The following is a 99194-nucleotide window of genomic DNA, read 5'->3' as shown; positions in this document are numbered from 1 at the left end:
TTTTGTCTTAATGCCCGAATTTAACAGTTCTACAATCATAACTTTAAATTCATTGTCATACTTTTTTACCATAAGTCAAATATAAAATTTATAACCTCGTAAAAATCGTCACATCAAATGTAGACACTCCACTTTCAATGCTATTATTGCCACTGGTAATTTGGATTTACTTGATAGAGATTTCGCGAAAAAAATACAAGAACAAAACTCATACCAGTTGACCATTCTGAAATTAGTTGATTTTAATTTAAAAATTGCTGCAGATGTTGGTAAGAATTATATCCAAAATTATCCTCTGAACAGTCCTTTTAATGCAATTAATGGAAAAATTATGGATTCTTTTTGGCAACAAACTAATGAAAACAAACTGAAAATAGATTTAAATGCTGTTCTAACTTCGAAAATATTTGCTCTTACCGTAGTTAATGAAGGAAGAACGATGTTGTTAGAAAAGACAAAAAAAATAATTTCGGAAATTGACCAAAAAATTGAAGATTAATTGAACATAAAGAACAACGAAAGCCGTATATAATTTATTGCTAGTTCTAGCCTACTTACGAAAATTCTCGTGGACTTTCTATCTGTGTTTTATTTACGAAATTTACTACTTAAACACGCAACTAGCCTTATACAAAAACATTGGCAACATTTGAACTCACTCAAATCAATAATATGTCTGAATATTTAGAAAAATATAATATTGAAACTGAATTTGAAATAAAGAAAGTTCGCGATATAATTAAGAAAATGTTTCGTGAATCAAATAGTTCTCTTAAAGGAAAATTTATTGGCTCAATGAATAATGACACTTTTTTTGGTTCCACAAATTATAATGTGAACATAACTGTAAAAGGAAAAGTTTTTAAAGAAAAAGAAAAGACATTTATAAGTATGACTATATCAGATACAAGTCCAAATTATTCAACTATTGAGAATACTTTTCTAATCATATTTTTAACTATCGTATTAATAATTATCGCATCTAATAAATCAACTGACTTTTTACATTATTTAGTACCAATAGTAATTTTCGGAATGACTTTTTTAGGACTGAAAATATTCAGAATTATTATCAAGTATTTTAAACCGAGTTTGAAAAATTCAGCGGAGTTAATTGCGAAAGAAATAAATGGAAAAATAAAAAACGTTGGCTAACACCTTGTAAAAAAAAATGCTAAATTAGTGCTTAACTAAAGGCAGTTGCATTTTTGCAAACTTCATTTCACAACAACGTTAGTTGCAATAAAAACTGAAAGAATGAAATTTAAGAGTTTATTATTTATTATTTTATTTTTAATCGTTCATGTAACCTTTAGTCAATCTGAAGTCAAAAAAGACTCCACTTCGAATTCAAAAATTGAAGAAAAAGAAAAAACTGAAAACCCTAAAGAATATATTAGGAAAGAAACTATTGGGGGAAAACTAGACTTCAGTAAATTGTATGTTGGTTATGGGGCGAAAAATGCTCAACATAAAGCCTATCTCTATTCGGTTGCAACTTGGACATATGCTGTAAAAAACTTAGGAATTAAAAGCAAAAAAGACATCATTAAGCTTTGGGAAGAAATATATAAACGAAAGATGAAAAAAGATGAAAAAAAAGCTATTGAATTAGGGCTTAAATCCGAGTAATACTGGTTGTTAACACCGTATGAAATTAATTTCTGCAAATGGCTTACTTACGAAAGTCTAAACGGACTTTCTTGTTCCGTAATTTATTTAGTAACTTCACTACTTAAAACACACAACTAAGGTTATACAAAAACCTTGCAATAATTAAATCGTATATTCAATTTATAATACCAATGATAAAAAATTATTTGAAAATTTTAGTGGTACTAACAGTACTCTTTAGCAGTTGTAAAAGTAACAAGGAATTCAACGAAAACACCGTAGAAGTAGATCAAACAACTATTGGAAATCACATTGAAAGGCTAGCATCAGATGAATTTCTAGGAAGAAAACCATTTACTGAAGGAGAAGTAAAAACCGTGAATTATTTAAAAAATGAGTTTGAGAAACTCGGACTTTTACCAGGAAATGGTGATCGTTTTTTTCAAGATGTTCCAATGGTAGAAATCACAGGAACTCCTTCTGAAAACATGACGATTAGCAGCAAAAATAAAAGTTTTAATTTAGCTTACTTAAAAGATTTTGTAGCCACCACAAATAAAACAGTCCCAAAAGTAAGTCTTGAAAACTCCGAACTTGTGTTTGCTGGTTATGGGATTGTTGCTCCCGAATATGGGTGGAATGATTATGAGGGCATCGACTGGAAAGGAAAAACAGCCGTTGTTTTAATCAATGACCCGGGCTTTAAATCTGCAGATTCAACATTGTTTAAAGGCAACGCAATGACTTATTATGGCCGTTGGACGTACAAATATGAAGAAGCAGCAAGACAAGGTGCAGCTGGAGTAATTATCATTCATGAAACAGAACCAGCTTCTTATGGCTGGAATGTGGTAGAATCTAGCTGGAGTGGTGCTAGATTGGTCATTGAAAGTGATGCACCTCTTTTAGCCGTAGAATCTTGGATAAGTAATGAAAGTGCCCAAAAAATATTTGAGCAATCAGCCATGAAAGCACAAGATTATAAAACGATTGCACACGATAAAGATTTTCAACCTATTCCTCTAAATTTAAGAGTTTCAGTTGGTATTGAGAATGAAATTAAAAAAGACGTTTCTAAAGATGTAGTGGCCATGATACCGGGTACCGATCAAAAGGATGAATTCATCATCTATTCTGCACATTGGGATCATTTAGGCGTAGGCAAACCCATAGAAGGTGATTCTATTTACAATGGAGCTGTAGATAATGCTACAGGAACAGCTGGTTTATTAGCGATAGCAGAAACGTTTAAGAAAAGTAAACCTACAAAGCGATCTATTGTATTTATCGCGTTAACTGGAGAAGAACAAGGCTTGTTAGGCTCTGCCTATTATGCTGCATACCCTATATTCGATCCAGAAAAAACGGTTGCCAATATAAATATGGATGCAATTTTTAGTCTAGGACAAATGAAAGATCTAACTATTACAGGTTATGGTCAGTCTGAAATGGATGAATATGCCAAAGTAGCAGCCGAAGAACAAAATAGATATATCATTCCAGATCCAGTGGCAGAAAAAGGCTATTTCTTCAGATCAGACCACTTTAATTTTGCTAAACTTGGAATCCCTGCTTTGTACGCTAGCGGTACTTATGAAGGATTTGATAATAGCATTGAAGAAATTAAAGCCTATAAAGATTATTATGAAAAATTTAAATACCATCAGGTAGCAGATAATTACGATGCTAAAACCTTTGAATTGAGTGGTATTAGACTAGACCTTCAGCTGTTTTTTAATGTAGGTTTGAAATTATCTAATGAAGATTATTTTCCAAAATGGTATGATAGCAGTGAGTTTAAAGCAGCTAGAAAATAAATTAAAACTAATGCCAGCAGTGTGTATAATTAATTGCTGCCTTTTAGCTTACTTACGAAAATCTAAAACAAACTTTCTGAGCTCTTGCTTTATTTACGAACTTCATTGCTTAAAGCATACAACTAATCTTATACAAAAACGCTTACACGAATATTTTATTAGTACTCATTTTTAATAAAAACAAAAAAAATCTCGCTTTCGCGAGATTTTTATATTTTTAAGAATTCTTTAAAAATTACTTTCTAATAATCCGAACATTCATCTCTTCCACTTTCTTATCTGATAAAATAGAAGGCGCATTAAATAATAGATCTTCAGAAGAACCCGTTTTAGGAAACGCCATGACTTCTCTAATAGATGCTTTCTTTTCTAAAATCATCATTAAACGATCTACTCCCCAAGCAATTCCCCCGTGCGGTGGCGCTCCGTATTGGAAAGCTTTATACATCGTTCCCACACTTTTCATCATTTCGTCTTTATTATACCCCATATTTTTATAGGTTGCTTCTAAAATCTCTGATTTGTGTGCACGAACAGAACCTCCACCAATCTCATAACCGTTTAAGATTAAATCGTATTGTTGGGCGATAATTGTTCCTATTTCCTCTCCTTCACCATTCATATGCTTGTCTAAATCGTAAATTGCTGGCATAGAAAAAGGGTTGTGTGTAAACGTCCATCTTCCTTCGTCTGTTTTTTCAAACATTGGAAAATCTACTACCCACGCTGGTCTTAATTCTTTCGGATTAATCAACTTAAAGATACGTCCCATTTCTTGACGAACAGCATCTAAAGCTTTATTTGCGGTAGCATAATCTGCTGCTGAGAAAAATACGATATCACCAACTTGAGCATCTGTTGCTTTTATAATATTTGCTGCAATTTCTTCTCCTAAAAACTTAATAATTGGCGATTGTAAATCGTTTTCATTTACAATAATATACGCCAAACCACCTAAACCATTTTGTTGTGCAATAGCTGTTAAATTTTCAATCTGACCTTTAGAAGCTCTTTTGTTTCCTTGTTCTTTCGCAGAAACCTTGATACATTTTACAATTCCGCCTTCATCAATTGGCTTGCTAAAAACCTGAAAAGTGGTATCTTTTACAATGCCCGTAATATCTTGCATTTGCAAACCGTAACGTAAATCTGGTCGATCACAACCATATTTATCCATCGCGTTTTTATAGGTAATCACTTCAAAAGGGTGTAAAATCCATTTTTTTCCATAGATTTTACGCACTACTTCATTAAACATTTTAGTGTTTAAATCGATGATTTGCTGCATACTTGCGTACGCCATTTCAATATCTAATTGTGTAAATTCTGGCTGTCTGTCTCCACGAGAGTCTTCGTCTCTAAAACAACGTGCTATTTGAAAATACTTTTCAAAACCACCCACCATTAACATTTGTTTAAATTGTTGTGGCGCTTGTGGTAATGTATAAAATAAACCAGATTGTTTTCTTGTAGGTACAATAAACTCTCTTGCTCCTTCGTCTGTTCCTGCAGTTAAAATTGGTGTTTCTATTTCTAAAAACTCTTCTTCATCTAAAATATCACGTAGTAATTTAATTACTTTGTGTCTGTTTACAATTGCGCTGCGAACCTCATCATTTCTATGGTCTAAAAATTTGTATTCGAAACGGACTTTCTCATTACTTTTTGCAGCTCTTTTAATTTCAAAAGGCAACGTTTTAGAAAGGTTTAGTATTTCTAATTCTGATGTTTCTAACTCTAACTTACCCGTTCTTAAACCTGCATTGTAATCATCTTCATTACGTTGAACAACAATACCAGTTACAGAAATTACAGATTCCGTTTTTAACTTGACCAATTCATCTAAATTAGGAAACGACTGGCTACTTAAACGGACTTGAAAAATTTGAGTACTAGAATCTCTTAAGTCGATAAACATTAATTCACCATGATCTCTAACACTAGAAACCCAACCAGATAAGGTTACTTTCTCGTTAATTGATGCTGCTGTTAATTGAGAAATTTTATGTGTTCTGTATTCTTCTTTTATGATGATTGGAACTTGCGCTAATTCTTCTTCTTGGTTATTGGTTTCTAGTTTTTTATTGCTAGTTTCCAATGTTTCATTTCCTGTTTCTTGTTTCTTGTCTCTTGTTTCTTTTCCAGAAAGTTGCTCTATAATCCCAGTACGAATTACTTTTCCTGAAGCTCCTTTACCAATTATTGCAATTACTTTACCAACAAGAATACCTGCTTTTCCTTGGTTTCCGTTTTTAATATCTGTTGCAATTACTTCATTTTCTAAAACTACTTTTGCGATTGCTGCAGTAATTTTATCTTCTGAAATGGTATTCTCATCAAAATACTTTTTATAATCGAAATTAGCATCTTTTAAGTAAGATGTGATTCCGTTTTGGACTAAAACAGACGTAATTTTATCCGCTTTAAACAAATGAAATATTTCAACTAAATCGTTAATTTGATGAATGTTTTCATAGGCATCTGCACCCATATTATTTACCAATGTTTTTGCAACAAAAGACGGATCTTGAATTGCATCATTCAGTGTCATAAATGTTTTAGAACGAATGGCATCCGCAGTAAAAAACTTGGCATCTTGTGGTAAAACACCCCCTTTTATCAACACCGTTTCTACTGCATAAGGCAATGCACTGGTATCTATTTTAATCCCTTCCACAACCTCTTTTATAGATACAAAAGGCAAATCTGGTTCAGAAATAAAGCGATAATCTGCTTCAAATTCCTTTTTTCGCATGGTTTTGGTTTGCTTTAAATCGGCATCCCATAAAACCGTTGTTTGGTCTGGTCTAAAATCTTTGTGCTCTATAAAGTAGTTTAATTGCTTTTCAATTTCCTCCTTTAAAGCTTCCACCATAAACTTAAAAGAATTTAAGTTTTTAATTTCTGTTCTTGGGTTTAAATCGGTTGTTCCTATTTTTCTTAAGGAAACTGAAACATCAGACTTAAACTCTCCTTTTTCTAAATTTGCTTCAGAAATACCTAAATTCTGAACAATTCTCTGAATATATTGTGCATACGTTGATGCATCTTCAATATTACGAATACAAGGGTCTGTTACAATTTCTATTAATGGAACCCCTGCTTTATTAAAATCTACCAAAGAAATTTTCTTCTCGTGCATTAATTTCGCAGCATCTTCTTCGATATGCGTTTGCGTTAAACTTACTGTAAATTCAGATCCGTCATTTCTATAACAAGAAACGTTACCATCTGGAATTACAGGATTGTGAAACTGTGTTATTTGTATATTCTTCGGATTGTCTGGGTATTCATAATGCTTACGATCCCAAGAAGTAACCTCGTTAGAAAAGGTAGAGTTTACTGCTTTCCCAAAATAAATAGCTTTTGTAATTGCTTCTTTATTTATAGCTGGTAAAACCCCCATTTGTCCTGTACAAACCGAACAAATATTTGTATTCGGAACTTCCGTTTCTTCATTAGGGCAAGAACAAAATAATTTGGATTTAGTATTTAAACGAACGTGCGTTTCTATACCGATAATCAATTCTAAATCGTGAGCTTTTAAAGCTTCATTTAAGTGCGCTTGTTCCATTATAAAATATCGTTTAAGAAGTTAGAAAACTGTAAAACTTCCGCATCTTTTTTCTTGCCTGCTGTAATTTGTAATCCTGTTGAAGTTCCTTTAGGAATGGTTAACGTAGGTAATGCTCCCAAACTAAAACCTACCGTATATGCATCTGACAAATACATTGCCAAAGGATCATTTAAACTCTCGCCAATTTTTGGTGGATTTGCAGGTGTTACTGGAGATAAAACTACATCTACAGTTTCAAAGTCTTCACTAAATCTTGCAGAAATTTGATTTCTTAAATTTTGTGCTTTTAAGTAAATTTCATCAGAAAAACCTTGTGATAATACTTGGTTTCCACCAACAATTCTTCTTTTGGTTTCTTCAGAAAACTTTTCTGATCGTGTAATAGCATACGTGTCTTTTAAATTCTTCCCTTCTACTCTATCACCGTAATTTGTACCGTCTAATCTCGATAAATTAGAAGCCGTTTCTGCCATTGCCAGCGTGTAGTACGTAGAAACCAATACATCCGCATTAAAGAAATCTAATGCTTTTACTTTAATTCCTTTGGCTTTTATTTTTTCTAAAGTTGATAAGAAATCGGCTTTAATTTCTTTGCTTATTGCGTCACTTTCAATAAAATTGGTATAATACCCAACCGTTTTTACTTTGGATGTATGTAGGTCTTCAGAAACTACCTCAGAAACATAACTAGTTTGATCTCTTACATCTTTTCCGCTCATCACATTTAAGACAATCCGAATGTCTTCAATAGATTTTGCAATGGGCCCAACACAATCTGTAGAAGATGCGTACGCCATTAAACCGTATCTAGAAATTCTACCATACGTTGGTTTAAATCCGTATACTTTATTGTAACCTGCGGGTTGGCGAATAGAACCTCCTGTGTCTCCACCAATTGAAAAAACAGTATAGTCTTTTGCAACGTTTACCGCAGAACCGCCACTAGAACCTCCACCAACTAATTCTGAATTTATAGCATTTTTTACGGCGCCGAAAATGGTGTTTTCAGAAGAAGAACCATGTCCGAAAGCATCACAATTTTCTTTTACTAAAGGAATAGCGCCTGCATCTAACAATTTCTGAATAGAAGTTGCCGTATACGCCGCTTTGTATTTTTTTAGCAAGTTAGAACTTGCAGTGGTATACGTTCCTTGTACCATGTACACATCTTTAATTCCGAAAGGAATTCCTTCTAACAAACCAATTTCTTCACCATTTTCTATTTTTGCATCTACTTTTTTAGCCAATGCCAAAGCAGTTTCGGCTAATAAAGAATTTACAGTATTGTGCGTATTTTGTTTTAATAGACCTAACTTTTCTTGCACCAAACTTGTGCAAGTAATTTCTTTAGACATCAATTGTTGATGTATCTTTTTTATCTGCGACTCCATATTAATCTTCTATCACTTTAGCAACCACTAAAAATCCGTTTTTTTCTCTTGGAAAGTTTTCTCTGATAATTTCTTTTTCTAAGGATGAACTTTCCACAATTACATCTTCTCTTAAATCATCTAAAGACACCACATTATTATGAACCGTATTTGTAGCATTATTATTCTGATTGGCATTTTTAATTACATCAAATAATTTATTCACCGATTCCGATGGTTTTGCTCCTTTAATACTAGACAAAATGTCTACTGTCATTATTTTACTCATGTCTTTAAATTTTAGTGAAACTCTATTTTGAAAATAGCGAAGCTATGAATTCAAAATTATTCGTTGAACTAATCCCGCTTTTTCAGCAGAATCTTTTGTTTTATATCCCGATACGCTATCTAGAAATAGTATAATTATTTCTTTCTTAAATACTTTGATGACGCTGCATCAAAACATTTACCTTTAATTCAAAAAAAGCCTTCCAAAAATTTGGAAGGCTTTATATATTTTTAAACAACAACCTTCCGTTCTAAAAATTAGAATTATTGAAATTACGATTGTTATTATTAATTGTCATGTTATTTTCTGTATGCACAAATATATATAGAAAAAATGGTTCAAAAACCTCTTTTTTATGATTTTATAGCACTGTTGAAGTATCTGTAAAATATTGATATTTAATTAGTGATATTGTAAAATAAGGCTAAAAAGCCATCAATAAATTTAAGATCGATCATCCTTAAAACTACAAAAACTATTTTTTTTATTAAATTACTGAAACAACAAGTTAAAACTAGCGGTATTTTAATGATATAAAAGAAATTCGAATATCTAAAATAAAACTTTTAAGCCATTTTTAAAATATCAAAGCCTAACCCCATATTAATGAACATTAAAATTCCATATAAAATCATTTTTAAGCGATTTAAGACACTTTTAAGAAATCAACAAATGTTGATAATTATAAGCTAAAACCACTAAAAAGCTTTTAAATAGCCTTTAAAAGTCGTAGATTTGAGTTTATTAAATTCGTTTTTAACAGACGAGTTTTATCAACCTAAAAACTAATAATTCACTTTTATAATGAGCGAAGAAAAAAAAACATATAGTTATGATGCTTCCAGTATTCAGGCATTGGAAGGAATGGAACATGTAAGAATGCGTCCATCAATGTATATTGGAGATGTTGGTACGCGTGGTTTACACCATTTGGTCTATGAAGTTGTAGACAACTCTATTGATGAAGCAATGGGTGGTTATTGTGATACCATTGATGTGACTATTAATGAAAACAACTCTGTTACAACAAAAGATAACGGACGTGGAATTCCTGTAGGAATCCACGAGAAAGAAGGCGTTTCTGCTTTACAAGTAGTAATGACAAAGATTGGCGCTGGTGGTAAATTCGACAAAGACTCTTATAAAGTTTCTGGTGGTTTACACGGCGTTGGAGTTTCTTGTGTAAATGCACTTTCAGAGCTTTTAACAGCAACCGTTCATAAAGAAGGAAAAGTTTGGCAACAAGAATATTCTGAAGGAAAAGCTTTATACCCTGTTAAAACAATAGGAGAAAGTGATTTTACAGGTACTATTGTTACTTTCTTACCAGACAAAACAATCTTTAAACAAACTACAGAATTCAATTACGATACCTTAGCAACGCGTATGCGTGAATTGTCTTTCTTAAATAAAGGAATTACAATTACTTTAACAGATAAACGCAACACTGATGACGAAGGGAATTTTATTTCTGAAGTTTTTCATAGTGATGAAGGTTTACCAGAATTTATAAAATATTTAGATTCTACGCGTGAGCAATTAACGTCGCAGGTAATTTCTATGGAAGGTGAAAAAAATGGAATTCCTGTTGAAGTTGCCATGGTGTACAATACTTCGTATGCAGAAAACTTACATTCGTATGTAAACAATATCAACACGCACGAAGGAGGAACCCATTTATCTGGTTTTAGAAGAGGTTTAACACATACCTTAAAAAAATATGCAGATGAATCTGGATTGCTAAAAAACGTAAAATTTGAAATTGCTGGTGATGATTTCCGTGAAGGATTAACAGCCATTATTTCTGTAAAAGTACAAGAACCACAATTTGAAGGGCAAACGAAAACCAAGTTAGGAAACAGAGAAGTTTCTGCTGCAGTATCGCAAGCAGTTTCAGAAATGTTAACAGACTATTTAGAAGAAAACCCTAACGATGCTAAAATAATTGTTCAAAAAGTAATTTTAGCAGCAACCGCAAGACACGCAGCACGTAAAGCCAGAGAAATGGTACAACGTAAAACGGTAATGTCTATTGGTGGTTTGCCTGGGAAATTATCTGATTGTTCAGAAACGGACCCTGCTCAATGTGAAATTTTCTTAGTTGAGGGAGATTCAGCAGGTGGAACAGCAAAGCAAGGTAGAGACCGTAACTTTCAAGCAATTCTTCCACTACGTGGTAAAATATTGAATGTTGAAAAAGCAATGCAACACAAAGTTTTTGAAAACGAAGAGATCAAAAACATGTTTACTGCCTTAGGTGTTTCTATCGGTACAGAAGAAGACCCAAGAGCCTTAAACTTATCTAAAGTAAGATACCATAAAGTAGTTATTATGTGTGATGCCGATGTAGATGGTTCGCATATTGCTACCTTAATATTAACGTTCTTTTTTAGATACATGAAAGAAATGGTAGAGCAAGGGTATATTTACATTGCAACACCACCTTTATATTTAGTAAAAAAAGGACAGAAAAGAGAATATGCTTGGGATGATGACCAACGTGATGTTATTGCAAAAAACATGGGAGGCTCTGTATCTATTCAACGTTATAAAGGTCTAGGAGAAATGAACGCAGAACAACTTTGGGACACTACAATGAACCCTGAGTTTAGAACGCTACGTAAAGTGGTAATTGATAGTCCTGCAGAAGCAGATAGAGTTTTCTCTATGCTAATGGGAGACGAAGTACCACCTCGTAGAGAGTTTATAGAAAAGAATGCGAAATATGCAAAAATTGATGTTTAGATCTTAAGCAATATCTAAACAAAAATAAAAAACCCCAACCATACGTTGGGGTTTTTTAATACCTAGAAGTAGGTGTTTTTCCTTATTATAGGTAAAAAACAAACTGCTTTAACTGCTATTTTAACATAATTTTATATATTCGCTATTATATCGTCCTAACTATTTATTAAACATCATTAATTAAACTTTAGTAAAATGAAAAAATCAATTATAATTTTTTTAGGCGTTTTAGCCTCAGCATTCAGTACAAATGCTCAAGATGGTTTTGAAGGATACCTATTGGCAGACGAAAATGATCGTGGAAAATTAATTAATGCTTATATTAATCCTGCCATGAAAGGTTTAATTTATGGTATGAATAACGGTTGGTATCACACTGCAAAAGTGCACAAACCTTTTGGTTTTGATATTTCAATTGGCTTAAATGCCTCTTTAGTGCCAGAAGAAGATGAAATGTTTACCTTATCTGGTTTAACTTCTATAAACACAGGTTCTATAACAGCTGCTACTGTTGCTGGCTCAGAAGACACCACACCACTTACAGCTGTAAATTTTACTGAAGGTGGCGTAAATTACATCACAACCTTCGATGCTCCCGGAGGAGTCAAAGAAAGTTTACCACTAAGCGCAGTTCCAGCACCAGCAGTTCAATTAAATGTTGGTTTACCTGCTAAATTTGAAGTAAGCTTAAGGTTCGTTCCTAAAGTTGGTTCTGATGATGTAAAAGGGGATTTATTCGGTATTGGATTAAAAAAAGAAATTACAGATTGGTTTGGTCCAATAGGAAAAACACCATTACACGTATCTTTGCTTGCAGCCTACACAACAATGAATGTTGATTATAACATTACAGACAATGGAAACGTAAATGTTACCGATGGTCTTGCGGAATTCAAATTAAACTCATATACTGTTCAAGCAATTGCTTCTTTAAACTTTCCTATCATCAATTTATATGGAGGTTTAGGTTACGGTTCTGGAAGCTCAACTCTTAAAATGTTAGGAAAGTATGAATTAAATTATGCTGGTCAAACAAGAGAGATAAACGACCCGATAAACTCAAAATTTGATGCTAGTGGATTTAGATCTACTATCGGAGCAAGACTAAGTTTAGGATTTTTTAAAATTTTTGGAAGTTATACTTTACAAGAATATAATACCGCAAATTTAGGCATCGCAATTAGTATTAGATAATACTATTTAAAATACAACAAAAAAAAGACATCTCGTTTAGATGTCTTTTTTTTGCTTTAAATTAACGAATACCTTGTCTAAAAATTCGTATTTTAGCGAAGAATATATTCAAAATAATTAAAAAATAAAAATATGAAAGTTACAATTGTTGGTGCAGGTGCAGTAGGTGCTAGTTGCGCAGAATACATTGCTATTAAAGATTTTGCTTCTGAAGTTGTTATTTTAGACATTAAAGAAGGTTTTGCAGAAGGAAAAGCAATGGACTTAATGCAAACGGCTTCCTTGAATGGTTTTGATACTAAAATTTCTGGAAGTACAAACGATTATTCTAAAACTGCAAATTCTGACATTTGTGTAATTACATCTGGTATTCCAAGAAAACCAGGAATGACTCGTGAAGAGTTAATTGGAATTAATGCTGGAATTGTAAAAATGGTCTCTGCTAGTTTAATCGAGCATTCTCCAAACACCATTATTATTGTGGTTTCTAACCCGATGGATACAATGACGTATTTAGTTCATAAAACGACAGGTATTCCAAAAAATAGAATTATTGGAATGGGTGGAGCTTTAGATTCTGCACGTTTTAAATATAGATTAGCAGAAGCTTTAGGTGCACCTATTTCTGATGTTGACGGAATGGTAATTGGTGGGCATTCAGATAAAGGAATGGTTCCTTTAACAAGATTAGCAACAAGAAACTCTATTCCTGTTTCAGAGTTTATTTCTGAAGAAAGATTAGCACAGGTAATGCAAGACACTAAAGTTGGTGGTGCAACCTTAACTGGCTTGTTAGGTACTTCTGCTTGGTATGCTCCTGGAGCTGCCGTTTCTGGTATGGTGCAAGCAATTGCATGTGATACTAAGAAAATATTCCCTTGTTCTACGTTATTAGAAGGTGAATATGGTTTAAATGATTTATGCATTGGAGTTCCTGTTGTTTTAGGTAAAAACGGAATTGAGAAAATTGTAGAAATTAATTTAAGCGATGCTGAAAAAGCACATTTAGTAGCTTCTGCTGAGGGTGTTACTAAAACAAATGGTTTGTTAGAATTATAAAAAAAAGTATCTCGTTTTAAATATTAGTACATCATAAAATCCAACTCTTTTGAGTTGGATTTTTTTTGTTAAACATTTTCAAACATACCGAAGCCATTCTAGGACTCAATACGTATTTTTGCCCCTTAATTGCTATAAATTGAAGAAACAAACACACACTTTTTTAAAAAACGTATTCGGTTATGAGACCTTTCGTCCGTTGCAAGAAGAAATCATCAACCGAACACTAGCCGGAAAAGATAGTTTTGTATTGATGCCAACTGGTGGTGGAAAATCGATGTGTTTCCAAATTCCTGCATTGGTTTTTGATGGAATTACACTTGTCGTTTCTCCGCTTATTTCATTAATGAAAGACCAAGTACAAGCCTTAAAATCAAACGGAATAAAAGCAGCTTTTTTTAACAGCTCTATTTCTCCACAAGAAGAAAACGAAGTAATTAATAGGGCTATTAATGGCGATTTACAATTATTGTATTTGTCTCCAGAAAAATTGATATCGGTTCGCAACACTTGGTTAAAAACACTAAATATAAAATTAGTTGCTATTGACGAAGCACATTGTGTAAGTATGTGGGGGCATGATTTTAGACCGGAATACACGCAGTTAAAAGTCTTTAGAAATTCGCTACCATTGGTACCTTTTATGGCATTAACTGCGACTGCAGACAAATCTGCTAGAAAAGATATTGAAGAACAATTAGGTTTAACAAACTCTAAACTATTTATCTCTTCTTTTGACCGAAAAAACTTAAGCATAGAAGTACGAGGACAAGTCCAAAAAAAGAAAAAGCTACAAGAAATTGTCTCTTTTATAAAACGAAGAAAAAACGAAAGTGGTATTATTTATTGCTTGAGTAGAAAAAACACAGAAGAAGTAGCCAGTTACCTTAAAGCAGACGGCCATTCTGTAGCTTTTTACCATGCTGGAATGAATCATGAAGAAAGAGAAAAAACACAAACTGATTTTATAAATGACGACACCAAAATAATTGTTGCCACCATTGCTTTCGGAATGGGGATTGACAAATCGAATGTTCGTTTTGTAATTCATTATAATTTACCAAAAAACCTTGAAGGCTATTACCAAGAAATAGGAAGAGCAGGAAGAGACGGATTGCCAGCAGAAACCATGTTGTACTACAATATGAGAGATTTTGTATTGTATAGCCAGTTTGCAGACAATGGCGCAAATACAGGGATGCAAAAGGAAAAATTAAATAGAATGCTTCAATTTGCAGAAGCCAAGTCATGTAGAAGAAAAATATTATTGTCTTATTTTGGAGAACACCTTACAGAGAACTGTGGCAATTGTGATGTTTGCGAAAATCCTCCTAAAGATTTTGAAGGTACTATTCTCACTCAAAAAGCACTTTCTGGTATTGTAAGAATGGGCGAAAAAGACGGAATAACAATGCTTATAAATGTATTAAGAGGAAGTAATAATGCAGACATTCATACAAAACAGTATTTCACTCTAAAAACATACGGAATAGGAAAAGATATTTCTTTTTTTGATTGGAGAGATTATGTAATTCAAATGGCAAACCAAGGATTGATCGAAATAATGTACAGCGAAAATTCTGCCTTAAAAATAACTCCAATTGGTTGGGAAGTTTTAAAAGGAGAAAAAACAATACGATTAACAACTCCCACGAGTTCAGACGATAAAAAGAAACAAGAAAAAACAGTAAAAACAACGATTGGAAGCGAGACAAATAACGATTTATTTACAGCGCTTAAAAAAATAAGATATACCATCTCGAAAGAAGAGAAGATGCCTGCTTACATCATTTTTAATGATAAAACATTAAAATTAATGGCAAGTGAACTTCCGGCAACGGAAAATGAGTTTTTAGCTATTTCGGGAGTTGGAATGAATAAAATGGAAAAATATGGCGAAGAATTTATGACTGTCATTCGCAAATTTAAAGGAGCAAATAAACCTAAAAAAAAAACTACAATACAAGAAACTTTTAACTTGTATAAAGACGGATTCAATCCGACAGAAATTGCCGAAAAAAGAAATTTATCAATTACCACTATTTTCTCACATTTATCTCAATTGTACTCGGAAGGAAAAGAAGTAACATTGGAAAAATATGTTACCAAAGAAGTTGTAGACAAAGTAAGAATTGCTTTTAATAAATTGGATCGAAAGGTAGAATTGAAACCAATTTACGAGAAACTAAACGAAGACGTTTCTTATGGAGAAATAAGACTGAGTATTACGCTTATTTTAAAAAATGAATAGCACTCCCTTCATAAGACTTTAAAAGGAAACCTCACGGATTGTAAAAATCTGTGAGGTTTCCTTTTAAGACAATCCACAAATAACACCATCATTATCAATGTTCATATTTTTGGATGTAGAAATTGATGGCAACCCAGGCATTCGCATCCTTTTTCCTAAATTTAGAATTATAAAATGAGCGCCAGCTGCTATTTTACAATTTTACCATCCCTTAAAGAAAATCTAATTTGTTCCCCAACGCTATTAAAACCACTTTTACAGCTACACTATGCCAATCTACATTCATTGCTAATATAATTGCTTAGGCGATGTAAATCTATAGTCCTTGTATTTACTGCCTGTAAAATATATTGATTTTCCTTATCGCCAATAGCATTGCTTCTTTTAGTAATTCTATACAGTAATGCCATTTTTTACGTTTAATCTTTGTATCTTTCTATATCCCTTTATATGCCTGGTTTTTACAAGCAACAACAAAATACTACATTAAATCTTAATTTATTCTACTTTATTTACAGATTTATTGTACAACTTTTAATAAATTATTGTACAATATTTACAAAAAACTTCAGTAACAAAGAGCCAAAACTTTAGTAACAAACTCCAAAAACATACTACCCAAATAACGCAGCACTACTTCGCTAATTTTTGAGGTTCAGTAAATTTTAAAAAAACTATCTGTGTTCCTGTAAAGGCGAGTACTGGTTAATTATTCAGTTCATAGTTTTAATCGTACAACAATGATTGCAATTAGCAATGCAAAACAAAATTTTGTGGGAACTTACCATAAAATCAAAAAGAAATACCAGTAATTATACTTAAATGAATTTGTTTACAAACTCAATTGAAAATCCTTTGGTGAAAAAATATTTGATAGGCTCATAATTGCCAATATTACTGGATGATGATCTTTTAAAGATATACAGAAAAATAATATCAATTATCTGATAAAACAGCAATAAGTTTGACTAAAGCCAATACAATGTTATCATTTTAATTGCCTGTGGATGCATCCACAGGCAATTAAAAAAGTTGGTGCATCAATTACCACAAGCTTCACTTCATCCTGTGTTTAATTAATAAGCAAAATTAAAGTTTTAGAAATCGTGCAAATACTACCTTTTAAGACAATCCAGAAATAACACCATTATTATCAATGCTCATCTTTTCGGATGCAGGAATTGGTGGCAACCCAGGCATTCGCATCATTTTTCCTAAAATAGGAATTACAAACTCTGCTCCTGCTGCTATTTCAATTTCACGAACCGTAATTGTAAAACCAGTAGGTCTTCCTATTAAATTCGCATCATCAGAAAAAGATTTTTGTGTTTTTGCCATACAAACAGCAAAATCATTGAATCCTAATTTATCTATTCTTCTAAGGTTTAATTCAGCCTTCGTATCATAAACAACCTTACCTGCTCCGTACATTTCTTTCGCAATAATTTCAATCTTCTCTTTAATAGGAGATTTCCAATTATACAAAGGTTTGTATTGTGTCGCTTTATTTTCAACAACATCCACAACAGCTTTTGCTAAATTTTTAGTTCCTTCACCTCCATTTGCCCAACCTTCAGACAAAACTGCTTTTACTCCTAAGTTGGCACAGGCATCAATTACAAACTGCACTTCTTCTTCAGAATCTGAAACAAAAGAGTTTATTGCAACCACCGGTTCTATGTTAAATTTTCTAATATTTTCTATATGCTTTTCAAGATTTTTGAATCCGTCTTTCACTTTTTCTAGATCTGCTGTATTATACTCTTCTGATTTGGCACCTCCATGATGACGTAAAGCTCTAATTGTAGCAACTAAAACCACACATTTAGGATTTAGATTTGCAAACTGAGATTTGATATTCAAAAACTTTTCAGCACCTAAATCTGCACCAAAACCAGCCTCGGTAACCACATAGTTAGATAATGACAATCCCATTTTTGTTGCAATAATCGTGTTGGTTCCTTGTGCAATGTTTGCAAACGGTCCGCCATGAATAATGGCAGGATTTTCTTCTAAGGTCTGCACTAAATTAGGTTTGATGGCATCTTTCAACAAAATAGCCATCGCATTTTCTGCTTTTAAATCTCTTGCAAAAATGGGGTTTCTATCAAAAGTGAAGCCAATAAAGATGTTTCCTAAACGTTCTTTTAGATTTTCTAAATTAGAAGCCATACAAAGTATCGCCATCACTTCTGAAGCTGGGGTAATATTAAAACCATCTTGTCTCGGCACACCGTTTGAAGTTCCACCCAAACCAATGGTAATGTCACGTAGAGATCTATCATTCATATCAATCACCCGTTTCCAAAGAATTGTTCTAGGATCGATGTTTAAGTTATTGGTTTTACTCTGAATATTATTATCAATTAAAGCAGACAGTAAATTATTTGCTTTTTCGACTGCGTTAAAATCACCCGTAAAATGTAAGTTAATGTCTTCCATGGGCACAACTTGCGAATATCCGCCACCAGCAGCACCCCCTTTCATTCCAAAAATAGGCCCTAAAGAAGGCTCTCTTAAAACCACCGTTGCTTGTTTTCCTATTTTATTTAAACCTTCTGTTAAACCAATAGAAACGGTAGTTTTCCCTTCACCTGCAGGTGTTGGAGTCAACGCAGTAACCAAAACTAAATTATTATTTTTTATTTTTTCATCATCAATTAAAGATAATGGTAATTTTGCCTTGTACTTACCGTACATTTCTAAATCGTCTTCTGCTATCTTTAATTTTTTAGCGATGTTTTTTATATGTTGCAATGTTTTTGCTTGTGCAATTGCAATATCAGTTTGATGTGCCATAACTACTATTTATGTTTTATTGTGTGTTGATTTGAAGAGCATAAATATAGTCAAAAATAAGAATTTTAAAACTCTTATACCCTTACTCTAAAAACTGCATTTTACAGCATTAAATAAGATTGTTTAATTAAGAAGTAAGAAGCAATCTTTTTTATATATTTGGCTCATGCAAGCAAAATGGTACATTAGTACTTTCTTTTTATTATTTATTTACTTTAGTGCATCCCAAGAGCTAGTTTCGATACCAAATCAAGAAATTATGCTAGAATTTGTTGACGCTAAAATCAACAAAAAAGAGATTAAAAGAACAGTTGCTACAGTAAAAGAAAAGCTCTTAAAATTTGGCGTTGCAAATATCATCATCAAAACAAACAAAAAAGGTACTTTAAAAATCTCTTATTACAGTGCTGTTGATATCGCTAATATTAAAGAAGTGCTTACAAAACAGCATAAATTAGTTTTAAATCAAAATTCTGAAGACAAAGAGAATGATAACGACTCTTCTAATTACAGTATTGACATCTATAAATTAACTGGTAGAACTGACAACTCTAATATACATGACCAATTTGTATTTGAAATAAAATATAATTCTGATAGATTTACAACTGTAAATTATTTAGCTCTTGCAAAAAACTTAGAGCAGCACAAAACAGATCAACTTTATAAAACTGCATATAAAGTTAACAAAAGCAATCCTTTTATAAAGAATAGAACTTCTTACAAAGAGCCAGAGGTTAGGGCTGGCCCCCAAAAGTACACGAGCTAAAAAATGTATGAATTTACATTTTTTGCAACCTCTTTAAATTTATGAGTATCATACTCATGATAACAAAAAACAATCACCAAAAATAATTGTCAGATTTTACGAGAAACAATATATTTGCTCGTTTTAAAAAAAAGAAAGTCGACATAAAATAACGAACATGCAAAACAAAGGACTGATTAAAGTATTTGCTATTCTTTTCGGAATAGTAAGTTTATATCAATTATCATTCACATTTTTAGCAAACAAAGTAGAAACGGATGCTAAAGAATATGCTGAATTAAAGGTAACTGATAATGATGCAAGAAAGAAAGCTGCTTCTGAAAAGAAATATTTAGACAGTGTTGCAAACAAAGACATTATAGACATAGGTATTGCACAATATACTTACAATGATGTGAGAGACAAAGAAATGAATCTTGGTCTTGATTTAAAAGGAGGTATCAACGCTATCTTACAAGTTTCTGTAAAAGAAGTTTTAAAGAATTTATCGAACGATTCTAAAAATGAAGCTTTTAATAAAGCTTTAGAAACTGCAGATGACAAGCAAAAAAGTAGTAATTCAAATTACTTAGACTTATTCTTCGAGGAGTTTGAAAAAATTGCTGGAGACACTAAATTAAGTGATCCTTCAATTTTTGGAACAAAAGCGTTAAGTGAGAAAATTTCTTTTAATGAAAATAATATTTCTGTTAGAGAAACACTACAAAAAGAAATTAATAGTTCTATTGGTACTGCTTTTGAAGTATTAAGAAGTAGAATTGATAAATTTGGAGTTGCTTCTCCAAACATTCAAAGAATTGGAAATTCTGGTAGAATTCAGATTGAATTACCAGGCGCTAAAGATATTGAACGTGTAACTTCATTAATTACTAGCAAAGCTGAATTACAGTTTTGGGAAGTCTATTCTAATGCAGAAGTTTTACAATATTTATCGGTAGCAAATTCTAAATCGATAGAATTGTTAAAAGATACTTCTGTAACAGAAAAAGTTAAAGACATTGTTAAAAAAGATGATATTGATGATTTATTAGGAGAATCTATTGATTCTACGCAAGTAAATCAAAAAATGCTTTTCTCTTACTTAAGTCCAATGCAAGCGCAATTAAGCTCTACCATTGGATATGCTAAAGTTTTAGACACAGCAACTGTAAATGATTTATTAAAAAGAAAAGAAATTAGAGATTTACTACCAAATGAATTGCGTTATGTAAAATTCTTATGGGATTACAAATCTTTTTCTACGCAACAACCAGGAGCTTCAAATAATAATTTTGAAGCAGATGAATTAGTTGCTTTATATGCAATAAAATCGAATAGAAATGATGTTGCCCCTTTAGAAGGCGATGTTATTTTAGATGCTTCTCAAGTTTTTAGTCAATTAAATAAACCAGAAGTTAGCATGACTATGAATAGTGGTGCTTCTAAAGCTTGGGCAAAACTAACAACAGATTTAGCAGCTCAAAAAAATAAATTTATTGCGGTAGTTTTAGACAACAACGTCTACACGGCACCAACAGTAAACAATGCAATTACAGGAGGTAGTACTTCTATTTCTGGTGGAAGCATGACCATTACTGAAGCAGAAGATATTGCAACGGTCTTAAAAGCAGGTAAATTACCAGCTGCTGCAAGAATTATTCAAGCAGAAGTTGTAGGGCCCTCTTTAGGACAAGAATCTATCGATGCTTCTATTAGTTCTTTTGGTTTAGCTATTTTATTAGTTTTACTATGGATGGTTTTATACTATGGAAAAGCGGGTTTATATGCAGATATTGCATTGGCAGTAAACATCTTGTTTATCTTCGGTATTTTAGCCTCTTTTAATGCTGTGTTAACATTACCTGGTATTGCCGGTATTATTTTAACCATTGGTATGTCTGTGGATGCAAACGTAATTATCTTCGAAAGAATTAAAGAAAGTTTATTTAAGAAGAAAGGTTTAAAACAATCTGTAGAAGAAGGATTCTCTGTAAAAGGTGCTTTATCTGCAATTATTGATGCAAACATTACCACGCTATTAACAGGTATTATTTTATATGTTTTTGGTACAGGACCAATTAAAGGTTTTGCATTAACATTAATGATTGGTATTGCAACTTCATTATTTACGGCTGTATTTATTACACGTTTGTTAATTGATGGAGCAATCAATAGAAATTCTAAGTTAACGTTTAATACTTCTGTTTCTAAAGGATGGTTTCAGAATATAAATGTAGAGTTCTTAAAGAAACGTAAATTTGCATATATTGTTTCTGGTGGTCTTATTATTGGTGGTCTTATTTCTATATTCTCAATCGGGTTAAAACAAGGTGTTGATTTTAAAGGAGGTCGTTCTTTTGTGGTTCGTTTCGATCAAGACATGAATTCTACAAAGGTTGCAGAAACTTTAAAAGATGCTTTTGGTTCTGCTCCTGAAGTAAAAACGTACGGAACACCAAACCAATTAAAAATAACAACCGCTTATAGAATTGAAGACGAAGGGCAAGAGGTAGATGAAGAAGTTCAGAATGCCTTATATACAAGCTTAAAACCTTATATTGGAAACACTACCTATGAAAACTTTAAACCTGGTTTTGAAAAAGAAGGTTCTGGTGTAATGAGTTATATTAAGGTAGAACCAACAATTGCAGATGATATTAAAACAGATGCTTTATATGCTGTTTTTGGATCTTTACTAATTGTTTTCTTATACATTTTATTGCGTTTTAGAAAAGTTTCTTTCTCTATTGGAGCTGTAATTGCAGTTTTCCATGATGTATTAATTGTATTGGCTGTATTCTCTATAACCTATAGTTTCATGCCTTTTGATATGGAAATTGGTCAATCTTTTATAGCCGCCATCTTAACGGTTGTAGGGTATTCTTTGAATGATACGGTGGTAATTTTCGATAGAATTAGAGAGTTTACAGGAACACACCCTAATTGGAAATATAGCCAAGTAGTAGACAAAGCTTTAAGCTCTACATTAGGTAGAACCATAAACACTTCTTTAACAACATTATTAGTAATGTTAGCCATCTTCTCTTTTGGAGGAGATTCTATTAAAGGATTTATGTTTGCGCTTATTGTAGGTGTAATTGTTGGTACCTATTCATCATTATTTGTAGCAACACCAATTATGTACGATACTTCTAAAAAAGAAGAAAAGAACGATTAATTCTAATTTAACATATTTAAAACCGTTTTCTTATGCTGAACTTGTTTTAGTAATTCATAAGAAAACGGTTTTTCCATTTCAATATTAGCAGTTATATTTGCACTCTTATGAGTATTATAAAACTTCAAGATTTATATTTTAAACCTTATATTAATAAGGATAAAATTTCGGCTATTGTAAAATATTTAGCAAAAAGTGTAAAAGCAGATTTACCTAAAGATGAAGTCCCTATTTTTGTTGGTATTTTAAATGGTTGCTTCTTATTTGCAGCAGACTTTATGAGAGCATTCGAAGGAGACTGTGAAATCTCTTTTGTTAAATTAGCTTCTTATGAAGGTACTTCTACAACAGACAATGTAAAGCACCTAGTAGGCCTTAATGAAGATTTAACGGGGAGAACGGTCATCATATTAGAAGACATTATAGATACCGGTACAACACTTCAGGAAATTTATAATATCTTTCGACACAAAAATGTTAAACAACTAAAAATAGCCACTTTATTTTTTAAACCAGAAGTTTTTAGAAAAGAATTACCAATAGATTACATCGGTCTAAGTATTGATGATAAATTTATTGTTGGTTACGGTTTAGATTATAATGGCTTAGGAAGAAATTATCCAGAAATATATCAACTATCAACAACACCAAAAATGAAAAACATCGTATTATTTGGCCCTCCAGGAGCCGGAAAAGGAACACAAGCAGAATTTTTAAAAAACATGTACAATCTATTACATATTTCTACTGGAGATGTCTTTCGTTTCAATATTAAAAATGAAACAAAATTAGGTTTGTTAGCTAAAAAATATATGGATGAAGGCGATTTAGTGCCAGATGAAGTTACCATAGAAATGCTAAAAGCAGAAGTAGAAAAAAATGCCGATGCAAATGGTTTTATTTTTGATGGTTTTCCTAGAACACAATCTCAAGCAGAAGCTTTAGATCTCTTTTTAGAAGAAAAAGGTGAACAAGTAAACGCCATGATTGCACTAGAAGTACCAGAAGATATTTTAGTAACTCGTTTATTAGAAAGAGGAAAAACAAGCGGTAGAACAGATGATACTGATGAAAGCAAAATCAGAAATCGTTTTAATGAATACCATACAAAAACAGCAATTTTAAAGGATTATTTTGAGGATCAAGATAAATACTACGGAATTAACGGTGTCGGTTCTGTTGAAGAAATTACACAACGCATTTCTAAAGTGTTTGATACCCTTTAAAATGTGTAACTTTGCAGTTGTTTAAATGTGTACTTTTTTTGAATACATATTACATCGAAAATTACACCATTTAACAATTACACCATTAAAAAGAAAACATGACTGAAGGAAATTTTGTCGATTATATAAAAGTATACGCAACTTCTGGTAAAGGAGGACAAGGTTCTGTGCATTTACACAGAGAAAAATACATAACCAAAGGTGGACCCGATGGTGGAGATGGTGGACGTGGAGGTCACATTATCTTACGTGGTGATAAAAATATGTGGACGTTGTTCCACTTAAAATTTAAACGTCACTTTAGAGCAGAAGGCGGTGGTGCTGGTAGTAAAAGTAGAAGTACTGGGCGCGATGCAGAAGATGTTTTTGTAGATGTGCCTTTGGGTACAATTATAAGAGATGCAGATACCGATGAAATTTTACATGAAATTACAGAACATGGTAAAGAAGTAATTTTATTACCTGGTGGAAAAGGCGGACTTGGAAACTGGAATTTTAAATCTTCTACAAATCAAACTCCTAGATATGCGCAACCAGGTATAGATGGTCTAGATGGTTGGTTTAGAATCGAACTAAAATTATTAGCAGATGTTGGTTTGGTTGGTTTTCCTAATGCCGGAAAATCTACTTTACTATCTGTTTTAACTTCGGCAAAACCAAAAATTGCAGATTATGCGTTTACAACCTTAAAACCAAACTTAGGAATTGTAGAACACAGAAATCAGCAAACTTTTGTTATTGCAGACATTCCAGGGATTATTGAAGGTGCTGCAGACGGCAAAGGATTAGGACATCGTTTTCTACGTCATATTGAACGTAATTCTACTTTATTGTTCTTAATTCCTGCAGATAGCGACGACATTAATAAAGAATATGCAATTCTACTGAATGAGTTGAAACAACACAATCCAGAATTATTAGACAAAGACCGTTTATTGGCAATTTCTAAAACAGACATGCTAGATGATGAGTTGCAAGCAGAAATTAAAGCAGACCTACCAGAAGGTGTGGAAGCTTTATTTATATCTTCTGTAGCAGAAACTGGTTTGCAAGAATTGAAAGATAAACTTTGGGAGATGCTTAATTAAGCAACCCTGTTGCAATTTATAGACACTCATACTTCTAAACTTTTTAGAAGCACATTATATGAAAGGTTGTGTTGTTCATTTCGAAATCTCGAAAGAACAGACAACCTTTATTTTTTGGTCTCTTGTTTCTTTCCGAAGAAATAAAAAACTACTCTTTTACTTGAATTAGAATTGGTAACCTATACTTTGTAGTTACGGGAATTCCTCTTTTAATCGCAGGATAAATATGCGGAATTCCTGCAACAGAAACCTTTAAAATACTGTCTAATTTTGGTAATTGTATTTTAATATTTTCTGATGCTTGTATTGCCTCTAAAATAATTTTTCCTTTAGAGGAAATTAATAAGTCTACATAAATAATTTCTGAAATAGCATCTTTAATCGTAAACTCATGTTTTTGTAGCTCCGCTCCTATTTTGCTATGAATTGTATTTCTAAAACAATTAGACTGCTCTTCTTTATTAATGAAAGAGTCGCAAATTTTGAAAGACGGTGACGTATCTACCGAAGAAAAATTAACAAACGTATCTAGCACTTGTTGATTTTTACTGTTTTTTGAAAATGAAAATTGATCACAAGATGTGATGCAGATAGTCATTATTAGAAAAGAAAAAACACGTAAAAACATACTTCTATTTAATGTGTGAAATTACTAAAATTTAATGAATTTTATATACTAACTTTTCCCCTCGCATAAAGTAATCTTTTTTTATGTCGGAAATTATTTTTAAGACACCATCGCTCATTACTTCCGTAAGGCAAATACATCTTTCTTTATATTAAAAAAGTCAATTGACACCTTCCGTTTTCGAACAAACTATCTATTGTTAAAAAAGCCGGAGTTTGCACCCCGACTTTTACAATTACAAATAATACTACAATTAAAATTCTCTTTTTCATTATACTAATTTTATTCAATAACTATTACAAGCGGAATGTTATAGCTCACAGCTATCTTTTTTCCTTCCTGTTTACCAGGCTTCATTTTAGGTAACGTATTCATTACTCTTATAATTTCTTCTTCTATTGTTTTATGTGGTCCTCTTGCTTGAATACCTACAACATCTCCATTTTCATTCACTTTAAAACCAACAAATACTCTTTTCTTACCAGCACTTAAGCCTAACTGATTTGGTAACGCAGTGTTAAAATCTCTTTTGAAATGCTTTAGAATCATTTTAGAGAAACAGTCTTTATCTCCAGAATCACAACCAGGAAATGTTGGTGCCTCTTCTATTGTAAGGAAGTTGACTGAACCATCAGAAGCTTTTCCTTTGTTCTTTTTCATTTTAGAAAAATCTGGAATGAAAGTCATAACTTTTCTTCCTTTTTTATATTTATAAACTTTATATTCATAGTTTATTTTGTCCCCATCTCCAAAAGAATTTTTAAGCGCTAAAAATTCATTTTTTTCTCCTTCGCTCAATTCGTTCTCACTAACTTCATCTTCTTTTGACAACGAATCATCTCCTAACCCTATATAAAAATCTAAATAAGTTTCTTTTTTACCAATAGTTGCTGTAATTTCTCCATTATTATTAAAGTACATAGTTTGCAATTCTTTTTTAGCTAGAGTTTCACCTGAACTATTCTCCGAACAAGAAGTGTAAAAAAGCATACTAATTAATACAGGAATCAATACCAAATACTTTAATTGATTCATTTTTTTTGATTGTTTTTTCTTCATCATAATAATTCTTTTTTTAATTAATGTTTGTTTGTAAAACTGGTTGATAAACGCAATATCTTCAACCTGAAAAAAGTTAGATAGCAATTGATTGATATAATTTTCTTTAGGTGCAGATTTTGTGGCTACTTCATCAGAAATGTATTCGTGTACTAAAGTGATTCTTTTCTGGTAGATAAAAATCATCGGATTAAACCACATCACAATTTTCAAAAATTCAAAGAACAATAAATCGAAAGAATGTTTTTGTTTGCTATGCACCAATTCATGTGCAATTACTTGTTCTTTTTGAGCATCAGGAATTTCGTCTCCTAAAAAAATATAGTTAAAAAATGAAAATGCTTTTGTTTGCTTCGGAATTAAAACCAATGTGTAACCATCTTTCTTTGTCCGTTTATAAGTCCTAATTAAATTGATAATCTGTAGCAGTTTTGCCAAGAATAACACACTAAAAACAAGAACTCCGAATCCAAATAAAACATCAATATAATTGATAGATTGATACCAAGAAGTTTCTTGTATTACTTTTTCTGGTGATAAAATAATTTCGGGTAAATAGACGATATATTCTTGCGGAATCGCTTTTTGAAATGTTGGTATTTTAATCAACGGTAATAAAAAAGACAAAACGGGTGTACTTAATAAATACCACCTGTTTTTAGTAAAGAAGGTTTCTTTGCTTAGAAAGAAATCATAAATTGCCAAGAACAATACCTGAAATAAGACAACTTGTAGTATATAATTTATCATAGGTTTTTTTTTGCTTTTTCAGAATGTCATTTCGAAATGAGCCTTTTTGGGCGATTGAGCAATCTCACTTGAGACAACTTTACTTTTAAAAATGAGATTTCCCCTCATTCTACACCAAAATAACAATAGAACTTTTCTATTTTAAAATTTTGTTTAGAAGTACAATTCTAACTGCAAACTGCAACTGAAAACCGTTTACTCCTTTTTTACAATAATTGAAACTGACTACTTGCCTATTCTTTTCTATTCACTTCCTTTAAAATAGACTCCAATTCTTTTACATCCATTTTATTTTCTTTTACAAAAAAGGAAACCATGCTTTTAAAAGAACCATCGAAATAACCATTCATTAATTTATGTAAACTTTGGTTGCTATACGTTTGTTTTTCTATGATTGGATAATATAAAAACCCTCTTCCTACTGGTTTATGGTCTACAAATTTTTTAGTTTCTAAAATTCTAATAATTGTAGAAACCGTATTATATGCTGGTTTTGGTGCTGGCAATTCTGCGATTACCTCTTTCACAGATGCTTCTTGCAAATTCCATAAGACTTGCATTATTTGCTCTTCTGCTTTTGTTAATTGTTTACTCATATCCTTAACTAATCTTTTAGTTCAACAATACAAATATAACTAATTATTTAGTTTGAACTAATTTTTTAGTTGTAAATTTACTGTAACAAAGGTTTTGTACTTTTGTTGTATTAAAGAATGAACTATAGTATTGCGAAGGACGAAACAATCTCAAACTTTAAAAAGAAGTATTTTATATTAAGTTCTCGATAACAAAAAAAACGATGGATATTTTCTTACTAATTATTGGCTTTCTTTTGGTACTTCTAGGAATTATAGGTTCTTTTCTACCAATTCTACCAGGTTGTTTAACGGGTTGGTTTGGCTTATTAGTTTTACATTTTACGACTGTAATTCCTATGAATTGGACTTTCTTAGGAATTACTTTAGCCATTGCACTCCTTATATCGCTGCTAGATTATATAATTCCTGCAATTGGTGCGAAACGTTTTGGCGGAAGTAAATATGGCGTTTATGGAACCACCATTGGTTTAATTGTAGGTTTGCTTACTCCTATTCCGTTTGGAATCTTAATTGGTGCTTTTTTAGGTGCATTTATTGGAGAATTAATATATGATACATCCGATAGAAAAAGAGCTATAAAAGCGTCATTTGGGTCTTTTATTGGTTTGTTAGCTTCTGCAACGATTGAGTTTGCTGTGGCTTTTGTATTTGTTATTTTATTTTTGAGGAAGTTTTGGGAATTTAAAAGTGAGTTTTTCTGATGCCTTAAAACACATAGAAAACATCTTTTATAATGTGTAATTGTGAGGAAAAATCTTGAAGCAATTTGTTTGTTATATTTCTATTTCATTGATAAAAAGAAACTAAAATTTAAAATAGGTCTTCACCGGTTTAGTATTTCTATGATTGAAACAATTACTTGGTCTTCTTTTACGTCTTTTAAGTACGCTCGTAAAAATGTTTAGCCCAGATTGAAGCATTTGTTTGAGCTCTTTTTTATGCTATTTCTGAATAAAAAAAGCGAGTGCGGAAAGCTGGAAGTAGCTTCAAAAAAAAATAAAGAGCAAAAAAAAAGCGTCCCATTTAAGGGAAGCTTTCCATTGGTTAACAAAACCACGACACTTTTTATAAAGTGCCAAACAACACAACTAAATGCTACTTCAACAAAAAGTAGCGGGCAAATATACAACGTTTTATGATATCTACAATAAAATATTCTTATTTTATCGAAATCTTCAATTGCCAAATTATTATAACGTTGTATCTTTGCAGTCTTTAAAAATTATCACTAATATATAAGAAATGCAATTATCAGAACAAGAAGTTGTACGTAGAGAAAAGCTAGCAAAGTTAAGAGATTTGGGGATCAACCCGTATCCTGCAGATTTATTTCCAGTAGATACTAACTCGAAAGAAATAAAAGAGCACTACGCAGAAAGTAAACAGGTGGTTATTGCAGGCCGTTTAATGGTTATAAATATTCAAGGAAAAGCTTCTTTTGCGCAGTTGCAAGATGGTGAAGGTAGAATTCAGCTTTATTTTAACAGAGATGAAATTTGTGCCGGAGAAGATAAAACTTTGTACAATGATGTCTTTAAAAAATTACTAGATTTAGGTGATTTTATAGGGGTTGAAGGTGAATTATTTACAACTAAAGTAGGTGAGAAAACCGTAAAAGTAAAATCTTTTAAAGTATTGAGTAAAGCGTTAAAACCTTTGCCAATGCCTAAAGTAAAAGATGGTGTTACTTTTGACGCTTTTACAGACCCAGAGATGCGTTACAGACAACGGTATGCAGATTTAGTGGTGAATCCGCACGTAAAAGAGGTGTTTATTAAGAGAACAAAATTGTTTAACGCCATGCGTTCTTTCTTTAATGACGCTGGTTATTTTGAAGTTGAAACGCCGGTTTTACAACCAATTCCTGGTGGTGCAGCAGCAAGACCTTTTATAACACATCACAATTCTTTAGACATTCCGTTGTACATGAGAATAGCGAATGAATTGTATCTTAAAAGATTAATTGTTGGTGGTTTTGATGGCGTGTATGAATTCTCGAAAAACTTTAGAAATGAAGGAATGGACAGAACGCATAATCCTGAATTTACTGCCATGGAAATCTATGTTTCGTACAAAGATTACAATTGGATGATGGATTTCTGTGAGCAACTTTTAGAGCATTGTGCAATTGCGGTAAACGGAACTTCTGAAGCTACTTTTGGTGAACACAAAATAGACTTTAAAGCGCCATACGCAAGAGTAACCATGGCAGATTCTATTAAACATTTTACTGGTTTTGACATTAATGGAAAAACAGAGGATCAAATTAGAGAAGCTGCAAAAGGCATGAATATTCCTGTCGATGAAACGATGGGGAAAGGAAAATTAATTGATGAAATTTTTGGTGAAAAATGTGAAGGAAACTACATTCAGCCAACTTTTATTACCGATTATCCGAAAGAAATGTCTCCACTTTGTAAAGAACACAGAGACAACCCAGAATTAACAGAGCGTTTTGAGTTAATGGTTTGTGGTAAAGAAATTGCAAATGCATATTCTGAATTAAACGACCCAATTGACCAACGTGAACGTTTTGAGCATCAATTAAAATTAGCACAAAAAGGAGATGATGAAGCGACTGAATTTATAGATGAAGATTTCTTAAGAGCTTTAGAATATGGTATGCCACCAACATCTGGTATGGGAATTGGAATGGACCGTTTAATTATGTTCTTAACCAACAATCAATCGATACAAGAAGTACTTTTCTTTCCTCAAATGAGACCAGAGAAAAAAGCACCTTCTATAGAATTAAACGATGAAGAAAAAACCGTTTTAGCAATTATTACGAAAGCTGAAAAAATCGATTTAAACGATTTAAAAATTCAATCTGGTTTGTCTAACAAGAAATGGGACAAAACCATTAAAGGTTTAACAAAGAAAGATGTTGCCAAAGTATCTAAAACCGATGAAGGTTTGTTTGTAGAGCTTTTATAAAATACAACGCCTGTCATTCCGAAATGAGCTTTTTTAAGCGATTGAGGAATCTCATAAAAATAAAGTTTAGATTCCTGCCTTCGCAGGAATGATAAAACAGTAAAAAAGGAATTACAACATGTAATTCCTTTTTTACTTTATAAGCTAATTTTCTGTAACAAAGCTAGAACCCTTAGAATATCTTCGGGAAGCTTTACAATAATCCAAGACCATTATCAACCTAAAAAAAAAGCTTTACAATACTCGTTGGTTTTATTGCGCTAGTTCGTTGCAAACTAAATTAGCCTGCAACGATACCTAAAAACGAAAAAACTACCTTTTACTTTTTGTCTGGGTAATTTTCTTTTTTACTATTCTTGCTTGATACATATATGTTCCATAAGGTTAGCCCTATATATAGCGAGAATATGATACCCCCTACTATAAAAAATCCTATACTCATTTGGTTCTTCTTTGTCTAATTGCTATTGCAAACAATAATATTGTACCTGGCCAATGTGCTGAGTATTGAGCTTCATCTGTCATGCCTAATAAGCCATATCCTACGGAGTATAATAAACAAAGGAATGCCAAAATAATTGGATACCACTTTAAAATAAAAATTTTCATCTTTTAATATATTAATTAGTCCCAACTAATATACTGAATATTCGCAGTGTTTTACGAAAAAGAAATGTAATTTTATTTCAAAATGCTATTTAAACTGAATCCATTTTATGCTAATCGTTCTTACCTTTTTTTTTATGCTTGTAAAAATGAGGGCGAGTTCATAAAAATTTTGAGGAAAATTCTTCTAAGATTAGTGCGAACAATAAATTGAGATGTACTTTTCTATAGAAATAACTTTCTAATTGCTTTTTTCCCATTGTTTTTTTTTGCTACGAAAAATTCTTTTAATTTTAAATGGATAATAAAATTTTGAATTGTTATTTTCCATTATTTCATAAAAGTATTTTTTTATAAGTTTGTTGCACAAATATTAAATTATTGATGGAAAACTATAAAAAAATAATTGAAGACATTTATTTAGATTTAAAAGATGTTGAAGATACAGGGAAAATAGCGGATTATATTCCTGAGTTGGCATTTGTAGCTCCTGATAATTTAGGGATAAACATTACAACCATCAATAAAGAAAGTTTTGGAGTGGGTGATTTTGAAAAGAAATTTTCCATACAAAGTATTGCTAAAATATTGTCATTAACCTTCGCTTACAAATTAGAAGGGGAACCGTTATGGAAAAGAGTTGACGTAGAGCCTTCTGGAAACCCTTTTAACTCACTTTTACAATTAGAAGCAGATTTAGGAAAACCTAGAAATCCGTTTATAAATTCTGGTGCACTTGTAGTTTGTGATGTTTTATTGAGTCATTTAGAAAATCCGAAAGAAGATTTTTTGAATTTTTGTAAAGAGATTTCTAACAATACCTCTTTAAGCTACAATGAGAAAGTTGCACAATCAGAAAAAAGTGTTGGTTTTAGAAATGTTGCTTTGTGTAATTTTATAAAATCTTTTGGAAACATTAAGAATAATGTTGATGATGTCTTAGATTTCTACTTTCATATCTGTTCCTTAGAAATGAACTGTAAAGAGCTTTCTCAAATCTTTTTATATTTAGCTGACGATTTTTATACAACTGTAAAAGGAAAAAGAATACTTACTATGAATGAAGCAAAAAGGATAAATGCAGTAATGCTTACTTGTGGTTTTTATGATGAATCTGGCGAGTTTGCTTTTCGTGTTGGTTTGCCAGGAAAAAGTGGTGTCGGTGGCGGTATTATTGCTATTCATCCAGATAAATTCTGTATGACAGTTTGGAGTCCGAAATTAAACGAAAAAGGAAATTCTTACAAAGGAATGTTGTTTTTAGAAAAGTTTACAACAAAAACTGCTTCTTCTATTTTTTAAGAATTTTATCAAAAAAAACATAACAAGTCCTAAAAATGATTTCATATTAGTATTAAAGTCACCCATTATTATGATCGATTTAGCTCACACCGAGAATCAAATTCAGAATGTAACCAATTTTAAAGACCTAATTTCTTCGCCATTTCATGGAGAAATAAATGCAATGCGCTGGGAGCGTAAATTAAGAGGTGATTTTTCTGAAATTGTTAAAAAGGGAACACAAAATGAAAATATAGCAGAACTTCACCCAGAAGAACTTCTTGAACTACAATTAAGTGAACAAGGGCAACTTGCTCGTAATCTTCTTTTAAATGACATGAAACTATTAAAAAAACATGGTGCATCCCCAACTCTTAATATCATAAAAAATTACGACAGAGATGATGCTTTCCCCTTTTTTCCTACCGATGTTTATTCTTTTCATGTAGACCGTTCTCCAATACCAACCGACACGTTTTTATGCACGTACATTGGCGAATCAAGTGAAATATTGCCAAATTCTCAAGCCATTCAAAAAATCCTTAATCCCGAAATACGAGCAGAACTTAAAAAATTATATGGAGAAGAAGAGGGGGAAGGTTTTGAAGAATTTTTGACAGAGTTTTTCTTTGATTTACATTATCAAGCTAAATTAAGTGCAAAACCAATTCAATTAGGAGTTGGTCATTTATGGAAGTTGGCAATCGATCATCCTAAAAGTAAAGTCTTACCTTGTTTGCATCGAGCACCAAAGGAAAAAACAGGACAAAGCAGGTTATTGTTAATCTGCTAAACACAACTTTAGTAAGTATAAAAGTACTTCAAAAAATATGTTTAAAATATAAAAGATGCACTAGAAAGTGCATCTTTTATATAAATTTTCTTTTTTATCGAAGACTTCTAAAGGTTACTTTAAAGTATTAGCCTTTAAACTTCATCCCTAAATGAACCACTTTTTTGGTTTCGTAAAAATCTTCTTCGAAATAATCTGTTAAATCATAAATGGTAGCAGACGTATATAATTTTAATTCTTCAGATAAATCACCACCTTTTAAATATAAAATTCCGTTTTTTAAATCGTGATTTTGTTTTTTAGCAATTCTACCTTTAGTCCACCCCACAAAAGTTTCCATTTGTGCCACGGCTCTACTTACAATAAAATCATACGTATCTTTCACTTCTTCTACTCTGCCATTGGTTGTTTTTACATTTTCTAAACCTAAACCTTCTACAACTTCATTGACAACTTTTATCTTTTTACCGATAGAATCTACCAAGTGAAACTGAGTTTCTGGAAATAAAATGGCCAACGGAATACCAGGAAAACCACCACCTGTACCAACATCTAACACTTTAGACCCTGGTTTAAACTGCACCACTTTTGCTATTCCTAAAGAATGTAAAACATGGCGTAGATATAATTCGTCTATATCTTTTCTTGAAACAACATTTATTTTCAAATTCCAATCTTGGTACAACTCTTGTAACTTGTTAAATTGTTGAACTTGTGTTTCTGATAAATCTTTAAAATATTTGTGAATGATATCCATCTAAGTAATGTTTGATTTGCAAAAATAGTTATAGTTTACAAACAATTCGTAACAAAAACTGACGTTTATCATAAAAAGCAAATTCAAAAAGATTATTTTTGCAACTCAATATTAAAATACTGAATGAAAACAATAAATTTCTCAAGAGTAGATAAGGCTAAATTCTTTCGAACTCTAAATAAAAGAGTAAATACTTATTTCAAAGAAAACGAGTTAAAAAGAACAGGAAACTGGAAATTGTATACCAAAGCAATTATTATGTTTTCTTTATTTCTAATTCCGTTTATATTAGTGCTAACCGTTTCTATGCCACAGTGGGCAATGGGTTTACTAATGATTTTAACAGGAATAGGAATGGCTGGTGTTGGTATGAATGTAATGCACGATGCTAATCATGAATCGTTTTCTAAAAGAAAATGGGTAAATAAGTTAATGGGAAGCAGTATTTATATTTTAGCTGGAAATGTGTATAACTGGAAGGTACAACACAATGTTTTACACCATACATTTACAAATATAAAAGACCATGATGAAGATATAGATGCCGGAAGAATTATTCGTTTTTCGCTACATTCTAAATGGTTGAAAATTCATAAACTTCAAAAATATTATTCTATCTTCTTATACGGTTTGTTAACAATTAACTGGGCTATTACTACAGATATTAAGCAAATGCACCGGTATTTAAAAAGAAAATTATCTTATGGTAAATTTCCAAATCCTACAACAGAATGGACAAAGTTGGTTGTTTCTAAAGTTGCCTATTATGCCCTTTGGATTGTCTTACCTTTATTAGTTTTAGATGTGGCATGGTGGAAAATAATTATCGGCTTTTTTGTAATGCACTATACAGCTGGTATGATTCTAAGTTTGGTTTTTCAATTGGCACATATCGTACCAAATACAGAAATGCCAATTCCAGATAAAGACGGTAATTTAGAACACACTTGGGCAGTCCATCAATTATATACAACTTCTAACTTTGCTCCTAGCAATTGGTTAGTAAATTTCTATACTGGTGGTTTAAATCATCAAGTTGAACATCATATTTTTCCGCACATTTCTCATGTACATTATGATAAATTAGCTAAAATTGTAAAAGAAACTGCCATCGAATTTAATTTGCCATATAATGAATACGAAACCATGCGTAAAGCCATTGTAGAACATTTTAGGCATTTAGGAGTTTTAGGGCAAAAACCTGAATTAGCATAAAAACAACACACAACTAACAGTACAATGAAACATCCACTATCGGACAGAATTAACAGTTTACCTGTATCTCAAACTTTAGCAATGGCTGCCAAAGCAAGAGAATTAAAAGCAGCTGGAAAAGATATTATTAGTTTGAGTTTAGGAGAACCAGACTTTAACACACCAGACTTTATAAAAGACGCTGCAATAGAAGCAATCAATCAAAATTACAATTCGTATTCTCCAGTAGACGGGTATGTAGAGTTAAAAGAAGCGATTTGCACAAAGTTTAAGCGCGATAATAATTTAACATATACACCAAATCAAATTGTAGTTTCTACCGGAGCAAAACAATCTATCGCAAATATTGCGCAGGTCTTATTAAACCCAGGAGACGAAGTTTTATTACCAGCACCTTATTGGGTTAGTTATTCTGCAATTGCTATTTTAAGTGAAGCAAAATATGTTGAAATTCCATCTTCTATAGATGACGATTTTAAAATTACGCCAGCACAATTAGAGCGCGCAATTACGCCAAAAACAAAAATGATCTTCTTTAACTCACCAAACAACCCTAGTGGTTCTATGTACAGTGAAGAAGAATATAGAGCATTGGCTGCCGTTTTAGAAAAGCATCCGCAGATATTTATTTTATCAGATGAAATTTACGAGCACATAAACTATGGTGCAAAACCATTTAGTTTTGCTGCCATTGAAAGCATGTATGACAGAACCATTACTGTAAACGGTCTTGCAAAAGCATTTGCAATGACAGGTTGGAGAATTGGTTACATCGGCGCACCAGAATGGATTGCCAAAGCATGTACAAAAATGCAAGGGCAAATTACCTCTGGCGCAAATTGTATTGCACAAAGGGCTGCAATTACCGCTGTTTTAGCACCAGTTTCTAAAATTCAATACATGGTAGATGAATTTAAAACACGTAGAAATATTGTTGTTGGTTTGTTAAGAGAAATAGATGGTTTTAACGTAAACGTTCCGGAAGGTGCATTTTATGTATTCCCAGATATTTCTGCATTCTTTGGAAAAACCATTGACGGTGTAAAAATCGAAAACGCAAATGACTTTTCTTTATTTATTTTAGAAAAAGCAAATGTTGCAACAGTTACAGGAGATGCTTTTGGTGCACCAAATTGCATTAGAATGTCTTATGCAGCATCAGAATTACAGCTACGCGAAGCAATTAAAAGAATCAAAGAAGTCTTAAGTGAGAACTAATTCTCACTATATAAATTATAAATCCATCTATTTTTAGATGGATTTTTTTTTGCTTTGGCGTATTTTTAAAATAAAAAACCGCGCTTTACACTATATCTTTTTAAAGGTCTCATCAGAAATTTTACTTAGTTCTAGACCTTAGCAATCTCAATATTTAAAATAAATTACCTGTTTCTATTTAAAAAGGATGCCGTTTCAATCGCTCTCGCGAACCTGTTTGCCAACGATTTTTTTTCCTTAAAAGAAGAAATTGCTTTTCAAATATAAAACCTCACAGGTGTTAGAAACTTCTAAGATTTTTTTTACTAAAGCGAAATGACTGCAATGGCAATCACAAAAACAGATATTTGTAAGATCACTCCTATCTGACTTTTAGTCTTTCCTTGATGATTTAAAATAAGAGATTTAATTCTAGAGATCGACTTAACCTTCTTTCTTTTAGTATCTTTCTTTACTTCTTGTTTATAAGTCGAAGTTAAAATGCCCCTTTCTACCCTTGTTGTTTTTTTTAAGTAATTCATAGTTCTTAATTTTAGTAAATTATACAAAGAAGACTCCACTTAACAACATTTACTAAGATTTAAACTTCTTGAAAATTAATATAAATTCATTTTAATAGCGTTCATTCTTTACAACAATACGGAAAAAATAGCTCTTCTCCAAATATTAAGACCATGCTTCAAAGATTTTTCATCACTTGCGCCGGTATCGATCAAAACAATAGCTATAATTATTCCGATGGTGAACAGAACAAATATGCAGGTATTGGAGCAACCATGTTTTTTACAGCAGTTACGGCTACAATTGCTGGTAACTATGCCTTATTTGCAGTTTTCGAGAATGTATATACTACAATTCTATTCGGACTTAGTTGGGGTTAACCATCTTTAATTTAGACAGATTCATCGTTTCTACCATAAAAAAAGACTCTAGACAGATAGAGGCTTTACCAAGAATTTTATTAGCTATAATTATTGAGATGGTAATTTCTAAACCATTAAAAATATTTGAGAAGGAAATAAATCAGGTTTTATTGACCGAGAAAAACCAAATGACTTTAGATAATAAAACTAAAATTGCACAATAATTTACACCAAAAATAGCTCATATAAATTCAGAAATGAACCTCTTAAAAACAGCCATAAGAACAGAGGAAACAAACACAAATACGTTATACGAAACCTACATTGCTGAAGCCAAAGGTGGAAAAGGAACAAGATTATTAGGAAAAGACCCCGTTTATGACAAGGAAAGACAGAAACAGGATACTTCTTTAGCGGCATTGAATCCACTAAAAAAGACAATTCAAAAAAATTAAATCAAAAGAACGGGCAATTGCTTATTTAATTGAAAAATCAGAAATTGTTAGAAACAAAAACACCACCAATCTCAGCAAATTTTGACGGATTAATGGCTAGAATGGCTGCTTTAAACAAATTACCTTGGTTGTCTTCTTTCTCTATGTTCTTGTTGTTTTTAACCATTGAAACTTCGCCAATATTTGCAAAGCTAATTTCGCAAAAAGGAGCATACAATTTTAAATTAGAAGATGAAGAAACGGCAGTAAAAACGTGGGTACAAGAACAAATGTAGCAAAAGAGAAAAAATGTTGCAAGCAAATATTCTTGTTAGTAAAAAGTGTACGGAGATATACCTAGAGAAGATGAAATCTATGAGTATAAACAAAAAATGGCTCGCAATTTAATAAAACTGCAAGCCAATTATTTCTTTAAAAACAACAAAATATGCTGTACTTTACAGCATCTAAAAATAAATTTAAAATTCGTCACTGCAGGGTGTTAGCCTGTTGCGAAGTAAGAGCAAAAGCAATCTCTTTTTTAAATAACAAATTGCTTCAGTGATTCTTCCATTGCAATGACGGCGTAAAAACTTACTCTTTTTCTGCCATTTTCTTAACGTAATCTGTAATAATTACAATTTGTGTTGGTCCTACTTTACCTTCAATAAAATTTGCATTGTCATGATCTAAAGAAATTCTTCTTACAGCAGTTCCTTGTTTTGCAACCATGCTAGAACCTTTTACTTTTAAATCTTTTATTAAAACTACAGAATCTCCTGCTTGTAAAATTACACCATTTGCATCTCTGTGAATTATTTTTTCGCTCTCGTCTAAATGATCTCCAGATTCTTTTGCAAAACGTAAATCGTCATCTTCTAGATACATCATATCTAGTAAATCTTTTGGCCAACCTTCATTTCTTAAACGAGACAACATTCTCCAAGCAACAACTTTTACTGCTCTGTGCTCACTCCACATAGAATCATTTAAACAACGCCAATGGTTTGCTGCTGTTTCCTCTGGATTGTCTATTTGCGTTATACACGTTTCACAAGCTAGTAAGCTTCCATCAACTCCACTACCACCAACTGTTGATGTTGGTTTTACTTCATAAACAGACAAATTCTCTGTTGCTGTACATAATTCGCATTTATTTCCACTTCTTTTTTCTAAATCTTGTTGTAAACTCATTGTTGTATATTTATGTTGAATGTTCGCAAAAGTACATTTTTAAATTAATTTGCTTCTTATTTTTCAGCTTTCAAAATTAAAACATTTTCACTTTCTCTAATTTCTGCTGTGTTCAATTTCATTTTAAAGAAATCTCCCTTTAAAAAACTTTTTGCTTGATCTTTGTAATGTTTGCTAAAAACACGACCAGATTGTCCTGTAGGTACAATTGCTAAACTATTTTCTACATCAGAAAAATCGATAATTCTTCTAGTTGAAGGACCTGCTTTTACTTTATAATAACCGGTAGCATCGATGTCGTAAATTTGATTATTAATTACTTGATCTCCACCAGAGGTTACAAAAGGGCCAACATTAAAATATTTTCTTAGCACCGCAACTTCGCCAACGGCATGCTTGTGTTCTACAGAAACTACGCGCTCCCATTTCCAATCGGCTACATTTGCACCTAATTGATCTTCTAAAAAAGAAAATGCATTTTTAAAAGAGGTGGTTACAATTTCTTGTTTTGTTTCTACTTTGTCTTTTGTTGTAACATTGTCCCACCAAACAGATTTTTCTTTTGCTGCTTGCACCGGTAAAACTTTTTCTATAAAAGGGGTATTTGCAAACTGATCGAAGCCTTTTCCCATCTCATCTGCAAAGGTGTTTTTTTGAAATTCATAGACCAATCGATTATAGATTACGGGCGCAACTTCATCTTTATCAAAATTTCCTTGCCATGTTTCTAAAATATGAATTGCTGTTTTTTCACTGGCAGATAAGTTCTTTTTATCTAAAGAGCGTATAAAACTTTTAACAACTTCGGGTGCTTTAGGCGATGTTACATCCATCATCATTTTTGCAACATCTTGTTTTGTCCAATCGTTTTTTGGTGCTACCAAATTAACAATTCTTTTGGCTCTATCTTCTGATAAATAATACCCAGGATACAAGTCATTTGACATAGCATCTGGTTGATTATTTGCAGAATACACGTAGTTTATGTCCGGATTTATGGCTTGCGGATTTTCTTCAAAATCTAAATATTCTTTAATCTCGTCTTCACCAGAACTACCGTTTAAGAAAGTCTTTGTATACAAAGAATCCCTGTACTTATATAATTGTCCGGTAGCAAACCAAGCAATGTTGTTTTTTGCATCACCATACATCATATTTAAACCTGGTGCGTGTAATTTGCTTGCGCCGTTTTTAAACTCTGTTATGTTTTTAGCGTGAGACATTTCATAAGCCACATCTAAAATTTTATTTTCTAATTTAGTATAAATCCACTGCATTGCAACGGGTTTCTCTGTTTCTAAATGGGTTATAATTCCGTTCATTAAAGGACCATGTTTACTTACTTTAATGGTATAAAGTGAATCTTTTACATCTTTAATCTTCAATCGTTTTTCAATAAAGGTGTAATCGTAATACGCTTCTTTAAATTTGTATTGATCTGTATTCTGCGGATTATTTTCTTCCTCATAAAAATCAATGTCATCATTTTCAAACATTGTTAAACCATACGCGAAGTCTTTATTATGCCCTAACAAAGGAAAAGGAATCAGCGCTAAATGAAAACCATACATTTCATAATCTGGCGTCTTTACATGTGCCTGATACCAAACAGAGGGTTGTGAATACCCAATATGCGGATCGTTTGCAAAAATTACTTTTCCGTTCTTCGTTTTATCTGCACCAATTACCCAAGAGTTACTACCTATAAAAGGCGAAATTGGCAAAACATCCATTAAACTATGCATTGCCTCAGAGAAAGCTCCGGTTATTTCAGGATTCTTTTCATTTTCAATAAGTGTTAAGTTTTTAGTTTCTACACCAATCAATTCATTAAAATAAGTTGCACCTAATTTCTCTTTTACCTCGTTTAGCATCGGGTCTGTTTTATGTGCAATGGCAAAACTAAAAGCCATATAACCAAAAACATTGTACATGTCTTTTAAAGTATATTTTTCTTTAGCTACCCCAACTAAATTGAACTCTATGGGTGTTTTTCCGTTTTCTATATATTGATTAATGCCATCTAAATAAGCGATTGCCATTTTATACGGAACAGCATTTTTATCTAAATTCGCGATTGTTTTTGCAGCTGCTTCTTCAATTCCTAAACCAGAAAAAAGCTTGTCTGTTGGTATTAATTTTTCTCCAAAAATTTCTGACAATCTTCCTGCTGCTATCCTTCTAATTAATTCCATTTGCCACAACCGGTCTTGGGCATGCACATACCCCAAAGCAACATAAGCATCTTGTTGGTTTTTTGCATTGATATGAGGAACACCTATTTCATCAAAATGAATCGTAACGTCTTCTGTTGTATTTTCTATTTTAATTTCACCATTGTACGTTGGTTTTAGTGTTTTGGTATAGAACCAACCGGCTACAAGTGTTACTATGATAATAACAATTAAAAATAGGATACTTTTTTTAATAATTTTCATGGAAATCTGTTTGATTAATTCAAAGGTAATAGATTTATATTGTATTTTTGAAACGTTTATTAAAACACTACTTCATGAAAAAAATTCAAATGGTAGACCTTCAAGGTCAATATGCTAAAATTAAAGAATCCGTTAACAATTCTATTGAACAAGTGCTAGACACATCAGCATATATAAATGGACCTTTGGTTCATGAATTTCAAGCAGATTTAGAGAAATATTTAGATGTAAAACACGTAATTCCTTGTGCAAATGGCACAGATGCACTGCAAATTGCAATGATGGGATTAGGCTTAGAGCAAGGAGATGAGGTTATTACAGCAGATTTTACTTTTGCGGCAACGGTAGAAGTTATTGCGCTATTAAAATTAACACCCGTTTTGGTAGATGTTGATGCAGAAACGTATAACATCGATATCGAAGCTTTAAAGAAAGCAATTACTCCTAAAACAAAAGCCATTGTACCTGTTCATTTATTTGGACAAGTTGCAAATATGGATGCGATTATGGAAATTGCAAAAGAACACAACTTATTTGTAATTGAAGACAATGCGCAAGCAATTGGTGCAAGTTACACGTTTAAAGATGGTACTAAAAAGAAAGCAGGTACTATTGGTCATGTGGGTACAACTTCATTTTTCCCTTCTAAAAACTTAGGTTGTTATGGTGATGGTGGTGCAATTTTTACAAATGATGATGCCTTAGCGCACACCATTAGAGGAATTGTAAATCACGGAATGTACACCCGTTATTACCATGACGTTGTAGGTGTAAACTCTCGTTTAGATTCAATACAAGCGGGCGTTTTACAAGCAAAATTACCACTTTTAGATAGCTATTGTAATGCTCGTAGAAATGCTGCTCGTTTTTATAACAATGCGTTTTCTAACAACCCAAATATTATAGCGCCCACCACAAAATCGAATGCAACAAGTAGTTGCGGTCAAATTTGCGATGTTTGCGATTGTCATGTTTTTCATCAATATACATTACAGATTACCAATGGTAAAAGAGATGCATTGCACAAACATTTATTAGAGCAAGGAATTCCGAATGCAATTTATTATCCGGTTGCTTTACACGAACAAAAAGCATACAAAGACACTCGTTATAATGAAAGTGATTTCCCTGTAACAAATGAGTTGATAAAAACGGTAATTTCTTTACCGATGCACACAGAGTTAGAAACAGAACAATTAGAATTTATAACAAATACGATTAATAATTTTATCAACTAAAAAATATGAAAAGAATATTAGTAACAGGAGGTTTAGGTTTTATTGGTTCTCATACCGTTGTAGAATTACAAAACGAGGGTTTTGAAGTTGTTATTATTGATGATTTATCAAACACAACCATCAGTGTTTTAGATAGCATTACAGAAATTACAGGAAAAAAACCTGAATATCATAACATCGATTTGAGAGTGAAAAAAGATGTTGTTCAGTTTTTTGAGCACAATAAAGTAGACGGTGTTATTCATTTTGCAGCCTTTAAAGCGGTTGGAGAAAGTGTACAAAACCCTTTAGATTATTATGAAAATAATATTGGAAGTTTAGTGTACATTTTACAAGAAATGAGAGACAGAAAACTAGACAACTTTATTTTCTCTTCTTCTTGTACTGTATACGGACAAGCAGATGAATTGCCAATTACAGAAAACGCACCTGTTAAAAAAGCAGAATCTCCTTACGGAAACTCAAAACAAATTGGAGAAGAAATTATTCAAGAAAGCTGTAAAGCACACCAATTAAATGCAATTGCATTGCGTTATTTTAATCCTATTGGCGCGCACGAAAGTATTAAGATAGGAGAATTGCCTTTGGGAGTTCCTCAAAATTTAATTCCGTTTGTGACGCAAACAGCCGCAGGAATTAGAAAAGAATTGTCTGTTTTTGGTGATGATTATCCTACGGTAGACGGTACAGCGGTTAGAGATTACATTCATGTAGTAGATTTAGCCAAAGCACATATTGCAGCTTTGCAAAGACTACTTCATAAAAATAACAAACAAAACTTCGAGTTTTTTAATGTTGGTACAGGAACAGGTAGTTCTGTTTTAGAGGTTATAAAAGCATTTGAAAAAGCTTCTGGAAAGTCTTTAAATTATAAAATTGTTGGCAGAAGAGAAGGCGATATTACCGCAGCGTATGCAGATACCACAATTGCAAATAGAGAATTAAACTGGAAAACAGAAAAAAACCTAGACGAAGCATTGGCTTCTGCTTGGAAATGGCAGCAACAGCAATAAACATCCTTTTCTAATTTTTTAGAAAACCTCATAATAAGAAGAAATCACTCACTTTCGACTCGTTTTTAGTTAATTTTGAGTGATTTATTCTGTTTTTACGTCAATTTTGGTCATTTTTAGATTTCTTTATCATAAAAAAACAGCGGTATAGTTGTTATATCTTTAATGATACCACTACATAATTTACTATTGTGTATTTCTAAGCTCATTTTCTTCATTTTAACTCTTATAATTTCATATCAAATTTCAGACCTCTTAACTTTGGTGTATAATTAACAATGATAAATGAAAACCGATGAGACTGATAAAAATTAGCAGAAAAACCCGTTTAGAACATCGTCACACAGTTAAAATGGGCGCTTTTGACACCAAAGTAACGTACATAAAACAAACATTACTCAATCTTATTCCTTTAAAAACTCTACACAAATACAGAGAAACGTATTATGGTAAAATTAAAGATTGCGAAGATTGCGTTTTAGCTAAATAATATTAAAAAATCCCAAACTTAAGTTTGGGATTTTTTTTTGTTAATTTTAACAGCCTACACCCTATTTGCTGTTTTTCCTTTTAGTAATTTTCAAGGCTCAAAAAACCAACTCAAATGAAAAAAATAATCTTAGCTTTTCTAGCGGTTACGAGTTTTATTGCTTGCAGTAATTCATCCGAAGAAAAAACACCCGAATTAAGTATTAATTACGAAAAAATTGAATTAAAAAACGGACTAGATGTGGTCTTTCACGTAGATAAATCGGATCCTGTTGTTGCTGTAGAATTAATGGTTCATGTAGGTTCTGCAAGAGAAATTGAGGGTAGAACCGGTTTTGCACATTTATTTGAACATTTATTATTCTTAGAGTCAGAAAACCTAGGAAAAGGTGGCTTAGATAAAATGAGTGCAAAAATTGGTGGTTCTGGCGCAAATGGTTCAACCTCTAGAGACAGAACAAATTACTTACAAACCGTACCAAAAGATGCTTTAGAAAAGATGATTTGGGCAGAAGCAGACAAGTTAGGGTACTTTATAAACACTGTTACAGACCCTGTTTTAGCGAAAGAAAAGCAAGTTGTAAAAAATGAAAAAAGACAAGGTGTAGACAACAGACCTTATGGTCATAACCAATATGTAATTGGTAAAAACTTATACCCAAAAGAACACCCTTACAACTGGCAAGTTATTGGTTCTTTAGAAGATTTACAGAATGCAACTTTACAAGATGTTAAAAATTTCTATAAAAAATGGTATGTTCCTAACAATGCTACTTTAGTTTTATCTGGAGACATTAATATTGAGCAAGCAACAAAATGGGTGCACAAGTATTTCGATGAAATTCCGAAAGGAACAGCAAAAATTCCTGTATTAGAAAAAAGACCTGGTTTTGTTAAAGAAACAACGTTTTTATATTATGAAGATAATTTTGCAAGAGTACCTCAATTAACAATGGTTTGGCCAACTGTAGAATCTTACCACCCAGACTCCTACGCACTAAGTGTTTTAAGCGAATATTTAACCAATGGAAAATCTGCACCTATGAATATGGCTTTAATCGATCGGTTAAAACTAACTTCTTACACAAGTATGTATAGCGGTAATTCTGAATTGGCAGGAGAAATGCATTTATTAATTAGAGCTTTTAACGACAAAAAATTAGATGAGGTTTTAACAGGTGTTCAAGAAGGATTTTCGAAATTTGAAACGGAAGGAATCTCAGAAAAAGATTTAAATAGAATAAAAGCAGGTCAAGAAACTCAGTTTTATGGCAGTTTATCTAGTGTTTTAGGAAAAGGGTCTAACTTAGCTTCTTACAACACTTACTTAGGTAACCCAGGTTTTGCTACAGAAGATATTAAAAGAACATTGGCTGTTAAAACTGAAGATGTAATGCGAGTTTACAACACGTACATCAAAAACAAAAATTACATAGCTACTAGTTTTGTTCCTAAAAATAGCGCTGAGTTAGCACTAAAAGGCTCCATCTTAGCAAATGTTGTTGAAGAGCAAATTGTAAATGGTGCTGAAAAAAATTTTGACCCAAAGATTGCAGCTACTTACATAAAAACACCTTCTTCTTTTGACAGAACGATAGAACCTAATTATGGCGAAACTCCTTCTTTGGCCGTTCCTAAAGTATATGAAAGTAATTTAGAAAATGGTTTAAAAATCTTCGGAATTGAAAGTGATGAAGTGCCATTAGTCCGTTTTAGCTTGATAATAGATGGCGGACAATTATTAGAATCTATGGATAAATTAGGCGTTGCCAATTTAACGGCAGGTTTATTAAATAAAGGAACCAAAAATAAAACGGTAAAAGAGTTAGAAGAAGCTATTCAGGAATTAGGTGCTACTATTTCCGTTTCTTCAAATAAAGAAAGTATTGCAATTACTGGAACAACGTTAGCTAAAAACTACACTGCAACCCTAGCATTGGCAGAAGAAATGTTATTAGAACCAAGGTTTGATGAAAACGAATTTAGTTTGCTTAAAAAAGCAACAGCGGCAAATTTACGCCAGCAAGAAGCAAATCCGAATGCGGTGGCTAGAAATGCTTACAACAGTTTAATTTACGGAAAAGAGAATATGTATTCTAAAAATACTTTAGGTACATTAACCTCTTTAGAAGCAATCACTTTAGAAGACATTAAAACTTATTATACAAATTACATCTCACCTTCTGTAGCAAAAATCCTAGTTGTTGGTGCTATTTCAGAAGACAAATTAGTTGCTTCATTAACTAATTTAAACACGAAGTGGCAAGCGAAAGAAGTTACAATTCCTACATATAAAATGCCGGAAGCACCTACCAAACCCGCTGTTTATTTTTATGATATTCCGAATGCAAAACAATCTATTTTACAATTTGGCGCACCAGCTTTGGCAGCAACAGATAAAGATTTTTATGCAGCAAATGTTATGAATTATATTCTTGGTGGTGGTGGTTTTGCTTCTCGCTTAACACAAGAGTTAAGAGAGGGTAAGGGATATACTTACGGAATTGGTTCTGGATTTTCTGGTACAAAAGCAAAAGGAACCTTTACCATTTCTAGTGGCGTTCGTTCTAATGTGACTCTAGAATCTGCACAAGCGGTTCAAAAAATATTAGAAGAGTATCCAACTACATTTTCTGACAAAGATTTAGAAACCACAAAAAGTTTCTTAATTAAAAGTAATGCAAGAGCTTTTGAAACTGCCGGTGCAAAATTAAGAATGTTGTCTAATATTAGCAATTACGGTTTAAAAGCAGATTATGTAAAAGATAGAGAAGAAACGGTAAATAACATGACCAAAGAACGCATTCAAGAATTAGCCAACAAATACATTAACCCGAATAAAATGATTTGGTTGGTTGTTGGTGATGCAGAAACGCAATTAGAAAGAATGAAAGAATTAGGTTACGGAGCACCAATTTTATTGAATGAAAGACAAAAGGAAATTAAGAATTAAAACCTTTAATTAGCAACTCTCTTCAAACAGTAACAAATAAAAAAGTCTCAATTTCAAATTTGAAATTGGGATTTTTTTTGTTTTATAAATTACTCCACCAAAACATTAAACTAGTAGTAAAGTCTCGAAATAGCCGCAATCATTGTTACAAACAATAGAAGTTAAAACAACCACTAAAGAACCAATTTAGTTTGTTTCTATGTTTTTAAAAAGCTAACTTCGTTCACTTCTAATATAAAACAATGAAACGATTTTATATCATTAGAGTTGTGTGTAATTTAAGTAGAACATTGAATCCAAGCATTGAAAAACGATTAATTAATAATTCACAAACCTAAACACGAATACTATCTTAACTAACGAAATCAGAATGATAAATAAATTTAACAACCAAATATAGAATTATGAGAAAAATATTATTAATACTAATAGGTTTAATTAGTTTAGCTTCATCTGCACAAGTAGAGATTTTAGATTCTGTACAAACTGAAAATTGGATTCTAAAAGGCTACACAACACCCAATATGGTATTTGAAACTATAGTGTATCAAGACTCAATAACTGTTAAATTAATTAAAGGGAATAGTAAAGCTATGAATAAACTTATTGGGACTTCTAAATTTACAAAAGTTTTTACTGGCACTGTAGAGGTTAGCGATACTGAATTTCTATTAAAAACAAAAGATTATAGAATCACTGTGACTAGAGGTGCTAAAATAGTATATACGACTGTTGAAGAAAAAGATGATTTTACAGGAGAGGTTATAAAAAACATTTATTTTGGAAAAAGATAAAATATTACACAATATTTTTATATGGTTAGTAACTATAATAACTGTCCTATAAAAGTAAAAAACCTCATAGCACCGTGTATAATTAATTGCTAATTTTAGCCAATTTATAAAAGTCCTTTAGGACTTTCTTTGTTCGGTTTTTATTCATAAGTTTCACCGCTTAAACACCCAACAAACCATATACAACAACCTCAACAAAACCAAAAAAAAATCAATCATAAAAAAAAACGAACTCTCACAAGTTCGTTTTTTCTTTTATAACTATATAATAAAATTATTCTGCCAAAGTAGCTCCACTAGCGGCAACAGACCTATCAATTTTACGCATTAAACCTTGTAAAACTTTACCAGGTCCAACTTCGATAAATTCAGTTCCACCATCGGCAATCATTGCTTGTATCGACTGCGTCCATCTTACTGGCGCCGTTAATTGAAGCATTAAATTTTTCTTAATTTCATCTGCATTTGTAACCGCACTAGCCGTAACATTTTGATACACTGGGCAAATAGGCTCGCTAAATACCGTTTCTTCAATGGCTGCAGCCAACTCTTCTCTTGCAGGCTCCATCATTGGGGAGTGAAATGCGCCACCAACAGGCAGTAAAATGGCTCTTTTAGCTCCTTTTTCTATTAAGACTTCACACGCTTTTTCAACCGCAGTAATTTCACCAGAAATTACTAATTGCCCCGGACAGTTGTAATTCGCAGCAACTACTATTCCATCAATTTCTGCACAAGTCTCTTCTACAATATTGTCTGCCAATCCTAAAACTGCCGCCATGGTAGAAGGTGCAATTTCACATGCTTTTTGCATTGCCAAAGCTCGTTTAGAAACCAATTTTAATCCGTCTTCAAAAGATAAAACTCCGTTTGCAACCAATGCAGATAATTCCCCTAAAGAATGTCCTGCAACCATTTCTGGTTTAAAATCTTCTCCTAAAACTTTTGCTAAAATCACCGAATGTAAGAAAATTGCTGGTTGCGTAACTTTCGTTTCTTTCAACTGTTCTGCAGCTCCTTCAAACATAATGTCGGTGATAGAAAACCCTAAAATATCGTTTGCTTTTTCAAAATATTCTTGCGCCAATGCAGAACTTTCGTACAAATCCAATCCCATTCCTGTAAATTGTGCTCCTTGACCCGGAAAAATATATGCTTTCATAAATTATGTATTTGTGTCGTTGTTTATTCGTTTAATTCTCGGCAAAAATAATCATTTTTATTTGAAGCTAATCCCGCTTTTCGCACTCGCTTTTTTATAAAAATAAAAAGAGCTCAAACAATTGCTTCAATCGGGGCTAAACTTGTTTGCAAACCAATAACATCCTCAAAGGAAGAGCATATTTAGAAGCTACCTTTAAAAAGCATCAACAAATAAAGAAAATTTAGAGGCTCTTTTGTAATCAATAGTAAAAGGTTTCGTCTAAAAAAACAGAAATCGCACACCAATGAAAAAAATACTTTTATTATGTACAATGCTACTTTACTTCTCGCAAGGAAACGCACAGACTTCAATTTTTAATAATTTATTACAAAAGCACGTTACCAACCAAGGAAGGGTAGATTACAACGCTTTTAAAAGTGAGGAAGCGAAGTTAGACAGGTACCTTTCTTATGTAGAGAAAAGAACTCCAGCGGTTTCTTGGTCAGAAAACAAACAAAAAGCTTTTTGGATGAACGCTTACAACGCCTACACCATTAAAATTATCTTAGAAAATTACCCTCTAAAAAGCATTACAGCTATTAAAGAAGGCGGAAAAACTGCTTGGAAAATTCCTTTTGCAAGAGTGGGTGGCAAAACCTACACTTTAGATTATATAGAACATGAAATTTTACGTAAAACGTTGTTCGACCCCAGAATTCATGTGGGCGTAAATTGCGCTTCTGGTTCTTGTCCGAAACTAGAAAACAAGGCTTTTACTGAAGAAAATGTAGACGCTACTTTAGAAAAATTAATGAAAACGTTTGTTAACGATGCAACAAGAAATAAAATTTCCACTAAGAACGTTCAAATCTCTTCAATTTTCGATTGGTTTAAAGATGATTTCACTAAAAAGGGTACCGTTGTCGATTATTTAAATACCTATTCAGAAATAAAAATAAGTCCGAAAGCTAAAATTAGGTATTTAAGATATGACTGGTCTTTAAACGATAAATAAATTATTATCTTTCACTTTTAATTTCATAAAAGATACAAATGTCTAAAACATATTACGATGCTGCCGATTTAAGAAAATTCGGAAAAATTACAGAATGGAGCGAAGATCTTGGAAACAAGTTTTTTGACTATTATGGTAAAGTTTTTGAAGAAGGTGCTTTAACGGCGCGCGAAAAATCTTTAATCGCATTGGCAGTTGCACACACAGAACAATGTCCGTATTGCATAGACGCCTACACCAAAGACAGTTTGCAACGCGGTGTTACCAAAGAACAAATGATGGAAGCAATTCATGTGGGTGCTGCCATTAAAAGTGGTGCAACGTTGGTACACGGAGTTCAAATGATGAATAAAGTGGATAAATTAGAAATGTAAGCAGACTCTAATTTTGCCTTTTGGGGCAAAATTTTAGAGGTCGCTTATCCTGAGGAACGAAGGATCTCTAGATAAGAATTCACAGACTGCTTATCCTGAGGAACGAAGGATCTCTAGATAAGAATTCACAGACTGCTTATCCTGAGGAACGAAGGACCTCTAGATAAGAATTCACAGACTGCTTATCCTGAGGAACGAAGGATCTCTAGATAAGAATTCACAGACTGCTTATCCTGAGGAACGAAGGACCTCTAAATAAGAATTCACAGACTGCTTATCCTCAGGAACGAAGGATCTCTTGCTAATAATTTACCGATAGGATCATTAGAAGAACCAAAAACCTCTTGAGAATTAAGTCTTTATTAAAGAAATACTTCAACAGGCTCTGTGAGACATTCAGCTGTTTAACTTAGATTTAGTATAAAACCAAACCACAATTTTCTACGTAGATAAGTAAAGCAAATAGAAAGTTAGGTTTACATTAAAAAATGAATTGTATTTAAAAGCGCAAATAGTTTTAAGGGAATTCCTAAGAAACGGTTTACTGCAACTGAATACAGAGAACTATAAAAAAAATGGTTACAAAATCACTAAAAGCAAGAAATAACGACATTGCAAAAACGTCTCGTCAAATGGAAATTCTTTCAGGCGGAATTTTCGCAAACGGAGAATTGCCAACATTTGCTGAAAAAATAAAAGAAACAGGTCATTTTCCTCTGCGTCCTAAAAAATTAGAAATTCTGCAAATAAACTTGGGGTATATGTGTAACCAAGTTTGCGGACATTGCCATGTAGACGCGGGGCCAGATCGTAAAGAAATCATGACCAAAGAAACCATGCAACAGTGTTTAGACGTTATTAAAAAAACGGAAGCACACACATTAGATTTAACAGGTGGCGCGCCAGAAATGAATCCGAATTTTAGATGGTTTGTAGAAGAAGCATCCAAAGCAGGAATTAAAGATTTTATTGTCCGTTCTAATTTAACAATTATTAGAGCCAACAAGAAGTATTACGATTTGCCTGAATTTTTCAAAAAACACGGAGTACATGTTGTTTCTTCTATGCCCCATTGGACACGTGGAAAAACGGACAAGCAGCGTGGAGATGGTGTTTTCGATAAATCTATTAAAGCATTACAAGAATTAAATGCGATTGGTTATGGTTTAGAGGGGTCAGATTTAAAATTAGATTTGGTCTATAATCCTTCTGGAGCATTTTTACCTGGAGATCAAATGGCGTTACAAAACGATTTTAAAAAAGCGTTAAAAACTGAATTTGACATCGATTTTCACCAACTTTTTGCCATTACAAACTTACCAATTAGTCGTTTTTTAGATTACTTAATTGCATCAGATAATTATGAAGATTACATGCATTCGTTATTAGATGCCTACAACCCTACTGCTGTAGAAAACGTAATGTGTACAAACACCATTTCAATTAGTTGGGATGGTTGGTTGTACGATTGTGATTTCAATCAAATGTTAAATCTAAAGGTAGCTAGTAAAGTGAAGCACATTTCAGCTTATAATGAAGAGTTGTTACAAGACAGAAACATTATTATAAATCAGCATTGTTACGGTTGTACTGCTGGTGCAGGAAGTAGTTGTCAAGGAGTTGTTGTGTAATCTATGAATAAAAAAACTGCCATATTAATTTTTGCGAATTCTGCGGAAAAAGAAGTAGAAAGAAAGTCTTTTCTTTCTACGGAAGTTTTTTCTGCATTGAATACCCAAACCTTAAAAACGGTAGAAAAATCTGGAATTGAATATTTTCATATTTCAGAAAAACAACAAGTAGGAAACTCTTTCGGAGAACGTTTTTCGAATGCTATTGATACTATTTTCAAAAAAGGTTTTGATAAGGTAATTACCATAGGTAATGATACACCGCATTTAAAAACACATCATTTAGTAGCCACTTTACAGCAACTAGAAACAAAAGATGTCGTTTTAGGCCCTTCTAAAGATGGTGGTTTTTATTTAATGGGAATTAAAAAGGCCCAATTTCATAAAGAAAATTTCATAAAACTACCTTGGCAAACCAATCGTTTACATAAAAAAATTGCCAACATAGCAACTGCTCAAAATTTAGAGGTTCAGTTTTTAGAATTGCTAAGTGATCTTGATTCTAAGGAAGATATTCAATTTATCTTAAATAGTTTTAAAGCAATTCCGCTATCAATCTTAAAACTTTTACAAAAATTAGACTTCACTTTTAGAAGTACTTTTTTTGAAGAAGGTTTCTCAATATTAAAAACTTCATTTTCTAAGAACTTAAACAAAGGTTCTCCAATTATTTTTGCGTAACTAATTTTTAGAATTATCTCTCAGCACACTTAGCCTCTTGAGCATTACTGAAATCAAATACTTATTTGCTAGAAAGTACAAACGCTGTTTATAGAAAGGTGCTGTTCTTAAATGAGAAATTCTCAACTGCGCTCGAACAGACTTCTGTTTAGGTTAAAAAATATTTTTACACAAATGATGACTACATGAAAGACATTTCTATGTGGATTTTGTTGCTATTTACAAGCATCAGTTTTTCACAAATAACAATTACCGGTACTATCACCGATAAAGACACAGGTAAAATACTTTCTTCGGTGAATATTTCATCTACAAAATACGGAACAACTTCTAATTTAGACGGATTTTACACAATTGCCGTTTTAGATGAAAATCAGTTTTTAACATTTACGTATTTAGGCTATCAAACTCAGAAAATAAAGGTTGAAAATCAAACACAAATCAATATTGAACTTACCGAACAACAAACCAGTTTAAATGAAGTTGTAGTTACTGCTTTGGGTGTGAATAGAAAGACCAAGGAGCTAGGGTATGTAGTTCAAGAACTAAAAGCAACAGAACTTACGGAGGTAAAAACACCCAACTTTTTAGATAATTTAGCGGGTAAATTAGCGGGGGTAACTATTTCTCAAGGCGCAACAGGAGTGGGTTCGTCCTCAAAAATAACCATTCGTGGTGAAGCTTCTTTCTCTAATAACAATCCGCTTTTTGTGGTTGATGGAACGCCAATTAACAACAACACCGTTTTTAACTTTACAAATGAAGCTGCTGCTGGTTTTCAAGAAATAGATTTTGGAAATGGCGCCATGGAAGTAAACCCGGATGATATTGAATCTGTAACGGTTTTAAAAGGCCCAAGTGCAGCCGCTTTATACGGTACAAGAGCTTCTAACGGAGTTATTGTAATTAAAACAAAAGACGGACGTAAAACAAAAGGCCTAGGTGTTAGTCTCAATTCTTCTATTACTTTTGATAGTGCTTTTCGATTGCCAGAATTTCAAAATACATACGGACAAGGAAACGCAAGTAATTTTGAATACGTAGATGGTTTAGGTGGCGGAACAAATGATTTAATTACCTATTCTTGGGGACCAAAATTAGATGCAGGAAACTTCATTGCTCAATTTGATTCTCCGGTAACATTGCCCGACGGAACAGCAATACGTGGTGGAGATACTTCTTTGTATAATAATGTATCTATTACGCCAACATTATTTAAATCGAACCCTAATAATCTAAAAGATTTTTATCAAACAGGGGTTACAACCATTCATAATATTGCTATTACAAATAGTTTTAACAGCGGTTCTTACCGTTTATCTTTAACCGATTTAGAAAGCGAGTCTATCATTCCTGGGGTAAATTTAGACAGAAAAACGGCGGCTTTAAAAATGAATTTTAATCCGACTGAAAAAACAAAAATTACAACTTCTTTGAACTACGTAAATTCTAGCAGTGATAATAGACCTGCAAACGGTTATGGAAGTGAAAACGCAAATTATTCTTTGGTTGCTTGGGGTCCAAGATCTCTAAACATTAATAATTTAAGAGCCTATTGGCAACCTGGTTTAGAGGGCGTGCAACAATATAATTTTAATTATACCTATTTTGACAATCCTTTTTTTATACTAAAAGAGAACACCAATTCTTTTAATAGAGATCGTCTTTTTGGCAACGTTGCCATCAATCATAAATTTACAGACAACTTAAGTGTTTCCTTGCGTTCTGGAATGGATTATTCCTCAGAAAAAAGGAAGTTTAAGCGTCATTTTAGCTCGAATCGTTTTAAAAACGGCGCGTATGCAGCACATGATGTTTTTTACAGAGAAATAAATACAGATTTCTTAATGAATTATAAAAATAATTTTGGTGTATTTTCTTTTGATGCTTCTTTTGGAGGGAATCGATTAGACCAAACGGCATCCACAAAACAGCTACAAACCACCAATTTGGCGCAACCAGGTATTTTTAGTTTAAACAATGCAGCTTCACCAATTGAAGCTTTTCAGTTTGATGCTAAAAAGAGAATTAATTCTTTATACGGAATTGCAAAACTGGGGTATAAAAACTATCTATATGTAGATATTACGGGAAGAAATGATTGGTCTAGCGCATTGGCAACTCCTTTTTCTGTAGACGGAACCTCTTTCTTTTATCCGTCTATTTCAACGAGTTTTATTGTATCAAACTTAACAGCATTGCCAGAAAATATTTCATTTGCAAAATTAAGAGCAAGTGTTGCACAGGTTGGTAATGACACAAATCCGTATCAAACATCGGGTGCATTTGTATCGCAGACAACCTTTAACGGGCAACCAACTTTTAGCAATCAAGATTTTATTCCGAATGCAAATTTAAAACCAGAGCTCACTACTTCGTATGAATTTGGAGCAGACATTCGCTTCTTTAAAGACCGATTAAATATCGATTTTACGTATTACAATGCAACAACTAAAGACCAAATTATTTCATTACCCATTGCAATTTCTTCAGGGTATAACCAACAAGTTATCAATGGCGGAAAAGTAAATACAACAGGTGTTGAAATTATTTTAGGAGGAACACCTATTAAAACCGCAGCTTTTAAATGGAATACCATTTTTAATTTTGCAACTAATAAATCAGTCATTAAAGATTTACCACAAGAAGAAGGGCGCTTAACTTTGGCGTATAGCAGAATTTACAACAGTGCAAACCAGACCGTTTGGTTTCAAGTGGAAGAAGGCGGACACGTGGGAGATTTATACGGAACAGGATATCAGAAAAATGAAGACGGACAATTTCTGTTAGATGATGATGGCCGTTTTATAGCCAATAACAATTTGATTAAAATAGGGAATTACAATCCTGATTTTACGTTAGGATGGAACAACAGTTTCACTTACAAAGATTTTACAGCTAGCTTTTTATTCGATTGGAGACAAGGAGGAGAAATTGTTTCTAGAACCAGAGCATTAGGAAATGTTGGTGGTCAATTAGCAGAAACTGCAAACAGACCAACTGCAGGAATTGTTGCACAAGGACTAAATGTAAATACCGGTCAATCGAACACCGTTGCTGTTTCTGCAGAAAGTTACTACAGACAATTTTATGACAGAAACCACGAAGAAAATAATGTGTACGACGCTTCTTATTTAAAATTACGTCAGTTTTCTATGGGCTATACTTTAAATATTACTGAAGGTTTTTTAGGATTGAAAGACACCTCTACTATGAATTTCTCATTTATTGGAAACAATTTATTTGTAATTACTGAAAATCCGCATTTCGATCCCGAGCAATTGGCGGTGCAAGGAAACGGTTTTGTAAGCGGCGTGGAAGATATGAGTTACGCTTCTAGCAGAAGTTTAGGTTTTAAAGTAGGGTTTAATTTTTAAGAAATTTACAATGAAAAAATACAGCTATACAATTGCAATTTTAGCGTTCACATTTGCGAGTTGCACCAATGATTTTGAGAATCTAAATACAAATCCGAATGCACCCGTTGCAGTACAACCCAGTTTGTTATTAAGACAAGTTGTGTATGACTTTGGAGAGCACATGAGCTACGAAGGTTTTGTCGCTGGCGATTTGTTAGCGCAACACAGAACTGCTTTAGATTTTAATTTATTTGACAGACACGATTTAAAGAGTCCGCAATTAGGAGGGAATCCTTGGTCAATATTTTACACCAATTTACGTGATAATGAAATCATTCTAAAACAAGCCAAAGAAACTCCTGCTTTCGCAGTGTATGAAGGGCCTGCTTTAATTTTAAAAGCATATATGGCTGCAGGCTTGACTGATTTGTTTGGCGATGTTCCTTATTTTGAAGCTTTCAACGGAATAGACGGAACGGTTACGCCAAAATATGATTTACAGTCAGCCATTTATCAAAATGAAAACGGAATTTTAGATAATTTAGACAAAGGAATTGCTGCCATACATGCCTATACGGGTTCAATTCCGTTAGAAGGAGACATTTTATATAGTGGAGATGTAACTGCTTGGATACGATTTGCAAACTCATTAAAAATTAAATATTTGGTTCGTATTTCTGGTAAAGTGAATGTTGCTGCGCAATTGCAAACGTTATTTACAGAAGGGAACTACATCAAAAATAATAGTGAAAATGCCGTTTTCGATTTTACTAATTCAGCACCAAACAGCTTTCGTTTGGCACAATTAAGAGTGGGAGATTTTAATAATTTTGTCCTCTCTGAAACCATGGAAGAAATTCTAACGGACTTAAATGATGATAGAATGGGTACATTTTTCAGGCCTTTTGCAAATGCTACTTCTAATGAATTTAATGGTTTAATAAACGGAATTGATGCTTCATCAACTTCGATTGCATTGTCTGAATATTCTTTAGCAGGAACTATTTTTAGAGAAGACACCGCTACTTTAGATGCCAACTTTATAACAGCTTGGGAAACCAGTTTCTTACTAGCAGAAGCCGCCCAAAAAGGATTTATTACAGCAAATGCAGCAACTTTATATGCTACTGCGGTTGCGCAAGCTTTTGACTATTGGAACACCAATTTACCTGCGACTTATTTAGCCGGAAAAGCAAATTACAACGCCGTAGGAAAATCGCCTTTAGAACAAATTAGTACTCAGAAATGGATTGCTGCTCTAATGAATGGCTATGAAGGATGGATTGAATACAGAAGAACAGGTTTTCCGACATTAAAAAAGGTTTCAGCAAGTTTAAATAATGGTTTAATTCCTGTGAGAATGCCATATCCTGCCGAAGCTGCGTCTTTAAATTCAGAAAATTATAAAGTAGCAGCAACGGCTACAAACAATAACAGTCTAGACGTAAAAGTTTGGTGGAATGAATAATCTTACACAGTTATAAAAGAAGTAGAAATAACAAAGACCTCACAGGTTTTAAAAAAGCTGTGAGGTCTTTTAAAAAAATATATGGAAGTAATAAATTGGCAATGGATTTTAATAATTTGTTCAAGTGTAACCTTGTACTTTTTATCTCCGCTTGCAAAAACCACCGCTCAGTTTTTTAAAGCGGTACATAAGAAAAAAGCACCCAATACGTTGGTGTTAACGGGTAGTTTAATTATTTCTTGGATTTTTGCAAAAAGCATTACCAACGCAGCAAACTTAGGCCTGTCTTTTGGGTTGGTTGGTGGCGTGGCGTATGCTGGGTATTATTTATCTTTTGCCGTTGCGGGAGTTATTATTTATCAATTAAGATCCAAAGGAAACTTTAAAAGTATTCACGAATTTTTAATTTCTAAATTCGGTAAAAATGCCATGGCAATCTTTTCTGTTCTTATTGCTTTTCGCCTTTTTAATGAAGTTTGGAGCAACACCATGGTCATTGGAAATTACTTTGGTGCTCAAGGAACTAGCGGCTATTATTGGGCTATTATTATTTTTACTTTACTCACATTATCTTACGCTTTAAAAGGCGGATTGAGCAGTTCTATTTTTACAGATGTGATACAAATGGTGTTGTTTGCTGTTTTATTAATCATCATTTTAGCAACTATTTTCTCTACAGATGATTTTTCTACACAACAAATAGTTACGTCAGGAACTTGGAGTTTTGAACTCGGTTTGAACCTCTTTTTTGCAGCGATTATTCAATCATTTAGTTACCCTTTTCACGATCCTGTTTTAACAGACAGGGGTTTTATTTCTTCTCCTAAAGTAACTAGAAAAAGCTTTCTATGGGCAAGTGTTTTAGGCGCAATCTGTATCGTATTGTTCAGTGTCATTGGGGTGTATGCGCAAACAAAAGGAATGTCTGGTCAAGCAGCCGTAGAAGTTGGTAAAGCCTTTGGGGTTGTTCTTTTATTAGTCATCAACTTTATCATGATTACCTCAGCAGCTTCAACGTTAGACTCTACTTTTTCTTCTTTTTCGAAGTTAATCGCCATCGATTTAAACATCAAAAAAACGGTTTCTTTTGGTAGAATTACCATGCTTATCGTTGCCGTTTTAGGAACAATACCTGTCTTTTTAAATGCGGAAATTTTATCTGCCACCACCATTTCTGGAACGATGGTTATTGGCCTCACTCCTATTTTTATTTTTTGGAATGTAAAAGTGCCAAAAATTAGTTTTTATTTAAGTGTTTTCTGCGGATTGCTCTTCGGTTTCTTTCTTATTTTTGATGTTTTTCCGGAAGCCTTCATTTTTACAAAAGGAAAATACGCCTCATTACTGTGGGTAAATGTTTGGGGAATTTTAAGTTGTATCATTTTATATTTTATACCAAAATGGATCAAAAAATAGCCGAATTAGGCAAAATATCAGGCAAAACTTTACTTTTTGGTGGCGTTTACAGCAATTTACAAGCCTTAGAAGCTTTAAAACAAATTGCAGAAAAAGAAAATATTGCACCAGAAAACTGTTTCTGTACGGGCGATATTGTTGGCTATTGTGCACAACCAGAAGAAACGGTACAATTGTTTAAATTGTGGGGCGCAAAAAGTATTGTTGGGAATGTAGAAATTCAGTTAAGAGAAAATGCAGCAGATTGTGGTTGCGATTTTAGAGCAGGTTCTCGTTGTGACGGGTTTTCTCAATTGTGGTATCCGTATGCACAAAGTAAATTGTCTAAAAACTCTTTAGATTTTCTAAAAACACTGCCCAATAACATCCATTTTGAATATGCAAAACAGCAAGTAACTGTGGTTCATGGTTCTTATTTTAATGTATCAGAATTTATTTTTAAATCTACGGATTGGGCGCTTAAAAAACCAAATTTTAAAGCGACAAATAGTGCTGTAATTATTGCAGGTCATTGTGGTTTGCCATTTCATCATCAAGAAAAAGAGCAGCTATGGCTAAACCCTGGTGTTATAGGAATGCCTGCAAATGATGGGAAGCCAGATGTTTGGTATGCAATCCTAGAGGATTCAAAAGAAAGCTTTAACTTTACACATCACACATTAAATTACAATTACAAGTTAACAAGTAAATTAATGCAAAACGGTTTGTTACCAGAAGCATATTCGAGGACTATTGTTACCGGAATTTGGGACAACACAGAGATTTTACCATCCGTAGAAACTGGTTTACAAGGCTTCAGAATTCAACCGTAACCTCAAAAAAATAGAATTAAAACCTTAAATAATAATTTATGAGTTATTTAGAAACAACACACAATGTATACAAAGAAGCAGCTTTAACACCAGATGTTGGTCTTTGCTGCACCACAAATCCTATTTGGGAATTGCCGGGATTAAAGATTCCTAGAATCATGCAAGAAATGAACTACGGCTGTGGTTCTACGGTACATGCAAGAGATTTAACCAACAACCCTAAAATGTTGTATGTTGGTGTTGGTGGCGGAATGGAATTGTTACAATTTGCTTACTTTAACAGAAATAAAGGCGGCGTAATTGGTTTAGATGTGGTCGATGAAATGTTAGAAGCGTCTCGTAAAAACTTTAAAATTGCGGAAGAACAAAATGACTGGTTTAAGGCAGATTTTGTCGATTTACGCAAAGGGGATGCGATGGATTTGCCTGTAGAAGATAATTCGATTGACGTTGCTGCCCAAAATTGTTTGTTTAATATTTTTAAGTCAGATGATTTAAAAAAAGCCATTGCAGAAATGTACCGCGTTTTAAAACCTCACGGAAAATTAGTCATGAGCGACCCTACTTGTGAGCAACCAATGAATGATGAATTGCGAAATGACGACCGTTTGCGTGCGCTTTGTTTGAGTGGAAGCTTGTCTATAGCAGATTATGTAAAAGCATTGACAGATGCTGGTTTTGGTACGATTGAAATTAGAGCTAGAAAACCATACCGTATTTTAGATCCAAAGAATTACCCTACAGACGAATTAATTTACATAGAATCAATCGAAGTTGCTGCTATAAAAGACCCAATGCCAGCAGACGGCCCTTGTATTTTTACAGGCAGAGCTGCTATTTATTATGGTGATGAAGACTATTTTGATGATGGATTGGGACATACTTTAGTAAAAAATCAACCTTTGGCTATTTGCGACAAAACTACTGCTGCTTTGCAAGCATTAGGAAGAGATGATATTTTCTTTTCAGAATCTACGTTTCATTATGACGGTGGAGGTTGTTGTTAACCGTTTTCAAAAAGTCTTTGCGAGTTTAGGAAGCAAGCACTCTTTTAGAAACAGCTTGCTTCCTGCCTCGCAATGACAGAAGTGCACAAATAAAATAAACAATGAAGAAACTATGCCTCTTTTTTTTACTGATAACAGCCACCACATCTGGGCAAAATAAACTAGACAAATTATTAGACAGATGGAACACAAGAAATGTACCGTACATCTCTGTAGAAACGCTGGCTTTACCTACAACCAACGCTATTTTATTAGACGCAAGAGCAGCAAAAGAATTTAAAGTGAGTCATTTAAAAGATGCTATGCGTGTTGGCTATGCCCATTTTAACACCAAAGAAACTGTAGCCAAATTACCAAAAGATAAAGACACAAAAATTGTAGTGTATTGCTCGATAGGCATTCGTTCGGAAACCGTTGCTCACAAATTAATAAAAGAGGGCTATACAAATGTGTACAATTTATACGGAGGTATTTTCGAATGGAAAAATGCCAATTTTAAAGTAGTAGATACTTTAGGAACCGAAACAGAAAAAGTACATACTTTTAATAAAAATTGGAGCAAGTGGCTTACAAAAGGAGAGAAAGTATATTAGTACCCATTGGCTAGTTATATCTTTTCAATATTAAAATTTTAAATGATTACACATAGAAATTTGTTTCAGTAATGATAAAAAAAACAAAAAGTAAAAATCTATTATTAGTCTTCACAAGAAACCCCGAATTAGGGAAAGTAAAAACACGTTTGGCTAAAACTGTGGGAGATGTTACTGCGCTAGAAATCTATAAATTGCTACTAGAAAGAACAAGAGACATTGCGCTGAAGGTTGCTTCTGACAAAGCCGTTTATTATTCCGTAAAAATTAGAGAGGCAGATCTTTGGGATGCCACTATTTTTCAAAAACACCAACAAGTTGGCCAAGATTTAGGCATTAGAATGTTACATGCTTTTAAAAACGGATTCGAAGCAGGCTATGAAAAGGTGCTAATTATTGGGAGCGATTTGTATGATTTATCCTCAGAAACGGTAGACAATGCTTTTGCCGCTTTAGATACTAATGATGTTGTTTTAGGGCCTGCAGAAGATGGTGGTTATTATCTTTTAGGCATGAATTCTTTGCATACTGCCGTTTTTTACAACAAAGAATGGGGTACAGAAACGGTTAGGGCAGCAACATTAGCCGATTTACAAGATAAAAAAGTACTTTTGTTACCAGAGCTGAATGATGTAGATGTTTTTGAAGACATTGAACACCATCCCGCATTTCAACAATTTATATACAGATGAAAAAACAACAATTACAAGAAACCATCGATTTTTTAAAATCAAACGGAATTACAAATCCTGAAGTAGGAATTGTATTAGGAACAGGACTAGGAAAACTAGTGGATGAAATTTCAATAGAAAAAGAGATTCCGTATGCAGAAATTCCTAATTTTCCTGTGGCTACAGTAGAGTTTCATTCTGGCAAGTTGGTCTACGGAGAATTATCAGGTAAAAAAGTAGTGGTGATGGCGGGTCGTTTTCATTTATACGAAGGCTACAATGCATGGGAAGTTACGTACGGAATAAGAACCATGCATGGTTTGGGCATTAAAAACCTACTCGTTTCTAACGCTGCTGGCGCAATTAATCTTTCTTATAAAAAAGGAGATTTAATGCTGATTGAAGACCATATTAATTTACAAGGAAGCTCTCCTTTGGCTTTTAAGGGTGCAAATAATTTCGGAAATATTTTTGCCGATATGCTAGCACCGTATTCCGAAGAAATAAACATCAAACTGAAAGTAATTGCGCAAGAACACAAAATTCAATTACACCAGGGCGTATATGCAAGTGTTTTAGGTCCGCAATTAGAAACGAGAGCAGAATATAGAATGCTGCAAATACTAGAAACCGATGCTGTTGGTATGAGTACTGTGCCAGAAGTTATTGTGGCCAAACAACTAAACTTGCCTTGTGCAGCTATTTCTGTATTAACAGATGAATGCGATCCTAAAAATTTACAACCGGTAGCTATAGCAGAAATTATTGCCATTGCTGGCAAAGCAGAACCAAAAATGATTACACTTTTTAAAGAAGTTGTTAAAGTGTTGTAATACTTGTTGCGAGACCAAGCGTCATTGCGAAGAAGTACAACGCGGCAATCTAGGAGTTGTAACAAACAGGTTGCTTCCTGCCTCGCAATGACGAATTCGAGTGTCATTGTGAGGAGGTACGACGTGGCAATCTAGGAGTTGTAACAAACAAGGTTGCTTCCTGCCTCGCAATGACGGATTCGAGTGTCATTGCGAAGAAGTACGACGTGGCAATCTAGGAGTTGCATCAAACAGGTTGCTTTCTGCCTCGCAATGACGAATTCGAGTGTCATTGTGAGGAGGTACGACGCGGCAATCTAGGAGTTGTAACAAACAGGTTGCTTCCTACATCGCAATGGCGAATCCGAGTGTCATTGCAAGGAGGTACGACGTGGCAATCAAGGAGTTGTAACAAACAGGTTGCTTCGCGCATCGCAATAACGAATTCGAATGTCATTGTGAGGAGGTACGACGTGGCAATCTAGGAGCTGTAACAAACAGGTTGCTTTCTGCCTCGCAATGGCGAACAGCCTCGCAATGGCGAACAGCCTCGCAATAGCGTTATCCTATTTCTTTTTCCCCTTAGGCTTCACTTCTTTAATCTTTACGTAAATAAGTTTCAAACGTCCTTTTGTGGTTTCTCTTCTTTCGATTTCGAAAGCAGGAATTGACTTAATTAAAGGGGTTAATTTCTGAAAACCATAGTTTCTAGAATCGAAATTAGGTTGTTTCTTTTGTAGCAATCCACCAACATCTCCTAAAAATGCCCAACCATCATCATCTGCAACATCATCTATGGTTGCTGCAATAAAACGAATCTCTTTTTGGGTTATTTTGTCATATTCATTTTTGGCTTCTACTGTTGTTTCTGCAGATTCCTCTTCGTTTTTAGAAGCTTGCTGTTTTAAAATCTCGATGTAAATAAATTTATCGCAGGCTACAATAAAAGGTTTTGGTGTTTTCTTCTCCCCTAGACCATACACTTTCATTCCTGCCTCTCGCAAACGGGTTGCCAAACGTGTAAAATCGCTGTCACTAGACACCAAACAAAAACCGTCTACTTTCTCTGAATACAGAATATCCATTGCATCGATAATCATGGCAGAATCTGTTGCATTTTTACCTGTTGTATATCCGTATTGCTGTATCGGTGTTATGGCGTTTTCCAACAACAAGCTTTTCCACTTGTTAAGATTTGGTTTGGTCCAATCGCCATAAATACGTTTTATGGTTGGGTTTCCATATTTAGCAATTTCCTCCATCATTTCTTGTACGTAAGCAGAAGGGATGTTGTCTCCGTCTATAAGTACTGCAAGTTTTATGTCCATAATTTTTAAGCGTATGCGTTATTAAAAGATAAAGATAAATGCTTTCAATTAAAAAACCACGTTCATGAACGTGGTTTTTATAAATCTATAGGAAAGCTATTAACTACGTGCAGCTTTTTTAGCCACTTTTGCAGCTTTTTTTTCTTTTGTTGTTTTTGCTGGTTCCTTTTTTACATTCTTTTTTGAATCTTGTGATTTAGCCATAACATTTCTATTTTAAGTGTTTTTCACTGTAGCTTAAATGTAGTGAAAAGTATGGTATGATTGTGTTATTTAAACTATATTTTTTTTGATTGTTAATTAGTCTTCATTGCGAGGAGGTACGACGTGGCAATCTAGTTGTCATTCCCTCCTACTCCATGAGATTGCTTCCTGCCTCGAAATGACGGATTCGAGTGGCGCAATGACGGATGGTGTCGCAATGACAGCAACCTTTTAAGCTCTATCTCTATACAAGTACTCTTGAAAACCAATAAAAGTTTCTTTTATCAATTTTACAGCACCCAATTCTTTTTTTGCATCTGTAATACTATTGTATTTTAAGTGTAATAAAGGTGATAATTTATCAATATCTAATTCGTCTACACCTTCTCTTACATATTGGTCTAGCACAAAGTTTAAGAACTCTTGTTGCTTTGGATTATAAGTGTTCATTTGAACTTTAGCTCTGCTTGCTCTTTCTAATCTTGGAACCAGTTCTTTGTGGTACGCAACAAAACTTAATACATCAAAAAGGTCGCTGTCTTCACCATGAATAAGGTGTCTTAAATCTTCTAATTGCGAATTCGTATATCCTTTTTCACTTAGTTCTGTTAACAGTTTCTTACGTGTACTTGGCACGCTCCAAAGTGTACGTAATTGGTTTTCATCATTAAAAAATGAAGGGATGTCTCCAAATAACTGCGCAACAAATTCTTGTGATGAAATTGGTTTTCCTGATGGACTCCAAAATGAAGTTCGTACCATAGAATCTATTTCTCTTACTTGATTGTCAGAGAGTCGAACTGTTATCATTGCTCTTGGTGGCGTATCACAAACACATGGAATGTTATCACATGCTGGACAAGCTTCTTCTTCTGGTCTTTCACAAACACAAGGTGTTTCTCCGCAAATATTACAGTCTCTTGTAGCTCCTCCTGCTGTTGGCGGTTCTGGCTCTAAAGGTTCACCATCCCATTCTGGGTCTTGAAAGTGGTGATGTGCATCCACAAAATCATACACTGTAAAATAATCTTTCCCATCAAAAAGGCGTGTACCTCTTCCCACAATCTGTTTAAACTCTACCATAGAGTTTACAGGTCGCATTAAAACAATATTTCTAATTTCAGGTGCATCAACTCCTGTACTTAACTTTTGTGAAGTTGTTAATATGGTTGGTATGCTCTTTTCGTTATCCTGAAAATCTCGTAAATGTTGTTCCCCAATTTGACCATCATCTGCAGTTACTCTGTGGCAATAGTTGGTGCTTTTACTTGTTGCATATTGATTGATTAAGTCTCTAACTGCTGCGGCATGAATTTGTGTAGCACAGAAAACCAACGTCTTTTGGTTTTGATTTATCAAGTTCATAAAGAGCTTTACTCTGTATTCCTCTCTTGCTTTAATGGCTATAATTCTGTTGAAATCTGATTCTGAATACGTCCTTCCTTCTTCAATTTCACCATCTACCTCATCACCAGAAGTGTGCACATAATTATCTATCGTAGTGTTTATTTCTTTGACCTTAAATGGTGTTAAGAAACCATCATTAATGCCCTCTTTTAATTTGTAACTATAAACGGGCTCTCCAAAATAATCATAGGTATCTCCATTTACATCTCTCTTTGGTGTTGCCGTTAAACCTAATTGAACCGCTGGTGAGAAATGTTCCATAATCGCACGCCAAGAACTCTCGTCTCTAGAACCTCCTCTATGACATTCATCAATAATTATGAAGTCGAAAAAGTCTTTTGGATATTGACCAAAATTAAAGTCATCTGCATTGTATTTTACAGGTGCTTCTGCTGCTCTTGAATAGTTTTCATCTTCGTTTTCTTCATCCCCTTCTTGTTTTGCATTGGTCATAAAGGTTTGGAAAATGGTAAAGAAGATACTTCCGTTGGTAGGTACTTTCCCTTTCTTTTTAATTTCTTTCGGACTGATACGCACCAAAGCATCTTCATCAAAAGCATTAAAGGAGTTGAAAGCTTGGTCTGCTAATATGTTTCTATCTGCTAAAAACAATATTCTTGGGCTTCTAGACCCATCACGTCTTAGGTTCCATTTAGCATGAAATAATTTCCAAGCAATTTGAAAAGCAATGGCTGTTTTTCCTGTTCCTGTGGCTAAGGTTAATAGTAATCTATCTTTTTTCTCTGAAATAGCCTCTAAAACTTTAGCTATTGCATTTTGTTGGTAATATCTAGGTTGCCAAGTGCCACCTCTATCTTCAAAAGGAACTGAAAACAAACGCGCTGCCCAATCTGCGATTTCAACTTTGTATGCTTCTTTAGGAGCTGGGTAGGTCATTTCCCAAAGTTCATCTGGTGTAGGATATTTAGAAACATCACCTTCTGTGGCTTCATCCATATCAATACCATAGATTTGCAAACCATTGGTAGCGTAGGTAAACCTAATGTCTAAACGCTCTGCATAGTCTTTGGCTTGACCAACACCATCTGTGTAATACAAGTCTCTTTTTTTAGCTTCTACAACGCCAATTCTTCTGTTTTTGTATTCTAGTACGTAATCTGCAAAAAGGGGTGTAGCTCTTCTATTTTGGCCAATTAAACGCCCTTTTGTAATCGGAAACTCCAAACGCAAACGACTGCCATTTTCTCCCCAACCTGCTTTACGCAATGCAGGTTCTATTAAATCGTGTTTGGTTTGTGCTTCGTTCATTTATTATAGGTTGTAGCTCCATTGGGAGCGATATTAATCATCTGTAAAAAGATATTCCGTTTTATATTCAATATTATAGGATTTTAAAAAACCAATATATTCTTCTTTAAATGTTTTTACTTGATGGTGTTCTTCTTGATTTTTAATATAATCTAGAACATTATTTACAGCAGATTGACTTACCGTAAACGCTCCAAATCCTGTTTGCCATTCAAATTTACCATTTACAAATTGTTTTTCATTCATCCATTTAGATGAATTGGCTTTAATATCCCTTACCAAATCGGATAAATTGCAATTGGGTTTTGTGCCGATTAATAAGTGAACATGATTAGGCATTCCATTAATAATCATGAGCTTTTGGTTTTTATTAGAGATGATACCTGTAATGTATTTATACAACTCATCTTTCCACCTAACCGCAATGAGATTATTTCTGCCTTTTACTGCAAAAACAATATGAAAATACAATTGTGTGTATGTGTTTGCCATGATATTATAACGCTCCTATGGAGCTTAAATTAAATGTCTTATGTTTTTTGGCTATTAATATGTTGCCACGATGTGGCATCTTTATTTGCTGTTCTTTTTGCGCTAATCGTTTTTCATTAATAGCAAAACCTTTAACCAAATAGTCTTTTAAAACAGTATTAGCCCATATTCTAAACTGTGTACCTTGTTTAGAATTTACCTTGTATCCCACAGAAATAATGGCATCAAGATTAAAATATTCTACTTGATAAATTTTACCATCAGAAGCAGTTGTTGCATTTTTTGCAACAACTGAATCTTTTTCTAATTCATTGTTTTTGAACACCTTGTTTAAATGTCTCGAAATAACAGACTTATCTCTACCAAAAAGTGTCGCTAATTGATTCAGGTTTAACCACACAGTAGTTCCATCAAACTCAACGTCTACTTGAATTTGGTTTTCATCTGATTCGTAAATAATTATTTCACTCATACCAGCAGTTCTTTTTGTGCTAATCGTTTTCATTAATAGCAAAACCTTTAACCAAATAGTCTTTTAAAACAGTATTAGCCCATATTCTAAACTGTGTACCTTGTTTAGATTTTACGCGATAACCTACAGATATTATTACGTCTAGATTATAATATTTTGTGTTTTGAGATTGTGTTTTACCTTTAACAGCACCATGTTGAGTGGTATGTGCAAAATTTGCACAAACCTCTTCTTCAACCAATTCTTGTTCTTTAAATATATTACGAATATGCCTACTAATAACTGTTCTATCTCTATTAAATAAAGCGGTAAGTTGTTCTTGATTTAACCAAACAGTATCCTGCTCAAATTGTACATTAATTTGAGTAGAGCCATCTTGAGCTTGATATATTTCTATTTGGTTTTCTTTTTTCATTTTTTATTTTCAACTATCGCATATTTTGCGACAGTTACTTTTTTATCTAATTCAGCTTCTTTAAAAACATTATTAATATGTTTACCAATAGTTTTTACATCTCTATCAAAAAGAGTAGCTAGTTGATTACGATGCAACCAAACAGTATCATCATTTACTTGTACTTCTATAGAAGTATTAGCACCTTCAGGTTTAAAAATAACTATTTGGTCTTCTTCATTCATACCACAACTTCTTTTTGAGTTAATTCTCCTGAAAAAGCTTTTTGAAGAATGGATTTTTTAAGTTCTTCTAGCGAATCTAGTTTTTTACTGTAAAGAGAAATAATTTCTTTTGATGTATTATCAAATCCCTTTATAATTTCAATTAATTGATATTGTTTTGCACTATCAGTAGGATAAGAAAACTTCAGTTTTTTTAATGCTGCACCATTAAAGTGTGGTTGAGCTGAACCTGTAGAAAGACTATTAGCTTGCTCCCAATAATATCCAGATTTAGTAAAATACCAATAAAGTTCATTTGAGATATTCTCTGTAAAAGAAATCTTTATCAAGTATGAGGCAAAAATAGATGGTTCGTAATCTTTATAAAGAAGAACCTTTGCAAAAGTTGCCCCTGTTCTTGCCATTAATAAATCATTTTCATTCAGAATGAAACCTAAAGATTTGGGTGTTGTTTTTACATAAACCTTACCGCTTTTGTCTAATTCTCCATTATTGTCAATATCTGTTATTCTAATGTACCTAAAATCACCTTCAGAAGTTGACTTATCTGTATAGCCATAATTTACATTTGCAATTTCCCCTAAAGTCTTCTCTTTCCAGCCAGCACCTTTTTGGCTAAAAATGGCATTCAATTTAGATTGAAAAAGTTCTTTTGCATTCACGATGTTTTTTTCAATATTGGCTTTGGCTTGGTCTATGGCAGTAAAAGCTTTGTCTAATATGGCTACTATTTGTTTTTGTTCTTGAAGAGATTTTGGAAATGTAACTTCAATACTTTGCCATTTTGATTTGTTTATCATTGGCAAAGTAGCTTGAGAAGATAGATACAATACTTTCTCAAAAAAGATTGAAGAATTTAATAGATAGTAAAAGAATTTAGGAGATAAATCTTTATTTGGTGTAAATGCATTTATTTGTTGGTTACAAGATACTGGAATGTTAGTTATTCCAGTTTTACCAATAGTTGCACCAATACAAACCATTAATATTGAATTCTCTTTTATTAATCTTCCTTTTTTTAAGCCTTGAGAACTTAATCCAGAATTACCATATTCAATTGTGCCGTCAGGATTAAAATGAGGTGGTTTTATAAATGGAATAAAATCACCGTAGTATTCCTTATTTTTAGTTGAAGGAGTTGTTCCTGTTTGAATTTCACCTAAATCGCTCAACTTTTTTTTTATCCAGCCTTCTCTCATATCAACTCTTTAATAGATTGAACAATACTTACAGAATCTGCTTCTAATTTAGAAAACGCAAACCATTTTTTACCCAAATCTTTGAGCGAGGCACCTAAGTGATATACTTCCTTTTGGTCGATAATTAAAAAACGGTCGTGGGCTTTAGCAAAAGTAATCGCTTTAAAAGTGGGGTATTGCGAATTTGCTTTATCAATATCTAATTTCAAATTTTTAGAGAAACTTTTACTCAGTAAATTTACTGCCACGTTTGTACTCTTTTTAGTGAGTTGGGTTATCACAGTATCGTCTAAGTAATTATCAATTACCAAAATACTTGTTTTTGCTTTTTTAATTAAGCCATTCATAAAATCATACGCATCATAGGTTTGCCCGTCAAAAAAAACACCTTGTTTGTTTTTAATCCCTGGGGCTTCCAGTGCTTTAAAAACAGCTTCAAACTTATGGTCGGTAGCCAGTTTGTGCTGGTTAAATTGATGAGAAAGCTCTAATAAAGTGGTGTTTTGCCCAATTGCTTTTCTCATCTCTACAAACGCATTCATTATTTGTATGCTTGCTTGTATGGCGATATCACTGTTTAAAACAGCCGAGAGCATGCTTACCCCTTGTTCTGTAAACACATAGGGTATTGTTCTTCTTTTTGTGGTCGCAATTTGCGACTGCAAAGCACTGTTTTCTTCTGCGGTCGCAATTTGCGACTGCAAAGCACTCCATTCCTCCTTGGTTAGCTGAAACATAAATGAAGAAGGAAATCGTTTGCTGTTTCGTTTTACTTGTTCATTTAGTCGCTTTGTTTCTACAGAATATAACTCAGCCAAATGAAAATCAATCATTACTTGCTTTCCCTGAACGTCAAATACTCTACTCTCAATATCAGAGGGAATTATAGGTGCTATTTTTCCGCTCATAGTAATTCTTTTATAGATTTTAATATGGCGTTGGTTTCAGTATCCAATATTTCCATCTCCGTTAAAATCACTTCAGGACTTCTTAAAGGTGCTTCTTCTGGCGTGTTTGGGTTTTTAACAGACAAATCAAACGTAGCTTCATCAATAGTTGCCACTTTTACATTCCAAGATTGTTCTGTTTCTGGTTTCTTTTCTGCAAATGCAATAAAATCTGCCATATCGGTGTCGTTTAAAGGATTGGTTTTCCCCATGTTTCTCCCAGGGTCTAATTGATAGTACCAAATCTTTTTAGTCGGTTCTCCTTTTTGGAAAAATAAGACCACTGTTTTTACACCAGCTCCTGTAAAAGTTCCGCCTGGTAAATCTAAAATGGTATGCAAGTTAGAGCCTTCTAACAATAGTTTACGTATTGCTATAGAAGCATTGTCTGTATTGCTTAAAACGGTGTTTTTTATCACAATAGCTGCTCTACCCCCTGTTTTTAAACTCTTAATAAAGTGTTGCATAAACAAGAAAGCAGTTTCTCCTGTTTTAATATCGAAATTTTGCTGTACTTCTGGTCGTTCTTTTCCTCCAAATGGTGGGTTTGCTAAAATAACGTGGTATCTATTTTTCTCTTGGATGTCTCGTATGTTTTCACCTAATGTATTGGTATGAATAATATTTGGTGCTTCAATACCGTGCAGAATCATATTCATAATTCCAATTACATACGCCAAGTTCTTTTTCTCTTTACCGTATAAAGTATCTTCTTGTAATGTTTTAAGATTGTCGGTTGTTTTGTCCATGCGCTGATACATGTAATCATAAGCTTCCACCAAGAAACCACAAGAACCTGGCAATGGCATCTCCTATTTCTTGAAACGCTTAAAAAACAGGACCTGTTACCTGCTTTTTATTTTTCAATTAAGACCCTATTAACGCTATCGTATTTAAATTTCACAATATCACCTGATAAAATGAATGTAACAACGCTATCAATAATTGGTCTTGGTGCAACAAACCATTCTCTTGGTGTTATCCTGTTTCTTTTGTCATCAAAAACATCAACATTTAAACATACCTCAGCAAAGAAGCGATGTATTAGGTGTTCAAACTTTTGTGCGTCTATATTGTAACAAGCATACTTATCCAATAAATGAACATCTGCATATAAATAAGTAGATTCTTTAGAAGCATTTTTAATTCGTTCATTTACATCTATAGACGAAAAACCAATTTTATATAAATCATTAATTGCTGCAATTTCTGGGTTGGTAGATTTTGACCTCAACACATAGATCCAACCTGTCTGAACATCTTCTTCATTAAGAATATTTGCATTTTTAAAAAGTTCTTGTTCTTCATCTTTATCGGTATCTGAAACAATACTGCCACCATTGTATAAAGCTTTTGCTAAGGAACGATACAACATATTGCTTACGGTTCCATTTTCAAAAATAGTTATCGTTCTACCATCTTTTCTTGTTCTATCTCCTATTTTCCTATCCTCTATACCCTCTTTTTCTAAAAACAACAAGACACCATCTAAAACATAATATTTGCCTTCTTCAAGGTTTTTTTCTACATCTTTAAATTCTTTTAATTGACGTTTACCTTCTCTTAATTCTTTGTGTACTTTTTTAAATTGTGCTTCATAAGGTGCAAAATCTTTGTCTTTCATTGCCTTTCTTCTTGCAGTGAAATCGGCTCCTGTTCTTTCAGAAGCACTTTTTACGTGCTGTAGTTTAAAAATAGACAAGGTATCACCGGTATCTAAGATGCCTAAAGCATCATCATTTAAAATAGCTGCTACAGATTTTACTTCTTCTTTCGTATGTAATAGATTGTACACATCATACGATTTTAATATGGCTACTTTTTTAGCATCTTTTCTTACTGCGTTTAATCTTGATAATAGCTTAAATTCAGTTACGTTGGTTGCTTCTGGTTCACGATTATTCTTTTCAAAAAAAACAGTAATCTCTTTAAACGATTCAATTAAGCGCTCATCTTCTGTTTTGACTTGTGACGTTTTGGGTTTAGAATCTAAAATTCCAAACTCATCATCATTAAATATATCTGCTAATGTTTTCTTTTTACCCATTAGATGCTGCTTTACGCTTTTGTTCTTTTAAAAATATAATTGCTTCTGCCAAACGTCTTTCTTGTGGGTCAAAAGATTGCATACTTGGTTGCTCACCTGTTTTTGCAATCCAATTTTTTATTTTAGGCCACAATATAATGGCTTCCTCATCAGTCATTGTTATTCTTGTCGCTTCAATCGTTTCTTGAATTGCTTTAAATACAGATGCCGTTACCGATTTAGAAAGTATTTCAAATGCTTTTTGAAACGGATTGATGGTATCTATTAAATCGATATGAATATCATCAATATTTACAAAACTATCTGCCATGCGAATAAAACGCTTATCACCAACCTCTTCCATAGTTCCATTTTTAAATACTGAATCTACCACTACGTGTTGACGTACTGCTTCTACCTCTTCGTCTGATAAATCTGGATAGGTTTCTTTAATAATTTTAGGAATCAATACTTTATTAATAACTTCTGGGTCTACATTACCAGGCATTGCTTTTATCATCTGCTGATCTTGCATTATTTTTGCCTTCAAGTCATTTATATCACTTTCTATAATCTCCTTTGCTCTTTGTGAACTTGGCAACTTAAAACCGTTTATTTTGATCGTATCCTCATCATCATCTGCATCGTCATCTTCATCAGCTTCCTCTGAAAATTTAGGTTTAAATTTAAAATTAGGCGCTAATACTTGCTCCATTAATAAAGAGGCTGTGATAGCCTTAAGCATATTATTTACAGATAGTTTTACCAAATCATCTTCTGCATCTGGTTGTGCTATTAAATTGGTAAACTGAGAATGGGATTTGTTTTCACTGTCTCTTGTTGCTCTGCCTATAATTTGAATAATTTCTGTTAATGAACCTCTGTAACCAACCGTTAAAGCGTGTTCGCAATAGGGCCAATCAAAACCCTCTTTAGCCATACCCAATGCAATAATAATATCGATGTCATCTACACTTTTTACCTCCCGTAAATAGGCTTGTATTTTATCTCTATCCTTTTGGTTATCGTGTACTAAATCTGCAATCTTTAAGGTTTTACCTGTGGTTTTACTTATTACATATAAAACGCCTGTGTCTGGGTCTTGGTAGTCTAATTCTCCTAAACTATCTATAATTCTATTAACCTCCTCATACTTGTCTTTTGTAGATTCTCCTGAATTTACACTTGGAATATGAATAATTGTCTTTTTGCTTTCATCTAATACTTCGTGAATGGCAGCTGTATATTTTCCTTGGTAAAAATGATAGCCAATACCTAAAGACTTTAAATAATTATACCCGTTTAATTGTTGGTAATAATCGTACTTGACTTTTGTGAATTTCGCTTCGTCTTCTGGCAATAAAATAGGAACGCTATCTCCTCTAAAAAAAGAACCTGTCATGGCAACTACATGCGCAGTAGACTTCTCCATGATGCTACTTAATACAACACCTAACTTATTATCTCCATCTACAGATACGTGGTGAAACTCATCTATTGCTAACAAACAATCATCCAATTGTTTTTCGTCTATGGCATCAAAAGCAAAGCGCAACGTAGCGTGTGTACAAATTAGTATTTTTTCATCACTTTCTAAAAAGCTCAAAAAGGCAGCTACTTTACTTTTCTCTACACCCGGTGTACATAAATTATATCTTGGGTTTGGTTTCCAATCTGCAAAAAAACCGAATTGTTTTAAATCTGTTTTTGCAAATGAACTACCAATAGACCTTTCTGGAACTGCAACAATTACTTTTTTAATACCTTGATGTATTAATTTATCTAAACCAATAAACATTAACGCACGAGATTTACCAGAAGCTGGTGGTGCTTTAATTAATAAATATTGAGCCGTACGAGCCTCAAATGCTTTTTGTTGCATTTCTCTCATACCATATTCATTGGTACTTTTACTTTTACCTGTTTGTTGGTATTTTACCTGTACTATATTTTGCATGCTACTTTTTCTTTTTTAGTAATTTTTCTATTTCTTCTAACTCTATAGCATCTTCTTTATTTGCTTCTTCTAACTTTCTATGGGTATCAAATTGTGAATATATTTGTTTTACTTTTTTCTCCATTTGTACTTTAGAAATACTACCTAATCCTTTTAGTACTTTTTTATCACTAAACTCTAAAACCCTGTCTACATTTTGTTTCCAAAAATTCATTGTGATGTCCATACGGTCTTTTACACGTAGTTCTGCAGTTTCTAAAAAGATAACGACCAATCTATTTAAAGAATCTAATTCGTCTTCGTTTAAATAGTTTTTTGCAATAAATATATCTTGTTTTCTTACTTGGTTTCCTTTCCAAATGGATAATGCCATATTAGGGTCTTTTGCATTGGCTCTTGACACTATTAACTCTGCTGCTGTTTTATGGGTAACTGCATATAATAATTTATTTTGTGTTTCTGCAAAAAACATTTGAGTGGCTTTATCTGAACTATCATAATCGCTACTTAATGTAAATAAATCTCTTACTTTTAGGTAGAAGCGTTTTTCTGATGCTCGTATTTCTCGAATACGTTTTAATAACTCATCAAAATAATCGGGTCTGCCATCAGGGTTTTTTAGGCGTTCATCATCCATAATAAACCCTTTAATCATATAGTTTTTAAGATTTTGATTTGCCCAAATTCTAAATTGAGTACCACGTTTGCTACGTACTCTAAAACCAATCGCCAAAATCATATCTAAGGCATAAAATGTTACCTTATACTCTTTACCATCTTGGGCAGTTGTTAAGTAATCCTTAACAACTGAAACCTCTACTAACTCTTTCTCTTTTAGTATGTTAGATATATGCATACTCACATTTGGTACAGAGGTGTCAAAAAGTTCTGAAAGCTGACTTTGGTTCATCCAAACGTTGCCATCTTTGGTGTATAAACTTACAGCTGCTTTACCGTCTGCGGTATTATAAATGATGATGTTTTGTTGGTTGTTTTCCATTAGGTTTTTTTAACTTTAATAGGTGCTTTATCATATTCAGATTTGGCTTTATAATGCCAAATAAAAATATTATTTTTTTTGTTGAAAGTTTCAAAATAATTATTTTCTTTAAAACCAACTCCAAGTTTTCTTTTAGAACTTTCTTCTTTAAAATAGTGCATCAACTCTAATTTTGGTTTTAAATTAGATGAAATAGAAATACTATTTTCTTTAAATAATGAAATTTGATTTTTCTGATTTTCTAAATACTGAATATATTCTTTACTGTTTAGTCTTGAACCCCTAACTATACCTGCAAATAAGTCGGTTAACTGAATATTGTACATTAGCTTAGAGTCTTTTTCTACAGCCTTTTGGTAATTCGGAAATTTAAATTGCGAAACAGCATCAAATAATTCTGAATTGTTAAATAATTTCGTTTTTTCAACATACTTAACAATGTCGTCTTGCCAATTTATTGCAGTGAACTCATCTGGATAAAATGACCAATCATTAATATACGACCAATCTTTTTTAACTTCTTTCAGGATTTTATAGTACATTCTCTTTAAATTCTGAATGTCACATCTATTTTGAATATTATGCCTAGCATCCTGCTTATCCCATACTAAAACGTGAATTTTAATGTTTTTTGAATCAATCTCATTTAATCCTTGAACAACAAATTCTTTTGCAATTTTTAATTTTAAACCACCCTTTACGTCTTTAAATTTGATTTCACTTTTAGAATAATCAGTCATTATTGTTTCTAAACATTGATGTAAAGAAATCAAATTCTTTCTATAACCTGATACTGTACAAATTGCACCATACCTATTGTCATTATCTTGACCAGATTCGTCACTAAAAATCACACCTCTATCCATTACGCTTTTTTAGTTTTACGTGTCTTTTTAACCTTCTCTAACAAAGTATTTTTATGTATCATCTTCTCATATTCCTTAAACAAATATTCCAAACGTTCGGTATCGCTGGTAAATGGTTTTAAACGGTAACAACGTTCAATCGCTAAATCTAATTGATGGTGCGCTTCTTTTAAGCCTTTGGGCATTTTATTAGGGTCATACAATTGTGCTAAGGTTTTACCAGAATGTTTTTCTCTTTCTTCTAAGACTGCAAAAACGTGTAGGTTGATTTGTTCTTTTTGTTTTTGAGTGATGTCTGGAAATGGGAATGTGTTGTAGCATAAAGTGTTAGAATATTGCATATCTGTTTTTAATCTGCCCGCTACCGCTTTTACCCAAACCATATGAGCTTTTGAAGATAACAGCCCAAATAACCAAGGTTCTGCATTATAAATTACTCTTGCTGCATTTGAAATTACATAAGATTTATCAAAAAAACCTATTGGTAAATACTCTCTTCTTTCTGAACCTGTTTGTGGAATTAAAATAGAATTAGAATCTTGATATTTATTCTCATCAAATAAATATGGGTATTTTGCCTTTTCTCTTGTTGAAGCTTTTGTACTTTTTAACCTAAAATCAGAAACCTTATCAAAACGATTTTTAATAGGTTGAATTTTTACGGCTTCAGTATAATTATTTTCATCAACGAGAAGACAATATCTCAAGTTACCGTTCATAAATTCTCTTGCTCCTATATACTTTTTAAAAAATTTCATTGCAGATGGGTCTTCTTTCAGAATGATATTTTTTTCATCTTCTTCCATCAACAAATTACCATTATCACCAGGAGAACTTCCTTTAATCATAATTGGTAGTTTAGATAGTGTACTAAAACTAGAACGAACAATTAGATTTGAAGTATCTAATAAATATGGATTAATATTATTTACTTTTTTAGCTATACTATCAGTAAAAATAACTTTTTGAACTGTACTAATAGCCCTTACTCCAATTATAACAACTGATACACCTGCATTTCCTTTGGCGTTATTAGTCCATTTAAAAGAAGTATGAGCAAAACCAACCTCTAAAATGTTCAAAATATTTGGCCACAACAAAGCTACTTGCTCTCCCTGTGTAATTGAATTTGTAGAAACGAATGCATATTGATGTTTAGTGTTTTTTATAAAAAACGATCCTTTTATAAACCAACAAGCGATATAATCAAGTTTTTTAAAGTTTTTAATAGAAGAAAAAACAATCTTCATATCCTCTTTTTGAATGTTATCTTGTCGACTATAGCCCAGATAAGGCGGATTCCCTAAAATATAAATCTCATCACTCTCATTTTTAGGACAGGTGTCTTCCCAATCCAAACGGGTTGCATTCCCTTGTGTAATATTACCAGCTTCTTTTAACGGTAAAATAGGTTTTGCTTTTCCAAAACCGTGTAATTCATCTACAAAAAACTTGTTCATTTGGTGTTCTGCCAACCATAAAGAAAGTATGGCCATTTCGTGGGCAAAATCATCTAATTCAATACCGTAAAATTGTGAGAGTTTCACTTCAGTAAAAACAATAGAATGCTGTGTTTCTAAAGGGTGTAGTTCTTGTAATATTTGTATTTCTAGTTTACGTAACTCTTTATAGGCAATAATTAAAAAGTTACCGCTCCCACAAGCAGGATCAAATATTTTTAGTTTAGAGAGTCTAAATATTAATTGGCGCAACTTTTTAGCATTGCCTTTTTGCTTCTCAAATTCTTCGTACAGTTCATTTAAAAACAACGGTTCTATGACCTTCATAATATTAGGCACAGAGGTATAATGCATGCCTAAACCACTACGATATGCAGGGTTTACCACTGCTTGTATCATAGAACCAAAAATATCTGGGTTGATTTCACTCCAATCTAAATCGCCACACTCTATAATAATTTTACGTGCTGCTGCCGTGAATTTGGGTGATACTATGGTATCTCTAAACAAACCACCATTTACATACGGAAAGGCTTTAAAATGTGCCGCTTCTTCACTGTTATTTTTAGTATTTAATACTTTAAATAGTTTGTCTAAAAACCAATGAACATCAGTCGCATCTTTTTGGGTATGCTGCTCTAAGGTATCTGTAAATAGGCCTTCAATGGAAAATATGCCTGTATCTTCTGCAAAAAAGCAAAATAGTAAACGAGATAGAAAGATGTTTAGATTATGACCGCCATCCTCATAAATAGTTGGGTTCTCTGTAACTAAAATATCATAAAGCTTCGCCATTTTGTAACTCGCTTTTCTATCTGCAAAATTCTCATTGGTCTGCGTGTACTTTTCTTGTCCTGCCCAAGGTAAAAAGAACCCAAAATGTTTATGAATTTCAAGAATGGGGGTGTCTAATGCAGCACCTGTTCTTATATCTTTTGCTAAGAGTGTTTTATAATCGGTTACAATTACAAATCTTGGATTGTGTTTTAAAGTATCTGGTTCTTTTGTAAGTTCATCAATGGTATTTAATAAATGACCAGATGCTACCTCTTTAAAAAGTAGTTTACTTTTATAGAGTACTTCTCCTGCTACTTTAGAGAGGTTGAAATCTCCTTTCTTTAAACGTGTTATAGAGGTTTTAGAAATGCCGTAGGCTTTTAATAAATCGAATACAAATTCTTCTTTGTTGAAATTATCTACTAAAGCGGTTACGTTTTTTTCTATTTGAGATGCGTTCATTAATTCTAATTCTTTTTCAAAAATAAATGTAGCACTCTTTTTTACAACAGCGAAGGAAAAAGCAGCATATGTTTAAGGTTGCCGCTTACCTTGCAACCTCCTACCCCAAAGAACCGTTTTACGTGTTGTTGCTCCCCCTATAAAGCACACTTTTGGGGAGGTATAACGGCCTAAAATAAGAGTGCATTGTTGTTTTTTACCGCCAGAACAGCCTAAAAAAAAAACTTCTAAATAAAAGTACCGCAGCTTTTTTTAAAAGTATGGTAACTTTTACCCAAAAGTTACCATACTTTTTAGCAAAAGTTACCGAACTCTTGCGCATAAGCTTCCTAGGTTTTTTTAAAAGCTGCGGTGTGTTTTTAAGAAGAACGTTGGTTTTTGGGCATAAAAAAACCTCAATAACAATTGTTATTGAGGTTGTTTTTTTTAACACATACGCTCTTACACTCCTTTGGCGGTGGTAAAGTGAATGGTATTGATATTTAAAGAATTCTTCATTCTTTTATCGGGTCTAAACTTAATGCGCACCTTGTTTACAAGACTCGCAGATACCTCTTCTAAGGTGTCTACAGCATTCGAATTAATGCCTATTTGAAAAGAACCCAGTTTGTCTAATTTCACAATTTTACCTTGCTTTAATTCGTCTACAATATTGTGTAATAAAGACAAGATTACGGCGTAACAATCTGCTTCTCTCACCGTACTTTGGTTGGAGACCAAGTATGCCAACCTTTCTAAATCTGTTTTACCAGAAGCCACTACTTGTGCATAATATTTATTTGCCGCGATTCTGTCTTGCGGATTCGATTTACTAATTGGTATAATTTGTACCATAATAACATAAAATTTTAAGTGTATTGCTTTTAAAGAGGCAGCAATACAAAAACCTCTTCTAGCGCGCTTTAAAAACTCTGCAATTTGCCAATAGTGTACACGTCTTTACACACCATTACCATTTTGTACACAAGCACAAAAGGGAGTTAACTAACTAATAATTAAGTCATTGTTTTACCAAATGCAGTGTGGTAGCCTGCTTTATTTTTAACTAAATAAATTTGGTAAGCTAAAAGAAGTATTGTAATTTTATGGTCTCAAGATGAAACTACACACTTCTTAAAGTGTTACCGTTTAAAAAAAGGTCTTAAAGTACCCTCTTTAAGGCTTTTTTTATGGTTGTAAAGAGAAAGGCTCTTTTGCGCTCTAAAAATTAATTTATCAGCAGGCTAGGATTCTTTTGTGAATGCTTCTGCAGCAACAATAAAGACCTCTTTCTTTGCACCTATAAAATTAAAGCTTCTTGTTGGGTATTCGAACTTATACTTATTCACAATTCCCTTGAAGTTTTCAACGTTTTCTTAATTTTTACAAATAATTACAAATAAATTAATTATTTCTTGTTTTTAGCACCTTTTTAAGAATTAGACATCCCCCCATTGTTTTCTTTTTTTTACGTTCTTACCAACAGCTATTTAAGAAGTCTTCTGCAGAACATTGAGGGGGCCGTTTCGTTGGTTGTTTTTGTTTGGCACCTCGCAACAGGTGCAAGCATTGCAATGCCTTGTGCTACGCATAAAGTTTTTAAATATTTTCTAAAAAATTCGACTTCCTCAATTTCACTTAGTATCTTTAGCCGTAAAACTTTTTTTTAAACGCTAAAACACCGTTCCTAAGATGAAAATTAAAAAAGTATTGGTTGCCAACAGAGGCGAAATAGCAATTCGTATTTTTAGAGCATGTACAGAAATAAACGTAAAAACCGTTGGTGTATATACGTTTGAAGATCGGTACTCGCTGCACAGATACAAGGCAGATGAATCTTACCAAATAGGCGAAGACACTGCGCCCTTAAAACCGTATTTAAACATCGATGAAATTATTAGAGTTGCTTTAGAAAGCGGCGCAGATGCGGTACACCCTGGGTATGGTTTTTTGTCTGAAAACGCAAACCTTGCTCAGAAATGTGAAGACAATGGCCTTATTTTTGTCGGACCAAAAGTGTCTGTTTTAAAGTCTTTGGGAGATAAGATTACGGCAAAAGAAGTGGCGGTTGCCAACAACATCCCCGTGATTCGCAGCAATGAAAAGCCTTTAGAAAATATTGAAATTGCATTAAGCGAAGCCGAAAAAATTGGCTACCCGGTCATGTTAAAAGCGGCTTCTGGTGGTGGTGGAAGAGGCATGCGTGTCATTCAAAAAGCAGCAGAACTAAAAGGGGCTTTTAATGAAAGTAAGCGGGAAGCTTTAAATGCTTTTGGTGATGCTACTGTTTTTCTTGAAAAATTTGTAGCCAACCCAAAACACATAGAAATACAAATAGTTGCCGATAATTATGGCAATACAGTCCATCTTTTTGAGCGCGATTGCTCTGTGCAACGCCGCTACCAAAAAGTAATTGAGTTTGCACCGTCCTTTGATCTTAAACCTGCTATAAAAGAGGCACTCTATGCCTATGCAATTGCCATTTGTAAGGCGGTAGACTATAACAATATTGGTACGGTAGAATTTTTGGTTGATGATGATGATGCTATTTATTTTATTGAAGTAAATCCGCGTATTCAAGTAGAACACACCGTTACCGAAGTAGTCACCAACATCGATTTAGTAAAAACACAATTGTTTATTGCGGGAGATTACAAATTAACAGATCAACAAATAAAAATACCCAATCAAGAGGCCGTAAAAGTAACAGGCTACGCGCTGCAATGTAGAATAACCACAGAAGACCCTCAAAACGATTTTAAACCCGATTATGGTGAAATTACCACCTACAGAAGTGCTTCTGGTTTTGGTATTCGTTTAGATGCGGGTAGTGTGTACCAAGGGGCCATTATTTCGCCTTTTTTCGATTCTATGTTGGTAAAAGTAACGGCAAACAGTAGAACTTTAGATGGCGCTTGTAGAAAAGTACGGCGTGCTTTGGCAGAATTTAGAATTAGAGGTGTAAAAACCAACATGCCTTTTCTAGACAATATTCTACAGCACGAAACTTTTAGAAAAGGAAATGTAACGGTAAACTTCATCAAACAAAATCCTGATTTATTTATTTTTAAAGCGCCTAGAAACAGAGCCACCAAATTGGTAACGTATTTGGGGGATGTGATTGTAAACGGGAATCCGGATGTCAAGAAAAAAGACCTTTCAAAAAAGTTTCTAAAACCAATTGTACCAAAGTTTGATGCACATGCAGCACACCCAAAAGGCACAAAGGACCTACTAACAGAACTAGGCCCCGAGAAGTTTTCTAAATGGTTAAAGAATGAAAAGAAAGTTCATTTTACAGACACCACCATGCGAGATGCGCACCAAAGTTTATTAGCAACCAGAATGCGTACCTATGACATGCTTAAAGTTGCAGAAGGCTACACAAAAAACAATCCCGATATTTTTAGTATGGAGGTTTGGGGGGGCGCTACCTTTGATGTTTGCATGCGATTCTTGCAAGAAAACCCTTGGGAACGTTTGCAATTATTGCGCAAAGCAATGCCAAATGTATTGTTGCAAATGTTAATTAGAGGTTCTAACGGCGTAGGATATACTGCCTACCCAGACAATTTAATTGAAAAGTTTGTAGAGCAGTCTTGGGAGCATGGTGTTGACATCTTTAGAATTTTCGACTCTCTAAATTGGATGCCATCGATTGCGCCTTGTATAGCACATGTTCGTAAAAGAACCAATGGACTGGCAGAAGGTTCTATTTGTTATACCGGAGACATTCTCAATCCGAAGAACACCAAGTACAACCTTAACTACTATACCACATTAGCGAAAGACATCGAAAATGCAGGTGCACACATATTGGCCATTAAAGACATGGCTGGTTTGTTAAAACCGTATGCAGCATTTGAGTTGATTTCAGCTTTAAAGCAAACCGTAAACATTCCGATTCATTTACACACGCACGACACCTCTTCGATACAATCTGCAACCTATTTAAAAGCAATGGAAGCCGGCGTAGATGTGGTAGATGTTGCCTTGGGTGGTCTGTCTGGTTTAACATCGCAACCTAATTTTAATTCGGTGGTAGAAATGCTAAAGTTTAATGACAGAGAAAGTACTTTAAATATAGACTCTTTAAATGAATACTCTAATTATTGGCAAACCGTAAGAGACTATTACTATCCGTTTGAGTCTGGCTTAAAAGCAGGTTCTGGGGATGTTTTTAAACACGAAATACCTGGCGGCCAATATTCTAATTTAAAACCACAAGCACAGGCCTTAGGTTTGGAAGATCGTTTTCACGAAATTACCAAAATGTATGGGGATGTAAACTTGCTTTTTGGCGATATTATAAAAGTAACACCCAGTTCTAAAGTGGTGGGCGATATGGCGCAGTATTTAGTAAGCAACAATTTAACGGTGCAAGATGTCTTAGAACGTGGCGACACCATTTCGTTTCCGCAATCGGTGGTGAGTTTCTTTAAGGGAGATTTAGGGCAGCCAGTTGGTGGCTTCCCTAAAGATTTGCAAAAATTAATTCTAAAGGGAGAAAAACCATATACAGACAGACCCAATGCACATTTAGAACCTTTAGATATTGATGCTGCTTATACCGATTTTAAAAAGATATTTGAAAACGATTTGAGCAGACCCATCGATTTTACAGATTTCTTATCCTACAAATTGTATCCGAAGGTATTTACAGAGGCTTACAACAAGCATTTAAAATATGATAGTTTGATTAATCTACCAACCAAGAATTTCTTCTACGGAATGGAAAGGGGGGAGGAAATTATCATTGAATTAGACAAAGGAAAAACCTTATTGATTACCTTAGATTCTATTGGAGAACCGAACAGCGATGGTATGGTTACGGTTTATTTTAAAGTAAACGGACAAGGTAGAGCTGTGCAAATAAAGGATGCTGCTGTAAAGGTGCATACAATAGAAAATCTAAAAGCAGACAGAAACGATGCTAAAGAAATTGGTGCGCCTTTACAAGGGATGTTGTCTGCTATTTTGGTTAAAAAAGGGGAAAAGGTAAGTAAGAATCAGCCTTTATTTATTATTGAAGCCATGAAAATGGAAACCACCATTACCGCAGTAGCAGACGCAACTGTTAAGAAGTTGTTCTTAAAAGAAGGGGGCATGGTACATTCTGAAGATCTGGTTTTAACGGTAGATTGATGGGGATTTGTTGTTGCACGTCATTGCGGGTGCACGCGTCATTGCGGGTGCACCCGTCATTGCCACACTGTACGTCATTGCGAGGCACGAAGCAAGCTCATGGAAGTAAGAACGAATCATGAACAGATTGCTGCGTAGTACCTCCTCGCAATGACCTTAGGGGGAGGGCTGCCTCGCAATGACGTTTCATTTATTAATTCCTACCTTTTTCATTAGGATATAAACTCGGTAAGGCATCGCTTTGAAAATAGGCTTTTGTCTCAATATTCATTGCGGTTACTTTCCCTGTAAAGGCAGCACCGGTATCAACATTCCAGATATTAGCGGCGTTCATAGGTATGGTTTCACCAAAATTAGTTGTGGGGGTGTGTCCTATATAAATTTCTTTGTAATGCTGTAAGCGTTTGGGATAAGTTGCGTGGTCTTTGTCGATACTTCCATCCATTGCCAAGGCCATTTCCCACAAGGTTCTATCGAAGTAAAAATTTCCTTTAAAAAGCTCTCTTTCTACGCCGTGCATCGATGTAAAACCAGCGTGTAAAAACAACCTATTTTCTGGGTCTAAATGATACAACGGCATGCTTTTTAAAAAGGTGATGTGTTGTTGTTTTTCTTCCGTAGAAAATCCGTCATAACTAGCGATGGTTTCTTTACCCCCATGCAGATACCAAGTAGGGTTGGCAGCTGCTGTATGCAACCACTCTTCACACCACACATCATGATTTCCTTTGATAAAAATACAGTTTATTTTTTCTGAGAATGCGATTAGAAAGTCTAGTACTTGCGCAGACTCGCTCCAACCATCTACATAATCTCCCATAAAGATGACCGTGTCTTCTGCTGTTATTTCTAACGCATTTAAAACTTGAAGCAAGGCTTTTAAGCCTCCGTGAATGTCGCCAATTGCAAATGTTCTTTTCATCATAATTTGTTTCTATACAGCCCCCGTTTTTAACCTTTTATTGCCAACAATTTTAACTGCTGAAATCTTCTTTTTTTTGCGCACGTTGCTAAGAGCTCAACAAAGAAAAGAAACCTAAAATAAAAAGTTTCTTGCCATACATTATTGTGCTATAAAGGTGTTTTGAATGACGAGGTTTATCCAATTATCTGAACTCAACCCGAATACATAAAACTTATAACGATCATCTAACACAATCGCTGGTGGGGTTTCTGTGTGAATTTTATCTATTATATTTTCCTCATTATAATACTGAAATGTTTTTTCGGTGGTGTAGGTTCCCGAAAGAAAAGTATTATTGTTTTGTGTAAGCACTTGCAAATAGGTTTCATTTTCTGCATGGATGCCCTCTGCCCAAGTAAAAACAGGTTTTAACGTTTCTGGATAGGTAATAGCTACCACGGTTGTCCATTCTGTAGTTTTAGAAATGTTTTTGGTTTTAATAGGCTTAGAGATGTGCAGTTTTCCGTTTGCAATATACGTAACCAAACACCAAACCTCGCCTGAAGAATTATTGGTAAACCGTCTAAACTTGCCACCAAACTGAACTTCGTTTGTTAAACTTCTTCTTTTATAATTAGCATAATCTGTTTGATCTACGTTGGTGTTTTCGGTTTCATAATACCGGTACTGAAAAGCCCCTTCAATAGGATAGAAATAAATGTAGGTTTGCGCTTTATTTCCGTTTGCATTCCCCGCAAAAGCAATGGCAGATGCAACTGGTTTGTCTGCATTTGCAGTAACATATTCTTCTAAATTTCTAGGAATAAATTGTTCTTTAATCACAAAGTTTACCCAATTATCTGCATCAATCCCCAGCATTGTAAAATTGTAAACCGCGTCTGCGACCAAAGTCTCTGGAACAACCGTATTGATAACCGGAGCTACAAGATTAGAAAGGTCATAGTACTGAAAATATTTTTCTTTGGTATGCGTAGCAGAAACAAATGCTTCTTCTTCATCTGTAATTACTTGAAAATAAAGAACACTTTCTGGTGTTGTGTTATCGTTCCAAGTAAAATTTGGTTCTAATGTAGTTTTATAGTTGATGGTTACTTCATCTGTATACACCGTAGCTTTAGAAGTGTTCTTTAGTTTAATGGGTTTAGAAATTCTTAAAGCACCTTCTTTTACATAGGTGACCAAACACCACGTTTCTGAATCGCTTGCTCGTGAAAAACGTTTTAATTTACCTCCAAAAACAGCTTCGCTAACCAAACTTTCTCTTCGATAGTTTGCAAAGTTATTTTCATCTAAAGAACCTGCTGTTAACTCGTAATACCGAACCTCTGAAGCACCCGCTTCTGGGTAATAAAAAACATAGGTTAAACGGGTGTTTGCATCTGCATTTGCCCCATACGCAACTACGGGTTGTTCTGATATCTTAGAGGTTTCATCAATGTATTCTTGCAGGTTTCTTGCGACAGAAATAGCGGTATCTTCTGAGCAAGAAAACATTAAAATACCGATTAAAAGGAGTACTATTTTTTTAAAGACCATATAACTTTTTAATTAATTCTTCTGCGGGTTTATTCTGTGGTGTAAATCTATTGTTTTTTTCGCCACCAACCCTATCATGTCCATGAAACCATTTCCAAATAAAACCACCGGCAAACCATTCTTCTTTCCAAAACTGATTGTGTATTGCTTGCAAAGCATTTGCTTGGGCTTCTAAATTTACCGCACCCGCTACCCTGCTTGAGTCCCAGGGTTCTTTGCCATTAAAATCGATACTTCTGTAGCCAAATTCTGTAAAAATAACGGGTTTCTTAGAGTGCTGCTGAACTTTTAAAATGGCTGCTTTGTGTACTTTCCACCCCAATTCATATTCTGCGATGGTGGGCGATTTTTTATCACTTAGCGGAAAATAAGCATCAATGCCAATAAAGTCTAAATCTGCCCAGAAAGGAACACGCTTAAACTCGTCCCAATTTGCGGCGTACGTAAGTTTCCCTTTGTAAATTGTTCTAATTTCTTGAATCAATTTTTGCCAATATGCAGGTCTATTCATGACAAATTGTTCTAACTCTGTGCCAATACATAGGATGTCTGCATTTAAATCTTCTGCAGCTTTGGCGTAAGTTAACATAAATTCTCGGTAAGAATCTTCTAAGGTTTTCCAATTTTCTTCCGAATTCATCTTTATATTCCCTGTAAATGCACCGCGCCAAACCCAAATATGTGGTTTTACCATAATGCGCACCTTCTCTTTCTGAAAATGTTTTGCATACTGTAACAAACCCTTTTTAGTTTCGCCAAACCACTGTTTGTTGGTGTTGTGCAGTATTGTAGGAGCTGCTAATTCTTTTATAAAACCAAAAGGCATTAATGCTACATAATTACTTTGCGCCTTTAATACTGGGGTTATATGTTGCTTGCTTATCGAATCTCTAGCGGCAACAAAACTAACGCCATTAATTTTTTTAGTCTGACTTTTACAAGAAAAGTTCAAGATAATTAGCACTAAAATTAGTTGTTTTTTTGTTTTCATAAATGACTCTAAAAATACTTCTTTTTGTTAAAATAATGTTCTTAAACCCCTGTTAAAACTTCTTTAGAAGTCCGTTTTCTTGTAGGCAATGAAAGTTGCCCCTTTGTTGCTCTTTACAGTAGCAACTCCTTTCGCTGTGTAAATGACTGGGTAGGCAAGGTATTTAGCATTGCCTTTTTTACAGAAACCAGAACGTTATGGCGCGAATAGCGAAACTATTTTTTGAGGTTCAAAGGATGTTTAGCTCCTATTGTAGTGCTAAATTTTAGTTGCTAATTAGCCACAACAGCGACATTCTGAGAGAAATTTGAAATAAACACTATTTATAATGATTCTAAATTTAAATAAATTATAGATTCACAATTAAGTTCTTAACTTGACGTTCGACATAAAAGCTACAATTAACGAAGCATGGAACATATTGTAATTATTGGCAACGGAATCTCAGGCGTTACTGCTGCTAGACATATTAGAAAAAATTCTGATAAAAAAATAACCATCGTCTCTGCAGAAACAACCTACTTTTTTTCTAGAACTGCCCTGATGTATGTGTATATGGGACACATGAAGTTTGAACATACACAACCGTATGAAAATTGGTTTTGGGAGAAAAACAGGATTGCATTAAAAGAAGGCTTTGTAGACAATATAAATACCAAAGACCAACAACTCAATTTTACAAACGGAGAAACCTTAACGTATGATACATTAATTATTGCTACAGGCTCTAAACCCAACAAATTCGGTTGGTCTGGGCAAGATTTAGAGGGGGTTATTGGCATGTACCATAAACAAGATTTAGAAAAGTTAGAAAAACTCGCACCCGATAATAAGGCTTGTAATAGGGCGGTTATTGTTGGTGGTGGTTTGATAGGAATTGAATTGGCAGAAATGTTAAGAAGCCGGAAAATACCCGTTACTTTTTTAGTGCGTGAAGATAGTTTTTGGAACGGCGTGTTGCCTGCGCAAGAATCTGCAATGCTTAATGCGCACATCAAAGAGCATCACATAGATTTGCGTTTAAGCACCAACTTAAAAGAAATAAAATCTGACAAAAACGGCCGCGTAAAATCTATTATTATTGAAGAAACTGGCGAAGAAATAGCTTGTAACATCGTGGGTTTAACTGCTGGTGTTACACCAAACATCGCTTTTCTAAAAGAATCTGGTATTGAAATAGGGCGTGGTGTGAAAGTCAACCGTTTTTTAGAAACCAATATCTCCAACGTTTATGCAATTGGTGATTGTGCAGAACAACACGAAGCCATTGGCCAACGGAGAAATATAGAAGCGGTTTGGTATACCGGTAGAATGATGGGCGAAACCTTGGCACAAACTATTTGTGGCAATAAAACAGCCTACAAACCCGGGCATTGGTTTAATTCTGCGAAATTTTTAGACATCGAATACCAGACGTATGGTTGGGTTTTTAGTGAAAAAGGCAAACAGGAAAATGAAGCGTATTTTCAATGGCAGCACCCAACGGAACAAAAATGCATTACCATTTCTTTTGATAAAAATACACAGCTGTTTTTGGGTATAAATACCTTTGGAATTCGAATGCGCCATGAAATTTTTGACAAGTGGTTGACCGAGAACCAACCCATAACACATGTATTGGCGCATTTAGCAGATGCTAATTTTGACCCTGAGTTCTACCAATTACATGAAGCTGAAATTGTGGCTAAATTCAACAAAGAAAACAACGCCAACATTCTACTGAAAAAGAAAAGTTGGAAACGTATTTTTAGCAAAACACGATAAGCGTATTTTAAGTAGTAAACACCTCCAATTAAATAGTATAAAACGAACATAGCATTTTGAAACTCATAAAACAATTAGGTCTAATCATTTTTTTAGTAGGATTATTCTTCTTCATAGGAACTATTTTCACGGGTTCTTTCAATTTAAAACAAGCCGATTTAGATACGTTTCTAAAAGAGCAAAATTATAAAAGTACCGTTATAAAAGGTGCCTTAGAAAGCGCTGTTGTAACCTCGGAAGATTTGAATATTTTTGAATTTTCTAGTCGTGTTACAAAAGCATACGCGGCTTCCAATACTTTTTATGACAACCGAATTCAGAAATATGACGCAGAAAAGAATTGGGATAAAAAAGGCGCACAATACCAATACAAAATATCTGGTAAACCACACAGTTTAAGTTTTACACTTGCAAAAAAAGCAGGAAAAGGATTTGCTGCAGACAACACCGGTTTTATGTGGTTTTTAACTTTTGGTTTGGGCATCATTGGTGCACTTATGTTTATAATTCCGGATGTTGTTTTACTAGGAAAACCAGGGATAAAAAATGACGGAATCTATCTAAGCGCATCGACAAACCGTGGGTGGATTGGTTGGTTTGCTTTTCTATTTCTTGTTACGTTCTATATCCTCCTTTATTTTTATCCAGATTTTATCGTAAACTGGGTATATTTGGTAGATCCTATTAGCAAATCTATCAACGGAAACCCTGCAAGTCAATGGTTTTTATACGGCTTCTTATATTGTACAGTGATGTCTGTGATGGCCGTGAGAATGTACATTAAATACCGTCATAATAAATATCAAATTTTAAGAACTACTTCTGTTTTGTTCTTTCAAATTGTATTTGCCTTTTTAATTCCAGAAATTTTAGTTCGGTTCGAAAAACCTTGGTATGATTTTAAGAATGCGTTTCCTTTAGATTATGATTTTTTCTTCAAATGGAATTTAGACGAATTGCTTGCTAGTGGTAGTTTTGGCTTGTTTATTTTAGTTTGGGGAATTGTTTTAACCATTGTTGTAGTACCTGTAATGGTGTATTTCTTCGGAAAAAGATGGTACTGTTCTTGGGTTTGTGGTTGTGGTGGTTTGGCAGAAACATTAGGCGACCCTTACAGACAACTCTCTAGTAAAACCTTACTTTCTTGGCGAGCAGAGCGTATTATTGTACACTCTGTATTGATTTTTGTGTTGGTGATGACCGGTTTTGCCTTGTACACTTTTTTTTCTGGTTCTGGTGAAGTCCTCGGCATTCAAACACAAACCATTCAAGATATTTATGGCTTTCTAATCGGTGCTATTTTTGCGGGTGTTATTGGAACAGGGTTTTATCCGATTTTTGGAAACAGGGTTTGGTGCAGATTTGGTTGCCCATTGGCTGCGTATTTAGGTTTTATACAACGTTTTAAATCGAAATTTAGAATTACTACAAATGGCGGACAATGTATTTCTTGTGGAAACTGTTCTACCTATTGTGAAATGGGAATTGATGTACGAGCTTATGCACAAAAAGGAGAAAACATCATACGTTCTAGCTGTGTGGGCTGTGGTGTTTGTGCTGCAGTTTGCCCAAGAGGTGTTTTAAAATTAGAAAACGGCCCCGAAGATGGTAGAATAAATCCGACAGAAATTTTATTAGGAAACGATGTAGATTTAATGGAATTGGTGCAGAAGAAATAAGTGGGCAGTTACAGCATGCATGTGTAGTAGATGCTGGTGCTTTGCATCCCCTATTAATTGCTAAAAAATGCGGGGTTCTAACTTTTAAAAAGGATACAACAGGTTGTTTAAATTTTACTGTAGGAAAGAAAACCTCCAAAATAAAGTTGTTTAAAAGTCCTTTTAGAAATCAAATATTGATATTTTTACGGCAAAAATTTATCCAAAGAGAAAACAACAAAATAGCGCAAAGGTAAAATAAAAGAATGGACAAATTTTTCCTCTTTAAAGAGGAGAAAAGTCTAAATGATTTAAGATGATGAAACCTATTATAAAAGTTATTATTCCTGCTTACAACGAGCAAGATTCTATTGCAAATGTTATTAATGATCTTCCTAAAATTGTTACAGAGGTTATTGTAATTAGCAATAATTCTACCGACAATACCCTAATGAATGCACAACATGCGGGTGCAACTGTTTTAAAAGAAAACAGAAAAGGGTATGGTTATGCGTGTTTAAAAGGGATGGATTATATTAGCAAACAAACCATAAAACCAGATATTATTGTTTTTTTAGATGGTGATTATTCTGATTACCCAGAACAATTAACAGCATTGATCAATCCCATTATAAATGATCATTTAGATTTTGTAGTTGGTGCACGTGTAAAAGAACTGAGAGCAGCCGGCTCTATGACACCGCAACAAGTTTTTGGCAATTGGCTAGCAACTTTTTTAATGAAATTATTATTTAATGCAAAATTTACAGATTTAGGGCCGTTTAGAGCGATAAAATATGATCAATTACTAGCTTTAAACATGGAAGATAAAACTTATGGTTGGACCGTTGAAATGCAATTAAAAGCGTTAAAACAAAAATTAACTTACACAGAAATTCCTATGAAATATCGCAATAGAATAGGGGTTTCTAAAGTCTCAGGAACCGTAAAAGGGAGTCTCTTTGCAGGCGTAAAAATTTTAGGTTGGATCTTTAAATACAGTTTTAAATAATGGTTATAGAATACAGCATCATCTTTATATATTCTATCGCTCTTTTGCTTATTTTTATGTACGCATTGGCGCAATTAAACTTGCTCTTTAATTATTTAAAAGCTCGAAAAAAAGTAGATACTTCAGAAAAATTCGATTTTTCAAACGCAAAAGAAATTCCTTTTGTTACCATACAATTGCCTGTTTACAACGAGTTGTACGTAATGAAACGCTTGCTTAAAAACATCGCAAAATTAGAATACCCGATAGCGAAGTTAGAAATACAGGTTTTAGATGATTCTACAGATGAATCTATTGAAACGACTGCAAAGCAGATCAAAAAAATTCAAGAAATAGGAATTGACATTCAACACATTCGAAGAGACAACCGAAAAGGGTTTAAAGCAGGTGCTTTAAAAGAAGGGTTGAAAACGGCTAAAGGGGAGTTTATTGTTATTTTTGATGCCGATTTTTTACCTCAGAAAGAATGGTTGTACCAAACAGTACCTTATTTTAAAGACCCAAAAATTGGTGTTGTACAAACTCGCTGGGGACACATTAATAGAGATTATTCTACGCTTACAAAAATTCAGGCTTTTGCTCTAGACGCTCATTTTACCTTAGAACAAGTGGGTAGAAATAGTGAGGGACATTTTATAAATTTTAATGGTACAGCAGGTGTTTGGCGTAAAGACTGTATTTATGACGCTGGTAATTGGGAAGGCGATACACTTACAGAAGATTTAGATTTAAGTTACAGAGCACAACTAAAAAACTGGAAATTTAAGTACTTAGAACATGTAGAAACTCCCGCAGAATTGCCCGTTATAATTAGTGCTGCAAGGTCGCAGCAATTTAGATGGAACAAAGGGGGTGCAGAGAATTTTCAAAAGATGATGAAACGCGTTGTTAACAGTAAAAACGTTTCTTATAAAACAAAAATACACAGTGTATTGCACCTTTTAAATAGCTCGATGTTTATCTGTATTTTTTTAGTTGCTGTTTTAAGCATTCCCATGTTGTATATTAAAAATGAATATGCACATTTAAAAATTTACTTTTATGTAATGAGTTTCTTTGTTGTAAGCTCGCTTATTTTCTTTGTCTGCTATTGGTACATGTACAAAAACACCTATGGCGGTGGCGTTAAGAGTTTCTTTAAATATATTGGGGCATTTTTTACCTTTTTTTCTATTGCAATGGGTTTTTCATTACACAATACCATTGCTGTCTTAGAAGGTCATTTTGGTAAAAAAAGTGAATTTGTTAGAACGCCAAAATTCAATATTAAAACGATAAAAGACGGTTGGAAAAAGAATAAATACATTAAGAAAAAACCTTCTGTGCATGTGCTTTTAGAAGGTCTTTTGGCACTTTATTTTGTCTTTGGAATGTACAGCGCATTTGTTGTTGGTAATGAGGGTGGAGATTTCGGACTGTTCCCTTTCCATTTTATGCTTTTTACAGGTTTTAGCTATGTGTTTCTTAAGTCTGTTTTCTCTAAAGCATAATGGCTTTTTTAAAAAAATATAGCAGCTTCTTTACAAGTACCATTAGTGTAGTATTGTATTTTCTATTCGCCTATTTTATAGAAAGAACACAGTTTTATACCCTTTCTTTTTTGTGGTTTACTTTGTTTGTTGGTTTTTATGTATTGATCAAAAACAAAAACACTTCCTTTACCACTTTGGTAGGAGTTGCCATCTTATTTCGACTTGTTTTCTTATTTTCGATTCCTAATTTATCACAAGATTTTTATCGCTTTATTTGGGATGGCCGCATGATTTTAAATGGATTCAATCCGTATGTATCATTACCAGCAACCTTTATTCAGCAAAATTTGCAACCCGTTGCCGAAGCGGCCCGTTTATACGAAGGCATGGGAGCACTCAATGGAAGCCATTACACCAATTATCCGCCATTAAATCAATTCTGCTTTTTCATAGCCGCAATTTTTGCTAGTAAAAGTATTTTTGGCTCTGTAATTGTACTTCGTGTTTTTATTATTTTAGCCGATGTTGGTATTTTATACTTCGGAAAAAAGTTGTTAGAAAAACTACACTTACCTATTAACAATATTTTTTGGTATGTCTTAAATCCGTTTATAATTATAGAAATGACAGGCAATTTGCACTTCGAACCTGTGATGTTATTTTTCTTAGTTTGGGCCTTATACAAATTACAACAACAAAAATGGATTTGGGCTGCCATCTTAATTGCCTGTTCTGTTGCTGTAAAGTTAATTCCGTTATTATTTCTACCGCTGTTTTTTCAATGGTTTGTAAAATGGAAAGGCACCAAAGACAAGTTCAATCTATCTTCAATTAAGAACGGCGTTGCATCGCTGAAAAACAATTGGACAACTTTTTTTAAAGGAATCTTACATTTAAGCAGCTTTTATCTAATTGTAATAGGAACGACCCTTTTATTATTTCTTCCTTTTTACACATCAGAATTCATCGCAAACTATTCAAATTCTGTTGGCTTATGGTTTCGAAACTTCGAGTTTAACGCAAGCTTTTATTATCTTTTTAGAGAAATAGGGTATTTGTTTAGAGGGTATAATGAAATTGCTATTATTGGGAAGATCACTCCTATTCTAACGGTTTTGTTTTTAGTGTTTCTTACTTTTTTTAGAAAAAACAAGACACCAATTCAATTAATTACAGCCCTAATGTTTGGGCTGTGTTTTTACTATTTTACAGCCACCACGGTGCATCCTTGGTACTTGGCAACTCCGTTAATTTTAAGTGTTTTTACAAAATATAAATTCCCCGTTGTGTGGTCTTTGGTTATTATTTTAAGCTACCAAGCCTATGCAAACAATCCTTGGAAAGAGAATTTATGGGTGGTGTTTATTCAATATTTCGTTGTATATTCCTTTTTAATATATGAGGTTTTTCTACTACCTAGCGTGAAGAAATGGTAAAACTATAATGTTCTTCCTCATATCTAATCTGTTTGTTGTATTTTAGTGAACTATATTTTAACCACATGAAAAGACTTACCATAAAAGACATCGCTAAAGAATTTAGCGTTTCTATCTCAACGGTTTCTAAAGCCTTAAACGACAGTTATGAAATAAGCGTAAGCACCAAAGAAAAAATTAAAAAATACGCCAAAGAGCAAAATTACAAACCAAACTTTAATGCGTTAAGTTTAAAAAACAGACAGACTAAAACGATTGGAATCATAATTCCGAACATGTTAAACTATTTTTTTGCGCAAGTTTTTAATGGGATTGAAAAAGTAGCAAATGAAAAGGGTTATAAAATAATTTCTTGTATTTCTAACGAATCTTTTGCGAAAGAAGTAGAAACAATGGAAATGCTTTCTAACGGAAGTATTGATGGTTTTATTCTTTCTTTGGCAGAAGAAACAATTTTAAAAAACGACTTTAAACATTGTGAAGAGATTTTAGAAAACGGAACGCCAATAGTAATGTTTGATAGAGTTGCAGAACCTATAAATTGCGACAAAGTAATTACAGATGATTTTAAAGGAGCCTCGAAAACAGTAAAGTATTTAGCAAAATCTGGTAGTAAAAACATTGCTTTTATTTCTACAATTAGTAATTTAGAAATAGGTAAAAAAAGACATCAAGGTTATATTAAAGGATTAGAAAAAGCAGGTTTGCCAATAAACGACAACCTAATTATAAATATTTTAGAAGAAGATTATAAAAAATATGAAAGTATTTTAGCACCAATATTTGATGCAAATGAAATTGATGCCGTTATTGCTACGGATGAATCTTCTGCTATTGCAGCGATGAAAATAGCTCAAAAAAGAGGCCTTAAAGTACCCGAGAATTTTGCTGTCGTGTGTTTTTCTAACGGAATTTTAGCAAGACACTCTCAACCAAAAATGACTACGGTAAGTCAACACGGAGAGAAAATGGGCGCAACTGCTGCAAAACTACTAATTGACAGATTAGAGAATAAGTCTGAAGAAAAAGAAGGCCCAAAAACGGTAATTATAAAAACCGATTTAGTAGAACGCAACTCGACCAAGAAGTCTTAATAAATGGATTTAAACAAAGTAAAACTAGTGGTTTCTGACATGGATGGAACACTACTAAACTCTAAAAACGAAGTCAGTCCTCTTTTTTTTGAACTTTTTAAAAAACTACAACAACAAAACATCCTTTTTTGCGCAGCAAGCGGCAGACAATACAACAGTATTGTAGATAAGTTAGCCACTATTAAAGAAGAAATTTTTGTAATTGCAGAGAATGGTGCCATTGCTAAAAAAGGAGAAGAACTGCTCCTTTTAAAGTCTTTAAACAGCGAAAAAGTCACAGCAATTCTTCCTGTTTTAAGAAATATTGAAGGTGCTAATATTGTTTTATGCACTCAAGAAAAGGCCTACATAGAAAGTAAAGATGAAAAATTCTTTCACCTCTTTCAAGAGTATTATCATAGTTTTGAAACTGTAGCTAATCTTATGGAAGTTGCTAAAACAATACCAATCCTTAAAATAGCCGTATTTCATTTTGTTTCTTCGGAAGAATTTATTTATGAGGAATTGAAACACTTAAAAGACGCTTATTTACTAAAAGTTTCTGGCCAAAATTGGCTAGATATCTCAGAGGGTAATGCCAATAAAGGAAGTGCTTTAAGAGCAGTACAACAACTTTTAAACATTTCTAAAGAAGAAACGATGGTTTTTGGTGATTATCACAATGACATCGAAATGTTACAAGAAGCAGATTTTAGTTTTTCTATGGGAAATGCGCATAAAGACATTACAGCAATTGCAAATTATGCTACAGAAAATAATGATAATTTTGGCGTAGAGCGTGTTTTAGAAAAGTTGACTGGAGACCGCTAGTAGTTTCACCGAATAACAGCCTACGCTTGTCGAAGTGATTAAGAAACGCTTCGACAAGCTGAACATCTATACCTCTACAGAAACCACCAAACCTTCATTACTTCTTACATTAAAAACAGTTTCATCTTCAAAAATTAGATACTGTCCTTTTATTCCAATAAGTTTTCCTTTATACGTGGGTGTTTTTATTAAATTTAAACTTTTAGGTTTCAAAGGATATTTTAAAACAGGAAACTTTAAATTCGTTTCAGCATTATTTTCAATAAAATATTCTTTTGCTTCTTCGGGTATAAATTCCTTCAATTTTTCTCTCCACTCCACCAAGTTCACGTCTTCAATATCATTCTTTAGCATTTTACGCCAATTGGTTTTATCGCCCACATGTTCTTTTAAAGCAACTTCTGTAATTCCTGCCAAATACCTGTTGGGCACTTCTACTATTTCTATGGCTTCATGTGCCCCTTGATCTATCCAACGTGTTGGCACTTGCGTTTTTCTAGTAACCCCTACTTTTACATTACCCGAATTGGCTAAATAGACAATATGCGGTTGTAATTGCACCGCTTTTTCATACGTTAAATCTCTGTCTTCTTCATCTAAATGCGCTTTACTTAATTCTGGTCGCATAATCCAATCGCCAGCATTCGGGGTATCAAAAAAACAAGACTTACAAAAACCTTGTCTGTAAATTTGCTTTTCTAAATGGCAGTTTAGACATTCATACGTCACAAAATTTAAGGAAATCTCTTTATTTAGTAGCTGATTCATGTTTAAAAAATCAGTTTTCATATCTAAATAATACTGAATTTCATCAGCATTTTCGGTCATCATTTTTTTTAAAACTCCTTGGTAGATCATCGCACAAATTTTAGTATTTTTAGACTTTGGTTTTAAAACGATCACTGTTCTAAAATCGTCCGAAACAAACTTACGAATTTCTATGGCTTTTCAGATTATCAATTCTATAATTTCTTGGTTTTTGAAGAAACGAAAACACCAAATTGAGTTATTTTTAAAATACCCAATCGATGTACAAAATGAGTTGCTGCTAAAACTGGTAAATACTGCTAAAAACACCCAATTCGGAAAGGAGAATGATTTTGCGAACATAAAGAATCATACCGATTTTGCAGCAAATGTTCCCATTCAGAAATATGAAACTTTCGAACCTTTAATTGAGCGCTGTAGAAGAGGAGAACAGAATTTATTTTGGCCTTCAGAAATAAAATGGTTTGCAAAATCTAGCGGAACCACCAATGCTAAAAGTAAATTTATTCCTGTTTCTGATGATGCTTTAGAGTATTGCCACTTAAAAGCGGGTAAAGACATGTTATGCAATTACATAAATAACAACCCAAAAACACAATTATTTACAGGGAAAGGGCTGCGTTTGGGCGGTAGTTCGGAAGTGTACCAAGACAATGGTTCTCACTTTGGCGACTTGTCTGCAATTATTATAGAAAACATGCCTTTTTGGGCAGACTTTAGCTCTGCTCCTAGTCAGGAAGTTGCTTTAATGAGCGATTGGGAAACCAAAATGGATGCAATTATTGATGAAACCATCAACGAAAATATTACAAGTTTAGCGGGCGTACCAAGTTGGATGTTGGTATTGCTAAATCGTGTTTTAGAAAGAACAGGGAAAGAGAACATTTTAGAAGTCTGGCCAA

At 33.4% G+C, this 99194-nt stretch carries 78 protein-coding genes and 2 pseudogenes (1 of these 80 running past the window's edge); 47 read left to right on the top strand and 33 right to left on the bottom strand.

Going from position 1 to position 99194, the window contains the following annotated elements; all coding sequences use genetic code 11:
• Positions 1-217: 217 nt before the first annotated feature.
• The 4 genes from ES045_RS09740 (at position 218) to ES045_RS09725 (ending at position 3431) form a co-directional block, all read left to right on the top strand.
• Positions 218-499, top strand: coding sequence for a hypothetical protein (locus ES045_RS09740; RefSeq protein ID WP_147115921.1), 282 nt, complete (start codon positions 218-220; stop codon positions 497-499).
• A 140-nt stretch (positions 500-639) separates the two neighbouring features.
• A complete protein-coding gene (locus tag ES045_RS09735) occupies positions 640-1155 on the top strand; it encodes a hypothetical protein (RefSeq protein ID WP_147115919.1) in 516 nt (171 codons plus the stop codon).
• A 102-nt stretch (positions 1156-1257) separates the two neighbouring features.
• Positions 1258-1632 (top strand): hypothetical protein, encoded by a 375-nt coding sequence (locus ES045_RS09730; RefSeq protein WP_147115917.1) that lies wholly within the window; start codon positions 1258-1260, stop codon positions 1630-1632.
• Between the two features lie 173 nt (positions 1633-1805).
• A complete protein-coding gene (locus ES045_RS09725; protein ID WP_147115914.1) occupies positions 1806-3431 on the top strand; it encodes a M28 family metallopeptidase in 1626 nt (541 codons plus the stop codon).
• A 235-nt stretch (positions 3432-3666) separates the two neighbouring features.
• Here the strand turns inward: ES045_RS09725 and gatB/aspS are convergent, their stop codons facing one another.
• The 3 genes from gatB/aspS to ES045_RS09710 are packed head-to-tail and all read right to left on the bottom strand — an operon-like array spanning position 3667 to position 8667.
• Positions 3667-7005 carry a bifunctional amidotransferase subunit GatB/aspartate--tRNA ligase AspS gene (gene gatB/aspS / locus ES045_RS09720; RefSeq protein ID WP_147115911.1) on the bottom strand — a complete coding sequence of 1113 codons (3339 nt, stop codon included), beginning with the start codon at positions 7003-7005 and terminating at the stop codon, positions 3667-3669.
• Positions 7005-8399 carry an amidase family protein gene (locus ES045_RS09715; protein WP_147115909.1) on the bottom strand — a complete coding sequence of 465 codons (1395 nt, stop codon included), beginning with the start codon at positions 8397-8399 and terminating at the stop codon, positions 7005-7007. Before ES045_RS09715 ends, gatB/aspS begins: the two co-directional genes overlap by 1 nt.
• A gap of 1 nt (position 8400) precedes the next feature.
• On the bottom strand, positions 8401-8667 hold the full coding sequence (locus ES045_RS09710; RefSeq protein ID WP_189663071.1) for a hypothetical protein: 267 nt from the start codon (positions 8665-8667) through the stop codon (positions 8401-8403).
• Between the two features lie 804 nt (positions 8668-9471).
• Between ES045_RS09710 and gyrB the strand changes: the two genes are divergently transcribed.
• From gyrB to recQ, 4 genes are all read left to right on the top strand, one after another.
• Positions 9472-11412 carry a DNA topoisomerase (ATP-hydrolyzing) subunit B gene (gene gyrB, locus ES045_RS09705; protein ID WP_147115907.1) on the top strand — a complete coding sequence of 647 codons (1941 nt, stop codon included), beginning with the start codon at positions 9472-9474 and terminating at the stop codon, positions 11410-11412.
• Positions 11413-11607: 195 nt separating this feature from the next.
• Positions 11608-12606 carry a DUF6588 family protein gene (locus tag ES045_RS09700; protein WP_147115904.1) on the top strand — a complete coding sequence of 333 codons (999 nt, stop codon included), beginning with the start codon at positions 11608-11610 and terminating at the stop codon, positions 12604-12606.
• 132 nt (positions 12607-12738) lie between these two features.
• Entirely contained in the window at positions 12739-13665 is a 927-nt protein-coding gene (gene mdh / locus ES045_RS09695; RefSeq protein ID WP_147115901.1) for a malate dehydrogenase, read from the top strand.
• A 139-nt stretch (positions 13666-13804) separates the two neighbouring features.
• Positions 13805-15916 carry a DNA helicase RecQ gene (gene recQ, locus ES045_RS09690; protein ID WP_147115898.1) on the top strand — a complete coding sequence of 704 codons (2112 nt, stop codon included), beginning with the start codon at positions 13805-13807 and terminating at the stop codon, positions 15914-15916.
• A 63-nt stretch (positions 15917-15979) separates the two neighbouring features.
• On the opposite strand, the gene ES045_RS16860 is transcribed toward recQ, so the two are convergent.
• Together ES045_RS16860 and ES045_RS09680 are read right to left on the bottom strand one after the other, a co-directional pair.
• Positions 15980-16057, bottom strand: coding sequence for a hypothetical protein (locus ES045_RS16860; protein WP_410524641.1), 78 nt, complete (start codon positions 16055-16057; stop codon positions 15980-15982).
• A gap of 125 nt (positions 16058-16182) precedes the next feature.
• Complete coding sequence (locus ES045_RS09680) at positions 16183-16326, bottom strand: hypothetical protein (protein WP_189663070.1); 144 nt, start codon at positions 16324-16326, stop codon at positions 16183-16185.
• A 333-nt stretch (positions 16327-16659) separates the two neighbouring features.
• Here ES045_RS09680 and ES045_RS16640 point away from each other — a divergent pair.
• Positions 16660-16764 (top strand): annotated as a pseudogene (locus ES045_RS16640) (transposase); the annotation flags it as partial.
• A 274-nt stretch (positions 16765-17038) separates the two neighbouring features.
• Here ES045_RS16640 and ES045_RS09675 read toward each other — a convergent pair.
• Positions 17039-18715: a formate--tetrahydrofolate ligase gene (locus ES045_RS09675; protein ID WP_147115895.1), complete on the bottom strand. Its 1677-nt coding sequence runs from the start codon at positions 18713-18715 to the stop codon at positions 17039-17041.
• A 166-nt stretch (positions 18716-18881) separates the two neighbouring features.
• Between ES045_RS09675 and ES045_RS09670 the strand changes: the two genes are divergently transcribed.
• The 4 genes from ES045_RS09670 to obgE all read left to right on the top strand — a co-directional run bounded on the left by ES045_RS09670 (position 18882) and on the right by obgE (position 24955).
• Positions 18882-19484, top strand: a complete 603-nt coding sequence (locus ES045_RS09670) for a hypothetical protein (protein WP_147115892.1) — start codon at positions 18882-18884, stop codon at positions 19482-19484.
• A 157-nt stretch (positions 19485-19641) separates the two neighbouring features.
• Entirely contained in the window at positions 19642-22641 is a 3000-nt protein-coding gene (secDF, locus tag ES045_RS09665; protein WP_147115890.1) for a protein translocase subunit SecDF, read from the top strand.
• Positions 22642-22748: 107 nt separating this feature from the next.
• The gene (locus ES045_RS09660; protein WP_147115889.1) at positions 22749-23867 is read left to right on the top strand and encodes an adenylate kinase; all 1119 of its coding nucleotides are present in this window, start codon (positions 22749-22751) and stop codon (positions 23865-23867) included.
• 98 nt (positions 23868-23965) lie between these two features.
• Complete coding sequence (gene obgE, locus ES045_RS09655; RefSeq protein ID WP_147115887.1) at positions 23966-24955, top strand: GTPase ObgE; 990 nt, start codon at positions 23966-23968, stop codon at positions 24953-24955.
• A 148-nt stretch (positions 24956-25103) separates the two neighbouring features.
• On the opposite strand, the gene ES045_RS09650 is transcribed toward obgE, so the two are convergent.
• The 4 genes from ES045_RS09650 to ES045_RS09640 form a co-directional block, all read right to left on the bottom strand.
• Complete coding sequence (locus tag ES045_RS09650; protein ID WP_223267224.1) at positions 25104-25553, bottom strand: hypothetical protein; 450 nt, start codon at positions 25551-25553, stop codon at positions 25104-25106.
• A 176-nt stretch (positions 25554-25729) separates the two neighbouring features.
• A complete protein-coding gene (locus ES045_RS16740; protein ID WP_262712861.1) occupies positions 25730-25855 on the bottom strand; it encodes a hypothetical protein in 126 nt (41 codons plus the stop codon).
• A gap of 10 nt (positions 25856-25865) precedes the next feature.
• On the bottom strand, positions 25866-27392 hold the full coding sequence (locus tag ES045_RS09645) for a M56 family metallopeptidase (RefSeq protein ID WP_147115883.1): 1527 nt from the start codon (positions 27390-27392) through the stop codon (positions 25866-25868).
• A 233-nt stretch (positions 27393-27625) separates the two neighbouring features.
• Positions 27626-27988 carry a BlaI/MecI/CopY family transcriptional regulator gene (locus ES045_RS09640; RefSeq protein WP_147115881.1) on the bottom strand — a complete coding sequence of 121 codons (363 nt, stop codon included), beginning with the start codon at positions 27986-27988 and terminating at the stop codon, positions 27626-27628.
• A 203-nt stretch (positions 27989-28191) separates the two neighbouring features.
• Between ES045_RS09640 and ES045_RS09635 the strand changes: the two genes are divergently transcribed.
• The 4 genes from ES045_RS09635 to ES045_RS09620 all read left to right on the top strand — a co-directional run bounded on the left by ES045_RS09635 (position 28192) and on the right by ES045_RS09620 (position 33608).
• Positions 28192-28692 (top strand): DUF456 domain-containing protein, encoded by a 501-nt coding sequence (locus ES045_RS09635; RefSeq protein ID WP_147115879.1) that lies wholly within the window; start codon positions 28192-28194, stop codon positions 28690-28692.
• Between the two features lie 541 nt (positions 28693-29233).
• The gene (gene lysS, locus ES045_RS09630) at positions 29234-30928 is read left to right on the top strand and encodes a lysine--tRNA ligase (RefSeq protein WP_147115877.1); all 1695 of its coding nucleotides are present in this window, start codon (positions 29234-29236) and stop codon (positions 30926-30928) included.
• Positions 30929-31918: 990 nt separating this feature from the next.
• Entirely contained in the window at positions 31919-32836 is a 918-nt protein-coding gene (locus ES045_RS09625; protein WP_147115875.1) for a glutaminase, read from the top strand.
• Positions 32837-32906: 70 nt separating this feature from the next.
• Positions 32907-33608, top strand: coding sequence for a hypothetical protein (locus ES045_RS09620; protein WP_147115873.1), 702 nt, complete (start codon positions 32907-32909; stop codon positions 33606-33608).
• A 127-nt stretch (positions 33609-33735) separates the two neighbouring features.
• Here the strand turns inward: ES045_RS09620 and rsmG are convergent, their stop codons facing one another.
• A complete protein-coding gene (gene rsmG, locus ES045_RS09615; RefSeq protein ID WP_147115871.1) occupies positions 33736-34365 on the bottom strand; it encodes a 16S rRNA (guanine(527)-N(7))-methyltransferase RsmG in 630 nt (209 codons plus the stop codon).
• A gap of 123 nt (positions 34366-34488) precedes the next feature.
• Here rsmG and ES045_RS09610 point away from each other — a divergent pair, with 123 nt between their 5' ends.
• From ES045_RS09610 to ES045_RS16810, 4 genes and pseudogenes are all read left to right on the top strand, one after another.
• Entirely contained in the window at positions 34489-35580 is a 1092-nt protein-coding gene (locus ES045_RS09610) for a fatty acid desaturase family protein (protein ID WP_147115869.1), read from the top strand.
• A gap of 24 nt (positions 35581-35604) precedes the next feature.
• Positions 35605-36798 carry a pyridoxal phosphate-dependent aminotransferase gene (locus ES045_RS09605; protein ID WP_189663068.1) on the top strand — a complete coding sequence of 398 codons (1194 nt, stop codon included), beginning with the start codon at positions 35605-35607 and terminating at the stop codon, positions 36796-36798.
• A gap of 674 nt (positions 36799-37472) precedes the next feature.
• Positions 37473-38116, top strand: a pseudogene (locus ES045_RS16855) (DUF4407 domain-containing protein).
• A gap of 44 nt (positions 38117-38160) precedes the next feature.
• Positions 38161-38391, top strand: coding sequence for a DUF4407 domain-containing protein (locus ES045_RS16810; protein ID WP_317131307.1), 231 nt, complete (start codon positions 38161-38163; stop codon positions 38389-38391).
• Between the two features lie 298 nt (positions 38392-38689).
• Here ES045_RS16810 and ES045_RS09595 read toward each other — a convergent pair whose 3' ends face one another.
• Positions 38690-39289, bottom strand: coding sequence for a PhnA domain-containing protein (locus tag ES045_RS09595; RefSeq protein WP_147115867.1), 600 nt, complete (start codon positions 39287-39289; stop codon positions 38690-38692).
• A 56-nt stretch (positions 39290-39345) separates the two neighbouring features.
• Complete coding sequence (locus ES045_RS09590; RefSeq protein WP_147115865.1) at positions 39346-41727, bottom strand: penicillin acylase family protein; 2382 nt, start codon at positions 41725-41727, stop codon at positions 39346-39348.
• A gap of 74 nt (positions 41728-41801) precedes the next feature.
• On the opposite strand from ES045_RS09590, the gene ES045_RS09585 reads away from it, so the two are divergent.
• The 5 genes from ES045_RS09585 to ES045_RS09565 all read left to right on the top strand — a co-directional run bounded on the left by ES045_RS09585 (position 41802) and on the right by ES045_RS09565 (position 48214).
• Complete coding sequence (locus tag ES045_RS09585; protein ID WP_147115863.1) at positions 41802-42965, top strand: DegT/DnrJ/EryC1/StrS family aminotransferase; 1164 nt, start codon at positions 41802-41804, stop codon at positions 42963-42965.
• A gap of 5 nt (positions 42966-42970) precedes the next feature.
• Positions 42971-43978 carry a UDP-glucose 4-epimerase GalE gene (galE, locus tag ES045_RS09580; RefSeq protein WP_147115861.1) on the top strand — a complete coding sequence of 336 codons (1008 nt, stop codon included), beginning with the start codon at positions 42971-42973 and terminating at the stop codon, positions 43976-43978.
• A 295-nt stretch (positions 43979-44273) separates the two neighbouring features.
• Positions 44274-44468 carry a hypothetical protein gene (locus ES045_RS09575; RefSeq protein ID WP_147115859.1) on the top strand — a complete coding sequence of 65 codons (195 nt, stop codon included), beginning with the start codon at positions 44274-44276 and terminating at the stop codon, positions 44466-44468.
• A gap of 114 nt (positions 44469-44582) precedes the next feature.
• Complete coding sequence (locus tag ES045_RS09570; protein ID WP_147115857.1) at positions 44583-47420, top strand: M16 family metallopeptidase; 2838 nt, start codon at positions 44583-44585, stop codon at positions 47418-47420.
• A gap of 404 nt (positions 47421-47824) precedes the next feature.
• Positions 47825-48214 carry a hypothetical protein gene (locus ES045_RS09565; protein WP_147115855.1) on the top strand — a complete coding sequence of 130 codons (390 nt, stop codon included), beginning with the start codon at positions 47825-47827 and terminating at the stop codon, positions 48212-48214.
• A gap of 274 nt (positions 48215-48488) precedes the next feature.
• On the opposite strand, the gene fabD is transcribed toward ES045_RS09565, so the two are convergent.
• Positions 48489-49376 (bottom strand): ACP S-malonyltransferase, encoded by an 888-nt coding sequence (gene fabD / locus ES045_RS09560; RefSeq protein WP_147115853.1) that lies wholly within the window; start codon positions 49374-49376, stop codon positions 48489-48491.
• Positions 49377-49662: 286 nt separating this feature from the next.
• On the opposite strand from fabD, the gene ES045_RS09555 reads away from it, so the two are divergent.
• The 12 genes from ES045_RS09555 to ES045_RS09500 all read left to right on the top strand — a co-directional run bounded on the left by ES045_RS09555 (position 49663) and on the right by ES045_RS09500 (position 63218).
• The gene (locus ES045_RS09555) at positions 49663-50373 is read left to right on the top strand and encodes a DUF547 domain-containing protein (RefSeq protein ID WP_147115851.1); all 711 of its coding nucleotides are present in this window, start codon (positions 49663-49665) and stop codon (positions 50371-50373) included.
• 38 nt (positions 50374-50411) lie between these two features.
• On the top strand, positions 50412-50747 hold the full coding sequence (locus ES045_RS09550; RefSeq protein ID WP_147115850.1) for an arsenosugar biosynthesis-associated peroxidase-like protein: 336 nt from the start codon (positions 50412-50414) through the stop codon (positions 50745-50747).
• A gap of 575 nt (positions 50748-51322) precedes the next feature.
• The gene (arsS, locus tag ES045_RS09545) at positions 51323-52378 is read left to right on the top strand and encodes an arsenosugar biosynthesis radical SAM (seleno)protein ArsS (RefSeq protein WP_147115848.1); all 1056 of its coding nucleotides are present in this window, start codon (positions 51323-51325) and stop codon (positions 52376-52378) included.
• A 3-nt stretch (positions 52379-52381) separates the two neighbouring features.
• Positions 52382-53059, top strand: a complete 678-nt coding sequence (locus ES045_RS09540) for a DUF2064 domain-containing protein (RefSeq protein WP_147115846.1) — start codon at positions 52382-52384, stop codon at positions 53057-53059.
• Positions 53060-53244: 185 nt separating this feature from the next.
• Positions 53245-56436, top strand: coding sequence for a SusC/RagA family TonB-linked outer membrane protein (locus tag ES045_RS09535; protein ID WP_147115844.1), 3192 nt, complete (start codon positions 53245-53247; stop codon positions 56434-56436).
• A 10-nt stretch (positions 56437-56446) separates the two neighbouring features.
• Positions 56447-57886 (top strand): SusD/RagB family nutrient-binding outer membrane lipoprotein, encoded by a 1440-nt coding sequence (locus ES045_RS09530; RefSeq protein WP_147115842.1) that lies wholly within the window; start codon positions 56447-56449, stop codon positions 57884-57886.
• Between the two features lie 81 nt (positions 57887-57967).
• Positions 57968-59302 carry a sodium:solute symporter gene (locus ES045_RS09525; RefSeq protein WP_147115840.1) on the top strand — a complete coding sequence of 445 codons (1335 nt, stop codon included), beginning with the start codon at positions 57968-57970 and terminating at the stop codon, positions 59300-59302.
• Positions 59287-60114: a metallophosphoesterase family protein gene (locus tag ES045_RS09520; protein ID WP_147115838.1), complete on the top strand. Its 828-nt coding sequence runs from the start codon at positions 59287-59289 to the stop codon at positions 60112-60114. The genes ES045_RS09525 and ES045_RS09520 overlap by 16 nt, the downstream gene beginning before the upstream one ends.
• 38 nt (positions 60115-60152) lie before the next feature.
• Entirely contained in the window at positions 60153-61121 is a 969-nt protein-coding gene (arsM, locus tag ES045_RS09515; protein WP_147115836.1) for an arsenosugar biosynthesis arsenite methyltransferase ArsM, read from the top strand.
• Between the two features lie 101 nt (positions 61122-61222).
• A complete protein-coding gene (locus ES045_RS09510; protein WP_147115834.1) occupies positions 61223-61714 on the top strand; it encodes a rhodanese-like domain-containing protein in 492 nt (163 codons plus the stop codon).
• A 71-nt stretch (positions 61715-61785) separates the two neighbouring features.
• Positions 61786-62406 carry a TIGR04282 family arsenosugar biosynthesis glycosyltransferase gene (locus tag ES045_RS09505; RefSeq protein ID WP_147115832.1) on the top strand — a complete coding sequence of 207 codons (621 nt, stop codon included), beginning with the start codon at positions 61786-61788 and terminating at the stop codon, positions 62404-62406.
• Positions 62403-63218 (top strand): purine-nucleoside phosphorylase, encoded by an 816-nt coding sequence (locus tag ES045_RS09500; protein WP_147115830.1) that lies wholly within the window; start codon positions 62403-62405, stop codon positions 63216-63218. Before ES045_RS09505 ends, ES045_RS09500 begins: the two co-directional genes overlap by 4 nt.
• A 545-nt stretch (positions 63219-63763) precedes the next feature.
• On the opposite strand, the gene ES045_RS09495 is transcribed toward ES045_RS09500, so the two are convergent.
• The 15 genes from ES045_RS09495 to ES045_RS09425 all read right to left on the bottom strand — a co-directional run bounded on the left by ES045_RS09495 (position 63764) and on the right by ES045_RS09425 (position 80536).
• Positions 63764-64525: an NYN domain-containing protein gene (locus tag ES045_RS09495; protein WP_147115828.1), complete on the bottom strand. Its 762-nt coding sequence runs from the start codon at positions 64523-64525 to the stop codon at positions 63764-63766.
• Positions 64526-64960: 435 nt separating this feature from the next.
• Positions 64961-67405: an EcoAI/FtnUII family type I restriction enzme subunit R gene (gene hsdR / locus ES045_RS09490; protein WP_147115826.1), complete on the bottom strand. Its 2445-nt coding sequence runs from the start codon at positions 67403-67405 to the stop codon at positions 64961-64963.
• A gap of 33 nt (positions 67406-67438) precedes the next feature.
• Entirely contained in the window at positions 67439-67897 is a 459-nt protein-coding gene (tnpA, locus tag ES045_RS09485) for an IS200/IS605 family transposase (RefSeq protein WP_147115824.1), read from the bottom strand.
• Positions 67898-67901: 4 nt separating this feature from the next.
• A complete protein-coding gene (locus ES045_RS09480; protein ID WP_223267223.1) occupies positions 67902-68402 on the bottom strand; it encodes a virulence RhuM family protein in 501 nt (166 codons plus the stop codon).
• The gene (locus tag ES045_RS09475) at positions 68389-68784 is read right to left on the bottom strand and encodes a virulence RhuM family protein (RefSeq protein ID WP_147115822.1); all 396 of its coding nucleotides are present in this window, start codon (positions 68782-68784) and stop codon (positions 68389-68391) included. Before ES045_RS09475 ends, ES045_RS09480 begins: the two co-directional genes overlap by 14 nt.
• Positions 68781-69008, bottom strand: coding sequence for a hypothetical protein (locus ES045_RS09470; RefSeq protein ID WP_147115820.1), 228 nt, complete (start codon positions 69006-69008; stop codon positions 68781-68783). The genes ES045_RS09475 and ES045_RS09470 overlap by 4 nt, the downstream gene beginning before the upstream one ends.
• Positions 69005-70207, bottom strand: coding sequence for a restriction endonuclease subunit S (locus ES045_RS09465; RefSeq protein WP_147115818.1), 1203 nt, complete (start codon positions 70205-70207; stop codon positions 69005-69007). The genes ES045_RS09470 and ES045_RS09465 overlap by 4 nt, the downstream gene beginning before the upstream one ends.
• The gene (locus ES045_RS09460; RefSeq protein WP_147115816.1) at positions 70204-71115 is read right to left on the bottom strand and encodes an ORF6N domain-containing protein; all 912 of its coding nucleotides are present in this window, start codon (positions 71113-71115) and stop codon (positions 70204-70206) included. The genes ES045_RS09465 and ES045_RS09460 overlap by 4 nt, the downstream gene beginning before the upstream one ends.
• The gene (locus ES045_RS09455; RefSeq protein ID WP_223267222.1) at positions 71112-71963 is read right to left on the bottom strand and encodes a class I SAM-dependent DNA methyltransferase; all 852 of its coding nucleotides are present in this window, start codon (positions 71961-71963) and stop codon (positions 71112-71114) included. Before ES045_RS09455 ends, ES045_RS09460 begins: the two co-directional genes overlap by 4 nt.
• Positions 71964-72010: 47 nt before the next feature.
• A complete protein-coding gene (locus ES045_RS09450) occupies positions 72011-73201 on the bottom strand; it encodes a GIY-YIG nuclease family protein (protein ID WP_147115814.1) in 1191 nt (396 codons plus the stop codon).
• On the bottom strand, positions 73194-75137 hold the full coding sequence (locus ES045_RS09445; protein WP_147115812.1) for a DEAD/DEAH box helicase: 1944 nt from the start codon (positions 75135-75137) through the stop codon (positions 73194-73196). Before ES045_RS09445 ends, ES045_RS09450 begins: the two co-directional genes overlap by 8 nt.
• Position 75138: 1 nt before the next feature.
• Positions 75139-76137 carry a virulence RhuM family protein gene (locus tag ES045_RS09440; RefSeq protein ID WP_147115810.1) on the bottom strand — a complete coding sequence of 333 codons (999 nt, stop codon included), beginning with the start codon at positions 76135-76137 and terminating at the stop codon, positions 75139-75141.
• Complete coding sequence (locus tag ES045_RS09435) at positions 76137-77003, bottom strand: DUF3800 domain-containing protein (RefSeq protein WP_147115808.1); 867 nt, start codon at positions 77001-77003, stop codon at positions 76137-76139. Before ES045_RS09435 ends, ES045_RS09440 begins: the two co-directional genes overlap by 1 nt.
• Positions 77003-79702, bottom strand: coding sequence for a class I SAM-dependent DNA methyltransferase (locus ES045_RS09430; RefSeq protein WP_147115806.1), 2700 nt, complete (start codon positions 79700-79702; stop codon positions 77003-77005). The genes ES045_RS09435 and ES045_RS09430 overlap by 1 nt, the downstream gene beginning before the upstream one ends.
• Positions 79703-80143: 441 nt before the next feature.
• The gene (locus tag ES045_RS09425) at positions 80144-80536 is read right to left on the bottom strand and encodes an HU family DNA-binding protein (RefSeq protein ID WP_147115804.1); all 393 of its coding nucleotides are present in this window, start codon (positions 80534-80536) and stop codon (positions 80144-80146) included.
• Between the two features lie 837 nt (positions 80537-81373).
• Here ES045_RS09425 and ES045_RS09420 point away from each other — a divergent pair.
• Complete coding sequence (locus ES045_RS09420) at positions 81374-84826, top strand: pyruvate carboxylase (RefSeq protein ID WP_147115802.1); 3453 nt, start codon at positions 81374-81376, stop codon at positions 84824-84826.
• Positions 84827-85019: 193 nt separating this feature from the next.
• Here the strand turns inward: ES045_RS09420 and ES045_RS09415 are convergent, their stop codons facing one another.
• The 3 genes from ES045_RS09415 to ES045_RS09405 all read right to left on the bottom strand — a co-directional run bounded on the left by ES045_RS09415 (position 85020) and on the right by ES045_RS09405 (position 88278).
• Positions 85020-85748: a metallophosphoesterase family protein gene (locus tag ES045_RS09415; protein ID WP_147115937.1), complete on the bottom strand. Its 729-nt coding sequence runs from the start codon at positions 85746-85748 to the stop codon at positions 85020-85022.
• Between the two features lie 141 nt (positions 85749-85889).
• The gene (locus ES045_RS09410) at positions 85890-87287 is read right to left on the bottom strand and encodes a hypothetical protein (protein ID WP_147115800.1); all 1398 of its coding nucleotides are present in this window, start codon (positions 87285-87287) and stop codon (positions 85890-85892) included.
• Complete coding sequence (locus ES045_RS09405) at positions 87277-88278, bottom strand: glycoside hydrolase family 113 (protein ID WP_147115799.1); 1002 nt, start codon at positions 88276-88278, stop codon at positions 87277-87279. Before ES045_RS09405 ends, ES045_RS09410 begins: the two co-directional genes overlap by 11 nt.
• A gap of 411 nt (positions 88279-88689) precedes the next feature.
• On the opposite strand from ES045_RS09405, the gene ES045_RS09400 reads away from it, so the two are divergent.
• The 7 genes from ES045_RS09400 (at position 88690) to ES045_RS09370 (ending at position 97524) form a co-directional block, all read left to right on the top strand.
• The gene (locus tag ES045_RS09400) at positions 88690-90042 is read left to right on the top strand and encodes an NAD(P)/FAD-dependent oxidoreductase (RefSeq protein WP_147115797.1); all 1353 of its coding nucleotides are present in this window, start codon (positions 88690-88692) and stop codon (positions 90040-90042) included.
• 56 nt (positions 90043-90098) lie between these two features.
• A complete protein-coding gene (locus ES045_RS09395; protein ID WP_147115795.1) occupies positions 90099-91721 on the top strand; it encodes a 4Fe-4S binding protein in 1623 nt (540 codons plus the stop codon).
• A 298-nt stretch (positions 91722-92019) separates the two neighbouring features.
• Positions 92020-92712, top strand: a complete 693-nt coding sequence (locus ES045_RS09390) for a glycosyltransferase family 2 protein (protein WP_189663073.1) — start codon at positions 92020-92022, stop codon at positions 92710-92712.
• Positions 92712-94202 carry a cellulose synthase family protein gene (locus tag ES045_RS09385; protein WP_147115790.1) on the top strand — a complete coding sequence of 497 codons (1491 nt, stop codon included), beginning with the start codon at positions 92712-92714 and terminating at the stop codon, positions 94200-94202. Before ES045_RS09390 ends, ES045_RS09385 begins: the two co-directional genes overlap by 1 nt.
• A complete protein-coding gene (locus tag ES045_RS09380; protein WP_147115788.1) occupies positions 94202-95620 on the top strand; it encodes a mannosyltransferase in 1419 nt (472 codons plus the stop codon). Before ES045_RS09385 ends, ES045_RS09380 begins: the two co-directional genes overlap by 1 nt.
• Before the next feature lie 65 nt (positions 95621-95685).
• Positions 95686-96714, top strand: a complete 1029-nt coding sequence (locus tag ES045_RS09375; protein WP_147115786.1) for a LacI family DNA-binding transcriptional regulator — start codon at positions 95686-95688, stop codon at positions 96712-96714.
• A gap of 3 nt (positions 96715-96717) precedes the next feature.
• Positions 96718-97524: an HAD family hydrolase gene (locus ES045_RS09370; protein WP_147115784.1), complete on the top strand. Its 807-nt coding sequence runs from the start codon at positions 96718-96720 to the stop codon at positions 97522-97524.
• A 66-nt stretch (positions 97525-97590) separates the two neighbouring features.
• On the opposite strand, the gene ES045_RS09365 is transcribed toward ES045_RS09370, so the two are convergent.
• Entirely contained in the window at positions 97591-98382 is a 792-nt protein-coding gene (locus tag ES045_RS09365; protein ID WP_189663067.1) for a DUF2797 domain-containing protein, read from the bottom strand.
• An 82-nt stretch (positions 98383-98464) separates the two neighbouring features.
• On the opposite strand from ES045_RS09365, the gene ES045_RS09360 reads away from it, so the two are divergent.
• A protein-coding gene (locus ES045_RS09360; protein WP_147115779.1) for a GH3 auxin-responsive promoter family protein crosses the window boundary here: on the top strand, positions 98465-99194 show its beginning. The gene runs 779 nt beyond the window's last position; the window shows 730 of its 1509 coding nt (coding positions 1-730); the start codon lies at positions 98465-98467; the stop codon falls past the right edge of the window.

It is taken from the genome of Polaribacter sp. IC073 (assembly GCF_007997075.1).
Classification (GTDB): domain Bacteria; phylum Bacteroidota; class Bacteroidia; order Flavobacteriales; family Flavobacteriaceae; genus Polaribacter.
This window is presented reverse-complemented; position numbering and strand designations above follow the sequence as displayed.

What these genes read in the sequence shown, in the direction of transcription:
- ES045_RS09555 (WP_147115851.1), top strand. Translation starts at nt 49,663, where the DNA reads ATGAAAAAAATACTTTTATTATGTACAATGCTACTTTACTTCTCGCAA.
- ES045_RS09445 (WP_147115812.1), bottom strand. Translation starts at nt 75,137, where the DNA reads ATGCAAAATATAGTACAGGTAAAATACCAACAAACAGGTAAAAGTAAA.
- ES045_RS09715 (WP_147115909.1), bottom strand. Translation starts at nt 8,399, where the DNA reads ATGGAGTCGCAGATAAAAAAGATACATCAACAATTGATGTCTAAAGAA.
- tnpA (WP_147115824.1), bottom strand. Translation starts at nt 67,897, where the DNA reads ATGGCAAACACATACACACAATTGTATTTTCATATTGTTTTTGCAGTA.
- ES045_RS09680 (WP_189663070.1), bottom strand. Translation starts at nt 16,326, where the DNA reads ATGGCATTACTGTATAGAATTACTAAAAGAAGCAATGCTATTGGCGAT.
- ES045_RS16860 (WP_410524641.1), bottom strand. Translation starts at nt 16,057, where the DNA reads ATGCCTGGGTTGCCATCAATTTCTACATCCAAAAATATGAACATTGAT.
- fabD (WP_147115853.1), bottom strand. Translation starts at nt 49,376, where the DNA reads ATGAAAGCATATATTTTTCCGGGTCAAGGAGCACAATTTACAGGAATG.
- ES045_RS09570 (WP_147115857.1), top strand. Translation starts at nt 44,583, where the DNA reads ATGAAAAAAATAATCTTAGCTTTTCTAGCGGTTACGAGTTTTATTGCT.
- gatB/aspS (WP_147115911.1), bottom strand. Translation starts at nt 7,005, where the DNA reads ATGGAACAAGCGCACTTAAATGAAGCTTTAAAAGCTCACGATTTAGAA.
- ES045_RS16740 (WP_262712861.1), bottom strand. Translation starts at nt 25,855, where the DNA reads ATGAAAAAGAGAATTTTAATTGTAGTATTATTTGTAATTGTAAAAGTC.
- ES045_RS09710 (WP_189663071.1), bottom strand. Translation starts at nt 8,667, where the DNA reads ATGAGTAAAATAATGACAGTAGACATTTTGTCTAGTATTAAAGGAGCA.
- hsdR (WP_147115826.1), bottom strand. Translation starts at nt 67,405, where the DNA reads ATGAACGAAGCACAAACCAAACACGATTTAATAGAACCTGCATTGCGT.
- ES045_RS09675 (WP_147115895.1), bottom strand. Translation starts at nt 18,715, where the DNA reads ATGGCACATCAAACTGATATTGCAATTGCACAAGCAAAAACATTGCAA.
- ES045_RS09435 (WP_147115808.1), bottom strand. Translation starts at nt 77,003, where the DNA reads ATGGATAGAGGTGTGATTTTTAGTGACGAATCTGGTCAAGATAATGAC.
- mdh (WP_147115901.1), top strand. Translation starts at nt 12,739, where the DNA reads ATGAAAGTTACAATTGTTGGTGCAGGTGCAGTAGGTGCTAGTTGCGCA.
- ES045_RS09480 (WP_223267223.1), bottom strand. Translation starts at nt 68,402, where the DNA reads ATGAAAACGATTAGCACAAAAAGAACTGCTGGTATGAGTGAAATAATT.
- ES045_RS09505 (WP_147115832.1), top strand. Translation starts at nt 61,786, where the DNA reads ATGATAAAAAAAACAAAAAGTAAAAATCTATTATTAGTCTTCACAAGA.
- ES045_RS09440 (WP_147115810.1), bottom strand. Translation starts at nt 76,137, where the DNA reads ATGGAAAACAACCAACAAAACATCATCATTTATAATACCGCAGACGGT.
- ES045_RS09495 (WP_147115828.1), bottom strand. Translation starts at nt 64,525, where the DNA reads ATGGACATAAAACTTGCAGTACTTATAGACGGAGACAACATCCCTTCT.
- ES045_RS09605 (WP_189663068.1), top strand. Translation starts at nt 35,605, where the DNA reads ATGAAACATCCACTATCGGACAGAATTAACAGTTTACCTGTATCTCAA.
- lysS (WP_147115877.1), top strand. Translation starts at nt 29,234, where the DNA reads ATGCAATTATCAGAACAAGAAGTTGTACGTAGAGAAAAGCTAGCAAAG.
- obgE (WP_147115887.1), top strand. Translation starts at nt 23,966, where the DNA reads ATGACTGAAGGAAATTTTGTCGATTATATAAAAGTATACGCAACTTCT.
- ES045_RS09420 (WP_147115802.1), top strand. Translation starts at nt 81,374, where the DNA reads ATGAAAATTAAAAAAGTATTGGTTGCCAACAGAGGCGAAATAGCAATT.
- ES045_RS09365 (WP_189663067.1), bottom strand. Translation starts at nt 98,382, where the DNA reads ATGATCTACCAAGGAGTTTTAAAAAAAATGATGACCGAAAATGCTGAT.
- ES045_RS09500 (WP_147115830.1), top strand. Translation starts at nt 62,403, where the DNA reads ATGAAAAAACAACAATTACAAGAAACCATCGATTTTTTAAAATCAAAC.
- ES045_RS09620 (WP_147115873.1), top strand. Translation starts at nt 32,907, where the DNA reads ATGATCGATTTAGCTCACACCGAGAATCAAATTCAGAATGTAACCAAT.
- ES045_RS09475 (WP_147115822.1), bottom strand. Translation starts at nt 68,784, where the DNA reads ATGAAAAAAGAAAACCAAATAGAAATATATCAAGCTCAAGATGGCTCT.
- ES045_RS09635 (WP_147115879.1), top strand. Translation starts at nt 28,192, where the DNA reads ATGGATATTTTCTTACTAATTATTGGCTTTCTTTTGGTACTTCTAGGA.
- ES045_RS09575 (WP_147115859.1), top strand. Translation starts at nt 44,274, where the DNA reads ATGAGACTGATAAAAATTAGCAGAAAAACCCGTTTAGAACATCGTCAC.
- ES045_RS09375 (WP_147115786.1), top strand. Translation starts at nt 95,686, where the DNA reads ATGAAAAGACTTACCATAAAAGACATCGCTAAAGAATTTAGCGTTTCT.
- ES045_RS09535 (WP_147115844.1), top strand. Translation starts at nt 53,245, where the DNA reads ATGAAAGACATTTCTATGTGGATTTTGTTGCTATTTACAAGCATCAGT.
- ES045_RS09610 (WP_147115869.1), top strand. Translation starts at nt 34,489, where the DNA reads ATGAAAACAATAAATTTCTCAAGAGTAGATAAGGCTAAATTCTTTCGA.
- ES045_RS09510 (WP_147115834.1), top strand. Translation starts at nt 61,223, where the DNA reads ATGAAGAAACTATGCCTCTTTTTTTTACTGATAACAGCCACCACATCT.
- ES045_RS09550 (WP_147115850.1), top strand. Translation starts at nt 50,412, where the DNA reads ATGTCTAAAACATATTACGATGCTGCCGATTTAAGAAAATTCGGAAAA.
- ES045_RS09625 (WP_147115875.1), top strand. Translation starts at nt 31,919, where the DNA reads ATGGAAAACTATAAAAAAATAATTGAAGACATTTATTTAGATTTAAAA.
- ES045_RS09585 (WP_147115863.1), top strand. Translation starts at nt 41,802, where the DNA reads ATGAAAAAAATTCAAATGGTAGACCTTCAAGGTCAATATGCTAAAATT.
- ES045_RS09530 (WP_147115842.1), top strand. Translation starts at nt 56,447, where the DNA reads ATGAAAAAATACAGCTATACAATTGCAATTTTAGCGTTCACATTTGCG.
- ES045_RS09660 (WP_147115889.1), top strand. Translation starts at nt 22,749, where the DNA reads ATGAGTATTATAAAACTTCAAGATTTATATTTTAAACCTTATATTAAT.
- ES045_RS09670 (WP_147115892.1), top strand. Translation starts at nt 18,882, where the DNA reads ATGCAAGCAAAATGGTACATTAGTACTTTCTTTTTATTATTTATTTAC.
- ES045_RS09455 (WP_223267222.1), bottom strand. Translation starts at nt 71,963, where the DNA reads ATGCCATTGCCAGGTTCTTGTGGTTTCTTGGTGGAAGCTTATGATTAC.
- ES045_RS09470 (WP_147115820.1), bottom strand. Translation starts at nt 69,008, where the DNA reads ATGAATGAAGAAGACCAAATAGTTATTTTTAAACCTGAAGGTGCTAAT.
- ES045_RS09465 (WP_147115818.1), bottom strand. Translation starts at nt 70,207, where the DNA reads ATGAGAGAAGGCTGGATAAAAAAAAAGTTGAGCGATTTAGGTGAAATT.
- ES045_RS09450 (WP_147115814.1), bottom strand. Translation starts at nt 73,201, where the DNA reads ATGGGTAAAAAGAAAACATTAGCAGATATATTTAATGATGATGAGTTT.
- ES045_RS09380 (WP_147115788.1), top strand. Translation starts at nt 94,202, where the DNA reads ATGGCTTTTTTAAAAAAATATAGCAGCTTCTTTACAAGTACCATTAGT.
- ES045_RS09540 (WP_147115846.1), top strand. Translation starts at nt 52,382, where the DNA reads ATGAATAAAAAAACTGCCATATTAATTTTTGCGAATTCTGCGGAAAAA.
- ES045_RS09405 (WP_147115799.1), bottom strand. Translation starts at nt 88,278, where the DNA reads ATGAAAACAAAAAAACAACTAATTTTAGTGCTAATTATCTTGAACTTT.
- ES045_RS09390 (WP_189663073.1), top strand. Translation starts at nt 92,020, where the DNA reads ATGAAACCTATTATAAAAGTTATTATTCCTGCTTACAACGAGCAAGAT.
- ES045_RS09730 (WP_147115917.1), top strand. Translation starts at nt 1,258, where the DNA reads ATGAAATTTAAGAGTTTATTATTTATTATTTTATTTTTAATCGTTCAT.
- ES045_RS09640 (WP_147115881.1), bottom strand. Translation starts at nt 27,988, where the DNA reads ATGAGTAAACAATTAACAAAAGCAGAAGAGCAAATAATGCAAGTCTTA.
- ES045_RS09595 (WP_147115867.1), bottom strand. Translation starts at nt 39,289, where the DNA reads ATGAGTTTACAACAAGATTTAGAAAAAAGAAGTGGAAATAAATGCGAA.
- ES045_RS09430 (WP_147115806.1), bottom strand. Translation starts at nt 79,702, where the DNA reads ATGAACGCATCTCAAATAGAAAAAAACGTAACCGCTTTAGTAGATAAT.
- rsmG (WP_147115871.1), bottom strand. Translation starts at nt 34,365, where the DNA reads ATGGATATCATTCACAAATATTTTAAAGATTTATCAGAAACACAAGTT.
- ES045_RS09410 (WP_147115800.1), bottom strand. Translation starts at nt 87,287, where the DNA reads ATGGTCTTTAAAAAAATAGTACTCCTTTTAATCGGTATTTTAATGTTT.
- secDF (WP_147115890.1), top strand. Translation starts at nt 19,642, where the DNA reads ATGCAAAACAAAGGACTGATTAAAGTATTTGCTATTCTTTTCGGAATA.
- ES045_RS09425 (WP_147115804.1), bottom strand. Translation starts at nt 80,536, where the DNA reads ATGGTACAAATTATACCAATTAGTAAATCGAATCCGCAAGACAGAATC.
- ES045_RS09525 (WP_147115840.1), top strand. Translation starts at nt 57,968, where the DNA reads ATGGAAGTAATAAATTGGCAATGGATTTTAATAATTTGTTCAAGTGTA.
- ES045_RS09565 (WP_147115855.1), top strand. Translation starts at nt 47,825, where the DNA reads ATGAGAAAAATATTATTAATACTAATAGGTTTAATTAGTTTAGCTTCA.
- ES045_RS09370 (WP_147115784.1), top strand. Translation starts at nt 96,718, where the DNA reads ATGGATTTAAACAAAGTAAAACTAGTGGTTTCTGACATGGATGGAACA.
- ES045_RS09650 (WP_223267224.1), bottom strand. Translation starts at nt 25,553, where the DNA reads ATGACTATCTGCATCACATCTTGTGATCAATTTTCATTTTCAAAAAAC.
- ES045_RS09400 (WP_147115797.1), top strand. Translation starts at nt 88,690, where the DNA reads ATGGAACATATTGTAATTATTGGCAACGGAATCTCAGGCGTTACTGCT.
- arsS (WP_147115848.1), top strand. Translation starts at nt 51,323, where the DNA reads ATGGTTACAAAATCACTAAAAGCAAGAAATAACGACATTGCAAAAACG.
- galE (WP_147115861.1), top strand. Translation starts at nt 42,971, where the DNA reads ATGAAAAGAATATTAGTAACAGGAGGTTTAGGTTTTATTGGTTCTCAT.
- ES045_RS09700 (WP_147115904.1), top strand. Translation starts at nt 11,608, where the DNA reads ATGAAAAAATCAATTATAATTTTTTTAGGCGTTTTAGCCTCAGCATTC.
- ES045_RS09645 (WP_147115883.1), bottom strand. Translation starts at nt 27,392, where the DNA reads ATGATAAATTATATACTACAAGTTGTCTTATTTCAGGTATTGTTCTTG.
- ES045_RS09385 (WP_147115790.1), top strand. Translation starts at nt 92,712, where the DNA reads ATGGTTATAGAATACAGCATCATCTTTATATATTCTATCGCTCTTTTG.
- ES045_RS09460 (WP_147115816.1), bottom strand. Translation starts at nt 71,115, where the DNA reads ATGAGCGGAAAAATAGCACCTATAATTCCCTCTGATATTGAGAGTAGA.
- ES045_RS09415 (WP_147115937.1), bottom strand. Translation starts at nt 85,748, where the DNA reads ATGAAAAGAACATTTGCAATTGGCGACATTCACGGAGGCTTAAAAGCC.
- gyrB (WP_147115907.1), top strand. Translation starts at nt 9,472, where the DNA reads ATGAGCGAAGAAAAAAAAACATATAGTTATGATGCTTCCAGTATTCAG.
- ES045_RS09590 (WP_147115865.1), bottom strand. Translation starts at nt 41,727, where the DNA reads ATGAAAATTATTAAAAAAAGTATCCTATTTTTAATTGTTATTATCATA.
- ES045_RS09520 (WP_147115838.1), top strand. Translation starts at nt 59,287, where the DNA reads ATGGATCAAAAAATAGCCGAATTAGGCAAAATATCAGGCAAAACTTTA.
- ES045_RS09725 (WP_147115914.1), top strand. Translation starts at nt 1,806, where the DNA reads ATGATAAAAAATTATTTGAAAATTTTAGTGGTACTAACAGTACTCTTT.
- arsM (WP_147115836.1), top strand. Translation starts at nt 60,153, where the DNA reads ATGAGTTATTTAGAAACAACACACAATGTATACAAAGAAGCAGCTTTA.